Source organism: Pseudoalteromonas sp., assembly GCF_018402495.1.
Classification (GTDB): Bacteria; Pseudomonadota; Gammaproteobacteria; order Enterobacterales; family Alteromonadaceae; genus Pseudoalteromonas.
In genome coordinates, this window is the sequence record NZ_JAGYIU010000001.1 from 1,095,759 (window position 1) to 1,211,101 (window position 115,343).

Sequence of the window (115,343 nt, forward strand, 5' to 3'; positions counted from 1 at the left end):
GGCGTACGCATCAATTACGCGTTCATTGCGCCCATCAATTAGGGTTAAACACTCCAATCGTTGGCGATACTCATTATGGCAAAGAGGCAGACCGACTGCATTTACATGCAGAGTACTTAGCCTTTACACACCCTATTTCTCATCAACGTTTAGAGTTTGAAGTCGCCGCTGATTTTTAATTTTAATTCGCTAAATCTAAGGAAAGCAAATCGTGTCGATAGCAAGGTAAACAAGACAGCTGCAGCACTTGTTTATCCTTTGAAATTAACCATATAGCGCTAACCTTAAGCGATAACGCCGCAGCAGTTACCGCTTATACTTAAATTTCATTGCCAAAAAATTAAACAAAATAAGTCTCAGTGTTTATACCAATTGCATTAAATTAGTGATCTATTATAGCGACAAGGACATAAGTCGATAACAAGGCAAAAATTATGGTATGCAGTTGTTCTATATGAATAATTTTTAACGCAGATAGCGAGTTATTCAATAAGCTAAAATGAGCATGTTTTTAATAAAAAGTGCCGCTGACAAGTAAGCGGCACTTTAAAAATCAACACGCCCTCATTAAAGCGTATCACTTAGCCATTTAAAAAATTCACGTTGCCAAACAATTCCGTTTTGCGGTGATAGCACCCAATGATTTTCTTCTGGGAAGTATAAAAAACGACTCTTCAAACCACGTAGTTTAGCCGCCTGAAAAGCAGCAATTCCTTGCTCAAGTGGCACACGGTAGTCTTTACCACCATGAATAACAAACATTGGCGCATCCCATTTTTCAATATGATTAATAGGATTAAACTGACCATAGGCGTTGTTAGTTGCCACGGTGTTTTCCCAATACGCACCACCTAGTTCATTGTTGACAAAAAATAACTCTTCGGTTGTGCCATACATACTGCGTAAATCAAAAATACCACAATGGGCAATAAAGGTTTTAAAGCGACCTTCATGATTGCCAGCTAAATAAAACGCAGAATACCCTCCGTAGCTGGCCCCCACCGCACCAATGCGAGATTTATCAACATAAGGCTCGTTTGCTACATCATCAATAGCACCTAAGTAATCTTGCATTACCTCAGCGCCCCAGTTTTTACTAATGGCCTCGTTCCACTCAACGCCATGCCCTGGCATACCGCGTCGATTTGGCGCAACCACAATATAACCTTGCGATGCCATAACCTGAAAGTTCCAACGAAAAGAATAAAATTGCGATAACGCAGACTGCGGCCCACCTTGTAAATAAAGTAGTGTTGGGTATTTTTTGCGCTTATCAAAGTTAGGCGGATAAATAACCCACGTTAACATGTCTTGGCCGTCTTTGGTTTTAACTATGCGTTTTTCAACATTGGGTAAATCAAGCGTGGCATAAAACGCATCGTTTTCCTTGGTTAACGCCACCAGCTCTTTACTTTTAATATCAAAACGGTAAATTTCGCTCGCAGCATTCATGCTGCTTAAGGTTACAACCAGTTGATTATCTAGCGCAGCGACAATACTACTAACATCAAACATGCCATTTGTAAGCTGTTTAATTTTAGGTTGAGCCTTTGTTTTTGTATTTACCGCCACCTGAAAAAGTTGCACTGTACCATTAACAGGTGCCACAAAATAAATGTGTTTAGCGTCATGGCTCCATTTAAAACTGTTTACCGTGCCATCCCAGTGTGCAGTTAAATTAAACTCACGGTCTTTTACTTTAACAATAATATCGTTCTTGTCTGCTTCGTTGCCGGCTTCATCCATTTGTAACCAAGCCAACTGACCGTTTGCAGAAAATGCGGGGTATTTATCATAACCCAAGTTATCTTCTGTAATGTTTGTCGTTTTTTTGCTAGCAAGATTGTAACGATAAATATCGGTATTGGTGCTTTTTACATAGTCACTACCCGACAGCTTTTTACTTACATAATAAATATTTTCACCTTTAGGGCCCCAAGTGTAGTCGGCAGTGCCTCCAAACGGTGAGGTTGGGCTATCAAATGGTAAACCTTTCATTATGTCAATGGTGTCTTCGGTGTTTAAGTCTTGATAAAACACATGGTTAAACTTGCCATCTTTGTACGTATCCCAATGGCGATAATTTAAATCATCAAACACGTAGGCATTAGCTTGAGCAAGCTCTTTATGACGGTCGGTGGCTAACACATCTTCTAGTTGTACTTTTTCATGGAAAAGCCGCTTGCTGCCATCGGGTGAAATACGGCTATCGATTAACAAACCTTGATAGGCTTCTAACAGCTGAGAATTGCCACCTTTAAGCGCTACTTGGTACACCTTACTGCTAAAGTTATTGTTTTCTACACTGGGTGTTGTCACTTTATAGATGACATGCGTTTTGTCTTGATTTAAACCCAATGCACTCACACGCTTTACTTGCCAAAGTTTTTCAGGTGTCATCACCTCGTTGGCATACGCGCCAACACTCAGGGTCAACCCCACACTTACCGATAAAATAATTCGCAACATCGCGAAATTCCTCAAAAAATAAATCAGCTAAGAGTATAATAAGTTAAAAAATAAAAGGAAGTGGGCAGCTAAATATAGCTTCACGCAAACAAACACTGTTTTTGCCTTTAAAGCACACACCAAAAATAAACTGTAAAATACATCGCTTCAATTTTTTAAGCATTGAGAATACTCACCACTGTAAGTAATTTGTACCTCGTTATTCGTTGAGCTTGTCATAAAATTTCCTTAAAAAAGAGATAAATAAACTAATAAGCAATAAAGACCGTACAAACTCCCTTTTATTTCATAATAATTGTAAATAGCTGTTAAGCTTGTTTAATAAATCGATTACCAAAGCAGCTATTTTTAATATTTTAATAAATATCAATATTGTTAAATTGCTGAAAGTTATTTTTAAGCCTTTCGGTCTTTTATAACCATCAACATACAATTACAGAGAGAAAACGTTTGAAATATTCGTACTTGGCCGTATCTATAGCCGCTTTATTAAATACACCCGCTATTGCTTTTGCTACAACAAAGCCTGTAACAGAAAATGCTATAGAGCGTATTGAAGTAGCGGGCCAAAGTTTAAATTCTCAAGGACTTTCTGTTAAAGATGCAACCATAAATGGCCCCTTTGGCGATAATTTAGCACTGCAAGATATAGCACGTTCAGTTACACCTATTTCAAAAGCGCTAATAGAACAACTTAACATTGCCACCTTGCATGATGTACTTGCGGTGAGTCCTAATACGTATGCCGCCAGTGGCTTTGGGGCACCAAGTTTACCTACTATTCGAGGCCAATTAGGTGAGCTTTTTCAAGATGGAACTCGTCGCCAAGCGGGTAATAACGGCTTTGGTGTACCGCTTTCATTTAACGCGGTAGAACAAATAGATGTAGTTAAAGGCGCTCCTCCAGTATTGTTTGGTTCAAGCCAGCGCAATGGGGGGTTTGTAAATTTACACTCTAAGCAAGCCTCCACTGAAGAACAAAAAGGTAAAGCGAAGCTCTCTGCGGGTCGTTGGGATCAATACACCGCTCAGCTTGATTACACCGCACCGATTGTAAAAGACAAAATTGGTTTTCGTGTGAGTTATGAACACCTTGATCATGGAAGCTACTACGATTACTCAGGGACTAAAAGTGACAGTCTTTTTGCAGCACTGCGAGTATTGCCTGATGATAAAAGCAGCTGGGATATTAACTTTGAGCTATATCAGGTTGAGTTTACCGACAACGCCGGTATTAACCGCCCTACTCAAGCACTCATCGACCATGGCCTTTACATTACCGGCCAAGGCGTTCAAGCAAACGGCAGCACAGTACCCGCAGCGGGTTCAATTGTATCTCCTACAGGGTTAGTTAACATTGATCGCAGCACCGTACTTACCGACCCTGATAACCAAAACGAAGCCACTACTTACCTATTACACAGTATTTATAAGCGCGCGCTTTCAGATAAAGCGTCGCTTAAAAATATTAGCTATTTTCAGCACTTAAAACGTGATGAAGTGGCTCAAAACAGTTTTGTTGAAATTATAGATGGTGCCGATACCGCACAAAACCGCACTGAACTAACGTATCAATGGAATAATAAACAGCAAACTATCTTAGCCTTTGATGTACGCTACAACAAAGTACTTGGCTACAGCCAATTTACCACCGAGGCCGACACACCAATTGATTTAACGGGCCCACTTTCAAACCGTCGCATTCCATTAACCGATGCGCAAAAAGCACGCTTAGTTGAGCTGCGCCCTGGTGTATTTGTATCCCCAGGTGGTCAATACGATATAAACGGCGATGGCAGTGGCGATTTTAACTTATCAGACACCACCGACTCGCGCTCTTGGCAAACTGGCTTTGCTATACAACAAGACTCACAGTGGACAAATAAACTGCGTACCAGTGTGGGCTACCGCGTTGATTATTATGACGTAGAAGCACACGACCCCATTGCACCACAAGGGCAAACAGCAGCCAGTGATAGCATTAACGACACACTGCAATCTGGCCAAATCAGTTTTAATTACAAGCTCAATACTGATTTTACAAGTTACGGCGCAGCAAGTTACAACGAAGCGACTTCAAATAGTATGGCCGGTGGTAACACCTTAGGTAGTGACAACGCGATTAGTGCGCAAAACTTTGCAACCGAAAACACGCTAGTAGAATTTGGCTTAAAATACGCGCCTACCAACAGCGATTGGTATGCTGATGGCGCCCTATTTAGCCAGCGCCGTAGTTTACGCAACCGCGATGGCAGCAATACCGGTATTCGTACCTCAGGTTTTGAAGGCCAAGTATTTTACGACGCCTACCCATATTGGTTAAGTGCAGGTTATAGCTATATTGACGCGCGCTACGATAACTCTGCGACTGGCCAAGACTCGGCGAAAATTGCTGATGCGTTTGATAACTCTCGCCCAGATATTATTGCCGGTAATGGTATAGGCGCGCCAAGTTATACAGCGTTTGCCCCTTCAAATAGCCAAGTACAAGGTATTCCTGAGCAATCGTTAAGCGTTAATGGTAGTTATTCAATTAATGAGAAATGGCAGACAGGTTTTTCAGCTTTGTATACAAAGAGTTACCCGCTGGACTTTTTACAAACAGTAAAAATTCGTGACCAATACACGTTAAACGTCAATACCAGCTATGCGTTTACGCCTAGCACTAAATTGCGATTAGATGTGAACAACGTCACAAATCAAGATAACTGGCGCCCAGTGTTTGAAGGCGGCTATTTTGGCGCAACATTGGCATTTCCTGAATTACCAATAAACGCCAAGCTTACCCTAACGCATAACTTTTAGGCCCAAGAGATAATATGATTAAAAAACTATTGTTAGTATTGATTGCAGCAGCCGGTGTTGGCATGTTCTTTCATTTTAATTTGCACCAGTTGCTTACACTCGATGGCTTAAAAGGGTCGATGGATCAGTTTAACCAATACAAAGCGCAATCGCCGTTGTTAGTTATTGGCGGGTTCTTTTTACTCTATGTGGTAGTAACGGCTCTCTCTTTACCCGGCGCAGCTATTTTAACATTGGCCGCAGGCGCATTATTTGGCTTAGTAGAAGGCTTACTGGTGGCGTCGTTTGCCTCAACGATTGGTGCCACCCTTGCCTTTTTAGTGTCACGCTATTTATTACGCGACACCATTAAAAAACGGTTTCCTGAGCGTTTAGCTGCTATCGATAAAGGCGTAGATAAAGAAGGCGCTTTTTACCTTTTTACTTTGCGTTTAGTGCCGGTATTTCCGTTCTTTTTAATTAACCTATTAATGGGCTTAACCGCTATTAAGTCGTGGACTTTTTATTGGGTGAGCCAAATTGGTATGTTGGCAGGCACCTTTGTATTTGTGAATGCCGGTACTCAGCTTGCGCAAATTGAGCGTTTATCGGGCATTTTGTCACTAGATTTAATTCTGTCATTTGCTCTATTAGGAGTATTCCCACTGATTGCGAAAGCGATTTTAAATGTGTTTAAAAAACGACGGGTTTATAAAAACTACACTAAGCCCAAAAAATTCGACCGTAACATGATTGTTATTGGCGCGGGTGCAGGCGGCTTAGTTACCAGCTATATTGCCGCCGCAGTAAAAGCCAAAGTCACCTTAATTGAAGCCGGCGAAATGGGCGGTGACTGCTTAAACACTGGCTGTGTGCCTAGTAAAGCGATTATTAAAAGTGCAAAAATAGCACAGCAAATTCGCCATGGTGAAAACTATGGCCTTGAAAACACTACACCGCAGTTTTCCTTTAAAAAAGTAATGGCACGTGTACATCAAGTCATTGCTGATATAGCCCCGCACGACAGCATAGAGCGCTACACAAATTTAGGTGTGGAGGTTTTAAAAGGCTATGGAAAATTGATTGACCCGTGGACAGTAGAAATTAAACTTAACGATGGCAGCACGCAAACTCTTACCGCTCGCACACTTGTTATTGCCACCGGTGCTCGCCCGTTTGTACCGCCACTGCCAGGTATTGAAGAAACTGGTTACGTTACTAGCGATACTTTATGGAGCAAATTTGCCGAGCTCGACGAAGCGCCCAAAAAACTGGTTGTTTTAGGTGGCGGCCCGATTGGTTGTGAGCTTGCACAAAGCTTTGCTCGTTTAGGCTCAAGTGTGACGCAAGTTGAAATGGCTGAGCGCGTTATGATTAAAGAAGATGTTGAAGTGTCAGCTTTTGCACACCAATCACTGACCGATAGTGGCGTTAATATTTTAACCTCACACCAAGCGCTGCGTTGTGAAGCCCGCGAGGGTAAAAAGTACCTCGTGGTGAAACACAACGACACCGAAATTGATATTGAATACGATGAGCTACTGTGTGCCGTTGGCCGAAGCGCACGCCTCAAAGGCTATGGCCTTGAAGAGCTTGGTATAGAAACTAATCGCACCATAGTAACTAACGACTACCTAGAAACACTCTACCCTAATATTTTTGCCGCAGGCGATATTGTAGGCCCGTACCAGTTTACTCACGTTGCGGCTCATCAGGGGTGGTACGCGGCGGTTAATGGCTTATTTGGCCACTTTAAAAAGTTTAAAGTAGATTACCGTGTTATTCCATGGACCACCTTCATTGATCCAGAAGTAGCGCGTGTAGGCCTAAACGAGCAAGAAGCGATTGATAAAGGCATAGACTATGAAATCACCCGCTTTGAGTTTGAAGAGTTAGACCGCGCCATTACTGAGAGCGCCAATAATGGCTTTATTAAGGTGATCACCCCTAAAGGAAAAGACAAAATACTCGGAGTTACTGTGGTTTCTGAGCATGCAGGCGATTTAATTGCTGAATTTGTTTTAGCCATGAAACACGGCCTTGGTCTTAATAAAATTTTAGGCACAATTCACAGCTACCCAACATGGGCAGAAGGCAACAAATATGCCGCAGGTGAATGGAAACGTAACCATGCTCCACACACTGTTTTAAACATGCTTGAAAAATACCATGCATGGCGCCGAGGTTAAGCCTTTGTATACGTTATTGAAGCTTTTAGTTTTAAGTGCACTACTGGTCACGGCGTTTACAAGTAGTGCACAAAACCTGCACGATAGTTGGAACACGCTATTAACTAAACATGTGGTCGCTATTAATCATGGGCACAGCACTGAGGTTGATTACGCTGCAATTAAACACGAGCATACCCAATTAAAAGCATATTTAAATACGTTAACAGCCATCACACCAGGTGAATTTAACACGTGGGACAAACACAAACAGTTGGCGTTTTTAATTAATGCCTATAATGCCTTTACCGTTGAACTAATATTATCGCAGTACCCTAATATTGAATCAATCAAAGAGTTAGGTAGCTTTTTTAGTTCGCCATGGAGTAAAGAGTTTATTTCGCTACTAGGTAAAACACGCAGCCTTGATGATATAGAGCATGAGCTAATTCGTGGTAGTGATAAATACAACGACCCGCGTATTCACTTTGCAGTAAACTGCGCCAGTATTGGTTGCCCTGCACTTCGTGAAGAAGCCTATTCGGCCGATAAACTAGAAGAGCAATTACACCAGCAAACTGTTCGTTTTTTGTCAGACAACACCCGCAACATGGCAACAGGCAATACTTTAAATGTATCGTCTATTTTTAAATGGTACGGCGGTGATTTTGAACAAGGCTTTAAAGGAGCAAACACATTACACCCGTTTTTAGCACAATACGCTGATGCATTAAAACTGCTACCCTCACAACAAAAAGCGCTGCAAAATAATGACATGAAAATTAAATTTTTAGATTACAACTGGGATTTAAATGCACGTCGTTAAGCCAATACAAATACTCAGCCGATACTGTTTTTTGAGTATTGCTTTGTGCATTGTTTTAATTGTTAGCTTTAAAACCATGGCAACCTCTTTTTCTGATACTCGCTGGCAAACTATCCAAAGCCAAGGTAAAAACCAGCGCGTTTATTTTTATGCATGGGGCGGCGATCCGCAAATAAATGCCTACATTCAATGGGTGGCTGAGCAGGTCAAAGCGCAATATGATATTGAATTAGTGCATGTAAAATTAAGCGATACCAGCGAAGCAGTAAGCCGAGTATTAGCAGAAAAATCAGCCAATAATCACGTTCAAGGCAGTGTCGATTTAATTTGGATCAATGGCGCTAACTTTGCCGCTATGAGTAAGCATGACTTGCTGCTTAAAGACTGGGCCCAGACGCTGCCAAATTTTGCATTAACCGATCCTAATAACAACCCCGCGGTAAACTTTGATTTTGGTTTGCCTACAAACGGGATGGAAGCGCCTTGGGGGCAAGCGTCGCTCACTTTCTATTACGACAGCCTAGCAATAGATGGCAGCACAACGAATCAATTACCCACCACCCTACACCAGTTATTAACTTGGAGCGCGCAAAATCCTGGGCGTTTTAGTTACCCAAAGCCGCCTGATTTTTTAGGCATGAGCTTTTTAAAATACGCCTTAGTGGTACTACATAATAATAGCGATGATGAATTAAAAGCACAGCTAAACCAGCCAGCTACAGATAAAAACACCGCTGAGGTGCTCAACCCTTTGTGGGTATTTTTAAATAAATTACACCCTACGCTTTGGCGCAGCGGCAAACATTTTATGCAAAGTGGCGCACAAATGCGCCGCTTAATTGACGATACTGAGTTTAGTATCGGGTTTACCTTTTCAGCGCCAGAAGTGCCCGCTGCAGTACAACGCTTTGATTTACCCACCAGCACCCGCAGTTATGCTATGCATGATGGCAGTTTAAGTAACACCCATTTTGTAGCAATACCGTATAATGCAAGCCATGCACAAGGCGCACAGTTAGTCGCTAATTTTTTATTAAGCCCTCAAGCGCAAGCTCATAAACAAAAGCCCACTATTTGGGGCGATAAAACCGTGTTGATCCAATCAATGCTAAATACCCAGCAACAAGCCTTATTTAAAACCACACAACCGCACCCAAGTGCGCTGCCTTTTAATAGCATAAAACGCACACTCAGTGAGCCTCACCCAAGTTGGGTTAATGCCATAATGCAAGGTTGGCAAACGCGCTATGGGGTAAGCCAATGAATAAAGTACCCGCTTTAAATAGCCTATTTACCTTTTTGGTCAAAATATGTCCTTACTGTTTGGTCGCATTGCTTACTTTACCCGTTTTAGGGGGGGTAATCGGCGTGCTTTTACCTGCCTTTGGTTGGGCGCCGGCACTCAATGAAACAAATATTGGCTTTGCAGGGTTTAGCGCATTATGGCAAACGCCTGGATTAACACACATGGTAGGGCTGAGCATACGAACGGGGCTTATTAGTACCTTAATCGCGTTTATGCTGATGATCATTATGCTTGGCGCGTTTTTTAATAGTGTGTGGCTTAAACGCATTGAATATATTTTAAGTCCAATATTGGTTATTCCGCATGCCGCAGCGGCGATTGCGGTGAGTTTTTTAATTGCCCCATCGGGGTTATTTACTCGTTTATTTTCTCCATGGTTAACTGGCTGGCAATTAGCGCCAGAGGGCGCATTACCTTACGACGCTTTTGGCTGGAGCATTATTATTGGGCTTGTGCTTAAAGAGTTACCTTTTTTACTACTGATTGCGCTGGGTGTTTTGGCGCAACCCGAACTTGGCAAAAAGCTACGCAAGCAGCATCAAATCGCGGTTAATTTAGGTTATTACCCCATGGTGGCGTTTTTTAAAGTGGTGCTACCCAGTTTATACCCACTGTTACGTTTACCTATTTTTGCAGTACTTGCTTATGCCAGTGCTAGCGTTGAAATGCCACTCATTCTTGGCCCAAATACCCCCCCAACTTTAGCCGTTGCTATAATGCACTGGTTTAACGATGTAGATTTAAACCTGCGAATAAAAGCCTCGGCGGGTGCCCTGTTACAATTAGCGATCACTGTTGGACTACTCTTAACGTGGCTATTGCTTGAAAAAATCATTGCTCTAGTTTTTAAGCAATCACTTATTAATGGCCGTCGCCAGTATGCACATCAATTGATCTGCACATTTACTCATGTTTTCACGAGTCTAATTTTAATTTTTATTGTTGCTGCGCTAATTGGGTTAGTGATGTGGTCAATAGCGGGCTATTGGCGTTTTCCGGATACGGTGCCCTCAAGCGTGGTATTTCTGCATTTTCAACATGCATTTACACAAATACATACCCCCTTGTTTAATACCCTAATAATAGGGGGAATAAGTACGCTGTTTGCTATCACTATGGTATTGCTGTGCTTAGAAGCCGAGCAGTTAAACGCGAAACCCATGTCGAAATGGACACAGTTAATTATTTATCTTCCTTTATTAGTGCCCAGTATTGCGTTTTTATTTGGTATTGTGTGGTTACAACAACTACTCAATAGCCAGCATGCCTTTTTTAATGTGATATTTGTGCACGTTCTATTTGTTTTACCGTATGTTTTTTTATCTATTGCCGATAGTTACAGGCGTTTAGACCCTCGATTAGCGCGCGTTGCCGCAAGCTTGGGGGCAAGTCCCTGCAAAGTGTTTTTACAGGTTAAATTGCCACAACTATTCGCCCCGATTTTAATCGCGATAGCGCTTGGGCTGGCGATTAGTTTTGGCCAGTATTTATCTACACTTTTAGCCAGTGGCGGGCGTATAAGTACCATTACCACCGAAGCCGTAACCCTTGCTAATGGCGCAAGCAGACGCACCAGTGCAGTTTACGCCATTTTACAAATGGCATTACCGCTAATTGGTTTTGGTGTGGCATGGGTGTTACCTAAATACTTTTTTAAAGCGCGCGCTTAACTATAAAACCATTAAGGCTATTTAATGCAGTCATCATTACACATCAAAGATTGTCAGCTTTATCGTCAAGGCGAGCTGTTACTAAGCTTAAACGAGCAAGTAAATGGCGGCGAAATACTCACCATTATGGGGCCATCGGGCAGTGGCAAGTCAAGCTTGTTAAATTGGCTTACAGGCTGTTTGCCCAAAGACTTTAGGGCACAAGGCGAAGTATGGCTAAATGGTCAAAATATAGATAACACAGCGCCGCATTTACGCCATATTGGCGTGCTCTACCAAGACGCTTTATTGTTTTCGCATTTAACAGTGGCAGGAAATATTGCCTTTGCTATGCCCAAAGGCAATAAAAAGCAGCGTCTTGAAAAAATAGACCATGCCCTAGGACAAGTTGGCTTAACAGGATTGGCAGCCCGCCATCCCGACAGCTTATCTGGCGGGCAGCAAGCGCGTGTTGCACTACTACGCATGTTGCTCAGCGAACCTAAAGCTATTTTACTCGACGAGCCTTTTAGTAAACTCGACACCCAATTGCGTGTTGATACCCGCGAACTGGTGTTTAGCCAAATACGCGAGCATAAATTGCCTGCCATTATGGTTACGCACGACCACAGTGACGCCGAGGCAACAGCTGGCAAAGTGATTACTTTAGGCACTGATGCTTAAAACTTGACTCATATTCAAGGCAATACGTATGTTAGATAAATTTGTTACCCCCATTATAAAGCCACTACTAACACCGGTTGTTATGCTCATTAATAAAAGCGGCATTACAGCTAATCAACTCACTGTTTTTGGTTTTTTAGTGGGTATGTTTGCAGTGCCTTTACTTGCTTTTGAAATGTGGTATGGCGCATTAATCGCCATTGCGTTGAATAGAATTTTAGATGGACTGGATGGCGCATTAGCCCGCTATGCTAATCAAAGTTCTAGCGCGGGTGGGTTTTTAGATATTACTCTCGACTTTTTATTTTACGCCGCTATTCCACTGGGCTTTATTTTGGCTAACCCAGCACAAAATGCCATTGCAGGTGCTATTTTACTGGCTACTTTTATTGGTACCGGTTCCAGCTTTTTGGCCTTTGCGATTGCCGCTGAAAAATTTAAACTCGACAAACCACAATTTAAATACAAAAGTTTTTACTACTTAAATGGCTTAACCGAAGGCACAGAGACCATTGCCCTATTTGTTGCCTTTTGTATTTGGCCGCAGCACTTTGCCATAATGGCCAGCTTATTTGCTGCAGCTTGCGCCATAACAATTTTCACCCGTATTTATGGTGGTTATCACACATTAAAACAACAAGAAGCCAATATCAGTAAAACGGAGGCAACCAATGACTAACGAATTATGGTGGCGGCTAGGGTGTTTTGTTAGTATTTTAGTCATAATGATGCTGCTTGAGTGGCAAGCGCCTGCACGGCAATCGCCCATAAAAGCCAATAAACGTTGGGTTGCGAATTTTGGTCTTGTATTTACCTCTTCAGTGATTGCCCGATTAGCGGTTCCTTTAGGGTTAACCGCCGCCGCACTTTATAACCAAGAACATAGTATCGGTTTGTTTAATCAACTCACTATGCCTCTTTCAGTAGCAATTATACTTAGCCTGCTGTTGCTAGATGTACTGATTTATTGGCAACACAGGTTATTTCATAAAATTCCAATTTTATGGCGTTTACACCGTGTGCACCATGCTGATGCGCACGTAGATACAAGCACTGGGCTGCGCTTTCACCCTATTGAAATAGGTTTTAGCATACTGATAAAGCTTGCAGCCATAACAGCCCTTGGCGTGCCCGCCATCGCAGTACTTATATTTGAAATAGCACTCAATGGATTAGCATTGTTTAACCACGCAAATATTCGCTTGCCAAACGCAATAGAAAAACCACTGCGTTTAATCCTGATCACCCAAGCTTTGCACCGCATACATCACAGCCAAACCCCCGAAGAAACAAACAGTAACTTTGGGTTTAGTGTAACTTGGTGGGATAGACTTTTTGGCAGCTATAAATCACAGGCAAGCCAGCCTGATAAACGTATTGCACTTGGTTTGAGCCAATACCCAAACCCCGAACAAAATTCATCCTTGTGGCAATTGTTAATAATGCCATTTAAAAAATAGCAATACGGCTAAGTAAAAGCACCCACGTACACCTTTTAAACCTTTATTAATAACATTACTTGGGCTTTTAATCGTTAGTATTAACAAAAACCCACAAAAAAAGTAAACCAGTTGTAAATTATTTAAACAAATTCTTGACCCAATGATAAATCCCTCATATTATTTGTAAGCGCTTACATTTCAACACACATAAAAATGTAAGCGCTTACAAAATTTAAAAATCAACAACTACACTATATTCTGACAATAATCAGTTGAACGGGGTTCAGTTATGAACATTGAAACAACACACATTACTCGCCTTTTGGCTGCTATTTCATTAGCGTCTTTGGCAGGTTGTGGTGGTGATGCCGCCACCACCAAAACAGATATTGAAAAAGTAAACCCTACTGAACCAGTCTCAGACTGGCGCATGGTTTGGAGTGATGAATTTGATGGCACAAGCATTGATACAAACAAATGGAACTTTGAATTAAACTGCGCTGGCGGTGGTAACAACGAAAAACAGTGTTACACCGACAGTAAAGAAAACGCCTTTATTAAAGACGGTGTGCTAAACATAGTCGCCTTACCTGCAGAAGAAGGCGCAGAAAAACCATACACATCAGCCCGTTTAAACACCCGTTACAACGCAGACTTTACTTATGGCCGCTTTGAAATGCGTGCAAAACTACCTTCGGGTCAAGGTAGTTGGCCTGCTTTTTGGATGATGCCAACTGATGAAGAGTATGGTACTTGGCCGCGCTCTGGCGAAATTGATATTTTAGAAGCGGTAAATTTAAAAACAGTTGCTGAAGATGGCACCGTTGAAGCTAATATTCATGGCACACTTCACTATGGTCGCGAATGGCCAGATAACTCAAGTTCAGGTAAAGCGTATACATTTCCTGAAGGGATGAATCCTGCAGACGATTTTCATACTTACGCAATTGAATGGCAAGAAGGTGAAATTCGTTGGTACGTAGATGGCTATTTATACGCTACACAACGTCGTTCTGACGTTCGTTATAACTCAAAAGATGAAGCAGTAGGCCTAAAACATAAGGGTTGGTTTGCTGAATACTTTGAACAAGGTAGCGGCGAGCTTACAACGCATTGGGATAATGCTCCATTTGATAAAGACTTTTACCTTATTTTAAATCATGCTGTAGGCGGTAATTGGCCTGAAAACGCAAATAACTTAGGCATCGATGCAGCTGCTTTTGCAGAAGGTCAAAGCTTTGAAATTGATTACGTGCGTGTATACGAATGTGCCTCAGATCCGGCCACAGGTAAAGGTTGTGAAACCGTTCGCCCAGGTTACGATAGCCTAGACGATGCACTTGTTGAAGGTAAAGCCCCAGTGCCTACTCCACCAAGTGACGGTGTTGCAAAGAATCTTGATATATTTAATGGCAGCTTAAATGCTAACTGGATCGCTTGGGATTGTTGTGGCGGAACCATACCAGAAACCATTACCGACGCTGACAAAGGCGACGTGATTAAATTTAATATCAACGACAATAACGGTACGGTACTTGGTTTTTCTACCCGTGGTGGTCATTTCCCTGATGATTTTACTGGCGTTTCTTCGCCATTTGATGCATCCCCCCTACTCAATTTAAATGGTCGACTCACCTTTGATATGAAAGTAGTAACGCCACCAACATCTTCAACTACTTGGTTATTAAAGGCTGAAGCCGGTGATGGCGGCCCTAATACGGGTGACGTCCCACTTAGCGATAGTGTTGAAGGTGTAACACCCGTTACTGGCCAATGGCAAACCTATACATTCCCGCTTTCTTTACTACAAGAAAGAGGCTTAGATTTAAGTGCTATTGATGTATTAATGGTATTCCCTGCATGGCAAACAGGTGGCGGTGCCGAGTACTTAATTACTAATGTAGCTATTGAAGGTGACTTACCAAAAGTCGATCTTTTCAGTGATGAACAAAACCTAGATTGGCCAATGTGGGATTGCTGTGGTGGTTCAAAACCGGTTGAAGTAATGGATGATGAAGATCATGGTTTAACTGCTGAATTTTCTATTGGTGCAACAGCAACAGTAATGGGCTTTAATAGCCGCACATCTGCCGGCGGAAGCGGTGAAGCATTCGATGCTACTTCAATATTAGAAAGCGGTGTAATAGCGTTTGAATTAAAGGTCATTTCAAAGCCAAATAATCCTGATTCAGTTTGGACTTTCAAAGTTGAATCTAATGACGGTAGCTCAGCTGTCGAAATTCCATTAACTGACAGCATTGAAGGTATAGAACCTACTGTTGGTGAATGGCAAACATATACCTTTAGTCTTGCTGATTTAGCAGGTGCAGGTTTAGATGTTAGTGCGTTAGATGTAGTGATGATTTTCCCAGCTTGGGATACAGGTGAAGGCGCTGTTTATCGTGTAGATAACGCTTTCATTGGCGTTCCATAATTAAAAGTCACTTAATGGTAGGTACATATAAGTGCCTACTTATCGTAAAATTTAGTTAAAAAGCAGAGCAATTATGAACACATTCAATTTTAAAAAAAGCCCATTAGCGGCTTCTGTGTCACTTATCATCACTGCAAGCATGCTTAATATCGCTCATGCAGCGCAAGAAAATACCGCCGAACCTGAAATCGAAGTCATTGAAGTAAAAGGTATTCGCGGTTCATTAATCCGTTCGATGGATGTAAAACGTGACGCATCTGGCGTGGTCGATGCCATTTCTGCTGAAGAAATGGGTAAATTTCCAGATACTAACTTAGCTGAATCGCTACAACGTATTACGGGTGTATCGGTAAGTCGTTCAAATGGTGAAGGTAGCCAAATTACAGTGCGTGGTTTTGGCCCATCATTTAACCTTGTAACACTTAACGGCCGTCAAATGGCAGGCACCGGTTTTACGCGTTCATTTAATTTTGAGAACTTATCATCTGAAGGCGTTAGTTCACTTGAAGTTATGAAAACAGCGCGTGCGGATACACCAACAGGTGGCCTTGGCGCAACTGTAAATATTGTTACCGCTAAACCTCTACAAAAGCCGGGTCAGCGCTTTTCATTGATGGCTAAAGGCATTCACGATACATCGGTAGAAGAAGGTGATGAAGTAACACCTGAAATTGCAGGAATTTACAGCAATACTTTTGCTGACGAAATGTTTGGTTTTTCAGCTAACTTTTCATACCACCGCCGTGACTTTCAGCGCCAAGCAGCCAATATACGCTCTTGGTTAGTCAATCCTAACCTATCGGTTGATGCTGAAAACATAATTGATAATCGTCCAATGGATGCGGATGGTAACCCAGCTAAGCAGTTTTTCGATCCAAATGCTGGGGATAATGGTGAATTTGTATCTGCCGCTTTCTTCCCGCAAGAAGTCAGCTTTTCAAAAGATGATATTCAGCGTGAACGTTTAAATGCGCAAGCCACTTTTCAGTTTGCACCAACAGATAACTTAACGTTTACACTAGATCACACAATCTCAAATGCAACAACGGGTAATAATTCGTTATCATGGGGTATTTGGAACGGATCGTTTGGTGGTAATGGTAATGCCTATGAGCTAGATGAAAACGGCACCGCTATTTATTACAATTCAGCCGGTGATGATGCCTCATTCACGGCATTTCGTGAAACCTCAGAAGTAGACTCAAAAGCAACCGGTATTAATGTTGAATGGTTAGCTACAGAAAACCTTAGCTTTAACTTTGATGCCCATACTTCAAAAACCACTACAGATAACGGCAAAGATCCAGGCTTAAACTCTAATGCCCGTATTATCTTAGGCTCAGCAGATCTCTCTACTAAAGAATACTCTTTCCGCAAAGGCGATGTACCGGGTTTTAACATTAATTGGAACAACGGCACACAAGAAGTTAACCCAAATCAAATTGGTTCTAACTTCAGTATTTTTACCAGAACGCCGGGGGAGTCTGAAGTTTCTCAAGTACAATTAGATGGTAAGTTATTCACCTATACCGATATTGGTCTTGAAACCGTTAAATTTGGTGCGGCTTACACTAAACAAACACTTAGCGGTTGGGGCGGTTCTAATAACGCCAATGCACCTGGCTTTAACAACGGTACTTTCGCTGAAATTTTCCCGGATGCGATGTTCGAGAGAGTTGATTTAAGCGGATTCCTTGACGAATTTTCATTTGGTCCTAATGGCGTAGCGCCAGGTTATGCCTATACTTATGACCTTGATGAAGCGTTTGCTCGCCAAAGCGCTTATTTAACCGAAGATGTAGTAGGTAGTGACTACTACCGCATTGGTAGCTTTGATAACTTCCCGACTAATAAAGTTGAAGAAGAAACGATTAGTTTATACCTCTCTAGTAATTGGGTATTTAACGTTAGCGACTACGACGTATTTGTAAACTTAGGTCTTCGTTATGAAGAAACTGATATTGTCAGCCCAGCAAAAAGTCGTGTAGCGGAACAAGTTTACTGGGCAGGCGGTTCAGAATGGTTAACTCAATTTGCCGCTGGTGGCGAATTAGTTGAAGTAGACTATGAAGGACAATACGACTTACTACTTCCTATGATTGATATTAAAGTCGATCTGACGGATGACTTAGTAACCCGCGCATCATGGGGCCAAACAATCACCAGACCAACTCTTGGCGATATGTTAGGAAACTTGGCTTTAACACCATCACCTAAATTAAACTCACGAAGTGGTAGCCGTGGTAATCCAAACCTAGAGCCATTTAAATCAACTAATCTAGATTTAAGCCTTGAGTATTACTACAGTGAAGGTAGCTACGCTGCTGTCGGTCTATTTTGGAAAGACGTTGATAATTGGATTGATAACACCCAGGTAAAAACTACCTTTGAAGGTTTACATGATGTGTATTTAGGTGAGCGTTGGAACAATGCAGTAGCCGCCATTGAAGGCCGTGGCGATCAAGCAACTGACACTGCAATTTACAATGAAATTGTAGCTAATGGCGTAGGCATTGGTGAAAACAACCGTATATTACCAGACCCAGCGACTGATCCGCTGATTGAATGGTCCATCAATTCACCTGAAAACGTTGGTTCACGTAAAGTAAACGGTTTTGAATTTGCTGTTCAGCACTTGTTTGGCGATTCAGGCTTTGGGGCAGGCTTTAATGCCACCGTTGTTGATGGTGATGTAGAGTACGATAACTACTACCTGGCTTCTCAAGCGGTATTGGATGGCCTAAGTGACTCTGCGAACCTACAAGGCTTTTACGAAAAAGATGGCCTATCGGTGAAAATAACCGGTGCATGGCGTGATGAATACTTAATTGCGCAAGGGTTGCCTGACTCAGGTGCTACGGCTCCTCCACAATACGCAGAAGAGTACTTGCAGTGGGATATTAGTGTGAACTACGAAGTAAACGAAAGCACAACGGTATTCTTTGAAGGTGTGAACTTAACCAACGAAACCGAGCGTTCATTCAGTCGTTTCGAAAGCCAGTTCTTGAGCGCTGCTCAATACGGCCCTCGTTATGCCTTTGGCGTTAGATATTCTATGGGCAATTAACAAAACCTAATTTTCACTATGATTACCCCTTGATTAAACAATTAAAGCCGCTCAACGAGTAATGCCAGTCAGTTAAGCTGACTGGTATTTTTTCTCTTGTTAGATGGGTATTTAGATGGCTTGGGTTTGACCCACCGTTTATAGCACCTATCTTCGCGCCGCCTTGGCAATTTAAAGTAACCTAACTGCTCTATTAATAGCGCGTAGTGCTTTGGAATATTCCCCGCTGATGTCAGTGGTATCGTTGCAAAATATTGGGTGACTGCCATTGAGCAACTCGCAAAACTAAGTTGATTTGGTATTACACTATCAAGCTTACTCGCAGCTTCTGTCATCGCTTGTCTTATGAGGTTATATGCGAGTAATATCCCCCACAATTCTTGCTCTATCATATCGGGCCGCTTGCTTCTCAAGGTATATTTACTGTTCAATAGTGTTTGTTTCATTTCTCTAAAGCCCAGCTCTATTTCCCAGCGATAACAATATAATTCAACCATTTCCTCATTTGGAAAGCGCATTGGGTCAATCATAGACGTCAAAATGCGATAGGTTTTTCCTCTAATTGTTTTTGTAACTAAGCGAGCCTCAACATGAGTAGGTAAGTCACTGAATTTCTTTCTAGATTGCGGGGTAGACGTCAGTCGTATCTGTAAGTCATTAGGGCTTATTTTCTTTATCACTTCAAATTGAAGGTCTTTGCGGGCGGGTATCATCCAGTGCCTTTGTTTTCCTGCTTGTTGCCAGCGACTCAGTAGCCCAAGGGAATAATACCCTTTATCAAATATCGTTAACGAGTTATCTGGCGTTTGCTCAATGAGCTGCTCAGCTAATCGCATTTCACTCGTTCTATAATCAGAAAATGCACTGTTGATGAGTTGGTGGCTGGTGACTTCCATATGGCAGACCATACGTATTTTAGGAAAGATATTTTCACTGTGCCCATTGCTTTGGGCTTTAAATGTTTCATGATTTTCAGGTGTGTCTGTTGTCCGCCAAACAACACCATCGACAGCGAGTAAATTGAGCCCCGCCCATGTTTCAAATTTATCGCTCTGGTAACTTTGCTTTGCCATTGCTAAGAATACTTGCTTAACAGCTTCTGAGCCTAGACGTTGCCTAGCTTGCACGATTGCACTGGGTGCTAATAAAGGTTTTTTATCAGGTAACATAATGTCCATTTGAGTTGCTATATCCCAAACCGAACGTTGCCTAAATAAGCTCATGCCAATGATTGACCATAATACAGCTTCTAAGGGGAGGCGGCGCTTTCTAACAGTTGCTACGCCAGCTTGTTGAAAAGCGTGTTCAATTAATTCTGGGGAGAGTATTTCGGCATACTTTTCAAATGTGTTAAACGTGTTGCATGCATCGAGAGTGGAAGCTAATTCATGAGCAAGTTGCATAAAAAAATCCTATGACCTGTGATCATAGGATTTTGATCTCATTTTACCGATCGTCAAGCTTTTTCTTCCTTAACTGATCGGCATTACGCTCAACGAGCGGCTTTTTTTTATAACTGTTTAATTTTTTCTAATAGCTTGTCAGTTGTCCAATCAATATCGTTATAGGCAATATCGGGGTTGTAGTAATCGCCCTTTCCTCTTGCTCTATTCACATACACTTTATTAGGGATAATCACTTTACCTAACCCTGAGGGTAACTCGGCTAGTCGAATATCCATATACAATGAGTCAGCACTGCTTGGCGCACCAAATAACTGAGTATTTGTAAATTGCTTAAATACATCAATGGCGTCAAGGCATGCACTTGCACACTGTGGCGGTACAATAACAAAAACCTGTGTTTTAAAGTCACTCACTGGCACTGTACTTTCGCTTAGGTTTGATTTACGTTGCTTTGCTTCGATGTAAAATGGCTTATTGTTTTCAAGTGACTGCGCCATACCTGCTGCTATTTCTTTAATTAATTCATGAACTTCAGGTTGATCTTTTACCACGTCAATTAACGATTTTACATAGTTAGTATTATCTTTTGACGCTCTCCACCAAACCCGGCTATTTTGTGAGTAGTTATCCATTTTTTGTTCAACAACTTGCTCACCCCACAACGCTTTTGCAAGCTTTAAGCTCCAATACGACGAGCCGCCTTGGTTATGACGAAGATCTAAAACCACCGTTTTTGCACTGAGTAACTTAGTACGTTGATCAGTCACTTTTTTATACAGGTTATTGTAATCCTTAGTTTGCTTATCGTTATTTGCAAAACTGGGCATAGCAATCCACGCTATGTTTTGCGCAGGCCAAGTTAAGTCGGTTGCAAGCTCATCCCCATTATAGGCATGTGTTAAATGCTTACTTACGCTCTGTGACTGAACTGACCAATCAAGGGTTTTACTGTAAGCTTGCCCATTAGCTTTAACAAATTGACATTCTTTTAGAGGTGTTAAAAATGGGTTGCCCTCATCAACGAGTAACCGCCAACCTTGCTGCCACCAATGCCCAGGTTGTGTAACCTGTCCATGAAACTTAAACACTCTTTGTCGCATTAACGTCTCGGTATTTTGCCCATCGCATCCACTTATCACGTCGCCTTTATTTATATTATCTGTTTCACTGTAATACACTTTTAATGCATCACCCCGCCAAACTGCGCGAAAACCAGGCCAACGACGAGCAGGTCGTTCAACGCTTGAAAACACACCTGCATGACCATCTTGTAGCACAGTACTAAAACGCGCAATTGCTGCAACATGAACCTGCGGCCCACTCGCTTTAGCTGACAGTGCAAGTGCTTCTGCTTTTGCTTGCTTTAATAGTTCTGCAAAGGCTGGGTTGTTAACATCAAACATACCAGGATGGTTTTTTGCCGATATGCTATAAGCAGCTTCAATATCCCGATCAGTAACACTGCGCCATTGCGCTGAAGTTTGAGGAGAAACTAGTAACTCGGCCATGCTCAAGGTAGGCGTAATTAATAAAGCGCTCAATAAAGTACGGCTAACTATTTTTGTTTTTATTTTCATGAAAATCCATTTTAAATTAGGTTATATAATTACTGTAAACTCATTTGGTGGAACTAAAAATACCTTAAATCAAATAAGTATCAGCAAATTATTTTTACAGCAGTAACTTAGCAACATTAAAAGCAGCTAGCAACGAGTATGATTTAAAATTAACTGGCTTTAAATTTAGAGCAACAGCTTACTCAGACGTTTGTTCAATTTTGGTTTGCAGTAGTGTTATGCGGGCGTTGAGTTTTCTAAAGCTATGCTGTGAATAGAAAAAGTTTAAAAAGAAAGCAGCAAAACCTGAACAAGCAAGCCCTATCAATGGGCTAAAATAAAACATTAATAACAAAACAATAGCAGCCATCGCTATCGTAAGTCCCAAATAATGAGATGCACTAAATAACTTTCGGTTGTTTTTTTCAAGTTGAACTATGTGAGAATCTATATCCATTAAAAATTTCCTTTTTAAAAACTGATATTTAACAAATCAACGTTAACTATTTTGAACTTTAGTTAATCGATATAGCTGCACAGTACGACCATAAAATTCATGGGTATGGTAAGTTATAAAGCCAATTTTCTTTGCTACTTTTAATGACGCAATATGCTCAGGTTCAATAATAACAACGACTGATTAATGAGTAGTTTGAGTAAACACATACTTTAAAACCCCTTTAGCCGCTTCGCACGCTAAGCCTTTATTCCAAAACCCGACCGCTAATCGATACCCTAAATTAGGCTCTTCGTTACCCGCGATACGTTGTGGAGAAACGCCTCTAAACCCTATAAGTAGGTTACTGTTTTTATCTATTAGAGCCCAAACCATATGAATCGTAGCATTGTAAACACCACTTTATAAATTCACGCGTTGCGGCTTCATAGCACACACCACGAATTGAGTATTTCATCACCTCATCGTCACTAAAAATTTCACTTAATACCGGCACATCATCAATTGATAATGGCCGGATAACCAACCTTTGAGTTTCACAAATTGTCACTCAAACCTTCTTGTTATCAAAGCTAAAAAATTTCAATAAACCAAGTGATTAAGGTTGTTATCTCAGTTATTTCGCTCGTTTTTATATTTCGAATGCCACATAAAGTATCCAAATAATATACCTACTAAAGGAAATATTATTAAAGATGAAATGATTCCATCAAAAAGATCTTGCTCACCTGTAAAGTACATAATTAATTGAAATAAAATAGCAGTAGGAATTCCCCAGCCTAGAACACCTTTTAGTAAAATAAAACGGAATTTAGTGTGGTTTATATTCATGAGCCTTCCTTGAATTGTGACACCAAATAATAAGCTGAAATAAATCATAGTCGTTAGTGAGTTAAGTCTCTAAATTATTGAAGACGATTTAAATTAGTTTAAAATTACATTAACACTATTGAAAAAACACTTAACCAACTTAATTGGATACCATAAGAGATACGTTGATAGGTACCTGGGTTACTTTGAAGCTTAACCGCTTTAGCCATAGCAAACAGATAATAAACAGTAGCGATAACAGAAACAATTGAAAAAACACGAAAGTATAAAGGAGTAATTTCTGTGGTTGGACTTATCGCTATTAATATTGGTGCTAAAACGAGCGAAAGCAACATAATGAAACCAGCCCAAGAGTGAACCTTGCAACTAAAAGTTGGGTGTTTAGTAAATGGATCTGCATCCATAGGAAAATAACCCGCAACCCAAGTACCAATACCATGCACTATGACTAACCAACCAGCAATATTAACCAAAATAGAAACATTAGATAGTTGTGCCAAATACCAGCCAAAACCATAACCAAAGTGACTAATTGTTTATTACTACCTCTTTCAGCGCAGCGTCTCTTTACTCTCTTTGTGCATAATTCACTAAAACTTTTTGAACACAGAGAAGAAAATGAGAAATAAATGAGCGGGCTTCGAGTGACGAGCAGCGAACTTGTGCAAACAGCCTGAACCTAGCCATAACAGCCCTGAACTATAACCTTTAACATACTCTTTCAGCGCAGCGCTTCTTTGCTCTCTTTATGCATAATTCACTAAGGTTTTTCCGTCTTACTATTGAGCTATTTATTTATCGGTATAATTAGCCACTAATTTAATGCAATAGTGTTGGGTTAAAAAAACAAAGCGCTGCAATAATGCAGCGCTTTCATTACTTATCGGTTGTTTGTTTAAGCTAAAACGCGTTATTAAAAGAAGCCAAGCGGATCTTCGCTGTAGCTTACCAATAAATTTTTAGTTTGCTGGTAATGGCTCAGCGCCAGTTTGTGAGTTTCGCGGCCTATACCTGACTTTTTATAACCGCCAAACGCAGCGTGTGCTGGGTACATATGGTAACAGTTGGTCCATACGCGGCCTGCTTCTATTTTGCGGCCAAAGTGATAAGCACGGTTCATGTTACGGCTCCATACCCCTGCGCCTAAACCAAACTCTGAACTATTAGCTAGTTCAAGCGCTTCGGCTTCATCTTTAAAGGTCGACATTGAAATAACAGGGCCAAAAATTTCTTCTTGGAACACACGCATGTCGTTTGTACCTTTTAGCAGTGTGGGCTGAATGTAATAGCCACCATTTAGCTCGTCACTTAATTGCTCAACATGGCCGCCAGTTAATACCTCGGCTCCTTCTTTTTTGCCTATATCAATATAGCTTAAAATTTTATCAAACTGCGCTTTAGAAGCTTGTGCGCCTACCATGGTTTCGCTATCAAGCGGATTGCCACGTTTAATTTGTTGGGTGCGCTTTAACATTCGCTCTATAAATTGCTCATAGATATCTTCTTGAATGAACAAGCGTGATGGGCAAGTACATACTTCACCTTGGTTAAAGTAAGCAAGAATAGCCCCTTCAATCGCTTTATCTAAAAAAGCATCGTCTTTTTCCATCACATCACTAAAGAAAATATTAGGCGACTTACCTCCAAGCTCCACTGTAGAAGGAATAATATTATCTGCTGCACATTTTAAAATATGTGAACCCACAGGAGTTGAGCCAGTAAAGGCAATTTTAGCAATGCGCGTACTGGTTGCCAGCGCTTCACCAGCCTCTTTACCAAAGCCGTTTACTACATTTAAAACGCCGCCGGGCAATAAATCACCAATAATTTCCATTAGCACTAAGATTGAGGCAGGTGTTTGCTCGGCAGGTTTAAGTACCACACAGTTACCTGCTGCAAGCGCAGGTGCTAGTTTCCAAGCGGCCATTAATAATGGGAAGTTCCACGGAATAATTTGCCCTACTACACCTAGTGGCTCATGAAAATGATACGCCACTGTGGTTTCGTCTATCTCGCCTATACTGCCTTCTTGCGCACGCAGGCAACCAGCAAAGTAACGAAAGTGATCCGCAGCCAGTGGAATATCGGCGGCAAGGGTTTCACGAATAGCTTTCCCGTTATCCCATGTTTCGGCCACAGCAAGTAACTCTAAGTTTTGTTCAATACGGTCGGCAATTTTTAATAGTATGTTGCTACGATCGGTCACTGAGGTGGTGCCCCACTGCGTTTTTACTGCATGGGCTTTATCAAGTGCAAGGTTTATGTCGTCTTTATCTGAGCGTGGCACTTTACAAAATACCTTGCCATTAACGGGGCTGATATTATCAAAATACTGGCCGTTTACTGGGGCAACCCACTCGCCGCCAATATAATTACCATACTGTTGCTTAAAGGTGACGAGTGCGTCTGCTGAGCCTGGGTTTGCGTAAATCATATGTGTGTTCTCTTGTTGTTAGTTAAAAGTGTAAACCGATATTTATTAGAGTAATGGCAAGTCTTGCTTTATATTTAATCGGTATTGATTGACATTAGCCCATTAAGCGCTTAAAAACTTGCTTAGCTGTCCAAAAAAGTTGTCTGTGAGTCCAGATTAAAAACCCACAATAACGATTAAAAAAGGCTGAACATGCACACATCTCAGTTAAATAAAAAACGCCAACAACTTGATGTACTGATTGAAAACAAAGTGAGTTTTGCTGCCGATAACTCCGAGCTAAGTATTTACGACACCTATAAAAGTGCGCAAAAAGTAGCATTGCACTCTAACGAATTGCTGTTTTGTGCCATGCTTAGCGGTAAAAAGGTAATGCATGTTGAGAGCAGCCAGTACCACAAAGCATTTTTACCGCACGAATCCTTTGTACTTGCCCCTAAGCAAGGGGTGTTAATTGATTTTCCAAACGCATCCATAAGCGCCCCCACCACCTGTTTAGCCATTGAAATAAGCACCGATAAAATAACCAATGTGGCTAATGCGCTTAATATGCAGCAAAATTTTGCAAACGATGCCTTGTTTGAATACGCACCCAACTTAGTGCATACCCAACATAATACGCAAACGCAGCAGTTATTAGAGCGCATGGTGCATTTATTTAGCGAGCAAGGCGCTGAGCGACACTACTTAATTGATTTAGCATTAAACGAATTGATCACGCGCTTGCTACAACAACAAAGCCGTGATTTATTATTGGCAAATTGCAACACACTACGCCTAAAAAGTAATGTGAGTGATGCACTGCACTATATTGAAGAACATGTAAATGACCCCCTTGACATAGACGCATTATGCAAAATAACCTGTATGAGCCGCAGTAAGTTTTATCAGCAATTTAAACTTGCTTTTGGTACTAGCCCTGCACTTTGGCAACAACAACTTAGGTTGAAAAAAGCACGCACTTTATTATTGCAAGGCCACCCTATAAGCAAGGTATGCTTCGATTTAGGCTTTAACAATACCAGTCATTTTAGCCGCTTATTTAAGCAAACCTTTGGTATAACGCCAAAACAATGCCAACATTAGCGCCAAATAGATATTTTTTACTATGCTAAGTATTTCAATATGTTAATTTATTAATACTTTGATAAGTTGTAACGAGTCACGAATGAGTAAACCCACCCGCTGGACATTAAAAAGTATTGCTAAAGAGTTAAGCGTGTCTAACGCTACCGTATCTAATGCGTTTAACCGCCCTGATCAGCTCTCTGCTAAACGCCGCGAAGCTATTTTAAGTGCTTGCAAAGAGCTTGGTTATTATGGCCCAAATAAAGCGGCGCAGTCTTTGCGAAGTGGCACGTTTAATATTGTTGCATTAGTCCTTCCTGATAGCGTGGAATACATGGTATCAGACCCTGTTGCGAGCAGTTTTATGCGCGGAGTAACTTCGGTACTTGAAAAAAACAATATTAATGTTTTATTGTTTTCAGGCAGTAGTGACAACCTCAACAGCGTTGTTGATTTTGTCGATGGTTTTATTTGTTATGGTCGCCCGCGCAATAAAGCACTAGTAGAGCAACTAAAAACAGTCTCTAAACATGTGGTGACAGTTGATTTTGACATTGCTCGTAACGCCTCAATTAATGTTAATAACGAGCAAGCCAGTTATGAAATAGCCAAACATGTTTTGCATAATCAAGATGATAAAGTGGCTATATTAGGTTTAAGATTACTTGATGAAAATGTATTGTGTCGAGTATACGAGCATCACGAATTTGAAACTGGCCAATCTATTTCGCATCAACGTTTGCGTGGTTATCAACGCGCCTTAAGTGAGGCTAATATAACGGTTGCCGACGACCGCATTTGGAATATTCCAGAAAGCAGTGAACGCTTTGCAAGTATTGCCGCAAAAGAAGTATTAACAGCCTCCCCACGTCCTAATGTGATTATATGTATGAGTGATTTAATTGCCCTTGCCACCATGCGAGAAGCGATTAAGCAGGGAGTAAAAATACCACACGAACTACGGATTGTCGGGTTTGATGGTATAGAAGAAGCCGCTCGTTTTGTACCTCGTCTCACTACCATTCATCAAAATAGCCAAGAAAAGGGCGTTATTGCTGCTGACTTATTTATTTCTAAAGAAGAAAAACAATATGAAATAGGTTACCAGCTAGAAATTGGCGCCAGTAGTTAATAAAAAATGCCACTTAACGTGGCATTTTCACTTTACGCTTTGTTGAGCTTAATGAGCTAAAAACGTGTTTAAATTAACGCTAGTTTCTTGCTCACCTTTAATTTGGGTAATCGTCACTTGGCGCAGTTCAAAGTCGATTGATAATGAAATTGACTCATCAGCTAATTGCCATGCTAAACAGCAAACACTTGCGCCGCCTTGAGCCGAAAATTCACCCGCGAATGCAGGGTGTTCGTTACGAATTTTAATTAGCTCTATTAGCCCTTTTACTACCGGTTTATTAAGGGCTTGATCTATTTTATCCGCGTTCAAATATGGACGATTTATATCACGTCCAACATTGGTTTTTGCTAACAGTTCCATATCGTTTTCACAGGCAAATAAGCCGCCGTAATAAACTTGCGGTACACCGGGCGCAAAAAATTGAATTGCTCGCGACAGTAAATAGTCAAAATCATTAGCGCCTAATGCATTGTAATAAGTACAGTTTACCTGATATAAGTCGACATTACTGGCCGCAGCGCCTGTTGCTTGGCGGCTTTGATTGTTACTATTTGCATGCATGGTTTCTACTAGGTTATCAATTTGCTCTGCATTTAATAAGCCTGGTTTGTCACCCATTGGGCCTGCATCAATAATGCCTATGCCATCATGGGTATCAAGTACCGTTAAACAATTACGCGGCGATATTTTTAGCCATGTAAGTAATGCATCCACATTGTTATTAAACAAGCTATGTAAGATAAGTGGCGGCAATGCAAAGTCGTAAACCATATTAACGCGCTTAGCTACATCTACTTGTGTTTGATAATGGCTATGAATTTCTGCAATAGTTTCCATACCTAACTCATTGGCTTGCTTTGATAAGTTATCTAAGTAGCCAAAGGTTTCATCTAGCATAAAACAATTAGTACCCGCCTGCTTAATGGCATAACCCGCTGCATCTAAACGAATAATATTAACGTTGTTAGCAGAGAACTTAGTAAGCACGTTATTTAAATACGCAATTCCCGCTTCTACTTTTACGTTTATATCAATTTGATTGTCGGTAAAGGTGGTCCAAAAATCATACGTTTGACCATCACCGCATGTCATTGGCGTAAAACAACTGCCTGGGCGTGGACGGTAAATAGCTTGCTGCTCGGCCTCGCTCATGCCATTGGGGAACACGTCTTCTTTGGTTAAAAATAAATCCCAAAATTCAGACGCTTTGCCTTTGGCAAGCACATCTTGAAATTGAAACGATTGCGCCGACACATGGTTAACTATGAGATCAGCCATTAAATCATGGTCTTTACCGAGTGCCTGTATATCGTCCCAAGTACCGATTCGAGAATCAACTTCACTATGATCAATCGGGTCAAAGCCTGCATCGCTGCCATCAATTGGGTTATAAAATGGCAACAAGTGCACACCACCAAAAACGCCCTCTAATGGGCCATGTAAAAGAGTGGTAAGTGCATTTATATCTTGGCCAGTAATTCGATCAGCGTATGTGATCAATTGAACTTTATTCTTCATCATTGTGTGATTACCATGTTGAAACTTAATCGATTAAGATATATCTTTAACTAGCACGTACAAATTTACAAGTTATTTTTATAAATTTTACATACAAATATCGTGACGACATTAATACTATAATCAGTAACTAACTGACTTACTGGGTGTTAAGCACGCATTTAACGAGGAAAAGCACATGACAAAATCACACACACACGCAAGCAGCGATCCGTTGCAGCAAATTCGCTGGCTCACATACATGATGTTTTTTATGTTTGCCATGACCTCAGATGCAGTCGGTATGATCATTCCTGAACTCATCACTGAGTTTGGTTTAAGCATGACTCAAGCCAGTGCATTTCACTATGCACCCATGGCTATGATTGCCTTTAGCGGATTATTTTTAGGCTTTTTAGCCGATAGCCTTGGACGTAAAAAAACGATTATGCTGGGCCTTTTAATATTTTCCGCAAGTAGTTTTTTGTTTGCCATTACCAGCAGCTTCATATTTTTTGTTTTTTTACTTTGCTGTATTGGCTTGGCTATTGGCTTATTTAAAACCGGTGCTTTAGCTTTATTAGGCGATATTTCTTATAGCAACGCAGAGCACACTAAAACCATGAACAAAGTAGAGGGCTTTTTTGGTATTGGGGCTATTGTTGGGCCTGCGCTTGTTGGTGTATTACTGGTACAAAATGTAAGTTGGACTTATTTATATGTGATTGCTGGGATAATGTGTTTAATACTAGCGTTTTTAGCATGGCGAGCAGAGTACCCAAGCGTTGTTAAAAACACTGAAAAACCCGCGTCACTTGCCACCACCATGAAAATGATTAAAAACCCCTACGCGCTTGGCTTTTCGCTCGCCATTGCCCTTTATGTTGCGACCGAGGTTGCCATTTATGTATGGATGCCAACGCTGCTAAAAGACTACACGGGCTCTTGGCCCCTTTTGGCAACCTATGCACTCACCATATTTTTTATACTGCGTGCCGCAGGGCGCTTTATTGCTGTGTGGTTATTAAACCGTTATAGCTGGCAAGGTGTTATGGCTTACTTAAGTTTAGGTATTGCACTATGTTACGTGGGTACTTTAGTCGGTGGCGTTGATTGGGCTGTGGGTTTATTGCCGCTTTCAGGGTTATTCATGTCGATGGTTTACCCGACCTTAAACTCCAAAGGAATATCATGTTTTCCGGTGCAACAACATGGCGCTGTTGCTGGGGTTATATTATTTTTCACTGCACTTTCAGCCGCATTAGCCCCTTTATTTATGGGGATGATCAGTGATTACTTTGGCCATGTACGTTATGGTTTTTACCTTGCAACCGGCTTTGCCATTATTTTATTTTTAGCGATGCTTTTTAACTATTTTCGTGATCCATCAGCCAGCGCTTTACAAGAGAGCAACCTAATAACTGAGTAAATAGACAAAATTAGTATTATAAAAACACTATATAAATCAATAGATGAGTAAAAAAACAGCAAATAAATAATAAAATTATTTGCTTATTGTAAAATATTTGTTATTTTTACTTAATCGATTAAGTAAAAATAACAAACCCCTTCGGGCTCACACAACGAGGCGTTCACATGACAACACACAACACACCTTTATATTTAATGAGTGCTTTAGCACTGGCTGTAAGCCAAGGCGTTTATGCACAACAAGAAGAGCAAAACACGCAAACTCAAGCTAACAAAGGTCTTGAGACTATCGTTGTAACCGGTGTACCACGTCGTACAACCATTATGGCATCAAGCTCATCAGTGAGCAGTTTATCGCTTGCTCAAGTTGAAGTATCTACACCGCGTTCAACTGCTGAAGCATTTAGAATTATTCCGGGCGTGCGCGCAGAATCAACTGGCGGTGAAGGTAACGCAAACATTGCTGTACGCGGCTTACCTGTGGCCTCTGGTGGTGCTAAGTTTTTACAATTACAAGAAGACGGTTTACCCGTTATGCAATACGGTGATATTGCTTTTGGTAACGCCGATATATTTATGCGCTTAGATAATACCGTACAAACTATCGAATCAATTCGTGGTGGTTCGGCCTCGACGGCAGCAAGTAATGCACCGGGTGGCATAATTAACTTTATTTCTAAAAATGGTGAAAGCGAATCAGGCAGTGTCTCTACAACACTAGGCCTTGATTACGACACTATTCGTACAGATTTTGAATACGGCACTTACCTCAGTGATAGCGTACGTTTTCATGTCGGTGGTTTTGTGCGCCAAGGTGAAGGCCCGCGTGAAACAGGTTACACATCAAATAAAGGTGGGCAAATTAAAGCCAATCTTACTAAAGACTTTGAAAACGGTTACGTACGTCTTTATTACAAACATTTAGATGACAAAAGCGTAGGTTACTTACCTATGCCAATGTATGCAAATGGTGACTCAATCCCAGGGTTTGACGCACAATCAGACACCCCGCATTCGGCATTATTTACTAAAACAGTGCGTTTAAATGGCGAAAATCAAATTAGTAGCGGCGATATTCGCGATGGTATGAACCCTAAAGTTGACTCAATTGGCTTTGAAGCCGTATTTGACTTAGACAACGATTGGCGTATTGAAAACCGTTTTCGTAAGTCCTCTGTTAGCGGTAACTTTAATTCACTTATTCCTGCTGAAGTAGGCAGCGCGACTGCTATTGCACAGAGTATTGGCGGCGCAGGTGCAACGCTCAGTAATGCAAATACGGGGGCTGCATTTAACGACGATTTAGCCATGCGTATTCATACGTTTGACGTCACAATGAACGACTTTGACTCTATTGTGAACGACTTCAAACTAACTAAATCACTAAGCGATGATACAAGCGTTACGTTTGGTTACTATGCTTCAACGCAAAATATTGCTATGTCATGGTTATGGAACTCTTACCTAATGGAACTTAAGGGCGATAATGCGGCGCTACTAAATGTAACAGCTGCCGATGGTACAGAGTTTTCTGAAAATGGTTTATATGCATACGGCACACCTTTTTGGGGTAACTGTTGTCAGCGTGATTACGATACAGAATACGATACCCGCGCCCCGTACGTTTCATTTTCAACAAAATTGGGTGATGTAAGTATTGACGCCAGTGCTCGTTACGATAGTGGTGAAGCACGCGGCAACTATGCAGGTGCCGTTACCTCAACGGTCGATATGAATCGCGATGGCGTGATTTCAGTCCCTGAACAAAATGTAGCAGGCATTGATACCGCAAATGCTAGCCCAGTTAACTACGACTGGAACTACACATCTTATTCAATTGGGGCTAACTACCAAATAGATTCAAGCCTTGCGACATTTGCACGCTTAAGTAAAGGTGGCCGTGCAAATGCTGACCGACTTTTATTTGGTAAAGTACGCGCTGACGGTTCGGTTGCTGATGAAGACGCCGTTGATGAAGTAAACCAGTATGAATTTGGGGTTAAAAAACGTTTTGATTCACTATCAGTTTTTGCAACAGCGTTTTATGCACAAACAGAAGAGCAAAACTTTGAAGCAACATCGCAAACCTTTTTTGACCGTGAGTACGAAGCAAAAGGGATTGAAATTGAATCAACTTACTTCATCGATGCATGGGATTTTCGTGGTAACTTAACATGGACCGATGCAGAAATTGCTAAAGATGCACTTATGCCTGAAGTGGTCGGTAATACACCACGTCGCCAAGCTGATTTGATCTACTCTTTAATGGCTCGTTATAGCTTTGACAAAGGTGCCGCCGGTGTCAACTTTATTGGTACTACTGATGCTTACGCTCAAGACAATAACGACCTTAAATTTGACGGCTACACTCAAGTAAATGGCTTTGTAAGTTACGATTTATCTGAAAACCTTAATATTGCACTTAATGTAAATAACTTATTCGATACGGTAGGTATTACAGAAGCTGAAGAAGGCTCAATTCCAGATAACAACATTATTCGCGCCCGTACTATTAATGGCCGCACAACATCCATAACGCTTAAATACGCGTTTAACTAACCATCTTTAGTGTAACAAGCGCTGAAGCTATGTTTTTCAGCGATTGTTACACTAACTTTAATTAATTTTAATAATTCTCCCTTGAATTTTGACCTAGCTCTGCTGGGTTTTTTAGGATTTACACTATGACCAAATTACTTAGCCTCGGCGAGCTACTTATTGATATGCTGCCACAAGACTCTCAAAACAGTGCTTATTTGCCCATTGCAGGTGGTGCCCCTGCCAATGTAGCGGTAGGTTATGCAAAGTTAGGCGGCAAGGCTGCTTTTTGTGGCGGTATGGGTGATGACTACTTTGCTAAACAATTAAGTAAATCGCTTGCGCAATATAAGGTAAGTACAGAGTACTTATTTACGATTAAAGACTCTCAAACGGCCGTGGTTATTGTCAGTTTGGATGAAACCGGTGAACGCAGTTTTAATTTTTATCGCCACAATACCGCCGATTTACTGTTAACGAGTGAGCATTTAAACCATATCAAATGGGATGAATTGAGTACCCTACACTTTTGTTCCAACACGTTAACTAATTTAGCCATTGCAAACACCACCGTGTGTGCTTTAAAGCTGGCTAAAAACAACCATAAACTCGTTAGCTTTGATGTAAATTTACGCTATAGCTTGTGGCAAAATAGCAATGACATTGAGCAAAATGTACATGCGTGTTATGCCTATTGCGACATTGTTAAGCTATCGCGTGATGAGCTGAATTTTTTAGCTGAGCAAACACAGCAAGCACCCGATGATTACTTACAAGCTATTTTAAATACAGGTGTTAAATTGGTATTTTTAACCGATGGCCCAGCCCCTGCCACTGTATACCACAAGGCGTTTATATTAAGTGAATCGGCGCCAATCATTAATGCGGTGGATACTACCAGTGCCGGTGATGCCTTTATTGCCGGCGTGTTATATTATTTAAATCACACCGATGAAAATACCCCGCTGAACGGGAAAATTAATAATGAACAGCTAGTAAAACACGCTTTAAGTTTTGGTTTGCGCTGTGGCTCTAAAGCCTGCTTAGCCAAGGGGGCTTTTCCAGCATTACCCACCCTTCAAGACGTAACTTAAGCAAACACCCTTTAAAAATAAAGGCCGATTACGGCCTTTATTTAAGCATCTGCTTATTCATCGTTACTTTTTAACCACTCAATGGCGGCAGTGGCATTCTCAAAATATTGTATTTCACCCGACAAAAACCAATTACTCAGCTTTGCAATGGTTGATTGCCAATCTTTATTGCCGTAAATAGCTATTTTTTTAAATTCTTTGTTGTGTTTTAAACCAAGTTTTAAATCATCCCATGCGGCTCTAAGTTCCCAGCCATCAAGCTCAGTACCATCTATAAGTACATTAACAATAGGATGTTTAACTTCGCCAAGCGCAGAGTCTATCATCGGCGTGATCACTTCATAATCTTTGTGAGTGAGTGTGCCTATGGCTTTTAAGGTCAAAAAAAACTCGCAACCAGAGCGCTCAATACCAATAGATAAGCCGTGCGTTAAATTTACCATAACCTAAACTCCGCAATAAAATGAGCATTGAGTATAGGTGATAGCTTATTAACCAATAGTGAAGTAGATCAAAAAACAGGCACATCACTTTTATTGTGCCCATTTTAATTAAGTGCTTAATTATGTATTTTTAAGCCGTGCTATTTGGTTTTCAACATCTGTTAAATGACCGATTTTAAGCCAAACTCTGGCTCCTTCACTGCCCGCTGTTGCTTTAATTTCGCTGTTAAGCGGCACTCTTAACCAGCTGTGCTGTACTAATGTATCGCCCTGCTCTTCAAGCGAGCCTTCAAGTACTAAAAGCTCGCCCCCACCTGAGGCGTTTAACGATATTTCACTGTTAGGTGCAAATGCTAAAATACTCACCTCTTCAAAGGCGTCTTTATAAAGAGGAGCTACATTTACATTACTAAACTCAGGGTGAGGAACACCGCGCAGGGTGTTAGTTTGCAAGCGAACATGCTCTGTGTCCTCTGGCTGAAACTGCCATAATTTCACAAATATAACGCACCCCTTTTCAGATCCTGGTGTATGTTTTGACTCAGGCGGATTACGAATATAAGCGCCCTTGGGGAAATCACCATGTTCATCTTGAAAAACACCTTCAAGCACAATAAATTCCTCACCGCCGGTATGTGTATGGGCAGAAAAATGGCTGTTTGGCGCATAACGTACAATGCTGGTTGCGCGTGCAACCTCATCGCCCACTCTATCAAGTGGACGCCTATCAACACCAGCCATCGGTGAGGCTATCCATTCTAACGATTCGCTATGTACAACAACTCGTTTAGTAAAATCAGCTGCTATTTTCATCATTGGATCCACATTATAAATTGATAACTAAGCTGCAATACTTGGACGTTGAGCGACCTTTTGTTGCCATGCTATTAAATGTGATAGCTCACTAGGAATAGCTATTTTTGCAAAGCCTGCAAACACCAGACCGGCGTACAAAGTAATATCTGCAACACTGAAATTCTCACCAGCAACATAAGCAGAGTTGGCTAACACTGTATTAAAATAAACAAAGCCTTGGCGCGCTTTTTCACCTTGCTTTTCTCCCCAAGCAACATTTTGATAGGTTTCAAGCGCTGGGCCTAACCCATCCGTTGCATGATGAAAGTAAGTGGCGACAGCATCAAGTACCATTGACTCCGCACGCTTTTGCATCATATTAATCACCGCGCGTTCTTTTGGCTCAACACCTATTAATGAAGGGCCAGCAAAAGCGGTATCAATATATTCAGTAATCGCGGTGCATTCTGCTATGAACGTTCCATCATCTAGCTCTAAAACAGGTACGCCTGCTAAAGGGTTTTTAGCTAAAAACGCCTCAGTACGGTGCTCACCATTTAATAAATCGACAGCAACAAACTCTACTTTATCAGTCGCCTTTTTTTCAGCAAGCGCAATACGTACACGTAATGGATTAGGAAAGTTTTCTACATCATAAATTTTCATAATTATCTCTTTATATTTTTAATCACAGTTTGAACTAATACTGGCAAGAATAAATCACCTACCTACTGATAGGTAATTTATATTAAGTTTTCGACCTTTGCAAACTAAAAATAAAAGAGCTTGAAAATAACTACCTACTGGTTGATAATTTTTTACAGCAATATGAAGGAAGTTTTAAAATGACAAAAAAAGCAGCTCTTTTAAAAGCGGCAGAAAACAAGGTTAGACTCGGAGGTTATAGCAATTTTAGCTTTAGAGAATTAGCCAACGAAATTGGGATTAAAAGTGCGAGTGTACATTACCATTTTCCAACCAAAGCCGATTTAGGTGCCGAGCTTGCACATCAATACACGGATAATTTTATCGCTATGCTTGGTGAACCGCAGGCACACAAAGCAAACGGTAAAAACCCGCTTGATATTTACACTCAGTTGTTTAAAAACGCATTAGTTATTGATAAAAAAATGTGTTTGTGTGGCTTACTTGGGGCAGAAAGCGACAGTTTGCCTGATAAAGTACGTGATGAAGTAAAACGCTTTTTCATTAAAAACTTAGCTTGGTTAACGCAAGCACATAAAATAAATGGCGAGCCGGATCCTGAACGTGCCGCAATACAAACAGTGAGTTTATTAGAGGGCGCAATGATGATCAGCAACACCCTTGATGATATTCACTACTTTGAGCAAGCTACTTTTTAGCGGCTAATAGTTTGCCTGAGTAGTTGGTGATTAAAAAGTTAATATATCTTTTAACTAAATGACAACTTGATCAAGCATAAAAAAGCGAGCCTTCGTTAAGCTCGCTTTTACATTTTTTAAGATTACGATTTATTAAGCCACTCGCACTTTATGTTTTGAATGTACAAAAGCTAATAAAATAAAGCCTACAACCGCGACCACTATGCCAATCGGTTTACCTAAATCACTTGATAAATTTAAGCCAATTGCTGCTGTCATTATGTATGACAAGGTCACTGCTGAAGCAATGACTGCAGGTACACTGGCAATCCAGTGGAATGTTCCACGGTCAAATAAATACTTAGTCGCAAGCCATAACACACTCGTGGACAACAACATATTTGAAAACGCAAAATAGCGCCAAATAACAGTGAAATCGAGCTTAGTCATAAAGTAAGCAATGGTTAAAATCGGTAGTGCTAGCAATAAACGATTACGCAAACTTTGTGGAATACTAAACGCATCAACCACGGTTAAACGAAGTGAGCGGAACGCAGTATCACCTGAGGTAATTGGGAATACAGCCACGGCAATAATTGCCACAATACCGCCAAATACACCTAAATAACTGTTTGCGATATGATTAACCACCAAACCTGGACCACCTAAGTCAAGCATAGACTTTAACCCTGCATAGCCTTCTGGGAAGGCAGCAATACCAGCAAGTGCCCATACACAACCTACAATACCTTCACACATCATCGCGCCGTAATAAACTGGGCGTACATATTTTTCGTTGGTTAAACAGCGGGCAATAATAGGAGCTTGAGTAGAGTGAAAACCACTAATGGCGCCACAGGTAATCGTTATAAATAGAAGCGGCCATACAGGCAAACCATCAGGATTAGGAGTTAAAAAGTCGTGAGCATGGTCAGCCTCAAAATACGCTAAAAAATCACCTGCGACCGGTAAATGTGGCGCATTTATTAGTAGTGATACAGCAATGGCAACCGTCATTACAATCATTAATAAGCCAAAAATTGGGTAAAAACGAGTGATAATTTTATCTATTGGTAATAAAGTTGCTAAAAAGTAATACGCTAGAATAGCTAAAACCCAAAACGTATTACTGGCAAAAATAGTGCCTTCAAACGCATCCAAGTTACTTAATAAACCGGCGGGACTCATAATAAATACAACACCAACAAAGAAGAGTAGCATTGCAGTAAAAATAAGCATAAACCCTTTAAATACAACGTTGTAATAGTGCCCAGCTATTTCCGGTAAGCTTTTGCCGTCTTCTTTTATACTCATTACGCCTGAGAAAAAATCATGTACAGCGCCACCCAAAACATTGCCTAGCACAATCCATACAAGCGCAACCGGACCATATAATGCACCCAGTATTGGGCCAAATATAGGGCCTACGCCTGCAATATTTAAAAATTGAATTAAAAATGCACGAACAGGGTGAATGGCAACGTAATCAACACCTTCGCTAAAGCGTTTTTGTGGTGTGTCTATAGTTGGGTCCATGCCCGCTTGCTTTTCAACAAACGGGCTATAAAACTTATAGCCTAATATTAAAATAGTAAGGCAAATAAAAAAGATGATCATAAAGCACGCTTCTCTTTTTGTGTTTGTATTATAGAGCGCAGTTTTGCAGCCCCACTTTTAAAAATAACAGTTGAACATAGCATATGAAAAAAAAGCCAACAATGAGACGTTTGGCTAATCTTACTTCATTAATAAGTGAAATTAAGCAATCGCTAGCTTTCTCATTAACAAACACACAATTAGCGTATTGAAAGGCGCCTTTAATACGTGCTCTTTGAGACTAAAATCTATGCGTAAATTCATAATAAAAACTACACGAAGATATTTAATTAGCCTACGATAAGCATTGTTAACATTAATACTGTTTTATTTAGGTTTATAACAACAAGGATGCACTAATGAAACCATTCACAACGCCTGATTTATATGATGAACATCGCGACCATGTGCAAGTAGCAGACAGTGGCCTGCAGCATTTTGGCAATAAAACCACATTTTTTGGTCAAGTTGTTACTGTCACCTGCCCAGACGATAACTCGTTTGCTGGCAACATATTACATGAAAATGGTGAGGGCAAAGTGTTGGTTGTGGATGGCTTTGCTAGTAAGCGTTTTGCCTTCATTGGCGATATGATTGCAGAGCGGGCAATCAAAAATGGTTGGCAAGGTATTGTTATTAATGGCTGCTGCCGCGATATTGAAATTCTTGCCACGCTTGATTTACCTGTAATGGCGCTAGGCGCGACCCCACGCTGCACCACTAAGCGCGGTTTAGGTGCCAAAGATCACCCCGTCAATATGTTAAACACCACAATTAACACCGGTGATTGGGTGTATGCTGATGTCAATGGATTAATAATTAGTAATAAAGCCTTGTTTTGAACAATCAAAGTGGCTGTTCGCGATAAAAAAAGCAGCTCGAAAGCTGCTTTTTATAAAATCAAACAATAAGGTTTTACATTAAAGTGCTAACCATACATCGGTTACGCCTGGCTCGTTCCCCTGGGTCTGTCTCTTGATCACAAGTCGAGTTCCTTCATAAAAGCATAGGACTCGACTAAAAATACCAACTTCACCCAGCCATCCCACATGGCTTTTGTGCCAACACGCCCTGTTTGTAATGGTCTAATGAAATTGGAGAGGTTTATAGCGTAAAATAAGCTAAACCGAAAAGGTATCAACATGACCAGAAAATCAAAAGTTACACTCAGTGCACAGCAAAAACTTGAATATGCCAAATTAATGGTAGAAGAAGGCTATACCAATAAGCAAATTGAAGAAATCTCTGGCGCAGGAAAGTCAGCAGTATCACGTTGGAAGCAACAATATTTATCTGAGCTAGATGGTAAAAGCCCGGAGAATGTTCAAGCACTCACACCTGAGCAGCAACGTATCCAGTCGCTAGAGAAGCAGCTACAGCGGGCTTTAAGGGATAATGAAATATTAAAAAAAGCCACCGCTTTCTTCATTCGCGACAATCAAAACTTAAAGTAATAAAAGAATTGAAGAAAGCAAACGTAGATTACACTATCACTGAATTGTGTCGTATTTTAGAGGTCAGTATGAGTAGTTATTACTATGAGCCTGTCAAACCTGATGAGCAAGAGCAGGTGCTTTTAGATGTAATTGAATCGATAGTTGAGGACTCTGGTAATACGTATGGCAGGCGTAGAATGCACGCTGAACTGAATGCGCGTGACCACACAATAGGGGTATATAAAACGGCCGCACTGATGAAGAAGCTGAATATACAAGCCATTGTGCCGAAGAAAAAACATTATTACCCCAATTCAGGTGATGAGCATCACTATGCACAAAACCTTTTAAAACGACAATTCAACCCCGATACACATAACACACATTGGGTCGGTGATATTACTTACATAAGGAACCAGCAAGGATGGAGTTATTTGGCTTGCGTATTAGATTTATCAACGAAGGAAATAGTAGGTTATGCTTTATCAAAAAGCCCTAATGCTGAACTGGCTAAAACAGCATTAAATAATGCAATTAAGCGCCAACAGCCGGTTCTTAGTCAACTGATGTTTCATTCAGATCAAGGCTGTCAGTATTCAGCGGCCTCGTTTAGAGAGCGGTTATCACAACTGACTATAACGCAAAGTATGAGTCGCCGAGGTAATTGTTGGGATAATGCTGTTATGGAACGTTTTTTTAGAAGTTTAAAAACAGAGCGTTTAAATGGTCTTTCATTTATAAATCATAATTCAGTGATAAGTGAAGTAGATAATTACATTCAGTTTTATAATTACAAACGTAGGCATTCAGCGCTTGATTATATGACACCGCATCAGAAATATAATGAATTAAAAAATGCCGCTTAGAATCTCTCCTAAATTAGTTGACCATTACAGTTCGTTTACTATCGTGCCAACCTCCCAATTTGGCTATTGCATAATATGCCCACTTTAACGATGGGGCTTCTTTTGGCATTGGAGCCTGTTGATTTGTCGCTTTAAATAGTAACTTCCAACTCAATGTGTCTAAATAGACTTCGCAGCTGACTCTTTCTGCTTCTTCTCTATTTTGAGCAAGCTCCCTTAATTGTAAGAGCCTGACCGCTATAAATGCCTCTATTACTGCTGCCTTTTTTAAATTATCTAAGTGTTGCATGCGTAACTTTTCAACTTCTGTTCCTTCCGTTTTCCAAATCTTATGGAACTCTTCTATCCGCCACCTTAACTCGTAATAACGCGCTATTTTTCTTGCTTCTGCTGCATTTGCAACCGACTCTGTTGTATACAGTAACCACTGTAATTTATTCTTACTGTCGTTATTTTGTTCTGTACATACCACGAGGGTCAGCGGGGCTTCTTTTTCACCTTTTGCTCTTTGTGGCTTTTTCAATTTAATCGATGTAAAGCTCACATCTATATGGGCTGTTCGTGCTTTTCTTCCGCCTCTTTGTTGAATATCTATTTTATACTGACCTGCGGGAGTGAGTGTCGGTAAAATATCTTCTAATTTCTGATGTTTACCTACAAGACGCCGATTGTCTTTTGCTCTAACAATAAAGCGGTGTTCATTTTGTATTTGGTAATCAATGTATTCATACATGTCTGCTTCGCGGTCACATACGTCTATCACATTACTTAAATCACCCAGGCGCTCTTTAACTTCTTCAACGTTATTTTGCCATTTGTAGCTTTCTTTTAGCTCTCTATCACGGCATTGCAGCGTATTTTGTTTGCCCGTTTGTTTCTTCTCTCTATACCAGTAATGTTGGTATGCAAGTCCTATTGCTTTTTCTTCATTTGCATCGAGCATCAGTGTTGAGTGAGCGTATAAAGTGCGACCTTTAGAGGTGCGCTTTTCATCAGATGCCGAATTGACCTCACCTAATTCATCACATACTGAATGTTTATAGCTCAGCCCTGTTGTATCTTGTAGAGCAAGCACGAGTGGTCGCTCTTTAACGATGGTGTCAGTATGCGCAAACCCAGCTTGCGCAATATCATCAGCAGAAATATGATCGTTACGGATAAAGCGATATGCACCTTCAATACTTGCAGGGTCTGGACAAGATGACATTAAGGACTTACCGGCATTACTTGCCAAAGAAGCGGCTATCTTTACAAGGCGTTTGGTGCGGCGAGGATCGTTAAGCTTAGCTTTACTAAAAATCAGTTGCGCTCATTCTAGAGATTCATTGCTTATCATATTCATGACCTAATTTTTTTTGTTTATTAGATCATGAATATAAGAAAATAGAAACTTCTGTATAAGAGACAGGCTTGCACCTGATCACCAGCAACATGGGTCTGCCCTGTTTGCCACTCTTCTAACGCGCTGCAATCTATAGATGCAAATACATTTAAACTAAGAAAACTTAATGATAAAGCACCTAGATTAAAGGCAATTTTTATTATTGTACGTGAGCTCATTGGCCCCTCCACTAATGATATTGATAAACATTATTTTTACCTTTCAGTTACAAACCCAACATGGATAGCGTAAATATCAAGGAAAAAACGTACAAATAACAAACAAAATAAATACAAAATAACCACTAACTAAAAATAACTAGTTATTTATTACTAATAAATGAAGAAGGGATAATCTATAAAAAAGCCCAGCAACGCTGAGCTTTGGATACCTAAGGGAAATACATTTTATTCAGAGAATGAAACGGTAATGGTATTTGAACATACGTTTTCAGATACACATAACTTATAATCATATGCTGGTAATGTTGCTTTACGCACGTAATCACGGTAACGGCCATTATCCGATACGGTGTCTACTAATTCACCATTTCGGTATAGGTTAAGTGATTCTGCCCCAACTTGTTCCCAATTTAACTCTACACGCATAGTACCAAGACGTGACTTATTAGCGCGTTTTAAGCTCAATTCAATTTCAACATCACTAACAATCACTGTTTGTGTGAATGTGTCTGAGTTGTTTTCACTGTCTGTAACTGTTAACTCAACGTCATAACTTCCTGCTTGAGCGTATACATGGGTCGGATTTGGGTTTGTAGATGTAGCACCATCACCAAAGTTCCAGCTCCACTGTGTAATATCATCATTGGCATCGCGACTCGTATCCACAAATGTAGCTGTTAAACCTTGTGTTTCAACATTAAAACCAGCTTGTGGTGGTTGTGGGCTTACCTCACCAATAGCACTAAATGTAAGTGACCAACCGTTAATTGTACCCGTATCGGCACCTGCCGTATCTTCAACGTGAAGCGTCCAATCACCTGTTGCTACTTCAGCGTTAAATACACTTGAAGTATATGATTTAACTATATCATCTTCACTGCCGCCCTGATTACTTTGTAGCGTTACTTCAGTACCTTGCGCTGAAATAAGCGTAAGTACTAAATCACCTGACCAAGTATGCGTAATATTTACATCTGCAGTTGTACCAAAAATAGTTAAATCATCAGTCACATTAATTACAGAGCTTGCACCTTCAGGCGAGTTATCAGGTATCGCTACGCTTTCATCACTGCTGTATGTGAAGTCATTTAAACCAGCTGGTTGAAGCATTAATCTTACAGTTTGGTCTTTTACCATTTCATCCGACGCTGCGCTAACAGTAAACTCATAATTACCCCAAGCCGTTGTCTCTAAAGTATTTACTGTTAAAGTTACTTCATCCCCAGGACGAGCCACTGTTTGCGATAGCGATGCTGTATCAAGCGGGCTTGTTAATGTAAGTTCTACGTCACCTTCCCACTGTGCAATAGAGCCAATTTCAAAAGTATACGTAGCTGTTTCACCAACGGTTATTTGCTGTGAAGCAGGCGTTACTGAAAGTTTAAATCCTGGTGTAGGATCGGCTTGCTCTAACGCTTGGTTTGCGTTTAAACGCTTGCCCGAAACCGTTTTACCTTGCAGATCTGCATTGTCGTCACCGCTATCCATTAACAGTTGCTTAAGTTCACCTGTTGATAGCTCTGGATTAACTGAAAGCACAAGCGCTGCTGCACCTGCAACATGCGGTGCGGCCATTGATGTCCCTGAATAGGTAGCATAACCATTACCAGGAACAGTAGATAAAATAGCACTCCCCGGTGCACCAATGTCTACCGTTGTTAAACCCCATTGTGAAAACCCAGACATTTTATCGCGGCTGTCGGTACTTGCTACAGACACTACACTTTCATTTTCATAATTTGCTGGATAGCTTGGATTTTGATCGTTATCTACCGCGTCATTTCCTGCTGCTGCAACAAAAAGGATATCAGCTTGTTCACTGGCAGTAATTGCATCTGCAAGTGCTTGGCTGTAACCACCACCGCCCCAGCTGTTATTTAATACGCGAATATTAACGCCGGCATTTTTTAAACTAACCATATAGTCAATACAGGTTATTGCATCTGAGGTAGAGCCACTGCCTTGCGCATCAAGAAACTTACAGCCAACAATTGAAGTTTCATGGTTAACACCCACTACGCCCGTGTTGTTGTTACCAGCGGCACCAATAGTACCGGCAACATGCGTACCATGGCCTTGATCATCCATAGGATCGCCACTACCTGTAATGGCATTAATACCATACACATCGTCTATATAGCCATTGCCGTCATCATCAATACCATTACCTGGAATTTCACCTGGGTTAATCCACATATTTGCGGCCAAATCACTATGACTGTGATCTACACCGGTATCAATAACGCCAACAACAACATCTTTACTACCCGTTGAAATCGCCCATGCTTCAAGTGCATCAATATCAGCATCAACTGTTCCACCTGTTTGCCCCTCATTGTGCAGTCCCCACAAGTCATCAAAACGAGGGTCATCTGGCACACCAGCAATACTCACTATGTAATCAGGCTCTACATACTCAATAGCTTGATGAGATTTTAGGCGCTTAATGGCTTCCTTAGTACTCATTCCTGATACTTTAAACTTAGCAAGACGGCCAGAAAGTATAGAACTGAAATTATCATCCACTTCATCTTTATTTAAATCAGATATTTTTGCATTAACTAAAGAACGCGCTTGTTTACGCGCCTCTGGCGAAGCATTCTTTTTATACTTAACAATAATCGAGTCACTGCTCGCAGTTACTTTTTGAGTTGTACTGTTAACATCAGGCAATTTAGCCGCAGCTAAACATGGTAGTAGTGCAAGTGTAATAATAGATAATTTTGTTTTCATTGTTTTATCCATGGTTTGATTGAGGTTGCTTAAAATAAGCGAGTATCTTCACTTGTTGTTATGTAAGGTAAAACATATGGCATAACTCAATAAACCGTTAAATAAACCAACATTCAAGTTAAAAAACTGTTAACTAACAAAAACCATGCTTTTTTACTTTCTTGTGAATAAAAAAAACTTAAAAACCATACTTTTAAGTAGAAAAACTTTAATAACCCCGGCTTTGCTCAAGCCATTATTTTTGACTGCTTTTTAATTCCTACCACTAAAAAATCAGTAAAAAAATCTAAGCAACTGAAAATAATAAAGTAAATAATTGGTAAAAAATGATGATTTAAATAATTCATTTCAGAGAATACAGTAGCGAAACAGTTAAACGCTTAACAAATATTAAACTTAATATGATAAAAAAAGATGAGTTTAATTAAGCATTAACTGCACTAAACAGACTTCACTTTAGTGCGTAGGTAAAACATAAACTATTTTCGGCACGGCATGCCAATACAATAAACACTTCTTAAAAAATACAAAACGAAGCGTTTACTCTAATAATTCATGGAGAAAATAATGAAATTGAATAAATCACTTTTAAGCTGTGCAATTGCAATTGCAATGGGTGCCAGCTTTAGCGCAAACGCAAACACACAAACCAAACCTGGTTCAACATCTGAGCTTGCAGCTAAAGTATCTGTAAGCAGCGTTGAAAATGTCGCCATAGTTAACCAATCATTTTCTGACAACACCGCATTGGTATCTCAAGATGGCGACGGCAACACAGCACTGATCAGTGAAATTGGTAACAGCAACGATGTTAAAATAGCTCAATTACAAAACAGCAATTACGCTGAAGTTGAAACAACCGGAGATAACAACCAACAAACTTATGCACAAGATGGTGTAGCCAATGGGTTTATTACACGCATAACAGGCGATCATAACGGTGTTTATGTTTCTCAATTTGGCCAAGGACTATTTCAAAACAATGAAGCAATCAATATCATCACTGGTAGCGACAATAATATTGACGTAGAACAAGGCAATGGCGGCCACTGGTTTTACAACATGGACATGAGAGGTAACGGTAACGAAATTATTTCATCTCAGTCTGGCATGTGGCAAGAATTTGAAGTACTTAGCTTATCGGGTGATGAGAACATCATTGAAATTGAACAAACAGATACATGGAATGAGTTTAAAATAGGCTCATTACGCGGTAACGAAAATGAGTTTGACGTTGAGCAAGATGGTTCTCGTAACATTGCCACATTCACTGACATTGCAGGGGATGCAAACGAAATAGCCATTGAGCAAAGTAGCGGTGATAACAATGCGATTACTTTTGCAGCCGTTTCAGGTAATAATAATGAAATAAAACTGGACCAAGAAGGTTCGAATAATGCGATTGAATCTGGGCTTTTTGAAGGTGCTGACAACGCAGTAGTCGTTAAACAAGTAGGCGATGAAAACCTTGCAACAACCGAGTTAATGGGCGACGGCAATGAGCTTACAGCCATGCAAATTGGTAACACCAATGAAGTATACATGGGTGTGATTGGTTCAGACAATGAATTTACAGTAACTCAAATAAGTGATTTTAGCTCAGTTCATTTAGCTAATTTTAACGGCAACGGTAACGATGTTGATCTTAGCCAAAGTGGTGGCGATGAAAACGCAATTTTAGTGCAATCTTCATACCCAGATGTTTCTCTCACATCAAACGATAACGATATTGATGTTAATCAAGTTGGTAATCAAAATGAGGCAATCGTTACACTAGCGGGTATTCTTGATAGCAACGCAAACCAAATTGATATTGCACAAAATGGTGATATTAACGTGATTGACTTAATGGTAGAAGGTAGCAATCACTCTATTGATATTGCGCAAGAAGGTGAAGGTAACTGGGTAGGTGGAACTGGAGATTCAGCGTTTTTGTTAGGTGGTGAAAACGTTTCATTCTCTGTTACTCAAACCGGTAATTACAACACTGTTGAAGGTAACGTAATTGGCTTTAATAGTACATTCTCTGTCACTCAAATCGGTGATGGGAATACAGCAACAATTACGCAAATGTAATTGATGAGATAGGGAGAGTAACCCTCTCCCTTATTTTAACTATGAAAAATAAACACTATAACTATCTTTTTATACTTTTGACTTTTTTTACTCCGTTGAGTCATGCCAGTGATGATTTAGAAATCGACGGATTATTACTAAACAAAAGTATTAGCCGCTTTGGGTATCAATTTTACAGCGAGTTTTCAAATTATTGGCGAGAACTGCCTTCAACAGCTGGCTTTAATGTAGAAATAAAAGAAACGGTTATACCACGAGCAGGCACTAGATTAGTTTTAATCATGAATAATAATATTATTTATGCAACCCATTTGGGACGAAAATTAGAGCCTTTGGATGAGCGGGTAGAACAAGCTATTCATTCGGTAATGGATGCCATGGCGCGCTCAAACATACAAACCGCAACCCCTGATATGGCACTAAATGGATGGTAATTATGAAAAAAATAGCATTTACAATAATAACAGCACTGTGTTTTTCAGCGTCCGCAACCGAACTTGTGTATACCCCCATTAATCCAAGTTTTGGCGGTAATCCGCTTAATGCAAATATGCTACTAAGCAAGGCACAAGCACAAAATAAACACAAAGCTCCGGTAATAGAAAAAGGCTATGCTGAGCAATTTCAAACCTCATTAGAGCGCACTTATTTAAATAGAATGGTTAGAGAAATTACTGATATTGCCTTTGGCGAGAACGTAGAAGACAGTATTTTTAACCAAGACTCAATGTTTATGAGTGGCGACCATCAAATAGAAGTGATCACCAGTACAACAGATTCAATTACTGTAAAAATAACAAATATCATTGACGGTTCAATTGTCATCATTGAAGTACCGAGGTTTGGATAATGTATAAACTATTAACATTAACACTGGTTTTTTGCCTGAGTGGCTGTTCAACAATAAGCAATGTTATTCCACCATCAAAACAAAATGCGACTACATTAGAGCCAACAGATGTTTTTTCTGATTTAAAAAGCTTACCTAAACCTGCGGGCAGCATTCCAGTCTCGGTTTATTCATTTCGCGATCAAACGGGGCAATATAAGCCACAAACTAATGTTAGCTCGTTTTCAACGGCCGTCACTCAAGGTGCAAACTCTATTCTAGTGCAAGCATTACATGAGTCTGACTGGTTTACGCCGGTTGAACGTGAGGGTCTACAAAATATTTTAACAGAGAGAAAAATAATTAGAGCGGCACAAGCGACTAATCCTAATCAAGGCGAGCTACCGCCGTTAACCACTGCGAAAATCATTTTAGAAGGCGGTATAATTAGTTACGACACCAATGTAAAAACGGGTGGCTTAGGAATGGAATATTTTGGTATTGGCGCATCAGAGCTATATCGTGAAGATGCAATATCAATCTATTTACGTGCCGTAGATGTAAGAACTGGCCAGGTATTGTTATCAGTAGCCACCAGCAAAAAAGTATTGAGCCAAGAAATGCGAGCAGGTTTTTTTAGGTATGTTAGCTATAAACGTCTGGCGGAAGCTGAGGCGGGCTTTAGTGATAATGAACCAATGAGCATTTGCGTAACGCAAGCAATAGAAAAGGCGCTTACAGATCTTATCACCAAAGGTATTGATAAAGGCTTATGGGCTAAACAGGCAACTTAACCTACTCTTGCAGATGGCCACAACGTCATTGATGTGGCCAAACAAATAACGATTAGCTCTCAACAGGTAATAATACTGAAATATATCTTTGCGCCCAATTGGCCAATTCAACTCTATTACGTGAGTTAGTTTTTTTAAAAGCACTATAAAGGTGGGTTTTAACGGTATGATCACTAATATTAAGTTTATCTGCTATTTTATTATTACTTGCACCTTGTGCGATTAAATGAATAACCGATTTTTCACGTTTAGTTAAGTTTTTATAATCAGCTTCATTTAATTTAATTTCTTCACTTAAAGAGTTAAACGAAGAAGCTACGCATAAAATATCATTAAAAGCCTTAGAGATTACTTTTCGAGTAAACCACAGCTCACCATTATTAATTCTGATTAAGCCTTTAAATATATCCTCTACTGCCGCCGACTTATAAAACACCCCATTGAAATGGTTAAGTAATAAGTTTTTTTCACACACTTGCGCTAACTCCACATTAAAAAGTACCACTTTATTTTGTTTAGTCAAGCAAATTAAATCAGCAGGTATCAGATCTTGCCAATCATTTTTAGACCCATCAATTAAAAAAATATCATAAGTCGCACGTTGTTCAATGCTTGGGATAACTTCATCCATTTTTATATCACCAAAAATGGCTTGAAGTGTACTTAAAATAAGAGTGTAATTTTGAGAATGGAAAGACGATTGAAAGGTTGTTTTAATAAAAGCGGCGTTTTTTTGCAACATAAAAACCATCCTTGAAATATAAAATTCACATCGGCGTCATATTACCTAAATTAACTACAAAACACAATACTCTTATGATGTAAAAAGAAAATCACTTAATTACATGAGCGATTTGAGGTAAGAAAACCGTATCGACAACACCATAAAGTGTTGTAATAAAGGTATTTTGGGCAACGGCTTGTACATTGCTTTATCTCTTGCATCCATGCAATCGTAAATAAGAAAACTTTAACGCAGCTAACGTCTGATTTCCTACCTCAAAATGATCACATATTATTGTATATAGGGTATCAGTGTATAAAAACGCGATGTAACACCATTGGTCCAACCAAACCCTTGCTGTACTTGATATTCCCCCCCGCTGGCTTTTTGTTGCGGTGTACACACGTTATATTTTTCAAGCAAGCATTTATTTACGATAAAATCATGCTCTATCATTGTTAGCCAGTTTTTCATTATGCGTGTAGCTAACTGGTCAATACCATAATTGTGTAGGCCTTTTACCGCAAACCATTGTAATGGAGCCCAGCCATTTGGGCTGTCCCATTGCTGTGGAGTATGCACAACGGTGGTTACAATGCCGCCTACTTTTAAAAACTGCTCGTTCAATACATTAGCAACATGTTCAGCTTGCTGCTGCGAGGCTAAATTAACAAAAAGCGCTGTACTGGCCGCTGCGCTTAAAATAGCAGACTCCTTAGATAACTTATGATTATAATCAACAAAAAAACCTAGCTCATTACTCCAAAGATATTGATTAATAAGTAACTTTCTTTTTAAGGCATAGCCATTGTAAATATGTGATTGTTTATCGTTGCCAAGCAATTTAAAACATTCACTAAGCTGATTTTCTAAATTATAAAGTAGGCAATTTAAATCTATGGGTACAATATCTACCGTTTGAATTGAGCTCAGTAGGTTTGGCTTAGCTAACCAGCGCGAGCTAAAGTCCCAGCCTGATTCACACGCAGCACGAATATTACGATAAAACTCAGCTTTTTTATTGTCTGCCAGCCCTGATGCAAGCTCAAGATCTTCTCTTAATGACTCTGCGCGAGGAGCCGCCTCATCATCCCAGTATCGATTGAGCACACCACCACATGGCATTTTAACAACACGTTTTACACTTGTTTGCGTATCACTGAGTGTATCTGCGCCTTGCATCCAAAATGCGTGCTCTTTCATTAGCGCCTCAACGCACTGCTTAAGCCAAGTTAAATTATGCGCTTTACTATGAGTGTGTTGCCATAAAAGATCCACCATCAGCGCTAAAACAGGCGGCTGCGAACGCGATAAATAATAACGGCGGTTACCATTAGGAATACAGCCGTAATCGTTAATTAAATCGATAAAGTTTTGTAGCATATTTTCTACTACATCGCCTTTATCTGCATCTATTAAACCCAGTGCTGTGAAGTAACTATCCCAATAATAAATTTCTTGAAAACGTCCACCAGGCACAATGTAGCTATGCTTTAAAGCCAATAAAGAGTTGGCCTTGGGCGCGTCAGCTTCACGAAGTAGACCACTCCATAGTGAGTTTATATAGCTTTTTACACTTTCGGTATTAGCAGCCTCATTCATGGTTAATAAGGGGGTTGTGACAAAATGCGCATTAACAAAGTCGCTCAATTGCGTTTTATTAAGAGGGGCTATTTGCTCATATTGTTTACATGCACTTTGCCAATCAACACGTGCGGTTGCATCAGCAAACGTTTTACAGTCGCTAAATATATGCTGCGACTGTACATCTTTAAATAATTGGCTATTAAAAAAACTCATAACTGTCCTAATCTATTAAGCATTGACTGCGTGTTGTGAAATGGCATGGGTGCGTTTTTTAAAAATAATCACGCTAATAAAAATTAAACTAATGGGCACAAGTGAAAGATAAAAAGCATGTTGGCCGCTAAAGTGCTCAAATACATACCCGGTTATCACCGACCCTGTGGTGCCACCCAGTGCTGAAAATACAACGATTAACCCCGTCATTGCAGCATGTTGATGCTTTTGAAGCGCACTGAGCATGACTGAGTTGAGTACCGGATAAATGGGCGCCATAAAAAAGCCAATTAATGGCAAAACAAACGCCGCCAGAGGCGCATCAAATAAACTATTCACCTCGCTTTTAGGTAAGTTTTCCGTTAGTGGTAAGGTAATAATGATCAATGCAGCCATAGCAACTAAACAACAGCTAAGTACTACAAACCAATGAATATGCTTTAATATTTGACCCGCTACTAATCGCCCTAGCGCCAGGGCTGCGGCAAAAATACTCGCAAGTTGAATACTAATGGCGACTGGTAATTGCAAAACTTGATTATTAAATGTAGGCAACCAAGTCCCTACCCCTTGCTCGATTAACACATACAAAAATGCACTAATAATAAAAATCAGTACTAAGGGTTGATAAGTAAGCTTAAGCATAGCGATAAAATCATGCCAACCCGCGTTGCCTTTTTGACCTTTAATAGCGGGTTTTATTGGTGCTATCACGACACTGACAATCACCAACAGCGTAAGCGCTGCTAATAGGTAATAAACATTCAACCACGCATTGCTATCAACAGGGTCTATAAATGCGGTAAATATCCAATAACCACTTAATACACCCACCATAAAGATGCCTTCTATGGTGTTAAGTAATGAAGAGTGACTATTTGCATCCTCTGTCACTTGGCCAATAATTGAATAAACCGACACCTTAACGACCGCAAATCCGCAGCCTACCGCCGCAAATAACACTTTAAACATGTAAAAGTCACTTATTACAGCCGTACTCAAACACGCTATAGCGACAACTATCAGTGCTAGCAGCATTGCAAGCTTGTAGCCTAAACGTGGTATAAATGAAGCAACCACAAATGACATTATGGCTATTGATAAGTCTTTAAACCCCTCTAAAACCGAGGCTTCGGTTTTGCTTACTCCTAATGTGTTTATAGACTGCAAAATAACAGTGCCTACGCTATTTAATAATATTGCGAAAATAAAATAGCTTGCAGCAATTGCCAGTGTGATTTTTATTTTACTCATTGCGTGCCTCGTTTATAGCGACATAGGCCATAACGTTTATAAAGCAAATTACCCATAGCTGGTAAATTACTGTGTGTGTTAGTCAGTGAATCCTGAGTTTAGAGTAGAACAAACACCATTGCAATCGTTTGCATTTTAAATTTAACAATTAATATACATGCATGCTAGGTTCTTATATGGACTCCCCGAAAATGTCAAAAAGAAAAAGTTAAAATAAATTTAGATGCTAGCTTATATACGGGCTCAAATTGAGGAGCTACCTCTGGCCTCTTATGTATTCGCACCTTCATGACTTTTCTGTTGCGGAGTTTTTCAAGTTAGTTGTCGCCTCAAGTTAAATTTATGCCGCCCGCATTTCTTCTTTTTTCTCAGGATTCAAATTTACTTCGTTTATCATTGACCAATCTCGTGACTTTCCTGACCAACGACTTGGATTATTCAATTTAGCAGCATCGTTTACCTGCTGACGCTTGGCTAATATCTCTTTATCTAAACCTGAATGACGTTGATTTGGCGTCACAAATTTTATACCACTGTGTAGGTGCTCATTGTTGTACCAATCAACGAACCCGCTTACCCATTCCCTTGCTGCGCTTATATCTTCAAATGCCTTTTCTGGGTATTCTGGGCGATACTTTAACGTTTTAAATAACGACTCAGAGTATGGGTTGTCATTACTTACTGACGGTCGGCTAAATGATGGCACAATGCCTAACTCCTGTAATGTTGCCAACAATGTCGCGCCTTTCATTGGGCTGCCATTATCTGAGTGTAACGTAACCTGCTCTCGCTTTATATGCTCTCGACTACAAATATCCTTCATTAAATCTGCGGCTAATTCACTTAATTGTGTGTCGTGAATCTGCCAACCGACAACCTTTCGACTAAAAATGTCCATCACTAAATATAAGTATAAAAATTGCCCCTTTACGCTCGTTGGTAAATAGGTGATATCCCAGGTATACACTTCATTTGCACGCACTGCCTTCAATGCTTTTGGCTTCTTCATCGGCTTAGCTGGCTTTACTTTTTCTCTATGTGTTAATAGGTTATGTGTCTTCATGACACGATAAAATGAGCTTTCAGACGCTATCCATATGCCGTTATCAAGCAGCTTGGGGACTATTTTACTGGCCGGTAAATGCCCATATTCAGCTGAGTTAACCGTAGTAATAATACGCTGGCGCTCTAACTCTGTGAGACGGTTTGGCGGCCGTTTTATCGTACTCGTTCGCTTGTCAGTCATACTGTCAGCTTTACTCCAGCGTTGAACCGTTCTTACTGTCAGCCCAAGTAACTCACATGCTTTTTCTTTCCTTGCCCCTGAATCCTGCGCATTTGTAATAAGCTTTATTAATTCATGTCGCTCAGCCGATGTTGTTAATCGTCCTCGTTGAGACCCCAGAGTGCATCCGCTTTTTTTTTAAGAATAAGCAGAGCGGCTGCTTCAGCCAAGGCTTTATTTTTACGATTCAGTTCTTTTTGCAGCTGTTTTATCTCTTGCTTAAGCTGTTTACTGTCTGAGTTTACTGCTTTATTTGAAGGTGCTGTTGCAAAGCTTTTCTTCCATTGCTGAATATGATGCGGGTAAAGCCCTTTATTACGGCAGTATTCATTAATAGCTGCTTCATCTAAATGGCCGCAGTCAATAATCGCGCTGAGTCTTTCTTCAAAACTCCAGTCTTGTGGTCGTTTTTCTGCTGTCATTTGGCTACCCGTCTGGTGTGTTTCAAGTTGATGTTTTTTTGCAAGTGCTATCCAACGTTGTAACGTTGAATAACCGACACCTAAATCATCTGCAATATCTTCTAGGCTATCATCACATTGAGATAATGCTTTTTCAACTGCTTGAACTTTAAATTCTTGCGTAAATCTACGTCTCATTTTTATCTGCCTCTGCTAAATATTAGAGGCGACAACTATCCTGACACAGGGGGGTTGAGCAGTTTATGAAACTTCAGACCCTAACAGTCTATTGAAGGTTGGTCTTACCTATTTTAAGCGCTCTTTTTTGACAAATTTTAAGCCGCAAGTAATTTCGGCTGATATTCTTTATTATGCTTTTGCATTGCAAAAGCCGTTCTTATCGTTTTATTCGCTAAAGCAATCGCTGCTACTTTTTTTCCTCGACGTTCGGTTAATGCTTTTAACCATACATCTTTTCACTGCGACTTTCTCTTTTTCTAGTTGGGAAACAACAGCTAATGCACCTTTAAACAAAGCACTTCGCAGCTTCTTATTTCCTATCACTTTAGATATCGAGCCTATTTTTTCTTTACCACCACTGCTATGTTGTACAGGTGTCAAACCAAAGCAAGCGGCGGCTTCTCGACCACTTTTGAAATGTGTCGCATCACCTAGTGCTATTTTTATCAAGACTGCACAGACTGGACCGACTCCCTCCAAGGCTTGTAAGCGATTACAGGTTTTATCTTCTTTAACTATTTCATGCAGTTGTTTTTCAATCTGCTTTGCTTCTTCAATTATCTCCTTAAAGCGTTGAAAAAGGAGGTCAATTGAAAAGCGAAATGAGGATGTTAAACTATTTTCTGCGTCTTCTAGTATCTCTGGTATAGCGCGAATTAATGGGGTATCACCTTGAGCTATTGGGTACCCTAACTCCAAAAGCAAACCTCTGAGTTGGTTACTTAAACTTACTTTTTGTTTGACCAATAAATCACGCATACATTCAATGCCTTGCAGGCATTGCTCCTGCACTGAAAGTAATCGGCTTTCTTTAATATGAGGCTGGCGAGCGGTAACAGAAATAGCCAGCGCATCATTAGCATCTGTTTTTTGTCCTTGACGAAACGCTTTTACTTGTCGTGCATTAACTGCTTTTACTTGGTGACCAGCTTGTTTAGCAAAGCGTGCCCAATAATGTGTTCCGCCACACGACTCCATAGCAACTAAAGATTGCTTCTCTTTAATTAATAATTCTTTAAGTTTAGCTCTTGTGATTGCTTTGTTATAAATAACGTTTCCATTTTTATCTGTTTTACAAACCTGGAATAAATTTTTTGCTAAATCAATTGCGATTACATTACAATCAAACATGTATGGGCTCCTTGGTAAAAGTTTAGTTGCTTATTACGTTACTCCTGAGGGAAGTGGGAGTCCATACATCTGTTGACCTTTCAAGGTTAAATTTGCAGCAGCCTATTTGGTATTTAGGCAAGGCAGAGCCTATGAAGTGTGGTTATTCCCCATAAATAGGCGATAACGCAGCATTAATGCCAAACAGGCGCTGCCCGAAGGGTTCTGCCTAGGGACGATTAACTCTTTGTTGCCTACATGGATGTAGGTAAGGGGCGTGAGCAGGACGCGGAAGCTTTGCTCGGTTTTTACTTATTCTTACATGGATGTAAGCCAGTAGAATAACGCAGGAGCAGTTATCGAGCCCACTAGGTTACAAACCTCTTGGGACGATTAAACCGCCCCTAGTTTGAACAAATTGTAATCCGAAAAGGTTAACAGACCCTAGATTAACGTTTGCTGGACTGACGAGTAATTAATTCTATATCAATAACTTGTGATTCAACTTTTTCACCTGAAAACTGTTGTATTAACTTTTTAACTAACAAAGTCGCAGCAAATTGGGTGTTTTGTTTAATTGTAGAAAGGGAAGGATGACTAATATCAGCCATGGCAATGTCATCAAATCCAACCAGTGCCACATCGTTGGGAATACTCACATAGCGCTCTTTCAGCGCTTTCATCGCCCCCAATGCAACCATGTCACTACAGGCCATAATCGCGTCAAAATACAACCCTTTTTCACGTAATAACTGATTAATTGCTTGATACGCAGAGCGACTGGTAATATCAATGGATATAACATGCTGCTCAAGCTTATGGGTAGCAAGTGCGGCCGCGTAACCACGATGCCGTTCACTAATTTCACCATGCTCAGGATCGCCTAAAAATAGAATATTTTTAGCACCGTGCTCTATTAAGTGAGTACTCGCTTGCAACCCCCCTAAATAGTTATCGCTGCCAACAATAGGATAATTACTTTGGGTTTTTGGATCTCCCCATACCACTAAAGGAATACCTGCATCGGCAGCTGCTTCTATATTAGTTTGGTTTTTTCCTTGCCCTACAACAATAATACCATCTGCTCGGCGTCCATTAATAAAGTAATTTGCCCAGTCACCTTGCGCCATTATCGAGTTAGATAATAACAGCTCTAAACCTTGTTGATTAAGCGCTAGATTAATTTCACTCACTACTTTAAGTAAAAATGGATCACCAATTGATTGCTCAGTTTGCTCATCAAGATTAATAATAACGGCAACAACATTGGTCTTTTGCGTACGCAAACGGCTAGCCGCCGTGTTAAGGCTAAAATTATGTTTTTTTGCAAGCTGCTGAAGCTTGTCGCGGGTTTCTTGCTTAATGAGCGGGTTATTATTCAGCGCGCGCGAAACCGTTGAGGTAGACACCCCAGCAAGCTTTGCTAAATCAGCTAATTTAATTTTTTTATTATTCATAAAACCCTAAACGCGCCACTGCGGCTGTTGCTATATCTAACTTGCTGACAATATAGCATTATTATTTTTTACTGGCTTGCCCATTAACTTAAAAATTACGCTCTTGTGTAATTACGCTCAATAAAACAACAGCCCTTATTAATAAATAATTTACAAATAAACATTGCAAACGTTTGCATTTATCTCTAGAGTTTCAATTTATACAGCCTGTTTACATTAAAATTTAATCAATCTCGCTGTAATACACACTGTTTAACACACTAAAAACGGGATCTCACACATGAAATTCAATAAAGCAAAAAGCATGCTAGCCTGTGCAATTACTTTAGCCCTAAGCACACACGCTGCTCTTGCAGCAGAACAAGCAAACGAAAAAAAAGTTGAGCGAATTGTCGTTTCTGGTACACCCGCAGGTGTTGGGATCAGAAAAATTGATGCCAGCTATGCTGTGACAAATATTGATGCTGGGCAAATAATTAAACTATCACCTAAAAGTACGGCCGACTTATTTAAAGCAGTTCCCGGTGTGTGGGTTGAAAGCTCTGGCGGTGAGTCTGGTGCCAACGTATTTGTGCGTGGTTTTCCAGGAGGGGGTGATGCGCCATTTTTAACACTCAGTATTGAAGGCTCGCCAGTTTACCCTGCGCCTACTCTTTCATTTTTAGAAAACTCATCGTTATTTAGAATCGATGAAACGATTGAAACAATGGAAGCACTGCGTGGTGGCCCTAATCCTGTGCTATCCAATGGTCAGCCTGGTTTAACAACCAACTTTAGATTAAAACGTGGCAGTGAAGATACTCAAGGCTTATTTAAATACACCACATCAGACTACGACTTACAACGGGTTGATGCTGTAGTAAGTGGTGAAATCACCGACGACCTATATTTTATGGTAGGCGGCTATGTTAAAAGCTCACCGGGTATTCGTGATGCTGGCTTTACCTCAGAAAAAGGCAGCCAATTTACAATTAACATTACTAAAGAGTTAGACAATGGCGAGCTTAACTTTTATACCCGTCAAACAGACGATCACGGTGCTTGGTACTTACCCACCCCGTTAAACGTGGACGGCATTGATGCCCAGTACACTCAATTGGGTACACTTAACCGTCAAGCAACAATTTTTACCGGCCCCAATGCGCAAGCTCACGACATTGACCTAGGTGATGGCCGTGGTTGGGATGGTCATGTTTCAGGCGGTAGCATTAAACTTGAATTTGATAATGGTTGGCAATTTATTGACCGTTTTAATATTACTAAAGGCGATGCCAATACATTTGGCCTAGTACCTAATGGTTCAGCAACAACGATTAGTGAAGTGGCCGACAATGGCCAAACGGCATTCGGTGCTGTAACTGACACAGAATACGCTAGTGACACTGCGATTCAGCAACTGGGTCGCTGGGTAGTATTAAAAGAAATAAGCTCGTTTACTAACGACTTAGCTTTTTCAAAGCAATTTGGCGATTTATCGGCCACTTTTGGTTATTACACCGCAAGTACATCTGCGAGCGATTGGTGGAGCTTAGGTAATACGGCGTATCATGTACTGGAAGCCGGTGGTGAGTCATTAAATGGTATTGAATGTAACCAAAGCACTGACGGGTGTGGTTTTAATTACGATATTAGCTCAACAGGTGATGCTCGCACCGATGCTTTTTACTTTACAGGGCAATACAAATTTGCAGATGCGTTTACGCTTGATTTAGGTGTACGTAAAGAAAACCATGATGTGCAGTACAGTGTTGATGAAGACCTTGACGGTATTATCACTAAAACTGTTGATTACGATGAAAGTAAAACCTCATGGACAACCGGTTTAAACTATTCAATTAATGACGACATGGGCGTGTTTGCCCGTGTTAACCGTGGTTATAAAATGCCATACTTTGATGACTTTAGAGATAACTTTGGCGCATACCAAGGGGGTGAAAAACTGATTAAAGAAGTAACGCAGGGCGAACTAGGCTACAAGCTTATTTCAGACTCTACCGACTTCTACGCCACCTTTTTTGTCAATGAAGTAAAAGGAGATACCTTTGTAAGTCGCCCGGGTGTGCCAGCTGAAATTTTAACCAACGAAGCGTATGGTGTTGAACTTGATTACAACTTTAATCATGAATCTGGCTTTTCTGTTAATTTAAATACCACATTACAACAAACCGAAATCACACAAAGCCCTGCAAATAAAGGTAACGACGCACAGCGCCAGCCTAAATGGCAAGTACGCGTAACACCAAGCTATGACTTTGAAGTAGACGGCATGTACGCCACACTCTATGGTACTTTGTCAGCAGTAGATGACCGCTTTGGTAATAACGAAAACACCGTGACACTCGATGGCTACGAAAAAGTTGACTTAGGTTTAATTGTTGAACCAATGGAAGGCATTAAACTGCAATTAGCCATTGATAACTTAACCGACGAGCAAGGTATTACCGAAGGCGACCCACGTAATGCCGACGCCCCCAATGGCCGTTACATTATGCCGCGTACAACACGCTTAAGCGTAAGCTACGAATTCTAATTTCTCCCTGTATCAATACCCAAAGCCGCAGTGGTTAATACACTGCGGTTTTTTTTATTATAGGTGTCAGCCTATTAGCAAGCTCTCCATGCGCACTAACGGGTAAGTGTATGCCCTCTTTCTTGCAAGATTGTATCAGCGGATAACAATCTAAAAATTCACACGTGTGACGATCAGCGACAGCTTTGAACTCAATGGATAATTGTTCCGCTTTTTTACCTGCACCTGCGTAAATACTTTTATAACTTCCCACTTCATGAACCTTGGGCGGGCTTATAATGATTATCTTTGGTATTGTTTTACAGTGATAAAATGCTTTAATGGCTGAAATTAACTCCTCAAGCGCTTTGCCAATATCGATAGCAGACAGCGCAAAACGCGCTTTTAAATCATTGGTGCCAAGCTGAATAATAACAACATCAACAGTGTGAGCTTCCAGATACGGTTTTAAATATTTAATCCCTGACTTATCACCATTAAAAGGCGGATCCTTCACTAAAGTACGATTAGGTTGCCCCGCTTCAATCACTTCAAAGCCGATACCCAACTGCTGCTTTAATAAAATAGGCCAGCGCTCTGTTTCGCTCAGCCGCTTCCCATCAACAGGAGAGACTCCAAAAGTATTAGAGTCACCAAAACACAAAATATTCATTTAAAATGGATTCACTGTGTAGCCTTGCTGCTGTAACGGCGCTTGGCTTAAATCAAATTTATGCTCAGGTACATTATAAAAATAACCATAGTCTTTAACCACAGGCGCAGGCTCTGCAGCAAGAGTGCCAAAGCCAGCTAAAAGTAAGCTTGAGCCAATAAGTAACGTTTTCATACATCATCCTTTTTACTTTTTGTTTAGCCTAACGCTATTTAACGTGATTAACGAGCCTGAACATGTGAATGTGCTTTAAAAGTCATTCCTAAATAATTAAAGGTATGTTTAAACATATCGATAAATGCGTCAGGCGCTGAGGGAGATGCAGCATTAGAGAGCAGTGAAAACTGCTTTTGACGTAAAGTTCTAAGCTTAGGTTTTAACGCCTCATCATCCATGTAATCTGTGATCCTATCCATAAATGCTTTCATTTGTGGCGTGGTGTTATACCAGTACACAGGGGATGCGAACACCCAATGTTCGTAGCGAAGTAACACTTCAAACAAATTATAAAAATCATCATTGTGATACTCCTTATCGTAGCGATAAGGTGAAATAACATAATCATCTAAACAAAAAACAATGCCGCATTGTTGCTTACTATAGGCGTTAACTTGCGCAGTAGTATTACCGTTTTTACGACCACTTGAATATATGATTGCAATATTGTGTGCTGATTTTTCTTGCATTGGGTTAGCTCCTTTTTTATGATGGCGCAAAGCTTAAAACCTCAAGTTAAGTTTAGGTCAATAGGTAATAATTAAATTTTTAAAAGGAATTAAAGTGATGACGGTACAACAAAAAAAGCTCACTGAAGCCAACTTAACGGTGGGTTATGTTGCTAAACGCAGTGGTGTAAAAGTATCTACACTGCACTTTTACGAAAATAAAGGGCTAATACGCAGTTGGCGAAACAATGGCAACCAACGCCGTTATAAACCTGATGTACTAAGGCGAGTCGCGGTTATAAAAGCAGCACAAGCGATGGGGATCACGCTCGAAGAAATCATACAAACTCTAGCAGCGTTACCAGAGCAGCGCACACCCACCCAAAAAGACTGGTCTGCACTTTCAAAACAATGGCAAGCACAGCTTGATGAGCGCATTGCTTATATGCAACGTTTACGCCAGCGGGTAGATGGCTGTATTGGCTGTGGGTGTTTATCAATGAGCAAGTGCCCAATTTACAACAAAGACGACCACTTAGGTGAAACCCAAAGTGGTGCCATTTTGTTAGAGCGAGATTAGTTAAATTTTACATGCACCATATATTGTAAAAAAGTGCTCTGATGCTTCTTTTATAGGTATGTCGTATGTTTGTGGCGCTTTGGCAATATCGCACTCTAAGTAAGCGAGTAAGTTTTTTAGGGTATCACTCTTCTCGTGCATAGAAACTATGGTATACCATAAAACAACTCCCTCAGGCGTGCCATTTTCTAAATAGATATGCTGATGCAATGATTCATTATCAAACATGTTTGCAGGCTTACTTGTTCTAATTGTTTTTGCTTTGAAGTTGAAAAAACCATTATCATCGGTTATTGCTTCATCTTTATATTCATCACCATAAGTAAGCGAGCGTACAACCTTTGTATTTGCAACAGGCTGCCCTTTATCTAATAATTGCCCTTTTACCGGAGCCGATAAAACAAAATCCTGCTTATTAAAAAAACCAAACATATCTGCACACGCCTGTGTTGTACTAATACTGAATATGATTTTAAAAAGGAAAATTTTTATAGTTCCTTTCATGGTTTAAGCCCTAAAGTAAATGTTAAATATAAAACAGTACTTAGATTCAGAACATAGCAGAGAATTTTTTAAATTGCTCATTACTCTACCTCCATGCAGCCGTAAATGAGATATTTTTAACACCGCTAGCGTCTGAATTACCTCTCAAAATGATTAAGTATTATTGCGTATGGATACTATCTTGCATAGTTGTTTTTATACGCTATTAATGTAACTCAGTAGACACAGATTAATTACTATACATCCCCATAAAACTATTATAAATCTGCTTCTTTGCGACTTATGTCGCAGCACTTGCTGCGCAAAGAGTCCACCCGGCCACCCGCCAATTAAAGCCAAAAAATGCAAATGTCGTTCGGGTATACGTCTGACTTTTTTATAGTTTGATTGTACTGCCTTTCGTTTATCCCAAGCGTAATATAAAAATGTTATACCGCTGATCAAAGAAATATATATAGGTAGGTACATTTCAACTTGATTATTTAAATAAGCTAACCACAATAAGCAAATAAACACACTAGAAAATATAATTAAGCTACTTTTTATCAAAAATAATCGCCTATAATGAAATAATAAAAATAAACATCAAGGTTAAATTATGACATATTTAAAAGCCATGATGCTGCTGTTATCACTCTCTATATTCAGCATTCATGCAAATAGCAAAACAGACTCACTAGCGCCAGAACTTGAGATATTCGCGCCTTACTTAGGTACGTGGCAAGCCGATTTTAATACACAAAAAGGTGAGGCCAGCATTCAAGATGTGAGCAAATGGCAGCGAACCCTAAATGGAAAAGCGATTCGCATTTCGCATGCTATAAACGAAGGTGAGTATGGAGGAGAGTCAATGATTTTTTATGATCGTAAAAAACAATCTCTCGTTTTCTATTATTTTACAACCGCGGGTTTTTACACTAAAGGCATTATAAAAGTATTGAGCCCAACACAATTTGTTGCCTACGAAGATGTTACAGGCAGCCAAGAGGGCATCACTAAAGTTAAATCAACCAATGAATTTAAAGACCAACAATTTGTTGTATCTACTTCTTATTTAAAAAAAGGTGAATGGACTAAACCGCAAATTCGCACCTATTACCCCAGTAAGAAAGAAGTGAAATTTAAATAGGTAGAACCTTTAAATTTCAATAGAGTACGTTAGGGGCTCCCCGAAGAGTTCTGCCTAAAGAACAATTAATTTTTTGTTGCCCAAGTCGAGGTGATAAGGACGTAAGCAGTGCACGTTTGGCATTTATGCTTTGTTGTCGCCTATTTATGGAGAATAAACTACATGGACTCTGCCTTTGCTAAAAACCAAACGCACTGCTGCAAAATCAACCTCGAAAGATAAACAGAGCCTAGTTAGAAAACAATTTCCTTATCGTTAAAAAAGACCCCGTGTCATAAGTGTTATCGTAAATTTATATAATACAATTACTATATCAATTGCTTTAAATTAGTGGACTATTGTAGCGATAAAGAAATGACTCGATAACAAGGCGAAAATTATGATAAAAAGTTGTTATATATAAATAATTTTTAACGCAGATAGCGGGTTATTAGTACGCTAGATTGATCATGTTTTTAATAAGACTGGCACTAGTTAACAAAGAAGCGGCTAATCTAACTTAGCCGCCTTTTTCGTCTAACATCAGGATTTGATCTTTAAGTTTTTAACTTATTAAGCTCAGCATCTTGTTGTGCAACCAACTTATTGAGCTCTTCACTACTGTCGCCCGCCTGAGCAGATAAATCAGAGAGCTGAGAAGCCGCGTCAGAAATAATTGTTAAGTTACGATTTATTTCTTCAGTTACCAGACTTTGCTCTTCTGCAGCGGTAGCAATATGAGTGATTTGATTCGTTATTTCATCGACTTTAACAACCACACTGTGCAGTGTATCAAAGGCAATTGAAGTTTCATCAACGGCACTTTGTGCACGCACAACGCCTTGTTCAATCACGGTTGATGCATTCCCAACTTCTAATAACAAACTATCAATAAGGTTGCTTATATCATCAGTAGATGAACGAGTTTTAGACGCTAAAGCACGGACTTCATCGGCAACAACTGCAAACCCACGCCCATGCTCCCCTGCTCTTGCAGCTTCGATGGCGGCATTGAGTGCCAATAGATTAGTTTGTTCAGAAATTGTGCGAATCACATCTAAAATTTGCGTAATATCATTACTACGTGAGGCCACTTTTTCAACTGCTTGATTAGCTTCTTTGATCTCCTCAGACATGGTTTTAACTTGCGTCATTGCAGAGGATAAACTCGACTCACTACTAACTACCAAGGTATTAATTTCATCGGCTTGTTGTGCAGACTGCTCAGAAGCCTTAGCCACCTCAAGTGCGGTTGCGCTCATTTCGTTCATTGCAGTTACAACACTTTCAATTTCTTTAAACTGTGCTTGCACGTTGTGATTAGTTTCAACGGCAATATTAGAAGTAACCTCACCTTGATGCTTAGTCCGCTCCGAAACCCCTTTTAGTTCACAAATTAGCTCACGAAGTTTTGATAAAAACTTATTAACTCCTTCAGCTAAGGCAATCAGCTCGGCATGGCTATCAACGTGGACTGTTTGGGTTAAATCTCCTTCTGAGCTGGCTAAATTATCAACCCGCTCCTGAATTTGTTTAAGCGGGGCAACTACACTCATGACCACAAGCTTCATAACAATAAATGCTAATACAGCTATCACTGCACCGGTGATCAAAATAATTACGCCAAGCTCTTGTGCCGCTTCAGACATACCAGCAGCAAGTTTGTTAGGTCCTTCAAAGGCGAGTTTTTCAGGTACTTCTATCAACAGCATCCATTGCATACCCGCTAACTTTATTTCAATAGGGTAAGACACCATCGTCTCAGCGCCTTGCTTATTTACACCTGCCGTACCTTTAAGCGTGCTGTAATTTTTATATGCTTGTTCGCTAACCGCTTCTTTTATAGGGCGGCCTAATTTGTCTTTATAATGGCTCGTCCCAACAATTAAACCTAAATGACTCAGTAAGGTTACTTTTGCTTCGCCATCGTAAAGCGCTTTTGAAAGCTCTTCTGTTAGTTTTTGAAAAACAGGTAATGTAATATCTGCGCCTGTTACCCCAACAAACTGGCCTGATTTAATAATAGGCACAACTAAGGAAGTCATCATCTCAGAATAACCTGGCGTTATTTCATATAGATAAGGTTCCATAATACAAGGCTTTAACTTGTCTTTTGAACATAAATACCACTCGGCCTCACGCAGCCCAAACTCATTAAGCTTATCAATATATTTCTCAGCTTCATCTTCAACAACTTGCTGCTCAACAACACCATTTTCATTTTTAGTGAAATAGATCTCTAAAGAACCAGCGCCGTCAACAGAGTGATCGTACCCTTGGGTAAAATAACTATCTTTGCCATCAAAGCCATTTTTTTCAAACTGTGAGTAAATACTAGAAATCACATCGTTGCTTTCTAGTATTGAGCGATTTAATAGAACAACAGACTCTCTGTTTATGGATGTTTTGTCGGCGTCTTCTAAAATACTGCCAAGAGTATAAGGGATCCGAAAGGCTTCATTAATAAATGCTGAAATTTTCTCACCGTATGCGGCTGCATTTGCGGTTAAGCGACCATCTACTTCACTGACAATTAATGTTTCCGCCTCAGAAGAGGTTTGTGCATTACTTGATGATAATTTAGACCACAGTATGCCTGAAAATAGTACCACTGTTAAAAGTATGCTTCCTACGCTTATCCACAATAACTTTTTTGCTAACGCTACTTCCCGCATTAAAATTACCTTACTTTATCTATGTATTTTTTAGTTTAGACCAATTTAAACAACATACTATTTATTGCTGAAAAAATTATTCTAAGCCGCATTAATAGTCAATATTAGTAAAATCCTTTTTATTAATTGTTATGCTAATTGCATTGGATACGTGCTCAATGGTAACAATAAATAATTCAATAATTTTAGACGATATTAAAAAGTTATTTATTTCATTACTCGATCCATATTTTTAAAAGATTAGTATTAGACCTGCTAACCTCTAGAAATTAAATTTTCAGCACGGTGTTTATTTTAAAAATGAGCGCTAACCGAGTAAATATCAAACAAAGGGCTCTGTATGAATACTTTCGTTTGCTCTTAACGCTCTTTTATTTACATAGTGTATACATTAAAGCTAAAAACACTGTTCCAACCAGTCGGGTATTAAACAATTTACTGGGACATAACGCTAAAAGCTTACTACGTTACGTTTTGTTACGAAGTAAAACATGGTTATTTTTAATACACTCTTAATAAATCTATCAGGTAAGTGTGACATTAATAATGCAATCGAACATTGATTCACTCATGTGTTTTTATTAGGATCTGAACATTAGATTATAAACAACTCTACCGCCACATTTCCGCGAGTTGCATTTGAATATGGACATACTTGATGTGCTTTCTCTACCAAGGCTTGTGCCGCTGCTTTGTCCATATCACCTAGTGATACAGCCAATTTTACAGCAATACCAAAACCGGCATCAATCGCACCAATAGACACTTCAGAGTTAATGTAAGTGTCGCTTGGTAACACAATTTTTTCGCTACCCGCTACAAATTTAAGTGCACCAATAAAACAGGCAGCATAACCTGCTGCAAATAATTGCTCTGGATTAGTGCCTTGTCCATCGTCACCACCTAACCCTTTAGGCGTTGATAAGTTAACATCTAAACGACCATCATCCGATTTAGCAACGCCTTCACGTCCGCCTGTTGCCGTTGCTTTTGCTGTATAAGCTACATTTTGTAACACATTCATAGTGAACTCCTGATATTAAAATTTTAAAGTCTATTGTTTTGCATGCAAAATAATAAACCACCTAAACTTCATTTGCAAATATTTTGCATGCAAACTAAAATACTATGTATTAAAATAAAGGATAAAATGATGTCGTTTGAACAGTTAAAATTAAAAAATCAGTTATGCCATCGTTTATATATGGCGTCCAACAGCATAGCCCGTGCCTATCGAGAACCTCTAGCTGAGCTTAACCTTACCTATCCTCAGTATGTTGTTATGATGGCGCTGTGGGAACAAGATGAAGTAACCATCGCTGCGCTAATAGATAAAACCGCAATTGATGGTGGCGCACTTACTCAAATATTAAAAAAAATGACCGACAAGTCACTACTTAACGTTATAAAAGACGAACACGATAAGCGTAAGCGTTTGGTGCGACTGACTCACACGGGTCAATCTTTAAAACGTAAAGCTGCCGACATCCCAAAAAGGATTTTTTGTAAATTTAAAAGTATTAATACAACCCAAGCACAGCAATTAATGCAGTTACTCGATTTAATCGTTAACGACTTAAACACTCAGACTGAAGATGAAACTTTCGATAGCTAAAGGCAGTCCCAAGTTAGTGCAAACCTAGCGTAAATTTATCTAATTTGGTGCTTACGCTTTTTTATAGTTTTGTTATATAAAATTAACTTATTGATTATTATTCATAAAATATTCAATTAACAATTGGCATACTTCTTCCTAATATTTAATTGTCGTTAGTTACACCAAGGAAAAAATTATGTCTAATTTATACAACACTCTTTATTTTTTATGGCGCTTAGATATCACAGTGTGGCAAGTTAATGAGCCAACAAATACGCATACCACCAGTGAGAAAGAGCGTATCTACTCGCGTTAAAAACTATTTTTGAACAGACTTTGCAAGCTAAGTCATAGCGTTGTATTGTAAAAGACTATTTAATTAGTTAGTGGAACGTGTATGCATGCTTTAGAAGTTAATTTTGACGGCTTAGTCGGCCCTACTCACAACTACGCAGGTTTGTCGTATGGAAATGTTGCCTCGTTAAACAACGCGGCGAGCTTTTCAAATCCGCAAGAAGCAGTATTGCAGGGCTTGGCTAAAATGAAAGCCATGCACGATAAAAGCTTAACCCAAGGGGTATTTGCGCCTCATGCTCGCCCAGATTTAAATGCACTGCGGCGTTTAGGGTTTACTGGCAACGATGCACAAGTCATTAATAAAGCCTTTAAAGCCGATCCTATTTTATTGCGCGCCTGTTACTCTGCCTCAGCCATGTGGACCGCTAATGCAGCCACCGTATCGCCTTCACCTGATACTAACGACAGCAAAGTGCACTTCACTGCGGCTAATCTAAATAATAAATTTCATCGCTCTTTAGAGCCAAACACCACTACACGTTTGCTTAAAGCGATGTTTAATAACGAACAATACTTTGCACACCATTCACATCTGCCTGAGCAAGGCTTTTTTGGCGATGAAGGCGCAGCAAACCACACTCGCCTGTGCGACAGCCATGGTGAAACCGGGCTAGAATTATTTGTATTTGGTGCAAGTGCCTTTAACAGTCAGCTTGTTAAACCCGTTAAGTTCCCTGCAAGGCAAACTTTGGAAGCGTCTGAAGCCATTTGTCGATTGCACAATATAAAAGATACCAGCCAAATACTATTACAACAAAACCCTGATGTGATTGACCAAGGGGTGTTCCATAATGATGTAATCGCGGTGGGTAACGCCAATGTTTTATTATGCCATCAGCAGGCGTTTTTAAATCAAACGCAAGCATTAGATGATATCCGCGAAGCCTATGTAGGTAACAAACAGCTTTATATTATTGAAGTGCCAACCAACAAAGTGAGTATTCAAGATGCTGTCAGTAGCTATTTATTTAATAGCCAATTAGTAAGCTTAAACGATGACAACATGCTTTTAGTTGCCCCCCAAGAATGCCAGCGTAACTGCGCCGTAAAAGCGTATATTGAAGAAATAATTATTGCTGATAACCCAATAAATCAAGTACAGTTTTTTGATTTACGCCAAAGCATGCAAAATGGCGGCGGACCTGCTTGTTTGCGTTTACGTGTGGCGCTTAATAGCCAAGAACTAGCAGCGGTAAATCCAGAGGTTATTTTAAATGAGCAAAAGTACGCCCAATTATGTGATTGGGCTACGCGCCATTACCGCGATAAACTCGGTGCTAACGACTTTGCCGATCCAGCGTTACTAACCGAAAGCTACCAAGCCCTTGATGAGTTAACCCAGTTACTTAGCTTAGGCTCGGTATACCCATTTCAACTAGAAGCTTAATTGCTTTCGGCTACTAGGGTTTGAAACATACGTTCAAACCCTTATCGCTAATCTCTCTAAATTCAATTAAGGTTAAGTTTATATAATTATACTTATAGCTTAACTATTCAAATACATATGATTCTATCTATTAGGGTAATGAATTACTCCTGATAGCATGCTTAAACGACATTACTGTCACTCAATTAACCCTAACTAACTCATTTAATTGAGTCTATACACTCAAGCTTGGCAGAATTCCAAAAAAGGAGACAAACCATGGCAACACAGAAAGTAATTTTAATTACCGGCGCATCGAGCGGCATTGGCGAGGCAACCGCTAAAACATTAGTTAATAATGGCCACAAAGTGATATTAACCGCGCGCAGCGAAGATAAACTCAATAAACTAGCTGACGAGTTAGGCCATGAAAATGCATTTAGCGTTTCAGCAGATGCCACTGAATTTAATGAACTTGAGAATGTAGTGAGTAAAGGCGTTGAAAAATTTGGGCGATTAGACGCAGCATTTGCTAACGCAGGCATGGGCGTATCATCACCTGGCACCGAAAATGGCGACCCCAATGAGTGGTCAGCCATGATTGACCTTAACATCAAAGCGTTACTGTGGACCGCCAAACTCACTTTGCCTCACTTACGTGAAAACCAAGGGCATTTTATTTTAACCAGCTCTGCAGCAGGGCGAAGACCCATTGATGGCTCTATTTATGGTGCGACTAAATGGTTTGCCCATGGCTTTGGTCAAAACCTTGCAGAAGAAATGAAACCTTGGCATGGCCGATGTACAACCATAGCCCCAGGCATGGTGAATACACCATTTTTTGATGAAGCAAAACCAGATAAGCTCGCCCCTCAAGACGTGGCCGATGCAGTTTTGTTTGCCATTGAAGCTAATCAGCGTAATAGCGTACGCGAAATCTATTTAATGCCCACCAACTAATAATAAAATGTAAAGGCCAATGTTTATTGGCCTTTACTATAAAAGTGCTTACCTGTGCTTTATTCAAATCACTATCTATTCAATCAATAAAAAATCACTTATTGAAACGCCGCTTACCATGCTAAATCACAACTTTATGTCTATTATATAAAGAAAGTAATTCAATAACTGGAACCCATTTAATGGCTCCCAATAAAACTAATAATATGTCAGCTCATCAATATGTTACTAATGACCCGTTGCATCAACTTTTTGATGCTGTCGATTCTATTTCAGTACAAGGTTACGATGAGCAACGACGTGTTATTTATTGGAATAAAGGCAGCGAATTACTTTATGGGTATACACACCAAGAAGCCATTGGCAAAAAACTCGAAGATTTAATTATACCCGCGCCAATGCGAGAGCCCGTTATTAAAGCGCATAGTAATTGGATTAAGTATGATACTGAAATTCCCGCATCAGAACTCACTCTTAAAAATAAAGCGGGTAATCATGTAGCTGTATTTTCAAGCCATGTTATGTTTACCAATCAGTACAATACCAAACAAATGTACTGTATTGATATTGATCTGTCTGAGGTTCACAAAGCACAAGCAGAAGCCGTATTTAATGCCACCATGCTCAAAACTTTATTTGAGGCAATTCCTGATTTATTTTTTATACTAGAGCAAAATGGCACTATTACTGACTACCATGCAAATAATGAAAACGATTTATATATTTCACCTAACCAGTTTATTGGTAAAAAAATGGTGGATGTATTACCTGAAAAAGTAGCGCAAAAATTTCAGGTTCATATAGAAAAAACGATAACCCAAGACAGTATGGTCAGTTTTGAATACGAATTAAGCATGCCTGAAGGCGTAAGCTATTTCGAAGCTAGAATTCGCCTATTACCTAAAAAAAATAAAGTTATGGTGATTATTCGAGATATAAGCGAACAATATCGCTCAGCTGAACTTATCCGTCATCAAGCTCTCTTTGATAATTTAACCGATTTACCTAACCGTTTTTTATCACTAGACCGCTTGTCACAAATATTAATGGAAGTACAAAAGAGCAACGAAAAAGCTGCGGTGTTCTTTTTAGATCTTGATGACTTTAAAAAAGTAAATGACTCTTTAGGCCATGAAGTGGGCGATAAACTATTAATTGCGGCAGCAGCTAGATTACGGCAAACACTCAAAAAAAGTGACACTGTAGGTCGATTAGGCGGTGATGAGTTTATTGTTTTGATATCCAGCTTAAACGACGAAAATGATGCTTTAGCGATTGCTGAGCGATTACTTCAAGCATTTAGGAAACCCTTTAAACTTGAAGGGAGAGATTTGATACTCACTCTGAGTATTGGTATAGCCATTTCCCCTAAGGACGGCACCTGCGCCTCGGTGTTGTTACGAAATGCCGACACCGCTATGTACCAAGCAAAAACCATAGGGCGAAACACGTCCTCTTTTTTCACCCCACAAATGAACGTCGCCATGCGCCGCCGGTTTGAAATAGAAGAGCAAATGCATGGTGCACTGGAGCGTAATGAATTTGAGCTTTATTACCAACCACAAATAGATGTAAAAACACACACCATCGTTGGCGCTGAAGCCTTGCTTCGTTGGCATAATATAGTGTTAGGGGAGATCACCCCTGATGAGTTTATTCCTATTGCAGAGCAAACCGGCTTAATTATGCCTATTGGTGTATTTGTTCTTCAACAAGCCTTACGCTTTTTAAATGAATGGCAATCAATTAACAAACAAAACTATACCATGGCGATTAATTTATCGCCGCGCCAATTCAGAGACCCTGATCTGGTTAATATAATTAAACACACTCTGCATAAAAATAGTATTAATAATGAATGCTTAGAGCTGGAAATTACAGAAGGGGTGCTGATGAATAGCCAAGCGTCAATTCATGATGCCTTATTGCAAATTGATGAGCTGGGCATAAAACTTTCAATGGACGACTTTGGCACAGGCTATTCGTCATTAAGTTACTTACGACAATACCCCTTTGATGTGTTGAAAATTGACCGTAGCTTTATTACTGGCATAACAGATAACAAGGCCGACTGTAATTTAGTTAAGGCAGCTATTGCCATGTCACACAGCCTAGAAATGAAAGTCGTTGCTGAGGGGGTAGAAACCAAAGAGCAGCTAGATTTACTCAACGAGCTAAACTGCGATATTGCTCAGGGATTTTATTTAAGTAAGCCCTTGCCGGCCGCCAAGCTGCTCAATTTTTCATTGCGTTACTTAAAAGCACTTTAGTAAAAAAGTGCTTTTATAGTTATGTTTTAGCTCATGATTTTAAAGAGTAGATCGCGCACCGTAGCAGGCTCAAACGGTTTGTCACATATTGCATCCACACCCGCTTGAGCAATATTAGCTAAATGGGTATCGTTAGCCTGTGAGCTCACCATCAAGATTGGAATATGCGAGTACGCATTCGATTGCCTTACCGTTTCAGTTAATTCTTTACCATCCATTTCTGGCATATTGTAGTCTGTAACAATTAAATCAAATGATTGGCTGTTTAACATTTCAATTGCTTGTTTACCGTCTTCGGCCTCTACCGGTGCTGGAATTCCCATCCCCGCGAGCACACGTATTATGTGTTTTCGCGCAAAACGGCTGTCATCAACCACAAGCACTCTAAGAAGCGTCACATCAAAGTGCTCTAGCTCCACTTCTTGCTCGCTAATAATATCCAAAGTAGCTTTAAGCGCTCGGGTTATTTCGTCGGCACTAAAGGGTTTAGGTAAAATCGCTAATACTCCCGACTGCCTAAGTTGCTCTAAATGGCGCTTATTACGCTCGCTCGACACCAGCATAAATGCCTGTTGCTCGGTATTACTATTACTGCGTATTGCCTGTAATAAAGAATCAGCCGTGCCATCACTTAAGTACATGTTGCTAATTACCAAATCAGGGTGATAATTTGATAAAACAGCAAGTGCGTTTTTTTGAGTGCTGGCCGTTTCAATTTGTGTAACCCCACACTGAGCCAGTGATTTTTTTATTAGCTTTTGCTGAACATCAGAAGGCTCAACTAATAAAATAGATAAGTTGGCTATTGCCGTTAAATCACTCATTTCAATCCTGTTAATATTAATTCTATAATTTTTATAACGCTCATTATAAAGTAATAACTTACAAGAAAAAGCTAAAACAGCAACAAAACAGCTTGTTTACCCAAACTCAACACACTCAGCTTAAAAACGGTAGTTTATGCCCGCATAATAACGTCTTCCCGAATAGCTTGAGTTTAATAACCGAGACTCAGTGTCATTACCTAGGCGCTTTACCGACTCAGATTTAGTTAAATTAATAACTGCAGCGGTCAAGCTCAAATCCTCTAATAAATTAATCGAAGCATTTACATCAACTTGCTCGTATGGGTCTTGGTATACATTTAAGCCGCTGTTTAAACCCAACACGGTTTCACCGCGTTTATTATAAGAAGCACGAATATTAAAGGCCTCTCCCTCATAATATATCGAGGTATTGTATTGATACTTAGCACTGCCTATTAGTGGCGATTTACCAAACTCTTTACCATCCACTTCGACAGCGGCTTTATTGGTTTTGTTATAAGTGTAGTTTGCATAAAAACCAAAACCACTATCAAAGGCATGCTGTATAAATACTTCCGCCCCTTTAGATACGGCATCAGTGCCATTACCTACTGTGCTATATGGCGATACGGTAATATTTCCTGCCTCAACTATGCCCTCTTTACCAGAAAAATCTTGTTGTACGTCAATGACTAAGGGTACAACAAAATTATCAACAGTTTTATGAAACAGCGCTAAACCAATGGCGGAGCCTTCGCTGTAATAATATTCAATAGATAAATCAGCTTGCACCGACTCAAATGGCTTTAAGTTTTTATTACCGCCACTGCCACTAAAACCCGGAATTTCATTAAACTCAGCTCTATCGTCTGCCCACTCATCTGAGACAAACGTAATGCGTTGTTGTGCACCTAAATCGCCATAATCTGGTCGTGACATTACTTTAGCAACTGCGCCGCGCACCACCACATCATCACTTATATCCCATGCAATATTAAAGCTAGGAAGAATTTGAGTATAGGTACTCTCTTGAGTAATAAGTTGATAGTCTTCAACAAATCTATCATCTCCGGTTACCGGCTCGCCGGTGTCATCATTGGTATGATCTAATAAATAAGTATATAGGTCGGTTGATGATGTCATGGTTTTAGTGCGTACCACGCGCACCCCTAAATTACCGCGCACGCTATTAAACTCAAAGTCACCTTGCAGATAAAACGCCGCTATTTGCTCTTCAATATCATAGATAAAGTTATCTTCTTTGCGTGTATACGGCACATAATCACTGGTCACAATGTCACGATATTTTTGCCAATCAATACCAGGCATTTGGTTTATATTAAAACCACCAGCAATGTTACCTTCGTTAATAAACACATCTTGTGCTAGTGGCATACCGTTATTCCACTGATAACTGTCAAAACGTGTGATCCCCCCCTCGCTGGCCTCTGCTGCAGCAATATCAAAATTAGGATCTAAAAAGAAGGTATTACCAGTTTCGCGATGCAGTGTAGCTTCTCGGTACTTTACGCCGGTTTTAATTGTTCTTAAAATGCTCCAATCAGTATAAATATCAAAGTCAGCTTGGTAGTAATCTTCTTCGAGTTCACTACGCACAAAACTTGAATTTGACGAGCCCGGATCGCGCCCACCGCCCACACCATTTAGTAAGTTAGCTAGCGTATTAGGGTCTATATTTAAACTAATATCGTTTTCATTAATTTGCCAACCCGCTGTTTGCGATGCATTTTCTATACGGCTTTCATTTTCACCGGCGTTTGAACTTTTATACGCCGCTTCCCAACTCTCCTTTGGCCCGCCTTCAGAGCGCGTATTACCTGCCACAAAACGGGCTTTAAAATAATCGCCTTCGTAGGTTAAATTAAAATCAAAGGTGTCTGAGGTCGACTCTTCAAGCACATAACTGCCTCGCATCCAAGGCAATTGCATATCATTTTGCACGCCACCAGCGGTAGCATCAAATTGCATTGCATTAATAATACTGCCTGACTCGTCCAAACTTACATCGGTTAAAAAATCAGGATTTAAAGACCATTCAGGTATATCAATCACCGACTCTGTTCTATTTTTATCAAGTGAAAAACCAAAATAGTTAAAGCCAATTTCAACACGGCTGGTTGGGCGCCACTGCGTGCTAAATTGTACCCCTTCTCGCTCACGTAATTCGTTTACAATTGAGCCACGAACCACTTGAGGAAACCAAACATTGTCATAACTATTACCCTGAGCATCGCTTATTGAGCCCCACTGATTATTATTATCAACCGGCGCGCCATTTACATCGACAGGGTTTTCACCCGTAAAGCGCCACACATTTGCATCTGTGCCACCAGAGAGTGTCCGGTTGGTGCGTTTTTGTGAGGTATAACCAAACAATACGCCAAAGGTATCGGCCTCGTTCTTCCAAGAATAAAGCGCGGTTAACTGCGGCTCAGATTCTTCAGTCACATCGGCATAGGTGCTTTCAATGTTAATTACCCCAGAGTTTGCCTCCATACTCAGCGGTTTACGACTATGCATTAATACCGTGCCGCCTACGCCCCCCTCATCTAAACGTGCCTCTGGCGATTTATATACTTCCACGCTTTCAATCATGGCAGAGGGAAGTAATGCATAATCAAATGAGCGAGACGGCTCACCTGGTGATGACGCAATAAAATTACCATTTAGCTGAGTAAAGGTTAGCTCAGATGATAACCCCCTAATACTTACCGATGAGCCTTCGCCTCCGTCACGGTCAATCACCACGCCAGGTACGCGTTGTAATGAATCAGCGACATTTTTATCAGGAAACTTACCAATATCTTCTGCTGTTATGGCATCAACCACAGAGCTCGATAAACGCTTTATATCTAAATTAGCCGCCATACTGGAACGAATACCACGCACCTCAATCACTTCCATATCTTTGCTTTTTAATGTTTTATCTTCTGCTTCATCAGCATATGCATGATTGATAACAGATAGAATAGAAACGCATAGCGTTGATTTAATAAAAAGTGGAAGAGAGTGATGTGCAGCGTGAGTTATCCGATGAGCAGTCATAGTTTTAACAGTTCCATTTAAAATACAGTTAATACTTAAAAATGAGTGTACCGGCTAAAGCTGATACGAAAAAAGTAGCTGTATTTTACACAACAAAACTTAATAGTTTGTTAATGCAAACTGATAAGTAACTGAATACTTTATCAATAAATAGTCAATTCGAATAAAGGTAGGAAGTAAAGCAGCAAAATTGCTATTTAGCTGCTTATTAAAAGGGCATAAAAAGGAATGACGCGATTAAACAGCAATACACCGCTATTTTTTATCACTAATAGCCTGAATATAATAGTCTAAACTAGCATGAGAAAGCTCTCCCATATGGCTGGTGACTAACTCACCTTGGCTATTATAAAACAAAGTGGTTGGTAAGCCCGCAGCACCTGATTCGCGACTCACATTACTGCTTTGGTCAAAAAATACATGGTTGAGGTCGAGTTGTTGTTCATCAAGAAATGCTTTAACTGTGTGTAAATCTTCGCCCTGATTAACAAACGCAACGGTAATATGTGGGTTATTTTTTTGAGCAGCCTGTAGCACCGGCATTTCTTTTCGACACGGCGGACACCACGACGCCCAAAAGTTAATCACCACCGGCTTACCTTTAAAGTTTTGAAGGTTAATCTGCTGCCCTTGCATATTATGCACAACTGATTGTGGTAACTGCACACCCGTTTGGTAAATCGAAAGTGCAAAATTTGGAATGATCATTGAACAGAAGCCAACCCCCCCTGCAATAGCGTAGCTTTTAATTACAGCTTTTTTACCCCGCGCATATAACGCTAAAACAATTATACCGCTGAACCAGCCATAATAAGGTATAAACCCACCATCACTAATATTAATCAGCTGCCACCAATTTCCTTGATAGCTATCCCACATCGTAAGCACAAATGCTAACCGAGAGACTAAAAACCCCACCACAATTGCTTTAAAAACCGTGTCTAAAATCACTTTTTGCAATGGATTTTGCCGTGTTAATAAATACGTTAGCCCCCAAAAAATACCTAACCCTAAAAAAATAATTAACTGAGAAACAGAGATAACCAAAGGCCCAAGAGAAATACTTAACATTACTAGCGTCTTATTTAGTGTGTTTAAATACTAAATAAATCGTATTCAAACGTTAATTAATAAAAAGAGAATAACATAACACTTACTTAATTTTTTAATGAGAATGCTTTTATTTTAGGGCAGGCATAAATTATTGCTCAAAATCAGCTGCTTTAAATTTCATTGATAATATAAACATGTTTGCATGTCAAAAATCACATGATTTATAAATATTCGCTAAGTTATTAAGTTATTAAGTTATTAAGGTACTAAAGTGAAATTGCAGGCAGGTGAAATTAAACGCGCATACTAAACGTTTAAATAATAAACAGACCTAGACTGGTTGGTTTTAACCGGTGCCTTTGTACCACTTCATGTCGTTTTTTGCAGCGTGCAGTTTTAAGCGCTGCGGGGCGCCGGCAAAATGTGAATATTGGCGTCTAAAATGTTTTATTGAATCCATCCATACTGCTTCGTCCACGCCTAAGGTTGTGAGTATTTTGGGAGTACTGTTATCAATATGCCCTGCTTTTTGTGGGTTTATTTGCCTGCCACTCCAATCGACTAATGCTAAATAATCACTTAAGGCAAAGGGGATTGCGTGTTCAACATGGTTACCTGCAAATGGCTTTAATTGTGCAGGCTGAGCTAAGTGTTGGGAGTCATCTTGTTTTTTATTAACGTTAAACGTGTTGTTATTGCTGTTGTTATTGCTGTTGTTCTGTAGTGCTTGAAAATGAAGAATGCGCTCTTGTATTGAGGTGAAGTCGCTGTGTTCAAGGCTATCGGCAGCTTTTGCTCTGATAGGGTTTAGGTCTACGTACGCCATGCAGCGTATAATTGATGCATGGTCTAAAAGTCCTTGCGATTGATAGCGCCCTTCCCAGTATTTACCTGTGCAGTTATCTTCTTTATTTGCTTCACGCGCAATATGCTCATTTAGGTTTTTCATGTACCAGCTAATGTCGTACAGCCGTGCTCGCCATGTTGCAATGATTTCATCAAAATGACGCCTGCTTATGGCATCTAACTGTTGGCCTTGTGTATGTTGGTCTACAAGTAAGTGGCCGCGGTACAACTTATACCAGCGAGTAATAACCTCATCGTCACTCCAATTCAGTGCATGTGCACGATTAACTTTTACAACAAGGTGGTAGTGGTTACTCATTACAGCGTAGGCGGCAATGTCTATGGCAAATATGGTACTTAAATGCTTAATCCGCTCAATAAGCCATGTTCTGCGGTGGTCAAAGTTTTTACCCGAATAAGGGTCGTCACCACATAAGTAGGCTTGCCTTACACATCGAGCAGTTAAGTGATAATAAGATGTTGAGGCCAAATCAATCAGGCATTTTCTCGCTCTTGTCATGCTAATAACCACTATTTTAACTGGATATAATAACAGTAGTTTAGTTTGGGTGTTTTACAAATTTTTTATGACTGTCTTACCTTATTATTTTATGCCTGTCCCATTTTATTTGTTTTATGCCTGTCCTATTTTATTTTTTTTATGCCTGTCCCATCTTATTGGTCCCATCTTATTGACTATTTTATTTCAGCGGGAAACTTTCTCTTTTAGGAATATTACCCGCCATTATTTATCTAGCTTCCAGTACATCATAACGATGTAGTACAAAGTACCATTGTTTAGTAGCTTGCTGGATTGAAATTCACAGCGTCTTTACCCGCTGCTTGTTGATCTGCGTGGTAGCTTGAGCGTACAAACGGGCCAGACGCCGCGTGGGTAAAACCAATTTCATCAGCATACGCTTTTAGTGCATCAAACTCAGCCGGCGGTACGTAGCGTTTTACAGGTAAGTGATGCTTAGAAGGTTGTAGGTATTGGCCTACGGTTAGCATGTCAACGTTGTGCTCACGTAAATCACGCAGCACTTCTTCAATTTCGCTAATTTCTTCGCCTAAACCAACCATTAACCCTGATTTAGTTTTAACTTCAGGATGCGCTTCTTTAAAGCGGCGTAATAATTCAAGTGACCATTTATAATCGGCACCAGGGCGCGCTAATTTGTATAAACGTGGTGCGGTTTCTAGGTTGTGATTAAATACATCAGGCGGCGTTTCAATTAAAATTTCCAGCGCTTTGTCCATTCGGCCACGAAAATCAGGGACTAATATTTCAATGGTAATGTTAGGGTTATGTTTGCGAATTTCGCGAATACAATCTGCAAAATGTTGAGCGCCACCGTCACGTAAATCATCACGATCTACCGAAGTGATCACGACGTAGCTTAGTTTCATGTCTTTGATTGTGAGTGCTAACTTTTCAGGCTCTGCGGCATCGGGCTTTAATGGACGGCCATGTGCAACATCACAAAATGGGCAACGACGTGTACAAATAGCCCCTAAAATCATGAAAGTGGCGGTGCCGTGGTTAAAACATTCTGATAAGTTAGGGCACGACGCTTCTTCACATACCGAGTGAAGGCCATGCTTACGCATGGCTTGTTTAATACCGTCAATCCGCTCGGTTGACTTAGGCAAACGAATTTTAAGCCAAGAGGGCTTTGGCAGCATGTCGGTTTTCTCTGTGGGTAATATTTTAACCGGTATTAGCGCCATTTTCTCAGCGTCACGTAGTTTTACACCGGGTTCTATTTTTGCGGGTTTATTCATGTTTAAAACCTTTAATATTTTAAATCAATGAGCACAATAATTATTGTATAACTCTTGTTAGGGTCATACTTTAGCTTTTCTTTGCCGTGATCTATTTTTATGCCGTACTATTATTTTTCTATAAAGGCATGTTCAATAACATAATCGCCTTGTTTACGCGATGTCGCCTTTACAAAGCCTAAGTCATTTAAAATCGTCATTGTGTCATCTATCATTGCTTGATTTCCGCACAACATTACTCTATCTGAAGTAGGATTAAGTGCTGGTAAGCCAATTTCTTGTGTTAATTCATTATTTATTAATAAATGCGTAATTCTTTTTTGGTGCGCAGCAGTGCTGTATGCTTCGCGCGTTACAGTGGGATAATAAATAAGTTTATTTTTTACCCACTCACCAAAATACTCATTGTTAGGTAACTCATTACAAATAATGTCTTGGTAGGCAAGTTCTGAAATATAGCGTACCCCATGCACTAAAATTACTTTTTCATATTGTTCATAAATATCTGGATCTTTAATAATACTCATAAATGGCGCCAAGCCTGTGCCGGTTGCAAGTAAATACAGGTGCTTGGCGGGTGTAAGATAGCCAGGTACTAAAGTGCCTGCTGTGCGTGTTGAAAGCATAAGCTGATCGCCCACTTTTATGTGCTGTAATCGTGATGTCAGCGCACCATGAGGCACTTTTATGCTAAAAAACTCGAGTTCATCTTCATAATTAACGCTGGCAATACTATAAGCGCGCATTAATGGCTTACCATCTACCTCCATACCAATCATCACAAACTGGCCGTTTTCAAACGTAAATGAGGGGCTACGCGTGGTTTTAAAACTAAACAAGGTATTATTCCAATGATGAATACTTGTTACTGTTTCTGTGATGCTACTTCTCATTAAACACTCCTGTAACACGTTTAAATAAACACTTGTTTGCGTGTTCAAACGAGTTGTTTACTCGCTATTACTCTATCTATTTAGCTATAAATGGTTTTATTATTAAGAGGTTAAATTAGTTAGCATACGAATTGGCAATGGCCTGAATTTTAGCCACAATGGCTTTTAAGCCATTCCCTCTACTGGGTGTTATATGCCGTTCAAGATCTAATTGTTTAAAGTACTCATCAATATCAACTGCCAAAATATCTTTGGGGGTTTTGTTGTTAAACACCACCATAACTAACGCTAGTAGGCCATTGATAATTACCGCATCACTGTCTGCCTTAAAATATAAAATGCCGTCATCGAGGTTGCTGATTAACCACACTTTACTTTGGCAACCTTTTACTACGTTTTCATCTGTTTTTTCATTCTCATCAATACGAGAAATACTTTTTCCTAGGTCAATTATGTATTGATAGCGTTGCTCCCAATCATCAAAAAAAGCCATATCATCAATAATGTCATCGCGCGTTGGTAAACTCATTAGGTACTCTCATGTTTAAAAAATTAAAAAAACACACCTGCTTCAAGTTGCGCCTCTTCACTCATCATTTCGCGAGACCACGGTGGATCAAATATTAATCTAACATTGACCTTTTTTACGTTTGGCACCATGGCTAACCTATATTCCACATCACCTACTAATACAGGCCCCATACCGCAGCCAGGCGCTGTTAAGGTCATATCAATATTAACCGTTTGAGCGTCTTGATCTATTTGCACATTATAAATTAGCCCAAGCGATAGCAAGTTAATGGGGATTTCAGGGTCGTAAATGGTTTCTAAGGCTTGTAAAACATGCTCATAATATATGCGCCCATCTTGTGGCGTTGGAAAATCTAACGTTTGCGGTGTACGCCCTAATGCATCAGCATCAGTGCCATCTATGCGTAACATATTACCTTGCCACGTTACGGTGTAGTTTCCGCCCAAATCTTGGTTTATATTAACAAACTCATCTTTAGGTATAATTACTAAGTCACCATTTGGCACCCTGCGCGCCTTACACTCACGCGTTAAAACAACTATTTTTTGCTGCATGTATTAAGCCTCTTTAATGTGCAACTCAGGGTAAGCTTTAGCTAACATTAAAACTTTCACCACAACCACATTCATTTACTACATTGGGGTTATTAAATTTAATTACCCCATTAACGCCTTCTTTGACGTAATCAATTTCAGTGTCTTTAACTAATGCCATAGCGTCTAATGCAACGGCTAAGGTGAGTTTATCGCTTGCCTTAATCACGGTATCGTGTACTTGAGGCTTTGCAACCACATCCAGCACATACGCATAACCTGTGCAACCACTTGCTTTGGTACTTAATCGCAATACATGATCAGGACTGTTTTTTAATTTCCCCTCAAAATAGTTTATTGCAGACTCTGATAAGGTAACAGGAGCACTGTGGCTATTTTTTGGTGTAAACATTTCTACATTCATTATCATTTCCTCAAATGAGCATTTGGTGCACTTTTTTAAGTGCAATAAAAAATGCGTCAACTTCCTCTATTGTGTTGTAAATCGAAAACGATGCCCTTGCAGTACCTGGTAGCGTTAAACGCCGCATAAGAGGCTGCGCACAATGATCACCACTGCGAATAGCAATGCCTTGCTGATCAAGTAAAAAACCAATGTCAGCACTGTGGCACCCTTGTAACACAAAACTTAACACGGCAACTTTTTCAGGTGCATTCCCCACAATAGTTAACCCATCAAAGTTATGTGCCTGCTCGGTTGCGTGCTTCAATAATGCGTGCTCATGATGTTGCAAAGCGTGCAAGTCCAGTTGAGAAAACCACTCAACTGCCGCTGCTAAACCAATTGCACCGGCAATATTAGGCGTTCCCGCCTCTAAACGATTCGGTAACTCTCCCCATGTAGCGGTTTCGTAGGTAACATTGGCAATCATTTCGCCACCCGTTTGCCAAACTGGCCAGTTTTTCAAAACAGACTCTTTTCCCCACAGCACGCCAATACCGGTTGGACCAAACAGCTTATGCGCTGAAAACACATAAAAGTCACACCCAATATCAACTACATCTACCTTTGCGTGAGCAATACCTTGCGCACCATCAATCAGCACCAAGGCTCCTACTTTTTTAGCTTGTGCGGTAAGCGTCTTAATGGGGTTAATTGTGCCAAGCGCATTAGAAATATGAGGAAAAGCAACCAACTTAGTATTTGTTGATAACAGCGCTACAAATGCATCAATATTGAGTGTACCGTCATCATCAATTGGCGCAATTTTAAGCGAAGCGCCACTTTGCGCGCATGCCTGCTGCCAGGTCACTAAATTAGCATGGTGTTCCATTTGTGTAACAAGCACTTCATCGCCTGGGCGCAACTGTTTTGCTATACCATGCGCTACAATGTTTATGCCCTCAGTGGTGCCACTTGTCCAAATAATTTCTTTGCGATTAGCCGCGTGCATAAAACAGGCTACTGTATCACGCGCGTGTTCAAAGCGGGTGGTCGACTCATTACTCAAATGATGTGCTCCACGATGAACGTTGGCATTACATTGAGTATAAAAATCGGTTATCGCATTAATCACTGCATAAGGTTTTTGGGTTGTAGCCGCATTATCAAAGTATATTAGCGGCTTGGCATTAACTTGCTGCTGCAAAATAGGAAACTGAGCTCGCAATTGCGCTATATTTAAAGAAGACATACTCATATCACTTGCATCTTTACAAAACGAGATTTCAATTTAGGCTCCAACCACTGGGCAATGTGCTTGTTGGGTATATCATTTATTAATTGTTGAATAAAACCAAAGTTCAACATCACTAAAGCCTCTGCACGTGCTATGCCACGAGAACGTAAGTAATACAGCGCGTCCTCTTCTATTTCGGCAATGGTGGCACCATGTGCGCATTGCACATCGTCAGCGTATATCTCAAGTTCTGGCTTAGTGTTAACCTGTCCCCGACGCGATAATAGTAAATTTCGATTATTTAATTCAGCACGTGTTTTTTGTGCATCACGATGAATATGGATCCGCCCGTTAAACACCGCTTTTGCCTTATCGCCAATAATACCGCGCGCATTTTCTTCGGTCGTACCATTGGGCATTGCATGTTCAATCGTGCTGTGTAGATCAAAGTGCTCACTTTGCCCAAGCAAATACAGGGTATTAAATTTTGCCTGTGTATATTGCCCATTGTGCACAATATCCACATCTATACGCGAAAGCGCACTACCATAAGCAATTAATGTTGAATTAAGCTGAGCATGGTCTTGTAAACTAAAATGGCAACCACCAAAGTACATCGCCTCTGCGCTTTGCATTGCAAAACGGTAATGCTCTACATAAGCCTCTTTACCTATGTCGTATTCGGCAAAACAGGTGCTCACACTCGCAGCATCGCCCTGTTCTTGTTCAATAATAGTAACTTTAGCATTGGCGCCAACCCGCACTAAAATACGCTGATGAGACCCTTGCTTATCTGTACTCATTGAAACAACACGAATAGGTTTTGCAATGTTAGTGTTGGCTTCTATATCAATAATCAGCCCATCTTGAGCCAACACATCATTGACTAGCCCAAAAAAATGATGCTCAGGTTTTACCTTATTAAATATATTGTTAGCCACATCTTGCTCGCTCTTAGGCGTTTCTAACAAGCCACTAATACGCAGCCCCTTAGGCAATACTTGTGTTTTTAAATCTGTGTGCAATATGCCATTTATAAACACCAAATCAATACTATCGAGCCCTTCAATAGCACCAGGAGGGGCTGTTTTTACCGCCGTATCGCGATTAAGCGTAAGGTCATCAAATGCGTTTAAAGAGGTATACTTCCAACGTTCAATACGCCGATGCGGCCAATCCATTGTGTGTAATTTAGCTAAAGACTGCGCCCTTAACGGGCTCAACCAATCATCACAAGATTGACCATGCTCTATTACCTGCTGCAACCACTGATTCATATATTTGGCTCCTCAGAGGTGTCTAAACCCAAAAATGCATAGCCTTGCTTTTCAATTTCTTTAGCTAATGTCGCATCACCACTTTTAACAATTTTCCCATTAGCTAAAATGTGCACATAATCAGGTTCAATAAAATCAAGTAAACGCTGATAGTGAGTAATAACTATAAAACTACGTTTACCATCGCGCTGACTATTTACTCCATTAGCAACAACTTGTAAGGCATCGATATCTAAACCCGAGTCAGATTCATCTAAAATGCACAACGAGGGTTCAAGCAAAATCATCTGCATAATTTCATTGCGTTTTTTTTCACCGCCAGAAAAACCTTCATTTACGCCGCGCTTTAAAAAATCCAAAGGAAGTTGTACTTGAGCGCATGCATGTTTTGCCTTTTTTAAAAACTCGGCCGCCGTTAATGGCTCTAGGCTATGCTGTTTTCGCATGGCATTAACCGACTCTTTCATAAATTCCATATTACTGACACCAGGTATTTCAACCGGGTATTGAAAAGCTAAAAATACGCCTTTTTTTGCTCGTTCTTCAATATCCATATCAAGTAACATTTCATCATTAAATATTACATTCCCTGCAGACACATCATAACCTTCACGCCCAGATAGCACATACCCTAATGTGCTTTTTCCTGCACCATTTGGGCCCATAATTGCATGTACTTCACCTGGCTTAATCTCTAAATTAAGCCCTTTCAATATAGTTATATTTTCAACATTAGCGTGTAAATCATTAATTTTAAGCATTATTTTATCCTACTGACCCTTCAAGACTAATCTCAAGTAACTTACCTGCTTCAACAGCGAACTCCATTGGCAGCTCTTTAAAAACCTCTTTGCAAAAGCCATTTACAATCATAGAAACGGCTTTTTCTGCGTCAAGACCACGTTGCTTGCATAAAAATAGCTGCTCATCACTTACCTTTGACGTGGTGGCTTCATGCTCAACAATGGCGGACGGATTACGACTTTCAATATAAGGAAATGTATGCGCCCCACAACGATCTCCAATAAGCAATGAATCACACTCAGTGAAATTACGAGCCCCGTCGGCTTTAGCGCCCATATGCACTAACCCACGATAAGCATTATTACTATTACCCGCACTGATCCCCTTTGAAATAATGGTCGATTTAGTATTTTTACCTAAATGAATCATTTTTGTGCCAGTATCTGCTTGCTGCTTTGCACGAGTTAATGCAACAGAATAAAACTCACCAACACTGTTATCGCCTTTGAGTATGCAGCTTGGGTACTTCCAAGTAATGGCCGAGCCTGTCTCAACTTGTGTCCAAGAGATTTTTGCATTGGTATGACAAATACCGCGCTTAGTTACAAAGTTATAAATGCCCCCCTTGCCATTTTCATCACCCGGGTACCAATTTTGCACCGTTGAATATTTTATTTGCGCGTTATCTAACGCAATCAGCTCAACCACCGCTGCATGTAATTGGTTTTCATCGCGCTGAGGCGCCGTACACCCTTCTAAATAGCTCACATAGCTTTGTTCTTCTGCAATAATTAACGTACGTTCAAATTGCCCCGTATTTTGCTCGTTAATTCTAAAGTAAGTAGAAAGCTCCATAGGGCAGCGAACCCCTTTGGGTATATAAACAAAAGAACCATCCGTAAATACCGCACTATTAAGTGCTGCAAAATAATTGTCTCCACGCGGAACAACACTGCCTAAGTACTTTTTAACGAGCGCAGGAAATCGATGAACTGCTTCGGAAATAGGACAAAAAATAACCCCAGCCTCTTCAAGCTTTTCTCTAAATGTAGTAACAACCGATACCGAGTCAAAAACAGCATCAACGGCAACACCCGCAAGCATCTGTTGCTCATGCAGTGGGATCCCTAGTTTTTCGTAAGTACGTAATAATTCAGGGTCCACTTCATCAAGAGATTTAGGCTTATCTTTCATGCTCTTAGGTGACGAGTAGTAGGAAATAGCTTGAAAATCAATTTTGGAATACGCTAAGTGAGCCCAATCAGGCTCTTCCATAGTAAGCCAATTACGATAAGCATGAAGCCGCCACTCTAATAACCACTCAGGTTCACCTTTATTTGCAGAAATACGCTTAATTACATCTTCATCTAATCCTACGGCAAATGTTTCAGACTCAATGTCGGATACAAAACCCGCATCATATTTTTGTGATAAAACCTGCTCAATTTGTTCGCTCATACTTAAAAACCCCCTTTACCTTGTTTTATATCAATACATTAATTGCTTAAAACAAAGTACACCAATTACGTAAACACCAAGACAACACTCGCCCCAAATACTTGAGTAATTTACTCAGGTATTAATCGTATAATACTTGACTAAAACACTCAAGTATTATGGCAAGAAATTTTTACTCTCAACAAAATCAGCGGAAACTAAAAAAGGACAAACTAAAAAGGACAGGCATGTTTTTTCTTAAACCACACAGGTAACTTGTATCAATAAATAGAAGATGATTAATTCGAGGAAACGTACTTAAAGTATAAGTCAGTAAAAATTGCTTGTTTTAATCTTATTCACTCAAACAGGCACAACTAGAGTTGTTTAGTGGTTTTACTATAAAACTACTTAGACGCAGAAAAATATTTTTCCGCCTCAGGCGGGGCTCTGTTTACCTTTGAATTTTAGTTAACACATAAATTTGCACCTAATGAGACGCAAATAATGCTCTCAAGCCCTACTTTAAAATAAAATACACATGCTTTTGTCGTCTAATAAGACGGAAAAATATTTATTCAATAAATTACCACTAAGGCGCTGTAAAAATTTATGCCTGTCCTTTATTTTTATGCCCTAAGGCACTGTAAATATTTATGCCTGTCCTTTATTTTTTTCTTCACGCACATAACGGCCTCGCATCCACGGCAATTGCATATCATTTTCTATGCCACTCGCAGCTGCATCAAATTGCATCCCATTGATAATAGTGCCCGACTCATCCAAACTTACATCGGTTAAAAAGTCAGGATTTAAAGACCACTCAGGTATATCAATCACCGACTCTGTTCTATTTTTATCAAGTGAAAAACCAAAATAGTTAAAGCCAATTTCAACACGGCTGGTTGGGCGCCACTGCGTGCTAAATTGTACCCCTTCTCGCTCACGTAATTCGTTTACAATTGAGCCACGAACCACTTGAGGAAACCAAACATTGTCATAACTATTACCCTGAGCATCGCTTATTGAGCCCCACTGATTATTATTATCAACCGGCGCGCCATTTACATCGACAGGGTTTTCACCCGTAAAGCGCCACACATTTGCATCTGTGCCACCAGAGAGTGTCCGGTTGGTGCGTTTTGTGAGGTATAACCAAACAATACGCCAAAGGTATCGGCCTCGTTCTTCCAAGAATAAAGCGCGGTTAACTGCGGCTCAGATTCTTCAGTCACATCGGCATAGGTGCTTTCAATGTTAATTACCCCAGAGTTTGCCTCCATACTCAGCGGTTTACGACTATGCATTAATACCGTGCCGCCTACGCCCCCTCATCTAAACGTGCCTCTGGCGATTTATATACTTCCACGCTTTCAATCATGGCAGAGGAGTAATGCATAATCAAATGAGCGAGACGGCTCACCTGGTGATGACGCAATAAAATTACCATTTAGCTGGTAAAGGTTAGCTCAGATGATAACCCCTAATACTTACCGATGAGCCTTCGCCTCCGTCACGGTCAATCACCACGCCAGGTACGCGTTGTAATGAATCAGCGACATTTTTATCAGGAAACTTACCAATATCTTCTGCTGTTATGGCATCAACCACAGAGCTCGATAAACGCTTTATATCTAAATTAGCCGCCATACTGGAACGAATACCACGCACCTCAATCACTTCCATATCTTTGCTTTTTAATGTTTTATCTTCTGCTTCATCAGCATATGCATGATTGATAACAGATAGAATAGAAACGCATAGCGTTGATTTAATAAAAAGTGGAAGAGAGTGATGTGCAGCGTGAGTTATCCGATGAGCAGTCATAGTTTTAACAGTTCCATTTAAAATACAGTTAATACTTAAAAATGAGTGTACCGGCTAAAGCTGATACGAAAAAAGTAGCTGTATTTTACACAACAAAACTTAATAGTTTGTTAATGCAAACTGATAAGTAACTGAATACTTTATCAATAAATAGTCAATTCGAATAAAGGTAGGAAGTAAAGCAGCAAAATTGCTATTTAGCTGCTTATTAAAAGGGCATAAAAGGAATGACGCGATTAAACAGCAATACACCGCTATTTTTATCACTAATAGCCTGAATATAATAGTCTAAACTAGCATGAGAAAGCTCTCCCATATGGCTGGTGACTAACTCACCTTGGCTATTATAAAACAAAGTGGTTGGTAAGCCCGCAGCACCTGATTCATGACTCACATTACTGCTTTGGTCAAAAATACATGGTTGAGGTCGAGTTGTTGTTCATCAAGAAATGCTTTAACTGTGTGTAAATCTTCGCCCTGATTAACAAACGCAACGGTAATATGTGGGTTATTTTTGAGCAGCCTGTAGCACCGGCATTTCTTTCGACACGGCGGACATTATGACGCCCAAAAGTTAATCACCACCGGCTTACCTTTAAAGTTTTGAAGGTTAATCTGCTGCCCTTGCATATTATGCACAACTGATTGTGGTAACTGCACACCCGTTTGGTAAATCGAAAGTGCAAAATTTGGAATGATCATTGAACAGAAGCCAACCCCCTGCAATAGCGTAGCTTTTAATTACAGCTTTTTTACCCCGCGCATATAACGCTAAAACAATTATACCGCTGAACCAGCCATAATAAGGTATAAACCCACCATCACTAATATTAATCAGCTGCCACCAATTTCCTTGATAGCTATCCCACATCGTAAGCACAAATGCTAACCGAGAGACTAAAAACCCCACCACAATTGCTTTAAAAACCGTGTCTAAAATCGCTTTTTGTAATGGATGTTGGCGTGTTAATAAATACGTAAGCCCCCAAAAAATGCCTAACCCTAAAAAAATAATTAACTGAGAAATGGAAATAACTAAAGGCCCAAGAGAAATACTTAACATTTTACGACTCTAATCAATACAATTAATCGGTATGTTACACAAAGGCACAATTAAACCAATCATAATTTCCTTTTTACCCCTAACTCATTGCAAATCCGGTTCTCATATTTAAATACAAATAAATTAATAAAATTAAGACGCTAGCAAAAAATGTAAACGGATGGTTGTAAAAAAACAATTTTAGCTTTGACAATATAAATCCCTAGGTGGTATGTTGGTATAACAGGTTAATGGTATACTTTAACTGTATCATTGTTGCGTTAAAGTATTTCAAGGTAATTCATTTAGATGATTAAAAATAAGCATATAAAAAATATAAATATTACTTGGGGATATCATGATGAAATCAAAAACGTTTGTTAAGTCACTACTGGCGATAAGTATTGCGTCTCTAACTACCGCTGCAGTTGCTGCTGATGAGCAGGACATCACAGTAAATGCAAAAGTTGAAAAAATAATTGTTACCGGTTCACACATTAGCAAAGGTGATTTTGAATCGGCTTCACCCGTTAAAATTTTAGACGCAGATGACATCGAAGGCGTAGGTGCAGTCAATGTTGGTGATTTACTGGCTAAAATACCTTCAATTGTTGGAGACACCACCTCAGCAAGCTCTAATATCAGTGAGCAAGACTCTGGTTTAAATATTGTTGCGTTGCGTAATCTAGGTTCATCACGGACACTGGTATTGGTTGACGGCAAGCGCTATGTATCTGGTATGTCAGTAGGGTCTGGCTATGGTGTAGACTTAAACACAATCCCCACAACCATGATCCAAAGTATTGAAGTACTTACTGGCGGCCAATCTGCCGCTTATGGCTCTGATGCCGTTGCCGGTGTCGTCAATATTATCCTCAAGAAAAATTTTGATGGCGTTGCATTTAAAGCACAGGCAGGACAAAGTAGCGAAGGTGATAAAAACACCACTGATATTGAGTTTTCTATTGGTAAAAACTTTGATGACGGCAATGCATGGTTATCTGTAGGCTACTCAGAAGACGATGGCTTAATGGCAAGTGATCGTGATTACTCTCGTGTACACAAAGATGCTGTAGATACTGATGGTGATGGTATTAGAGATACCTCTGCTTACGTTGGTTCATCGCATGTTTTTGGCGGCCGTATAGATAAATATAACGGTGATGGCAGCTTATTCACTCGTACTGACGATCCGGCCACCTCTGATGCGTTTAACTTTCATGATTATCGTTCAATGATAGCACCACTAACACGGCATTTTGTTGCCAGTGGTTTATCTCTTGATCTAAGTAATAAATCACGTATGAACTTCACTGCTAATTACGCTCGTGTAGATTCTCGTGCACGTTTTGAACCAATCCCTCTAGATACACGAAATGATATTTTTAAGCTCTCTAAAGGAGGCTCTACGGGTATAGATATCGCCAGCCATCCTTGGTTTGCTGGAACAGAACTTGGCAATAACTTACTTGCAGATGGTATAACAAATCTTGATGATGCAAGCTTAACGTTCAGACGTCTTTATGAGTTTGGTGATCGTGGCGCTGAAAATACTCGAAGCACATTTAGAGTTGCTGGTGAATATGAATACGATATATCTAATGATATTTATTTAACCGTCAGTGGCACCTATGGCGTTACTGATCAACAACAAACTAACCATGGTGATATAAACCTAGACCGTGCTCGCTTTGCCTTAAATGTAGAAGACGATGGCGCAGGTGGTTATCAATGTGCAGATGAAATTGCACGAATTAATGGCTGTGTAGTATTTAATCCATTTGCTCTAGATGGTATTTCAGCTGAAGCAGTCGAGTACTTAGCGGCTGACACTAACCTTGAGGGCAGTATAGAGCAAGTGGTTGTTACCGCTATTTTGGCCGGTACACTCGATTATGCAATTAGTGATAACGTTGACAACATCGGTTTTGCGGGTGGTGTTGAATACCGTGAAGAAAAAGGCCATGAAACTCCTGATCCATTACGCCAAGCTGGTATTGTACGTGGCGCGGCAATTGCCAAAACAAGCGGCTCTTTTGACGTTGTTGATGTGTTCGGTGAATTACATATTCCGTTACATGAAAAACTAAGTCTATCAGCAGCTGTCCGCTTTGGTGATTATTCATCGGTAGGCAGTACGACAAATTGGACATTAGGATTAGATGCGCCTATTTCAGATAGCATACGTTTACGTGGTGCTTTAGCAACAGCGGTACGTGCACCTAACGTAAGCGATTTATTCGCTGGCGGAACGGCCACCGCAGCACTAGTTACCGACCCTTGTGATGGTATTACTAATACTGATAACGGGAATATTGCCAGTAACTGTCGGTCAATAAATGCAATCCAAAATCGTATTGATAGCGACGGCGCATTCAATTTAACCCAAGTAGAACGCCAAAATACCTCAGGCTTATTAAGCGGCTCTACCGATGTTAAAGAAGAAAAAGCAGATACGTTCACAGCCGGTATCGTATTTACTCCAGAATCATTTTCTGGTCTGCAAATGTCGCTCGATTATTACGATATTGAAATAGATGATGCGATTGCAAAAACTGACCGAACCGTTATTTTAAATCGTTGCTACTCTGCAGATCCAAGTGACTTTGACGCTAATTGTGGTGGCTTAGTACGACGTGACGGACGCTCAGGTGCAGCCCTTGAAGTAAACGCAGCCTCAGGCAATGAGAACTTAATTGAAACCAAAGGGCTTGATATTGATGTGTCATACATGACCGACTTAGGTGATGGTGACTTATACGTAGGTTTTGCTGCAAATATTTTAGATACTTACAGTATTACAGGCCTTGAAACAGGTGACAAACAAGAACTGGCCGGTGAAGTATTATTTCCAGAGCTACGCTTTAATATAAATGCTTCATACACCACCAATGACTTCAATGTTTATTGGCAACTACGTTATTGGGATGAAGCTAAAGACCGTAACGACAATACAGTTCTCACTGAAGAGCTTAACTCTATTGACTCACAAGTTTATAACGATGTTCGCTTTAGTTATAACCTTACTAATCAAATTAACGCTTACTTTGGTATTACTAACCTATTTGACGAGCAACCTCCTCACTTAACCGCAGGTCATAAATATCAGCAGCAAGGTACGCTTACAAATGGCACCGCTTATGATTTAGTCGGCCGCGCTTATTATGCTGGGGTTAAGTTGAATTTTTAATTTTAACAGTAACTTAGCCAATAATTTGATATTTAACGTATCAATTTAAGAAGGGCTGAATTTTCAGCCCTTTTTCTCAACTTCAGCAAAAACCGAGAGCCCTCTCATGAGAACCACACTAATAGCCGAGCAACTGTTTGATGGTAAAACACTATATGAAAATCACCCTATCAGTATTGAGGATGGCAAAATCATTGCGTTTGATACCATTAAAGGCGCCATTGAGAATAAAGTAAGTGGTTTATTAACTGCCGGATTTATTGATACACAAGTAAACGGTGGCGGCGGTTATTTACTTAATCAAGACACCAATTTACACACTTTAAAGGCAATGACTAACGCGCATGCTAAATTTGGTACCAGTAGCTTGCTCCCTACCTTAATTACCAGCGATGTTAATAAGATAGAGCAAACAGCAAACTTAATAAGCACTGCTTTAGCACAAAATACACCCGGCATTATTGGTGTTCACTTTGAAGGGCCGCATATTAGCGAGCCAAAAAAAGGCATTCACAGTAGTCAACAAATTCGCGGTATAAGCCAGCAAGAATTAGATATTTATTGTCGTGACGATTTAGGTATTAAAGTCGTTACTCTCGCACCTGAAAGTGTCGACTGTGACATTATCAAAACCTTAGTTGCAAGCAATGTACACGTTTGCCTAGGGCACTCAAATGCAACGTTTGTACAAACACAAGCGGCATTAGCAGCCGGTGCTAGCGGCTTTACTCATTTATTTAACGCAATGTCTGCACTCGAGTCACGCGAGCCAAATATGGTTGGAGCAGCCTTGCTCGATGAGCAGAGCTGGTGTGGGCTTATTCTCGATGGTCATCATGTACATCCAAGCACAGCCAAATTAGCCTATAAAGTCAAAGCTGCACATAAAATGATGTTGGTTACCGACTCAATGTCAACCATAGGTAGTGAACAAACACATCTTCAGTTTGATGGTCATCAAATAAGCCTAACCGGCGATAAACTAACTAGCAATACCGGTCAATTAGCAGGCTCTGCTTTGAATATGATCACTGCAGTAAATAACGCTGTAAAAATGCTAAATATCCCATTTATTGATGCGCTTAAGATGGCCAGTTTATACCCTGCCCAATTCTTAGGTATTGCCGATTCTTACGGGCAATTAGCTGTTGGCTCAAATGCCGATTTAACCCTACTTTCTTCAACACATTCGTCGCCACATGTTGTAAATACATGGATCAGCGGCAGAGCAATATTTTAAAATTTCAGAGGCTTACTATGAATAAATTAACAGGACTGATCGCCGCCCCTCATACCCCGTTTGATGAAAATGGAGATGTTAACTTACCGGTTATTGATCAATTAGCAGAATTACTTATTAAACAAGGCGTTAAAGGCGTTTACATTTGTGGCACTACTGGCGAAGGCCTTAATTGCTCTGTTGACGAACGTAAAGCAATTGCACAGCGTTGGGTAAGTGCAGCAAAAGGTAAATTAAGCATTACAGTTCATACCGGCGCACTCTCAATTGTAGATACGCTAGCACTGACCAAACACGCTGAAACACTAGATATTTTTGCGACATCAATTATTGCGCCTTGCTTCTTTAAACCTGGTTCTGTTGATGATTTAGTCAATTACTGCGCGAGCGTTGCAGCAGCAGCTCCTAGCAAAGCCTTTTATTATTATCACTCAGGCATGTCGGGCGTGATGTTTGATATGGAGCAGTTTTTAATCAAAGCCGACAAGGTTATTCCTAATCTTGCAGGGATTAAATTTAACCATGTTGATTTGTACGAATTTCAGCGCTGTAAACGCGCTTGCGATGGTAAATTCGATATTCCATTTGGTGTTGACGAGTTTTTACCCGGTGGGTTGGCTGTCGGCGCGATTGGTGCTGTAGGCAGTACCTATAATTATGCTGCACCACTTTACCTCGATATTATTGACGCTTTTAAACGCGGTGACCAAGAGACAGTCACTGCCCTGATGGATAAAGTAATTAGTATTATCCGCCCGCTAGTGCAGTACGGCGGTGTTGCAGCTGGTAAAGCCGCTATGCAACTACATGGCATTGATGTGGGTAACCCTCGTCTACCAATACGCGCATTAAGCGAGCAAGAAAAACAAGATGTTGTAACCAAAATGAGCCACGCAGGTTTACCGTCATAAAGACTTATTAAAGCGCTGCATACTAAACTTAAGTAAGCAGTCACTAATAAATTTAAACCTCCCTATGAGCCGCATAAATGCGGCTATTTCATAGCTAATAAGCTTAACTCATTCAATAGATATCTTCATGTTAGCTAAAGTCACCTTGTTATAAGTTGCCTAAATAAAAGCGCTTCAATTACCGCTTGGCAATAAACAAAAAGGCAATGCAGTACTAATTACTGCATTGCCTTTCTTTAATAAATGTAAACTATTATTTATTGTTGATTGAGGTATAGCTAAACTTTACTGCTGTAGCTGAGTCACTTCTAAATTAATATACTTAATCAGTGTATTACCTGTAGCCTCATAAATAACAGCAATGCTGCCATCTTCTAAAGTAATAATATCTGAATAAGCACTGTAGCCATAAACCAGTTGGTATGGTGTATTAAAATTTAAACCTTCATCTTCACTTATCCAAATTCCTAAATTTTGGCGATTACTGCCAACAGGATCACCAATAGGCCCTGACGCCAAAATTTGATTTTTGTCATCTCCATCTGCTTGTGCGGAAAAACGTGTAATACCTATATCGACCCTAGATACGTTAAGGTCGTGCGATGTCTGCTTCCATGATATACCACCATCGGTGCTTAAAAAATGATAACGAGTACCTGAAGTGCCGCCATCATTTCGAGCGCTAAGTAAAATCTTACCGTCAACTAATTCAACTATATCTGCTTCTGTAGGGCCTGAAATAGGAGTTAACTCACCAGGCAACCAAGTGGCGCCATTATCATCACTATAAATACTCGCGACATAAAATAAACTATCCGATGCACGTACAATTGCAGGGAAAATCATTCTACCATTAAGTATTTGTTGGTCAGCAATTTGCCTATTTAATTGAATTCCGTGTCCAGGACCTGCGTTAATAGAGCGCCAAGTAGAATCTTTAACACTAGCACTAACATTAATAGTATCAGACCACGTTACCCCGTTATCTTGGCTCATTTTATATAATAAGTAGTTTGGATCGCCCGGAGCAGCACAATTACCATTTTGAGCACATAAATCTTGCCATTGCGTATAAAAAACAAAAATAGTGTTGGTGCTTTTATCGATAACAGGTCTAGGGTCTGAGAAGTCATATTGCGTGCTTTCTTCTAGTATTTGTACTGGTAACCACGTTTTACCTTTATCCAATGAACGCTTTAAAGATATATTTATTAAACCATTAGCACCTGGATCCGCTCCATTTGGACGGCCTTCAATAAAAGCAAGTAAACTGCCATCTCCACTTTGAATAAGAGAGGGAATTCGGTAGTTAGACATACCATTTATACCTTCTGCTCCTCCTTCAAATACAGTACTTTGAGTTATGGGTTCATCACTATTTTTAATTTTAAAACTAACTGATTTATAATTTGCTGTGCCACTAATTCCTGTAGAACCGTTACCAAACACAATGACATTTTGACTCGTCTGTGAACCTGTCCAAGTTGTTACTTCAATACTATTAAAAGTAAAAGTAGCCATATTTGTGCGTGGATTAAATATTATCTGATAGTCATGATACTGTTTATCCCCACCTCCTTGAACAAGCGTATATTGGGTATCCCCCTCCACATCTGCAATTAAGTCGCCATTACTATCGAGCATCACATTAACTAAAAATCGTTTACTGCCATTGGCATAATAATTGGTTAGATATGACCCAGACTTTACTTTAAATGTACTAGACACAGTCCATCCGTTCGTTGTTGCATCTAGATTGTTTTGCGTACTAGGTGTTACTTGCCACTCAGCACGCCCATTGCTGCCATTAACAAACCATGCTTGTTGTCCAGCATCATCAATCAAATTACCGGTTCCTTGGATTGAAGAATCATCTACCCAACCAGCTTGCTCCGGTGTAATATTTAAGTCTGCATAATAGTGGGCAATAACATTGTCTGGACGCGTCAACGTTGAGGCTTGGGCATTATCCAGTGCGGTATCATGAATTTGTGTTTCGTAAATTTTACCTTTAAAAAACCACTGACCACCCTGCTGGTCAACATTTCGACCAATGCTCATGGTATTTAACTCTGAAACACTATTAAAAAAATGCGAACTCGGCGCTGTTATTAATAACTGACCATCTACAAACAATTTAGTGCCTTGCGCACTTATTACCACGGCTGCTTTATGAACTAAATTATCATTAAAAGAGGTGTTTGTTTTGATATCATTTATAAAAACGCCTTTCTCTCTTGCGTGTACTCTTAAAGTTCCATCGCCATTAATAAGAACCGAAAACTCACTGGAGCCATAAAGCGAGCTAGAAATACTAAATAAAGTTCCCGTTGTACCCGTTGCTTGAAACTTTGTATAAATCGTTCCTGTTGTTAAGTTTTTAACTTCTGTGAACTCATTATCAAGCGATAAATACTCAGAACTTCCATTAAAATTAAGAGTTGATGTATCCCATTCTTTTAATATTGTTGCTTTTGATTCAAAAACACTAAATATTAATATAAATAGAAAAAACAACTTATGAGTTTTTCTTAAGATATTCACTATGCTTTCCTCTGTATTAGTAAAGCTCTCAACTTGCAAGAGCCTGTTTGATCCTAATAACTAAACTGCTTAATTAGTTACACAGGTTTATAACGAACAAAACGTTCGCAAAATTGTGGTTTTATGCCCCAACAATATGTGCTTAAGCATCAATAAGCAGTTGAATGCCATATATCGATTATTTTTCAGCAAGGGGTGAAACTTTAGCGCTGTATATATAAGGGCTACGCTGTACGGCTTTTACTTCACCTGATACCCAATATAGGGTGTCTTGATATTGCGCAGTTTGGAGGGGCCCGGCACCACCAGCAAAGGGGACAAGCTGTTTGAGTGCTGACCAAGTACCGCTTTTTAAATCAAATACGATTTGTTTACGGTTAAACTTAAATGCAGCTACTGACATAGAAAAGTACTGTTGTTTAAATTGCGCTAACGCTTGGCCTTGCAATGTTGTTAATTTTAATACGGCGTTATCAAATATTTGCTTGTTTACACCGCCTAAAAATAATATTTTATTTTTGGTTAAACGCAGGGCACTACCTCCGGCAAGGGTGACGTCTTTATTATTCAGTTGGGTATTGGGTAATGCACGCCAACTCGCTGTGCTGTAATCAAAAGCATAAGCGTCTGTGAGTGCAAAATTATGCGAGGTTGCTTGCGGATTGAACCCACCAAATAACATAAACTCATCGTTTATACTTATCGCCGGAAATTGCGTACGCGCAATGGCGGGTAATGCAGGTATGTCAGTGTCACATCGCGCACTGACAAAAGAAAATTTACAGACCTGATTTGAAATTTTACCATCTACATTACCTGCAAATAGATATAAAAAACCATCATGTATGTCGGCTGCACCATCAGACCAAACAAATGGCAGTCTAGCGACTATTTGGGTTTGAGGTATGTGATTTTCATCTAGCGTTAACTCTATAACCGTGTCGTACGTCTGTTGATTATTTTTACCGCCCACCAAAAGCAAGTGGTTGTTTTTAGTTACTGTTGCGCAATAACCCATTGCCATAGGCAGCTTAGAGGTAGCCACTAACTTAAATTGGTTGTCACTAATATCGTATACATAAATAGTGTCATGGTAATATTTGCTAGCACCATCAAAGTAAGGGTGCCCATAAGGGAAATTAGCCCCTCCCGCTATAACTAAATATGAACCAATTACACCGATATAGGCTGCTGATATTCCCGTCGGTTCTCCTTTTTGAGTTGAAAGTGGTAGTGAAGCCACTTTCGACCAGTTAGCAATCACACTATCTGTTTTAGCCTCAAGTGGCACACTAAAAAAACTACTTAACACTAAGCAACTAAGCCACATCATTAATCGATGCATACCATCCTCACTATTTAATTAAAATGAAAAAAACCTAATATAAGCGATTAGGTTTTTTTACAAAAAGTGAATTAAAACTTATATTTAAGACCAACAAAGAATTGACGACCAATGATGTCGTAAGCCCTTGGCTCAGTGTTAGTACCTGCAGCAGAACCGGTTACAGTGCCTCGAGGAATAATATCCGGTTCTTCATTAAACAAGTTATTGGTTCCTGCATACACATTAAATGACTCATTAAAGCTATATGATGCACGTAAATCTACGTAATAAACTGAATTCAATGTATTTATGTCATCAGATAGCGTTTGATTAACATCATTATTTACATCATTTTGTGTTTCATCACGAAAGGTAACTTGAGCAAATAAATTAAAGTCTTCAGTCACGTTATAAGTCGTGATAAAGGTATATCTAAATTCAGGGTAAAGTACTTCGCCCTTATAGTCGCGCTCAACGCCCGATTTACTTGTTGTCACATACTCATCTAAATAAGATGCAGATAAACTCAAGTCTAACTTATCCATGGTGTAAAAAACTTCAACGTCTACGCCACTTGTTCTAACCTCACTTTCATTAATTGCCTTGGAGGTAATATTTAAAATAGGGCCGTTAACAGCACGCACCACATTACCATTACACGATGCGTCAAATTCAGTTGGCGACACATCGTAACAACGATTAATGATCTCACCAGCACCTACATTTAAAATTGCATCTTCAATTTCAATAGAGTAATAATCTAAAGAAACCGAAAGTGAATCAATTGGCGTGAATACCGCACCTAAGGTATATGTATCTGCTGTTTCTTCTTGTAAGTCTTCAGAGCCCATTTTTAAGAAGCGTTCATTCTGACTTTCAGAGCCTACCAGTGTAAACGAGCCATCTGATGCGATACGTTGTGCAATAGAATCTATTGAGCGACAGTTATCAGCTACATTACCTGTAGAATTTGCAGTTACCCCATCACACACATCATGACCACCAGTTGCACTTGCAGATCCTGCAGCGTAAAGGTCATTAACATTAGGTGCTCTTACCGCACTAGAAAGGCTTGCACGAAGACGCACGTAATCATTAATTGGTGCATCAATTCCTAAACGATACGTTGAGGTATTGCCAATTGACGAATAATCACCAACCCGCATCGCCAAACTTACATTAAGCCAATCATAAACGGGTAATAATACTTCACCAAAAGCCTCATAAGAATAAAAGCTGCCTTTTGTTGGAAACACTTGTAGTCTTCGAGTGATACCTGCTTGACGGAACGCATCAGGCGTTTCTGCTCCCTCTTCTTTGCGGTATTCAATACCTGCAGCAAAACCGATAAACTCATCATTAAGAGTAAAAGGTAACTCACCAGATAAAACACTATTTACTACATACTGTTTAATAACCCCGGTTTGACCAGTAGAAATACCAATATAATCAACTGCCTCATCAGAAAAACCTGTCACACCCGCTAAACCTAACTCACTGTCAGTTGTGCCAAATGGGTTAATAGGCACACATCCTTGCCATCTATCTGTAGCATCTGCACATTGATAACCACCATTGCCATCTTCTTCAATATTCAAAGCCGAGCGAAGTGCGACTAAATTTACATCGCCACTGTTTTTCTGTACTTGATTAGTTGTGCCATATACCGCTGAGGTGCTTAATAAGAGACCACTATCAAATTCATAATCTAAATTACCCGCAATGCGAAAAGTGCTACGATGATTTTCTACGCCTAAATTATCAAACTCAGCTAAACGTCTAAAAGTATTTACCCGATCTAATGACGTTCCACCCGACGCTTGTAAAGCCGGTAATAATTGACTTTGCGCACTGCTACCATTAAAAAATGGACTATCAGCAACATCAATTCCCGTCACTCCCCCTCGGTTAACAGCAAATACATCATTTACTATACTCAAAGGTGCAGTTTCAATATTGGTAGAAGAGTTTACTTCAGAATAATTAATTTCAAGCTCAGCAAATACTTTATCTGAAATATCAAATGTCATGCCTGCTGCTGCATATTGTCGCTTATAAGGTGCAATCGCTTTTCGATAAAAAGTTTGATTATAAAAATCACTCTCACCATCAAGCTGCCCATCTGCGGTTATTTTTGGCGCAAATTGGCTAAACTCATCACCGTTACCAAAAATACTCACATCAGCAAACTGAAATGCGCCACCATCTACGTGCATTGGTCCGTTTCTAACACGCAATGTTTCACGCAGACCATCACCGTCTTCATCATGTACATTAATACTATTTCTTGAAAAATCTCTGTCCCTAGCCATTAAATCATCTTGATTAGCAAGGCCAACAGAAAACCATGCATTACCAGAATCAAAGTTTTTGCCATAAGTAAAATCTATGTTTTGTCTAGCTGCGCCACCTTCATCTGAATCAGCACCAAACACATTAACCTCAACACCTTCAAAATTCTTTTTGGTAATAATATTTATTACACCTGCAATTGCATCAGAGCCATAAATTGCAGATTGGCCACCGGTTAGTACATCAACTCGTTCAATAATCGAGGTGGGAATGGAATTTAAATCAACACCATAGCCATCACCTGCGGATGTACCCGACACATATCGACGCCCATTAACTAATACAAGCGTTCTCGCTGTGCCTAAATTTCTTAATGACGTGGTACTAATACCTGAACTGCCACCGCCATCGCCATTATTCGATGCATCATTAGTACCGGCAGTTACTGAAGGTAATCGGCTCAATGTATTGGAAATTGAAATAGCAGCCACCCCTTCAATAGCTTCTTTACCTAGCTAAACAACCGGTGAAGACGAACTAAAGTTGGCACTGCCTTTAAAAATATTTGAGCCAGTAACGTTAATACGCTCAATATCTTTTTTTGACTCTGACTCTTGCGCAATAACTTGCGAGCTTAATACGGCTGCAATACAGACCGATAAAGCGGATAAGTGATGCTGAACTTTATTTTTTTTCATGGTTTTCTCTCATTATGACAATGTAAATATAACTAGGTGAATAAATATTATACAATCAACCCATCATACCAGTACACCTTCAACAAGATTTTAATTAACATTTAAATCACATTAAATAAATAATTTGGTTATATGAAAATAAAAGTAAGCACTTAATAACTGCAAAAACATTTTATTTATTGCTCAAAAATAAGCCAAGCAGTAATTGCTCAACGAACAATCTTTGGATTATTTTTAATTTTTTTATTTAATAAGGGGCTTACATGCTAAATCAGACATGAAAATATGCGTAAAATACACATTACTTTTGAAGTACACTGGCTTTGAAATTACCAGCCTTTATTATCTGCAACTCCGTATAAATTATCTCTTTTAGCTGCTCCCAACTCCGCTGATTTTTTGCAAAACCAGGAAACATCGTGAAATGATCATCTTCTTTTAAAATGTGCAGCACCACTTTACTCAAGCAAGCGCACTCTATAAAACTCAAGGCTTGGTTTATATTTACTTCTTTATCCATATCACCATGAACGATGATATACCTAACATTGGCATCGACTAGCTGAGCAGGATTACTGTTTGCCACACTTGTTTTTATATTATTGTTTTTGTTTAACAATTTACTTACTTGCTCTGGCTGTCCTAAGTCTTCTGCACGTCTTAAGTCTAGGACTCCAGCAATTGAAATCACCGACTTTACTGTTAAATAGTTCGGCCTATACAAAATCGAGCATGGATTAATCATAGCCCTCGATGCTGCCCACGTTGCTAAATGCCCACCTGCAGAGTGGCCAATAAGTGTCACGTTGCTTAAATCAAGTTTATGCTGTTCAGCTAAACTTGATAAGAAATCGACCCCTTCGCCAACATCGTTCAGTATGCTTGGCCATGGCGCTGTTACATTAGCCCCTAGACTATTCATCCTTCGATATTCTAAATTCCAAATAGCGATATTGAAGTCTTTTAAATACTCAACAATATGCTTCGTTGGGTAAGTGTCTAAGCTGTGGTTATCTTTCCAATATCCGCCATGAATCACAATAACCACAGGTAAATAATGATTGTTTTTTGGTCTAATTAATTGGCCATATTGCTGCGAATCGTCACCGTATTTATATATATTCACTTTTAAACCTATCTATTAATTTAAAAAATCAGTAGTTGTGTTAACCATACACCACTGGTATAACAGCTACACCACAATACATCAAATGCTTAGTTCTACAGAATAATAATTAGGCTAATAAAAATTGATTATGCTCTGCTGCTACCGCTTTACTACAACTAAAGGAATTAATATGGACATACTTTCAGGCGCATACGCATCTGTTCCCGCTGACTCAAGTTGGGATCAGCAAACCGAGCAACTTTTCTATAAAACATTAAAAGAAGACGTCGCTATTAGTGGGTTGGAAATTCCATTTTCGGGGCAGCTCAACAGGTTTGGTAATGAATGGTTTTATGCACAGTTAAATTCAAATTGGCGCAGTGTAATTACCTGTATCCCAGGGACAATGGCCGAACTTAGGAAAGATCCCTATTTTGGTATTGCTTCAGACAATGAAGTAGGCCGAAGTAAAGCCATTAAATTTTACCAACAAGCGAATCAACAAATTCAACAGTTCAATAGTTATTTTAATAAACAAATGGTTACCCATGTTTTAATCCATAGTGCACCGACAATTAATGAGCAAGTCCCCTCTTCAGTTCGCGCCTTAGTTAAGTCGCTTAACGAATTACAACAATGGGATTGGCATGGTGCTAAACTAGTAATTGAACATTGTGATGCTCAAGTAAATACACAACACAGTGAAAAGGGGTTTATGCGCATTGAAGATGAGATTGATGCTATCACAACGGTTAATAAGCATGCTAAACAGAAGCTCGGCATTTCTATCAACTGGGGACGCTCGGCAATAGAGGCTAAAAGTTGCAATGGTCCTGTAGAACACATAAAGCAGTGTATTAAGGCTGATTTATTAACTGGGCTTATATTTTCAGGTGCCAGCGACACTTCTGATGTTTATGGTGTATGGAAAGATAGCCATATGCCACCTCAATTCAATGACTTTGATTGTATAAATAATCGAGACTCTGTGTTAAATGAAGAACAAGTTAAACGCTGTATGCAATTACAAGCAGGCACGAAATTAGACTTTGTCGGCTGTAAAATATCATTACTTCCTAATAAACAATCGTTAGCAACCAGAATAAAATATATACAAAAAACGCTAGCAATGATAAAAGACTGCATTAATTAAACTTTCCCTTAAATAGGTATATTTTAGGTAGAGTTAGCGAAATAATCGCGCTATGGTACAATAGGTAAATAACCAAATAGTTGATAGGTTTTTAAATGACATTAAAAGTTACTCGCCCAGTTGAACGAAAAAAATTATCTGAAACCGTTGAAGAAGAACTCGAGCGGATGATCAGGCAAGGTGAAATCGCAGAGGGTGATGCCTTACCATCAGAAAGAGAGCTTATGGCTGCTTTTGGTGTTGGTAGACCATCAATTAGGGATGCACTCGCAGCACTTGCACGCAAAGGTCTTGTAAAAATAAGTAGTGGCGAAAGAACCCGGGTTACCCGCCCATCCGCAGATACAATAATTGCTGAACTATCAGGGATGTCTAAAGATTTTTTGGCTCAACCAAATGGTTTAAAGTATTTTGATCAGTTAAGACGTTTTTTTGAGTCAAGCTTAGTAAGGCATGCAGCAGCATCAGCAACACCGAGCCAAATTAAAGAACTCGAAGAAGCGCTAGAGTTAAATGGAAAGTCTATCGAAAATGATAGTCAATTTAGACGGACCGATATTTATTTTCACCGTGTGATAGCCTCTATACCTGGTAACCCCATCTTTTTAGCTGTTCACCAAGCCTTAATGGATTGGCTAATTGACTCGCGTCCAGATCGCATTAATACCGCGGAATTAAATAAAAAAAGTTATGATGATCACGTGGCTATTTTTGAGTGTATAAAAAATGGTGATGTCGAGGGCGCAGATGCGCAACTTTCAGCTCACATAGACTATGTTTTTGATAATTATTATGGCTGATATAAGTACACTTTATAAATTAAAAAAAGGCTAATTTTAGCCTTTTTTGTATCTTAAATGTTAAAAAAATGGATTTATGCCAAACCTAGTGGTATAACAGGTATACACTACAAACAGGTATACAGTTGCACTATGAGAAAAATAATTACATTTTTATTGCTTCTAGCATCAAGCCATTCATTTGCGCAAACACAGTTAAACTGGGACCCCATAAAGGGGGGAGCTGAACACTTAACAGTAAATAAAAATACAGTTTACTTCGCAAATAATGACTCGGTATTTATTTCAAATAGTCATTACAACAAACTGATTAAATTCGATCTGAAAAACAATAATGTTATCTCACTGCTCCCCCTTAGTCCGACTGAGGGTAATAGAGCTGCAGCAATAACTCTGCAATATGGCAAGAAAACGTTTATTTTAGGGGGGAAGTTAGATTCGATTCAATCGACCTTGGTAAATGTGTTGCATTGGAATGAGTCATCTAAAAAATTAGTGTCCTCTCAGTTTACTAACTTACCGCGTCCACTCAAGCAGATCAGTGCACAAATATACGAAGGCAATTTATATTTAGCTGGCTTCGATCAACAATGGTATTTTTTTAAGATTGCAGTTGATGGCGAACAGCGTAATTGGACTCAGCTGAACAGTGATATATTTACATCAAGTAGGACTCGTCAATTAAAGTTAGCAATACAAAATGATGGAAATAAAGACCGAATTTATGCCATTTCTGAAAACTATTCATCTAAAAGTTATGACGCTAACTCAGCGCTATTTATGCATATATTTAACCCTGACACCAATACTTGGGCGCCCATCGTTAATCGTACAGCTAGCCAACTTGTTGAGACGAACTCGTTAATTTATGCTTCCGCTTTAGGCCAGTCTCATTTATTAATTATTACAAAAAATGGTCACGCTAAATCGTTTAATACCATCACAAAAGCCTGGTCAAGCTATGAAAGCTCAAATTATACATTTCATAACATAGTGGCTAATAGAGCGCATACTTATGCTCTAGTCACCGATACAAATACTGCTAAAACAACACTTGTCGAAGGCAAAATTAACAATACAGCTCGTGAATTTGGCTGGCAAAACATGCTGGTATTGGTAGTTTATTTACTATCTGTTGTCATGGTTGGTTTGTATTTTATGTTTAAAAACAAAAATACCGATGACTACTTTAGAGGGGGACAATCTATTCCTTGGTGGGCAGCAGCCTGCTCAATCTATGCCACCATGTTAAGCTCATTAACCTATATAGCACTGCCCGCCATTGTGTATCAAACAAACTGGATACTTCTGATTGGCATTTGGATGATTATTGCCGTTGCTCCAATAGCCGTTTATGTTGCTATTCCATTTTTTAGACAACTAGATGCCACTAGCGCCTACGAATTTTTATCAAAACGATTCAATATGTCAGTACGCCTTTTTGCCAGTGGTTTATTCACATTATTTCATATTGGTCGAATGGGTATTGTAATGGCACTTACTGCGCTGGCTTTATCAGCAGTGACACCAATTAGTGCAACTGAGAGCGTGTTAATTATGGGCGTATTGTGCTTATTGTATTGCACTTTAGGTGGCGTAGAAGCGGTTATTTGGACCGATACGATTCAAACAGTAGTACTACTTATTGGGGCTGTAGTCTGTTTTTTTGTTATTATTGCTGGGTTAGATGATGGTTTTACAAGCTTTATTCAAATAGGCTTTGCAGATGACAAGTTTACCATTGTAAACACCGACTTTAGCTTTGAAAGTATTACCACTTTATCTATTTGGGTAATAATTCTGGGTGGCATTGGGCAAAACTTATCAAGTTATACGGCCGATCAAGCCGTTGTTCAAAGATACATGGTTACTAAAGATCCAGCTGCTGCTGCAAAATCTATTTGGGCCAATGCTATTCTTGCTGCCCCTGGCGCCTTATTATTTTTCTGTATAGGTACGGGCTTGTATGCGTTCTATCAACTTAATCCTGAAAAACTCGATCCGAGTATTCAAATAGACCAAATTTTCCCTACTTTTATTTCTAATGAGCTCCCTATTGGGGTAGCAGGGTTAATTATTGCCGGTATTTTTGCAGCTGCGCAATCAACGGTTTCAACTAGTATGAACTCAATTGCAACCACAATACTTACTGACTTTGTTAGGCCATTTAACTTCGTTAAAAGCGAGAAAGCTTATATGAGCCTAGCGAGAATTTTAACATTTGTATCGGGGGTTTTAGGCACGCTTGTCGGGCTTATATTTATTGACCCTGAAATCCGTTCACTAATGGAAGCTTACTTTAAAGTTATCGGTATGTTTATGGGGGCACTTGGCGGTATTTTTATACTCGGTGCATTGACCAAAAAGGCAAATTCGATTGGCGCTATTGTTGGCATTATTAGCGGAGTGAGCTTAATGATTTCAGCCTGGAAATATGGCTGGGCTAACGGCTACTTGTACGGGACGATTGGCATTCTAACCTGCTTAATTGTTGGCTACTTTGTTAGCTTACTATTTCCTGCCCACAATAAAGATTTAACCCGATTAACCTTGTTTACGATGAAAGACTAAGCAATATCAAGAGTGAAAGTTATGAAAAATTACGCATTAGAAAACGAGCTAATTAATCAGTTAAAAAATAGCTTAATTGCATCATGTCAGCCTGTAGATAATGGCCCAATGGATAAACCTGAGCATATTGTTGCTATGGCATTGGCAACACTTGCAGGAGGTGCAAAAGCATTAAGAATAGAAGGGATAGAAAATGTACGTGCGGTGGCAAAAGTAGTAAATGTCCCGATTGTTGGTATTGTAAAGCGTGATCTTGATGATACTGAAATTCGAATTACACCTTATGTTGAAGATGTAATTGCACTTGCGCAAGCTGGCGCCACCATTATTGCTTTTGACGGTACAGACAGACCGCGACCAGTGGATAGATTAACGTTATTAGCTGAAATTCATAACCAAGGCTGTATTGCGATGGCTGACTGCGCCGATTTTACTGGCGGTAAACTGCTGCATGAGGCTGGCTGCACCTTTATTGGAAGCACCCTCTCGGGGTATTTAAATTTAGCACAAACACCCGATGAGCCAGACTATCAGCTCGTAACTGAGTTGGTCAATGCGGGTGTGAATGTTATTGCTGAAGGGCGCTATAACTCACCAGAACGTGCAGCAAACGCTATAGCCTTGGGTGCACTGTGTGTGACGGTTGGCTCAGCGATTACCCGGATAGAACATATCACCAGTTGGTTTGTAAACAGTATCAACAATGCTCAGGGCGATGCTTAAATATGGATATTGCAATTGATATTGGCGGCACCAAAATAGCGTGTGCCCTTATTGATAACGACCAAATTGTCGACGCTATAAAAGTAGACTCTATCATTCATACAAATATTGATGATTTAGCACCCTATGTATATACACAAATTAAACATTGGGTGGTACAAGCACGCTCAATCAATATTGCCTGTACTGGCCAAGTGAGTCCTGATGCTGTTAATTTTTTATCAGTGCGTCGAAAATTACCATTACAGGCTCAGTTTCGCAGTCTAACGGGTCTACCTGTCACCATTATTAATGACGCCTCTGCAGCTGCTTGGGCAGAGTACGTATTAAATGAGCAACTGAATAATAAAAACTTTATTTATATCACCGTCTCAACAGGTGTTGGGGCAGGTATTGTTTTTAACAACGATATAATAACCTGCGCCGATGGGTTTTGCGCCCATTTGGGTCACACCACAGTTAAAACCCTATCAAATCGACACTACGCTTGCCATTGTGGCCGAGAGAACTGTGTGGAAGCGATTGCCTCTGGCACTGCTATTGCCAAATATGCAAGCCAAGCATTAGGCAAAACGCTCAGCGCAAAAGATGTATTTACAGACTACGCTGAGCACCCAGATATTATGCCTATTATTAACAATGCCGCTGCAGCCGTTGCCGAACTTATATTTAATATGAAAGCTACTTTTGGTAATAACAACGTTGTTATTGGAGGCAGTGTCGGCTTAGCACCATTATTTTTTAACAAGGTGGCTGCAAAAATTCAACACGCACCCGAGATTTATCAAGTCAATTTATTAGCACCTAAATCGGGAGCCAATGCCGATGTTATTGGTGTTCATCACTATGCTAAAAAACAATTAATCGAGAGCTAAAATGCAAGTACTTATATTTGATGATAAAGCCGCTGTTGCCAACAATGCCGCAGAGCTTATTAAAAAGTTAATTAATACTAAACCTAATGCCAATCTAGGGCTTGCAACTGGTAGTACGCCAGTTGATTTATATAAACAGCTAATAGTAAAGCATAAAAACAAAGAGGTTTATTTTAGCCAAGTCAACACCTTTAATTTAGACGAGTATTACGACATTGATGCAAATAGCATCAATAGCTACCGTTACTTTATGGATGAGCAGTTGTTTAACCATATAGATATCGACCCAAAAAAAACCTTTTTACCCACCTGTAATCGTCATCAAGATCCAAGACAACAAGGGGCGATGTTTGAAAAAAAAATCACAGAGCTGGGCGGAATTGATCTGCAATTACTCGGTATTGGTGGCAATGGGCATATTGGCTTTAATGAACCTTCATCCAGCTTTGCATCACGCACTCGCATTAAATCTTTAGCAAAACAAACAATACAAGATAACAGCCGACTATTTACGCCCCAAGAACCGCAACCACATATGGCAATGACCATGGGAATTGCGACCATCATGGAGGCAAAATATGTGTTATTAATTGCCACAGGTAAAAATAAAGCACAAGCAATACAAGATATGGTAAACGGTCCATTATCAGCCAGCTGCCCAGCATCTATATTACAAATGCACCAAAATGCCATAATAATCGTCGATAATGAGGCGGCCAGCTTGCTAGATAATAAAGAATACTTTACGTGGGTGAGTCAACAGAACCAGGAAATTAACGACTCTTATGGTTATTTCCCTGATTTATAAACTAAGAGAGTTTGATGTACTGACCACAACTTAATACACCAAGCGATGCCGTTAACTCATCAATCTCACATACTTTTCCGCCAGTTCATCTAAGCTCTCACGATGATTAGGGTCGGGCTTTATACAATCAATGGGGCATACGCTCACGCAGGTTGGCTTGTCATAGTGGCCTACACATTCGGTGCACTTTGCGGGGTCGATTTGATAAATTTTAGCGCCCATATAAATGGCTTCATTTGGGCACTCGGGGTCGCACATATCACAGTTAATGCATTTGCTGTTTATTAATAAAGCCACTTTCTAACCTCATTGCTTATTACTAGCATAAAATTACAGTCGTAAATTATGCACTTTATTCTTTGTTACTTTATTGATCTCAAACAATAAAAAATTTTGAAATTACTCGACTAATTTCATTCATGCAGCTATTACTTTTTTGGCAAACACTCGACGACTTAACTCGTTTATATGACTTAACAAAAGTGCCAACTCAAGGCAAGAATGCGCCAACGTCTATCGAACAGGTATTAAAGCGTTATTAAATAATATCGATTCAAAGGTTATGTAGTTTGTGTTTTTAATTTTAAGCTTTAATTATGATCTCGATTTAACGCAACGAGTTGCAATGTATTACTTTTACCACAGTGATAAACCCCTTCACTTATTTGTCGCTCTACTTCATGAAAAATAATAAATGAAAGTGCTGAAAAATCATTAATAAACATTGGTTGAGTATATAAAAGCGATTCGTCTTTTGGGCCACCAGTGTTGTTATTAAGTTGCAAAGGCGTATACCCTTCAATTATAAGTACACCATTTTCTGATAATCCAGACACACACTGAGAATGCACCTGCCTTCTAATTGCTGGTGGAAGGTGTGCAAATATCATAATAATTGCATCCCAGCTATTTGCAGCTATTTGATACTGTGACAGATCACTGAGGACAGTTGTTATCTCAACTTGTTGCTCTTGTGCTAAGGCTTTAGCCTTAGAAAGGGCGGCACTTGAAAAGTCAACTAAAGTAACTTCGTAACCTAGCTTGGCTAGATAAACAGCATTACGCCCTTCCCCTTCAGCTAAACACAATATTTTTTCGCCCGTAATGTAATGTGTATTTGCTTTTAAAAAATCATTAGGCTCTTTGCCATAAGCATAGTCACTTGATGCAAATCGGTCGTCCCAAAAGTCAACAGGATTATTCATTATTAAGCCTTATTGTTATCAAAGTTAGTAGGGTTGTTAGTCTGATTTATCTGATAACTTCTCTGGTTTTGCCATCCACTCTCTGCCTTTTAACATGCCTAACCAATAAATAGGCGGCAACAACTTTTCTTTTAGTAGCCAAGCAAGTCTAGATGGGCGTTTACCATTAATAATCCATGACGGAAAGCTATTAATTACTTTACCACCATAACCAAATTCAGCTAAGACTACTTTTCCAACTTCAACAGTCAGTGGACAGCTACCATAGCCGTTATATATAGCTTGATGTTTAGAGAGTCCTCTTGCATATAAAAGGTTTGTTGCGACCACAGGGGCTTGCATTCTGGCCGCTGCTGCTGTTTTTGCGTTTGGGGCATTAGTTGCATCGCCTAGCGCAAAAATATTACTAAACTTTTTATGTTGCAGTGTAAATTGGTCAACATCTATCCAGCCACTTTCATCAACAAGCGGGCTTACTTTAATAAAATCTGGAGCAGATTGAGGGGGCACGACATGTAACATATCAAACTTAACTGTTTGCAAAGATTCGTTTTCGCCCTCAACCACTTTAAATGTGGCTATTTTTTGTTTGCCATCAACCGCAATTAATTCATGACCAAAGTGCGTGTTGACGCTGTACTTTTTAATATACTCTAATAGCGCGGGTACATACTCTTTAACACCAAACAGTACGTCTCCTTTGTTATAAAACGCTATGTTTATATTATCCTAAATTCGGATAATAAGTGCAATTTCTCAGATTAGATGGCCAGCTGTTATAATTCGGCCATTTTCTCGCCAAAGGAAATTGCTTTAATGAAATATAAACAGCTGACACAAGAAGAAAGATACCAGATTTACGCGTTAATAAAAGCAGGAAATAACCAAAACAAATTGCTGATGAACTAACTCGTTCACCGTCATCATTTCCAGAGAGTTAAAACGCAATAAAGGGCTTAAAGGCTATCGGCCTAACCAAGCCAATAATTTTGCAGAGCAAAGACGCAAATCATCTTTCAAAGCAAGTAAGTTAACAGATGAAGTTACTGAATGGATTAATAAATTGTTGCTTAACGGACTTTCGCCAGAGCAGGTGGCAGGTCGCTTAGCTTTAGAGAAAAGGTCGTTTTACATCATGAAACGATTTATCAATATATTTACAGGGACAAGGCGCGTGGTGGTGAACTACATAAGACACTCACTCGTGCATGTAAAAAGTATAAAAACGCTATGGAAGCTACGATAAACGTGGGCAGATAGTTAATCGAGTCAGTATTGATGAACGCCCAAGTATTGTGGATGCAAAGTCTAGGATTGGTGATTGGGAGGGTGACACAGTGATAGGCAAAGGGCGTAAAAATGCCTTTGTCACAATGGTTGAACGTAAAACGTTATATACAATCGTTCACAGAATTGAAAGCAAACATGCGCAAATAACAGCCGATGCGCTGATAAAGTGTATGACACCATATAAAGATAAGGTTATTACCGTGACTTTAGATAATGGAAAAGAGTTTGCTTACCATGAGCATATTGCACAAAAATTAGAAGCGGATGTGTATTTCGCTCACCCATATTCATCATGGGAGAGGGGCATAAATGAGAATACCAACGGCTTACTCAGGCGCTTCTTCCCTAAGGGAACTGACTTTATGGCGCTAAGTGAGTCAGAAATACAGGCGGCAGTTGATAAGCTCAACCATCGGCCAAGAAAGACAAGAGGATATAAAACTCCTCATGAATTATTTACCGGGCAATCAGAAGTTCTGGTGGCTGCATAATGATTGCACTTAATACTTGAATTCAAGTATTTATAACTTTATTTTTAAACCAATAATCAGATGATAAATACATGGCTTTTTGGGGCGCTCCGGCGCACTTTATCGGCATGGGTGGCTGGGAAAACACCGCTTTACCGTGCTTGAGATTTTGCACTAGTTCCCAAGTGTAAGGGGCCAAGTCGTATCGGTAGTTTGAGGTGACTCCGTTTTCACCTAATGTTTCGCTGAGCCCATCAATTTTATGCCAGTCGAGCTTAATGCCAGGGCATACTACTAAGTGTTCATATTTTACTGTTCTACACCCATCAATTATTACCACGTTTTCATCGGGTATAAATGCAGCTGCCGCAGCTTTAAGCCACTTTACACCATTGGGGATCACCGATGCTGTTGTTTTAACCGTTTGCTCAGGTGTAAATACGCCTCGGCCAACTAATGTCCATCCTGGTTGATAATAATGTATTTCGTTGGGCTCAATAATTACTATGTCACTCTCTGGTGAACGAGACTTAATACTGGCAGCAACAGCAACCCCTCCTGCGCCAGCACCTATTATCACAATAGGGTAAGAAAAATCAGGGGCGCTAGTGTGCGTTTCACCATTATTTTTTAAACGCCTAATAACACCGCTTAAATCGTATCCCGCCTTTTGTGATAAATTTAAAATCTCTTCATATGAGTAGGTTTTTGGTGCGCTCATCGCCCATAGCGTAATTGAGCGAGTGCCGGTTCTGCAATACGCTAAAACAGGTTTCGGCAAGTCTCTAACAATATTTTCAAAGTTTTTAATATCATCATCGGTCACCTTACTACTTACAACAGGTAAGTAATGGCAATTTAAGCCTAAATTATTTGCTTGTTTTTCTATTGCAGCAAAACTAATTTGATCAGCCCCCTCACCATCAGGTCTATTACAGACAATAGATTTAAAGCCTTGCTCTTTTATATGCTGCAAATCGTTCAGCGTTATCTGTGCTGATACAGATAACTCAGGTGTTACTCGCTTAAAGGTCATAATCGTTCACCCTCACGATTTGCACTAACCATTGAATAAAGAATCCCTGAACGAGTGCCCGTTCTGCAATATGCAAGAATAGGTTTTGGTAGCTTACTAAGGGCAAACTCGAATTCTTGCTTGTTTTCTTCTGTAATAGCACCGCTAATGACTGGTAGATAATAAGTTAATATACCAAGCTCATGAGCTTGTTCATTAATAGAAGAAAATGAGGGCTGTGTTTCGCACTCACCATCGGGTCTGTTACAAATAATGCTCTTAAACCCCATTTTTAATATTTCCGTACAGTCTTCAATACTTATTTGGGGTGAAACTGATACCTCATTAGATAATTTTTTAATGTCCATAACATCTCTCCCTCTAGATTGCATTTACAGGAATTTTAATGAACGGTTTACCGGTTTGTGCTGAAACTAAAAACTGACCATTGCGCAAATTACATTGAATTGCGGGGAGTAGTAATTTAGGCACAGCTAAGGTTGCATCTCTTTTTTCACGCTTAGCGATATACTCTTGCATGGTGATACTTGGCGATATCTGTACATTTTCAGATTTAGCTTGCGCAACCGAAATGCAAGACAGAGGTAATGCACCGGCCTTAGGGTAATCATGGCCTAAGTACATTTTAGTATCGTCACGTAAGGTAAAGAAACGTTGAATGGTGTTATATAAATCTTCAGCGCTGCCGCCGGGAAAATCACAGCGAGCAGTCCCAAGGTGTGGGGCAAAAATGGTGTCACCAACAAAAATCGAGTTAGCAACTAAATAGCTTGCGCAAGCAGGTGTATGACCCGGTGTATGCCAGACGGTTACATTGAGATCACCAATTTTAAATGTATCACCTTCTTCAAATAATACATCAAACTGGCTGCCATCACTTGGGACATCGTCACACATTTCAAATACGGGTAGCCAGGTGCTTAATACGGTTTTAATCCCACTGCCAATACCTATTTTGCCACCCACCTTTGTTTTTAAGTAGTGAGCCGCTGTTATGTGATCTGCATGAACATGGGTTTCTAAAATCCATTCATTATGTAAATTATTGCTTTTAATAAACTCAATCACTTTATCTGCATTCACCGTTGATGACTTACCTGAGAAAGGGTCGTAATCAAGCACTGGATCAATAATGGCGCATTTGCTTGTTGCTTCATCAATGATGAGATAAGTAAATGTAGCTGTGGTTGTGTCGTAAAATGTTTCAACGTTCATAATTGTTCCTTTTAAATTAACTCTTTAGAAATAATAAAAATGGCGATAACCAAGGTGAAAAATGCAAAGAATTTTTGCAATGAAGCACTGTCTAATTTACTGGCAACTTTTGTTGAAACAG

General features: G+C 39.8%; 96 protein-coding genes and 3 pseudogenes (2 of these 99 cut by a window edge). 41 read left to right on the forward strand and 58 right to left on the reverse strand.

Annotation, left to right across the window (positions count from 1 at the left end; translation table 11 throughout):
* On the forward strand, positions 1–179 hold the end of the coding sequence (locus KG708_RS05010; RefSeq protein ID WP_213608369.1) for an RluA family pseudouridine synthase. It extends 1,495 nt beyond the left edge of the window; the window shows 179 of its 1,674 coding nt (coding positions 1,496–1,674); its start codon lies off the left edge, out of view; its stop codon occupies positions 177–179.
* A gap of 388 nt (positions 180–567) precedes the next feature.
* Here the strand turns inward: KG708_RS05010 and KG708_RS05015 are convergent, their stop codons facing one another.
* Entirely contained in the window at positions 568–2,469 is a 1,902-nt protein-coding gene (locus KG708_RS05015) for a S9 family peptidase (protein ID WP_213608370.1), read from the reverse strand.
* A 450-nt stretch (positions 2,470–2,919) separates the two neighbouring features.
* Here KG708_RS05015 and KG708_RS05020 point away from each other — a divergent pair, with 450 nt between their 5' ends.
* From KG708_RS05020 to KG708_RS05065, 10 genes are all read left to right on the forward strand, one after another.
* The gene (locus KG708_RS05020; RefSeq protein WP_213608371.1) at positions 2,920–5,274 is read left to right on the forward strand and encodes a TonB-dependent receptor; all 2,355 of its coding nucleotides are present in this window, start codon (positions 2,920–2,922) and stop codon (positions 5,272–5,274) included.
* Between the two features lie 14 nt (positions 5,275–5,288).
* Positions 5,289–7,442: a bifunctional TVP38/TMEM64 family protein/FAD-dependent oxidoreductase gene (locus KG708_RS05025; RefSeq protein ID WP_213608372.1), complete on the forward strand. Its 2,154-nt coding sequence runs from the start codon at positions 5,289–5,291 to the stop codon at positions 7,440–7,442.
* On the forward strand, positions 7,423–8,247 hold the full coding sequence (locus tag KG708_RS05030; protein ID WP_213608373.1) for a DUF547 domain-containing protein: 825 nt from the start codon (positions 7,423–7,425) through the stop codon (positions 8,245–8,247). Before KG708_RS05025 ends, KG708_RS05030 begins: the two co-directional genes overlap by 20 nt.
* Entirely contained in the window at positions 8,234–9,511 is a 1,278-nt protein-coding gene (locus KG708_RS05035) for an ABC transporter substrate-binding protein (protein ID WP_213608374.1), read from the forward strand. The genes KG708_RS05030 and KG708_RS05035 overlap by 14 nt, the downstream gene beginning before the upstream one ends.
* On the forward strand, positions 9,508–11,223 hold the full coding sequence (locus tag KG708_RS05040; RefSeq protein WP_213608375.1) for an ABC transporter permease subunit: 1,716 nt from the start codon (positions 9,508–9,510) through the stop codon (positions 11,221–11,223). The genes KG708_RS05035 and KG708_RS05040 overlap by 4 nt, the downstream gene beginning before the upstream one ends.
* A 24-nt stretch (positions 11,224–11,247) precedes the next feature.
* On the forward strand, positions 11,248–11,886 hold the full coding sequence (locus KG708_RS05045) for an ATP-binding cassette domain-containing protein (RefSeq protein WP_213608376.1): 639 nt from the start codon (positions 11,248–11,250) through the stop codon (positions 11,884–11,886).
* Positions 11,887–11,914: 28 nt separating this feature from the next.
* Positions 11,915–12,565 carry a CDP-alcohol phosphatidyltransferase family protein gene (locus KG708_RS05050; RefSeq protein WP_213608377.1) on the forward strand — a complete coding sequence of 217 codons (651 nt, stop codon included), beginning with the start codon at positions 11,915–11,917 and terminating at the stop codon, positions 12,563–12,565.
* Positions 12,558–13,346, forward strand: coding sequence for a sterol desaturase family protein (locus KG708_RS05055; protein WP_213608378.1), 789 nt, complete (start codon positions 12,558–12,560; stop codon positions 13,344–13,346). The genes KG708_RS05050 and KG708_RS05055 overlap by 8 nt, the downstream gene beginning before the upstream one ends.
* A 271-nt stretch (positions 13,347–13,617) precedes the next feature.
* A complete protein-coding gene (locus KG708_RS05060; RefSeq protein ID WP_213608379.1) occupies positions 13,618–15,762 on the forward strand; it encodes a glycoside hydrolase family 16 protein in 2,145 nt (714 codons plus the stop codon).
* Positions 15,763–15,835: 73 nt separating this feature from the next.
* Positions 15,836–18,829 (forward strand): TonB-dependent receptor, encoded by a 2,994-nt coding sequence (locus KG708_RS05065; protein WP_213608380.1) that lies wholly within the window; start codon positions 15,836–15,838, stop codon positions 18,827–18,829.
* A gap of 68 nt (positions 18,830–18,897) precedes the next feature.
* Here the strand turns inward: KG708_RS05065 and KG708_RS05070 are convergent, their stop codons facing one another.
* From KG708_RS05070 to KG708_RS05100, 8 genes and pseudogenes are all read right to left on the reverse strand, one after another.
* A complete protein-coding gene (locus KG708_RS05070; RefSeq protein ID WP_213608012.1) occupies positions 18,898–20,232 on the reverse strand; it encodes an IS4 family transposase in 1,335 nt (444 codons plus the stop codon).
* A gap of 107 nt (positions 20,233–20,339) precedes the next feature.
* On the reverse strand, positions 20,340–21,812 hold the full coding sequence (locus tag KG708_RS05075; protein ID WP_213608381.1) for a S41 family peptidase: 1,473 nt from the start codon (positions 21,810–21,812) through the stop codon (positions 20,340–20,342).
* A gap of 178 nt (positions 21,813–21,990) precedes the next feature.
* The gene (locus KG708_RS05080; RefSeq protein WP_213608382.1) at positions 21,991–22,248 is read right to left on the reverse strand and encodes a hypothetical protein; all 258 of its coding nucleotides are present in this window, start codon (positions 22,246–22,248) and stop codon (positions 21,991–21,993) included.
* A gap of 183 nt (positions 22,249–22,431) precedes the next feature.
* Positions 22,432–22,623, reverse strand: a complete 192-nt coding sequence (locus KG708_RS17480; protein ID WP_301003257.1) for a GNAT family N-acetyltransferase — start codon at positions 22,621–22,623, stop codon at positions 22,432–22,434.
* The gene (locus KG708_RS17485; RefSeq protein WP_366513563.1) at positions 22,601–22,798 is read right to left on the reverse strand and encodes a GNAT family N-acetyltransferase; all 198 of its coding nucleotides are present in this window, start codon (positions 22,796–22,798) and stop codon (positions 22,601–22,603) included. The genes KG708_RS17480 and KG708_RS17485 overlap by 23 nt, the downstream gene beginning before the upstream one ends.
* Before the next feature lie 62 nt (positions 22,799–22,860).
* On the reverse strand, positions 22,861–23,079 hold the full coding sequence (locus tag KG708_RS05090) for a hypothetical protein (RefSeq protein WP_213608383.1): 219 nt from the start codon (positions 23,077–23,079) through the stop codon (positions 22,861–22,863).
* 104 nt (positions 23,080–23,183) lie between these two features.
* Positions 23,184–23,591: pseudogene (locus KG708_RS05095) on the reverse strand (DUF998 domain-containing protein); the annotation flags it as partial.
* Between the two features lie 401 nt (positions 23,592–23,992).
* Positions 23,993–25,513, reverse strand: coding sequence for an aldehyde dehydrogenase family protein (locus tag KG708_RS05100; RefSeq protein WP_213608384.1), 1,521 nt, complete (start codon positions 25,511–25,513; stop codon positions 23,993–23,995).
* Between the two features lie 192 nt (positions 25,514–25,705).
* Here KG708_RS05100 and KG708_RS05105 point away from each other — a divergent pair, with 192 nt between their 5' ends.
* Together KG708_RS05105 and KG708_RS05110 are read left to right on the forward strand one after the other, a co-directional pair.
* Positions 25,706–26,599, forward strand: coding sequence for an AraC family transcriptional regulator (locus KG708_RS05105; RefSeq protein ID WP_213608385.1), 894 nt, complete (start codon positions 25,706–25,708; stop codon positions 26,597–26,599).
* 82 nt (positions 26,600–26,681) lie between these two features.
* On the forward strand, positions 26,682–27,713 hold the full coding sequence (locus KG708_RS05110; protein WP_213608386.1) for a LacI family DNA-binding transcriptional regulator: 1,032 nt from the start codon (positions 26,682–26,684) through the stop codon (positions 27,711–27,713).
* Between the two features lie 48 nt (positions 27,714–27,761).
* Here the strand turns inward: KG708_RS05110 and gtfA are convergent, their stop codons facing one another.
* Entirely contained in the window at positions 27,762–29,237 is a 1,476-nt protein-coding gene (gene gtfA, locus KG708_RS05115; RefSeq protein WP_213608387.1) for a sucrose phosphorylase, read from the reverse strand.
* 175 nt (positions 29,238–29,412) lie between these two features.
* Here gtfA and KG708_RS05120 point away from each other — a divergent pair, with 175 nt between their 5' ends.
* The 3 genes from KG708_RS05120 (at position 29,413) to KG708_RS05130 (ending at position 34,276) form a co-directional block, all read left to right on the forward strand.
* Complete coding sequence (locus tag KG708_RS05120) at positions 29,413–30,642, forward strand: MFS transporter (RefSeq protein ID WP_213608388.1); 1,230 nt, start codon at positions 29,413–29,415, stop codon at positions 30,640–30,642.
* A 167-nt stretch (positions 30,643–30,809) separates the two neighbouring features.
* Complete coding sequence (locus tag KG708_RS05125; RefSeq protein ID WP_213608389.1) at positions 30,810–33,203, forward strand: TonB-dependent receptor; 2,394 nt, start codon at positions 30,810–30,812, stop codon at positions 33,201–33,203.
* A 125-nt stretch (positions 33,204–33,328) separates the two neighbouring features.
* Positions 33,329–34,276, forward strand: coding sequence for a carbohydrate kinase (locus KG708_RS05130; protein WP_213608390.1), 948 nt, complete (start codon positions 33,329–33,331; stop codon positions 34,274–34,276).
* A 53-nt stretch (positions 34,277–34,329) separates the two neighbouring features.
* On the opposite strand, the gene KG708_RS05135 is transcribed toward KG708_RS05130, so the two are convergent.
* From KG708_RS05135 to KG708_RS05145, 3 genes are all read right to left on the reverse strand, one after another.
* Positions 34,330–34,719, reverse strand: a complete 390-nt coding sequence (locus tag KG708_RS05135; RefSeq protein WP_213608391.1) for an STAS/SEC14 domain-containing protein — start codon at positions 34,717–34,719, stop codon at positions 34,330–34,332.
* Positions 34,720–34,839: 120 nt separating this feature from the next.
* The gene (locus KG708_RS05140) at positions 34,840–35,532 is read right to left on the reverse strand and encodes a cupin domain-containing protein (protein ID WP_213608480.1); all 693 of its coding nucleotides are present in this window, start codon (positions 35,530–35,532) and stop codon (positions 34,840–34,842) included.
* A 27-nt stretch (positions 35,533–35,559) separates the two neighbouring features.
* A complete protein-coding gene (locus KG708_RS05145) occupies positions 35,560–36,180 on the reverse strand; it encodes a glutathione S-transferase (RefSeq protein ID WP_213608392.1) in 621 nt (206 codons plus the stop codon).
* Positions 36,181–36,359: 179 nt separating this feature from the next.
* On the opposite strand from KG708_RS05145, the gene KG708_RS05150 reads away from it, so the two are divergent.
* On the forward strand, positions 36,360–36,878 hold the full coding sequence (locus tag KG708_RS05150; RefSeq protein WP_213608393.1) for a TetR/AcrR family transcriptional regulator: 519 nt from the start codon (positions 36,360–36,362) through the stop codon (positions 36,876–36,878).
* 132 nt (positions 36,879–37,010) lie between these two features.
* Here the strand turns inward: KG708_RS05150 and KG708_RS05155 are convergent, their stop codons facing one another.
* Positions 37,011–38,474, reverse strand: a complete 1,464-nt coding sequence (locus KG708_RS05155; RefSeq protein ID WP_213608394.1) for a carbon starvation CstA family protein — start codon at positions 38,472–38,474, stop codon at positions 37,011–37,013.
* Positions 38,475–38,812: 338 nt separating this feature from the next.
* On the opposite strand from KG708_RS05155, the gene KG708_RS05160 reads away from it, so the two are divergent.
* Together KG708_RS05160 and KG708_RS05165 are read left to right on the forward strand one after the other, a co-directional pair.
* Complete coding sequence (locus tag KG708_RS05160) at positions 38,813–39,295, forward strand: putative 4-hydroxy-4-methyl-2-oxoglutarate aldolase (RefSeq protein WP_213608395.1); 483 nt, start codon at positions 38,813–38,815, stop codon at positions 39,293–39,295.
* A gap of 300 nt (positions 39,296–39,595) precedes the next feature.
* A protein-coding gene (locus KG708_RS05165; RefSeq protein ID WP_213607733.1) for an IS3 family transposase occupies positions 39,596–40,755 on the forward strand; the annotation gives its coding sequence in 2 pieces (ribosomal slippage) (positions 39,596–39,869 and positions 39,869–40,755; 1,161 coding nt in all).
* 13 nt (positions 40,756–40,768) lie between these two features.
* On the opposite strand, the gene KG708_RS05170 is transcribed toward KG708_RS05165, so the two are convergent.
* The 3 genes from KG708_RS05170 to KG708_RS05180 all read right to left on the reverse strand — a co-directional run bounded on the left by KG708_RS05170 (position 40,769) and on the right by KG708_RS05180 (position 45,051).
* Entirely contained in the window at positions 40,769–42,058 is a 1,290-nt protein-coding gene (locus KG708_RS05170) for an IS4 family transposase (protein ID WP_301003317.1), read from the reverse strand.
* A 59-nt stretch (positions 42,059–42,117) separates the two neighbouring features.
* The gene (locus KG708_RS05175) at positions 42,118–42,315 is read right to left on the reverse strand and encodes a hypothetical protein (RefSeq protein ID WP_213608397.1); all 198 of its coding nucleotides are present in this window, start codon (positions 42,313–42,315) and stop codon (positions 42,118–42,120) included.
* 228 nt (positions 42,316–42,543) lie between these two features.
* A complete protein-coding gene (locus tag KG708_RS05180) occupies positions 42,544–45,051 on the reverse strand; it encodes a S8 family serine peptidase (protein ID WP_213608398.1) in 2,508 nt (835 codons plus the stop codon).
* A 567-nt stretch (positions 45,052–45,618) separates the two neighbouring features.
* Here KG708_RS05180 and KG708_RS05185 point away from each other — a divergent pair.
* The 4 genes from KG708_RS05185 to KG708_RS05200 are packed head-to-tail and all read left to right on the forward strand — an operon-like array spanning position 45,619 to position 48,750.
* Positions 45,619–47,127, forward strand: coding sequence for a curlin (locus tag KG708_RS05185; protein WP_213608399.1), 1,509 nt, complete (start codon positions 45,619–45,621; stop codon positions 47,125–47,127).
* A 41-nt stretch (positions 47,128–47,168) separates the two neighbouring features.
* Positions 47,169–47,561 carry a curli production assembly/transport protein CsgE gene (locus KG708_RS05190; protein WP_213608400.1) on the forward strand — a complete coding sequence of 131 codons (393 nt, stop codon included), beginning with the start codon at positions 47,169–47,171 and terminating at the stop codon, positions 47,559–47,561.
* Positions 47,555–47,977, forward strand: a complete 423-nt coding sequence (locus KG708_RS05195; protein WP_213608401.1) for a curli assembly protein CsgF — start codon at positions 47,555–47,557, stop codon at positions 47,975–47,977. The genes KG708_RS05190 and KG708_RS05195 overlap by 7 nt, the downstream gene beginning before the upstream one ends.
* Positions 47,977–48,750: a CsgG/HfaB family protein gene (locus tag KG708_RS05200; protein WP_213608402.1), complete on the forward strand. Its 774-nt coding sequence runs from the start codon at positions 47,977–47,979 to the stop codon at positions 48,748–48,750. Before KG708_RS05195 ends, KG708_RS05200 begins: the two co-directional genes overlap by 1 nt.
* Positions 48,751–48,802: 52 nt before the next feature.
* Here the strand turns inward: KG708_RS05200 and KG708_RS05205 are convergent, their stop codons facing one another.
* The 6 genes from KG708_RS05205 to KG708_RS05230 all read right to left on the reverse strand — a co-directional run bounded on the left by KG708_RS05205 (position 48,803) and on the right by KG708_RS05230 (position 57,021).
* Positions 48,803–49,492 carry a response regulator transcription factor gene (locus tag KG708_RS05205; RefSeq protein WP_213608403.1) on the reverse strand — a complete coding sequence of 230 codons (690 nt, stop codon included), beginning with the start codon at positions 49,490–49,492 and terminating at the stop codon, positions 48,803–48,805.
* A gap of 273 nt (positions 49,493–49,765) precedes the next feature.
* Complete coding sequence (gene treF / locus KG708_RS05210) at positions 49,766–51,274, reverse strand: alpha,alpha-trehalase TreF (RefSeq protein WP_213608404.1); 1,509 nt, start codon at positions 51,272–51,274, stop codon at positions 49,766–49,768.
* A gap of 15 nt (positions 51,275–51,289) precedes the next feature.
* Complete coding sequence (locus tag KG708_RS05215; protein WP_213608405.1) at positions 51,290–52,528, reverse strand: MFS transporter; 1,239 nt, start codon at positions 52,526–52,528, stop codon at positions 51,290–51,292.
* A gap of 340 nt (positions 52,529–52,868) precedes the next feature.
* Positions 52,869–54,412 (reverse strand): IS3 family transposase gene (locus KG708_RS05220; RefSeq protein ID WP_213608406.1). Its coding sequence is split into 2 segments (ribosomal slippage): positions 52,869–53,935 and positions 53,935–54,412, totalling 1,545 coding nucleotides; the frame shifts between segments, so codons are not numbered across the junction.
* A 207-nt stretch (positions 54,413–54,619) separates the two neighbouring features.
* On the reverse strand, positions 54,620–55,585 hold the full coding sequence (locus KG708_RS05225) for an IS110 family transposase (protein WP_213608407.1): 966 nt from the start codon (positions 55,583–55,585) through the stop codon (positions 54,620–54,622).
* A gap of 428 nt (positions 55,586–56,013) precedes the next feature.
* Positions 56,014–57,021, reverse strand: coding sequence for a LacI family DNA-binding transcriptional regulator (locus KG708_RS05230; RefSeq protein ID WP_213608408.1), 1,008 nt, complete (start codon positions 57,019–57,021; stop codon positions 56,014–56,016).
* A 280-nt stretch (positions 57,022–57,301) separates the two neighbouring features.
* Between KG708_RS05230 and KG708_RS05235 the strand changes: the two genes are divergently transcribed.
* On the forward strand, positions 57,302–59,551 hold the full coding sequence (locus tag KG708_RS05235; protein WP_213608409.1) for a TonB-dependent receptor: 2,250 nt from the start codon (positions 57,302–57,304) through the stop codon (positions 59,549–59,551).
* 34 nt (positions 59,552–59,585) lie between these two features.
* Here KG708_RS05235 and KG708_RS05240 read toward each other — a convergent pair whose 3' ends face one another.
* The 3 genes from KG708_RS05240 to KG708_RS05250 are packed head-to-tail and all read right to left on the reverse strand — an operon-like array spanning position 59,586 to position 60,889.
* Complete coding sequence (locus KG708_RS05240) at positions 59,586–60,203, reverse strand: GDSL-type esterase/lipase family protein (protein ID WP_213608410.1); 618 nt, start codon at positions 60,201–60,203, stop codon at positions 59,586–59,588.
* The gene (locus tag KG708_RS05245; RefSeq protein WP_213608482.1) at positions 60,204–60,377 is read right to left on the reverse strand and encodes a hypothetical protein; all 174 of its coding nucleotides are present in this window, start codon (positions 60,375–60,377) and stop codon (positions 60,204–60,206) included.
* Between the two features lie 47 nt (positions 60,378–60,424).
* A complete protein-coding gene (locus tag KG708_RS05250) occupies positions 60,425–60,889 on the reverse strand; it encodes an NAD(P)H-dependent oxidoreductase (RefSeq protein WP_213608411.1) in 465 nt (154 codons plus the stop codon).
* A gap of 97 nt (positions 60,890–60,986) precedes the next feature.
* Between KG708_RS05250 and soxR the strand changes: the two genes are divergently transcribed.
* On the forward strand, positions 60,987–61,448 hold the full coding sequence (gene soxR, locus KG708_RS05255; RefSeq protein WP_213608412.1) for a redox-sensitive transcriptional activator SoxR: 462 nt from the start codon (positions 60,987–60,989) through the stop codon (positions 61,446–61,448).
* Here soxR and KG708_RS05260 read toward each other — a convergent pair whose 3' ends face one another.
* On the reverse strand, positions 61,449–61,880 hold the full coding sequence (locus KG708_RS05260; protein WP_301003270.1) for a DUF6795 domain-containing protein: 432 nt from the start codon (positions 61,878–61,880) through the stop codon (positions 61,449–61,451).
* Between the two features lie 267 nt (positions 61,881–62,147).
* The gene (locus tag KG708_RS05265) at positions 62,148–62,501 is read right to left on the reverse strand and encodes a DUF1294 domain-containing protein (RefSeq protein ID WP_213608414.1); all 354 of its coding nucleotides are present in this window, start codon (positions 62,499–62,501) and stop codon (positions 62,148–62,150) included.
* Between the two features lie 49 nt (positions 62,502–62,550).
* Here KG708_RS05265 and KG708_RS05270 point away from each other — a divergent pair, with 49 nt between their 5' ends.
* Positions 62,551–63,081, forward strand: a complete 531-nt coding sequence (locus tag KG708_RS05270) for a hypothetical protein (RefSeq protein ID WP_213608415.1) — start codon at positions 62,551–62,553, stop codon at positions 63,079–63,081.
* 536 nt (positions 63,082–63,617) lie between these two features.
* On the opposite strand, the gene KG708_RS05275 is transcribed toward KG708_RS05270, so the two are convergent.
* Positions 63,618–65,735, reverse strand: a complete 2,118-nt coding sequence (locus tag KG708_RS05275) for a methyl-accepting chemotaxis protein (protein ID WP_213608416.1) — start codon at positions 65,733–65,735, stop codon at positions 63,618–63,620.
* 595 nt (positions 65,736–66,330) lie between these two features.
* Complete coding sequence (locus tag KG708_RS05280) at positions 66,331–66,759, reverse strand: organic hydroperoxide resistance protein (protein WP_213608417.1); 429 nt, start codon at positions 66,757–66,759, stop codon at positions 66,331–66,333.
* A 129-nt stretch (positions 66,760–66,888) separates the two neighbouring features.
* Here KG708_RS05280 and KG708_RS05285 point away from each other — a divergent pair, with 129 nt between their 5' ends.
* The 4 genes from KG708_RS05285 to KG708_RS05300 all read left to right on the forward strand — a co-directional run bounded on the left by KG708_RS05285 (position 66,889) and on the right by KG708_RS05300 (position 72,285).
* Positions 66,889–67,350, forward strand: coding sequence for a MarR family transcriptional regulator (locus KG708_RS05285; protein ID WP_213608418.1), 462 nt, complete (start codon positions 66,889–66,891; stop codon positions 67,348–67,350).
* A gap of 379 nt (positions 67,351–67,729) precedes the next feature.
* A complete protein-coding gene (gene astB / locus KG708_RS05290; RefSeq protein WP_213608419.1) occupies positions 67,730–69,076 on the forward strand; it encodes an N-succinylarginine dihydrolase in 1,347 nt (448 codons plus the stop codon).
* 258 nt (positions 69,077–69,334) lie between these two features.
* The gene (locus KG708_RS05295; RefSeq protein WP_213608420.1) at positions 69,335–70,015 is read left to right on the forward strand and encodes an SDR family oxidoreductase; all 681 of its coding nucleotides are present in this window, start codon (positions 69,335–69,337) and stop codon (positions 70,013–70,015) included.
* A 182-nt stretch (positions 70,016–70,197) separates the two neighbouring features.
* On the forward strand, positions 70,198–72,285 hold the full coding sequence (locus KG708_RS05300; protein WP_213608421.1) for a bifunctional diguanylate cyclase/phosphodiesterase: 2,088 nt from the start codon (positions 70,198–70,200) through the stop codon (positions 72,283–72,285).
* Between the two features lie 26 nt (positions 72,286–72,311).
* Here the strand turns inward: KG708_RS05300 and KG708_RS05305 are convergent, their stop codons facing one another.
* The 16 genes and pseudogenes from KG708_RS05305 to KG708_RS17510 all read right to left on the reverse strand — a co-directional run bounded on the left by KG708_RS05305 (position 72,312) and on the right by KG708_RS17510 (position 89,787).
* The gene (locus tag KG708_RS05305) at positions 72,312–73,109 is read right to left on the reverse strand and encodes a response regulator (RefSeq protein WP_213608422.1); all 798 of its coding nucleotides are present in this window, start codon (positions 73,107–73,109) and stop codon (positions 72,312–72,314) included.
* Positions 73,110–73,229: 120 nt separating this feature from the next.
* Entirely contained in the window at positions 73,230–76,157 is a 2,928-nt protein-coding gene (locus tag KG708_RS05310; protein ID WP_213608423.1) for a TonB-dependent receptor, read from the reverse strand.
* A 255-nt stretch (positions 76,158–76,412) separates the two neighbouring features.
* A complete protein-coding gene (locus tag KG708_RS05315) occupies positions 76,413–77,228 on the reverse strand; it encodes a TlpA disulfide reductase family protein (RefSeq protein WP_213608424.1) in 816 nt (271 codons plus the stop codon).
* Between the two features lie 328 nt (positions 77,229–77,556).
* Positions 77,557–78,576 carry a transposase gene (locus tag KG708_RS05320; protein ID WP_213608425.1) on the reverse strand — a complete coding sequence of 340 codons (1,020 nt, stop codon included), beginning with the start codon at positions 78,574–78,576 and terminating at the stop codon, positions 77,557–77,559.
* Between the two features lie 278 nt (positions 78,577–78,854).
* Positions 78,855–79,841, reverse strand: coding sequence for a lipoyl synthase (gene lipA, locus KG708_RS05325; RefSeq protein ID WP_213608426.1), 987 nt, complete (start codon positions 79,839–79,841; stop codon positions 78,855–78,857).
* Positions 79,842–79,951: 110 nt separating this feature from the next.
* Entirely contained in the window at positions 79,952–80,734 is a 783-nt protein-coding gene (locus tag KG708_RS05330; RefSeq protein ID WP_213608427.1) for a ferredoxin--NADP reductase, read from the reverse strand.
* Positions 80,735–80,849: 115 nt separating this feature from the next.
* Complete coding sequence (locus tag KG708_RS05335) at positions 80,850–81,263, reverse strand: SufE family protein (protein WP_213608428.1); 414 nt, start codon at positions 81,261–81,263, stop codon at positions 80,850–80,852.
* Between the two features lie 23 nt (positions 81,264–81,286).
* Positions 81,287–81,820, reverse strand: a complete 534-nt coding sequence (gene sufT, locus KG708_RS05340; protein WP_213608429.1) for a putative Fe-S cluster assembly protein SufT — start codon at positions 81,818–81,820, stop codon at positions 81,287–81,289.
* Positions 81,821–81,857: 37 nt separating this feature from the next.
* Complete coding sequence (locus KG708_RS05345) at positions 81,858–82,223, reverse strand: iron-sulfur cluster assembly accessory protein (RefSeq protein ID WP_213608430.1); 366 nt, start codon at positions 82,221–82,223, stop codon at positions 81,858–81,860.
* 10 nt (positions 82,224–82,233) lie between these two features.
* A complete protein-coding gene (locus KG708_RS05350; protein WP_301003281.1) occupies positions 82,234–83,460 on the reverse strand; it encodes a SufS family cysteine desulfurase in 1,227 nt (408 codons plus the stop codon).
* A complete protein-coding gene (sufD, locus tag KG708_RS05355) occupies positions 83,457–84,716 on the reverse strand; it encodes a Fe-S cluster assembly protein SufD (protein WP_213608431.1) in 1,260 nt (419 codons plus the stop codon). The genes KG708_RS05350 and sufD overlap by 4 nt, the downstream gene beginning before the upstream one ends.
* Positions 84,713–85,477, reverse strand: a complete 765-nt coding sequence (sufC, locus tag KG708_RS05360) for a Fe-S cluster assembly ATPase SufC (RefSeq protein ID WP_213608432.1) — start codon at positions 85,475–85,477, stop codon at positions 84,713–84,715. The genes sufD and sufC overlap by 4 nt, the downstream gene beginning before the upstream one ends.
* Before the next feature lie 4 nt (positions 85,478–85,481).
* The gene (sufB, locus tag KG708_RS05365) at positions 85,482–86,918 is read right to left on the reverse strand and encodes a Fe-S cluster assembly protein SufB (protein ID WP_213608433.1); all 1,437 of its coding nucleotides are present in this window, start codon (positions 86,916–86,918) and stop codon (positions 85,482–85,484) included.
* A 654-nt stretch (positions 86,919–87,572) separates the two neighbouring features.
* Positions 87,573–88,724: pseudogene (locus KG708_RS17800) on the reverse strand (TonB-dependent receptor plug domain-containing protein); the annotation flags it as partial.
* Between the two features lie 208 nt (positions 88,725–88,932).
* Positions 88,933–89,118 (reverse strand): hypothetical protein, encoded by a 186-nt coding sequence (locus KG708_RS17505; protein WP_301003288.1) that lies wholly within the window; start codon positions 89,116–89,118, stop codon positions 88,933–88,935.
* 237 nt (positions 89,119–89,355) lie between these two features.
* Positions 89,356–89,787 (reverse strand): prolipoprotein diacylglyceryl transferase family protein, encoded by a 432-nt coding sequence (locus KG708_RS17510; protein WP_301003289.1) that lies wholly within the window; start codon positions 89,785–89,787, stop codon positions 89,356–89,358.
* 337 nt (positions 89,788–90,124) lie between these two features.
* On the opposite strand from KG708_RS17510, the gene KG708_RS05380 reads away from it, so the two are divergent.
* The 3 genes from KG708_RS05380 to KG708_RS05390 all read left to right on the forward strand — a co-directional run bounded on the left by KG708_RS05380 (position 90,125) and on the right by KG708_RS05390 (position 95,107).
* Positions 90,125–92,956 carry a TonB-dependent receptor gene (locus tag KG708_RS05380; protein ID WP_213608434.1) on the forward strand — a complete coding sequence of 944 codons (2,832 nt, stop codon included), beginning with the start codon at positions 90,125–90,127 and terminating at the stop codon, positions 92,954–92,956.
* A gap of 106 nt (positions 92,957–93,062) precedes the next feature.
* A complete protein-coding gene (nagA, locus tag KG708_RS05385) occupies positions 93,063–94,196 on the forward strand; it encodes an N-acetylglucosamine-6-phosphate deacetylase (protein WP_213608435.1) in 1,134 nt (377 codons plus the stop codon).
* 17 nt (positions 94,197–94,213) lie between these two features.
* Positions 94,214–95,107, forward strand: a complete 894-nt coding sequence (locus tag KG708_RS05390) for a dihydrodipicolinate synthase family protein (RefSeq protein ID WP_213608436.1) — start codon at positions 94,214–94,216, stop codon at positions 95,105–95,107.
* Positions 95,108–95,392: 285 nt separating this feature from the next.
* Here KG708_RS05390 and KG708_RS05395 read toward each other — a convergent pair whose 3' ends face one another.
* The 5 genes from KG708_RS05395 to KG708_RS05415 all read right to left on the reverse strand — a co-directional run bounded on the left by KG708_RS05395 (position 95,393) and on the right by KG708_RS05415 (position 103,094).
* Positions 95,393–97,651: an exo-alpha-sialidase gene (locus KG708_RS05395; protein WP_213608437.1), complete on the reverse strand. Its 2,259-nt coding sequence runs from the start codon at positions 97,649–97,651 to the stop codon at positions 95,393–95,395.
* A 178-nt stretch (positions 97,652–97,829) separates the two neighbouring features.
* Complete coding sequence (locus tag KG708_RS05400) at positions 97,830–98,996, reverse strand: kelch repeat-containing protein (protein WP_213608438.1); 1,167 nt, start codon at positions 98,994–98,996, stop codon at positions 97,830–97,832.
* 71 nt (positions 98,997–99,067) lie between these two features.
* On the reverse strand, positions 99,068–101,770 hold the full coding sequence (locus KG708_RS05405; RefSeq protein ID WP_366513574.1) for a TonB-dependent receptor: 2,703 nt from the start codon (positions 101,768–101,770) through the stop codon (positions 99,068–99,070).
* 15 nt (positions 101,771–101,785) lie between these two features.
* Positions 101,786–101,968 (reverse strand): hypothetical protein, encoded by a 183-nt coding sequence (locus tag KG708_RS05410; protein WP_213608440.1) that lies wholly within the window; start codon positions 101,966–101,968, stop codon positions 101,786–101,788.
* A 301-nt stretch (positions 101,969–102,269) separates the two neighbouring features.
* Positions 102,270–103,094, reverse strand: coding sequence for an alpha/beta hydrolase (locus tag KG708_RS05415; protein WP_051686687.1), 825 nt, complete (start codon positions 103,092–103,094; stop codon positions 102,270–102,272).
* Positions 103,095–103,266: 172 nt separating this feature from the next.
* Here KG708_RS05415 and KG708_RS05420 point away from each other — a divergent pair, with 172 nt between their 5' ends.
* The 6 genes from KG708_RS05420 to nagB all read left to right on the forward strand — a co-directional run bounded on the left by KG708_RS05420 (position 103,267) and on the right by nagB (position 110,006).
* On the forward strand, positions 103,267–104,229 hold the full coding sequence (locus KG708_RS05420) for a DUF4862 family protein (RefSeq protein WP_213608441.1): 963 nt from the start codon (positions 103,267–103,269) through the stop codon (positions 104,227–104,229).
* Between the two features lie 95 nt (positions 104,230–104,324).
* Positions 104,325–105,029 (forward strand): transcriptional regulator NanR, encoded by a 705-nt coding sequence (locus KG708_RS05425; protein ID WP_008108685.1) that lies wholly within the window; start codon positions 104,325–104,327, stop codon positions 105,027–105,029.
* 132 nt (positions 105,030–105,161) lie between these two features.
* Positions 105,162–107,600, forward strand: a complete 2,439-nt coding sequence (locus KG708_RS05430; RefSeq protein WP_301003290.1) for a sodium:solute symporter — start codon at positions 105,162–105,164, stop codon at positions 107,598–107,600.
* Positions 107,601–107,621: 21 nt separating this feature from the next.
* A complete protein-coding gene (locus KG708_RS05435) occupies positions 107,622–108,323 on the forward strand; it encodes an N-acetylmannosamine-6-phosphate 2-epimerase (protein ID WP_213608442.1) in 702 nt (233 codons plus the stop codon).
* A gap of 2 nt (positions 108,324–108,325) precedes the next feature.
* A complete protein-coding gene (locus KG708_RS05440) occupies positions 108,326–109,198 on the forward strand; it encodes an ROK family protein (protein ID WP_213608443.1) in 873 nt (290 codons plus the stop codon).
* Position 109,199: 1 nt separating this feature from the next.
* Positions 109,200–110,006, forward strand: coding sequence for a glucosamine-6-phosphate deaminase (gene nagB, locus KG708_RS05445; RefSeq protein ID WP_213608444.1), 807 nt, complete (start codon positions 109,200–109,202; stop codon positions 110,004–110,006).
* A 51-nt stretch (positions 110,007–110,057) separates the two neighbouring features.
* Here nagB and KG708_RS05450 read toward each other — a convergent pair whose 3' ends face one another.
* Positions 110,058–110,303 (reverse strand): YfhL family 4Fe-4S dicluster ferredoxin, encoded by a 246-nt coding sequence (locus tag KG708_RS05450; RefSeq protein ID WP_213608445.1) that lies wholly within the window; start codon positions 110,301–110,303, stop codon positions 110,058–110,060.
* A gap of 122 nt (positions 110,304–110,425) precedes the next feature.
* Between KG708_RS05450 and KG708_RS17520 the strand changes: the two genes are divergently transcribed.
* The gene (locus tag KG708_RS17520) at positions 110,426–110,548 is read left to right on the forward strand and encodes a hypothetical protein (RefSeq protein WP_257720507.1); all 123 of its coding nucleotides are present in this window, start codon (positions 110,426–110,428) and stop codon (positions 110,546–110,548) included.
* 48 nt (positions 110,549–110,596) lie between these two features.
* Here KG708_RS17520 and KG708_RS05455 read toward each other — a convergent pair whose 3' ends face one another.
* Both KG708_RS05455 and KG708_RS05460 read right to left on the reverse strand, forming a co-directional pair.
* Complete coding sequence (locus KG708_RS05455) at positions 110,597–111,211, reverse strand: class I SAM-dependent methyltransferase (protein WP_213608446.1); 615 nt, start codon at positions 111,209–111,211, stop codon at positions 110,597–110,599.
* 36 nt (positions 111,212–111,247) lie between these two features.
* Positions 111,248–111,754: an FAD/NAD(P)-binding oxidoreductase gene (locus KG708_RS05460; RefSeq protein ID WP_301003291.1), complete on the reverse strand. Its 507-nt coding sequence runs from the start codon at positions 111,752–111,754 to the stop codon at positions 111,248–111,250.
* Between the two features lie 273 nt (positions 111,755–112,027).
* Between KG708_RS05460 and KG708_RS05465 the strand changes: the two are divergent.
* Positions 112,028–112,992, forward strand: a pseudogene (locus KG708_RS05465) (IS30 family transposase).
* Positions 112,993–113,014: 22 nt separating this feature from the next.
* Here KG708_RS05465 and KG708_RS05470 read toward each other — a convergent pair.
* The 4 genes in view from KG708_RS05470 to KG708_RS05485 are tightly spaced (at most 13 nt apart) and all read right to left on the reverse strand, a layout consistent with a single transcriptional unit that may run on beyond the window.
* The gene (locus KG708_RS05470; protein ID WP_213608447.1) at positions 113,015–114,007 is read right to left on the reverse strand and encodes a bifunctional protein tyrosine phosphatase family protein/NAD(P)/FAD-dependent oxidoreductase; all 993 of its coding nucleotides are present in this window, start codon (positions 114,005–114,007) and stop codon (positions 113,015–113,017) included.
* The gene (locus KG708_RS05475; RefSeq protein ID WP_213608448.1) at positions 114,004–114,354 is read right to left on the reverse strand and encodes a TIGR01244 family sulfur transferase; all 351 of its coding nucleotides are present in this window, start codon (positions 114,352–114,354) and stop codon (positions 114,004–114,006) included. Before KG708_RS05475 ends, KG708_RS05470 begins: the two co-directional genes overlap by 4 nt.
* Positions 114,355–114,367: 13 nt before the next feature.
* Positions 114,368–115,222 carry an MBL fold metallo-hydrolase gene (locus tag KG708_RS05480; RefSeq protein WP_213608449.1) on the reverse strand — a complete coding sequence of 285 codons (855 nt, stop codon included), beginning with the start codon at positions 115,220–115,222 and terminating at the stop codon, positions 114,368–114,370.
* An 11-nt stretch (positions 115,223–115,233) separates the two neighbouring features.
* Positions 115,234–115,343 carry the end of a sulfite exporter TauE/SafE family protein gene (locus KG708_RS05485; RefSeq protein ID WP_213608450.1) on the reverse strand. The gene runs 697 nt beyond the window's last position, so only the last 110 of its 807 coding nucleotides appear in the window; the start codon falls outside the window, past its right edge; its stop codon occupies positions 115,234–115,236.

Excerpts from the sequence above, each read along its gene's own strand:
- KG708_RS05295 (WP_213608420.1), top strand. The coding sequence starts at position 69,335 with ATGGCAACACAGAAAGTAATTTTAATTACCGGCGCATCGAGCGGCATT.
- KG708_RS05230 (WP_213608408.1), bottom strand. The coding sequence starts at position 57,021 with ATGAATAATAAAAAAATTAAATTAGCTGATTTAGCAAAGCTTGCTGGG.
- KG708_RS05315 (WP_213608424.1), bottom strand. The coding sequence starts at position 77,228 with ATGTTAAGTATTTCTCTTGGGCCTTTGGTTATCTCTGTTTCTCAGTTA.
- KG708_RS05260 (WP_301003270.1), bottom strand. The coding sequence starts at position 61,880 with ATGTTTGGTTTTTTTAATAAGCAGGATTTTGTTTTATCGGCTCCGGTA.
- soxR (WP_213608412.1), top strand. The coding sequence starts at position 60,987 with ATGACGGTACAACAAAAAAAGCTCACTGAAGCCAACTTAACGGTGGGT.
- nagA (WP_213608435.1), top strand. The coding sequence starts at position 93,063 with ATGAGAACCACACTAATAGCCGAGCAACTGTTTGATGGTAAAACACTA.
- KG708_RS05335 (WP_213608428.1), bottom strand. The coding sequence starts at position 81,263 with ATGAGTTTACCAACGCGCGATGACATTATTGATGATATGGCTTTTTTT.
- astB (WP_213608419.1), top strand. The coding sequence starts at position 67,730 with ATGCATGCTTTAGAAGTTAATTTTGACGGCTTAGTCGGCCCTACTCAC.
- KG708_RS05350 (WP_301003281.1), bottom strand. The coding sequence starts at position 83,460 with ATGAGTATGTCTTCTTTAAATATAGCGCAATTGCGAGCTCAGTTTCCT.
- KG708_RS05065 (WP_213608380.1), top strand. The coding sequence starts at position 15,836 with ATGAACACATTCAATTTTAAAAAAAGCCCATTAGCGGCTTCTGTGTCA.
- KG708_RS05380 (WP_213608434.1), top strand. The coding sequence starts at position 90,125 with ATGATGAAATCAAAAACGTTTGTTAAGTCACTACTGGCGATAAGTATT.
- gtfA (WP_213608387.1), bottom strand. The coding sequence starts at position 29,237 with ATGATGAAGAATAAAGTTCAATTGATCACATACGCTGATCGAATTACT.
- KG708_RS05205 (WP_213608403.1), bottom strand. The coding sequence starts at position 49,492 with ATGTTGCAAAAAAACGCCGCTTTTATTAAAACAACCTTTCAATCGTCT.
- KG708_RS05270 (WP_213608415.1), top strand. The coding sequence starts at position 62,551 with ATGACATATTTAAAAGCCATGATGCTGCTGTTATCACTCTCTATATTC.
- KG708_RS05480 (WP_213608449.1), bottom strand. The coding sequence starts at position 115,222 with ATGAACGTTGAAACATTTTACGACACAACCACAGCTACATTTACTTAT.
- KG708_RS05475 (WP_213608448.1), bottom strand. The coding sequence starts at position 114,354 with ATGGACATTAAAAAATTATCTAATGAGGTATCAGTTTCACCCCAAATA.
- KG708_RS05285 (WP_213608418.1), top strand. The coding sequence starts at position 66,889 with ATGTCGTTTGAACAGTTAAAATTAAAAAATCAGTTATGCCATCGTTTA.
- KG708_RS05225 (WP_213608407.1), bottom strand. The coding sequence starts at position 55,585 with ATGTTTGATTGTAATGTAATCGCAATTGATTTAGCAAAAAATTTATTC.
- KG708_RS05310 (WP_213608423.1), bottom strand. The coding sequence starts at position 76,157 with ATGACTGCTCATCGGATAACTCACGCTGCACATCACTCTCTTCCACTT.
- KG708_RS05035 (WP_213608374.1), top strand. The coding sequence starts at position 8,234 with ATGCACGTCGTTAAGCCAATACAAATACTCAGCCGATACTGTTTTTTG.
- KG708_RS05125 (WP_213608389.1), top strand. The coding sequence starts at position 30,810 with ATGACAACACACAACACACCTTTATATTTAATGAGTGCTTTAGCACTG.
- KG708_RS05345 (WP_213608430.1), bottom strand. The coding sequence starts at position 82,223 with ATGAATGTAGAAATGTTTACACCAAAAAATAGCCACAGTGCTCCTGTT.
- KG708_RS05145 (WP_213608392.1), bottom strand. The coding sequence starts at position 36,180 with ATGAAAATTTATGATGTAGAAAACTTTCCTAATCCATTACGTGTACGT.
- KG708_RS05410 (WP_213608440.1), bottom strand. The coding sequence starts at position 101,968 with ATGAAAAAAAATAAAGTTCAGCATCACTTATCCGCTTTATCGGTCTGT.
- sufB (WP_213608433.1), bottom strand. The coding sequence starts at position 86,918 with ATGAGCGAACAAATTGAGCAGGTTTTATCACAAAAATATGATGCGGGT.
- treF (WP_213608404.1), bottom strand. The coding sequence starts at position 51,274 with ATGAGTTTTTTTAATAGCCAATTATTTAAAGATGTACAGTCGCAGCAT.
- KG708_RS05175 (WP_213608397.1), bottom strand. The coding sequence starts at position 42,315 with ATGAGCTCACGTACAATAATAAAAATTGCCTTTAATCTAGGTGCTTTA.
- KG708_RS05420 (WP_213608441.1), top strand. The coding sequence starts at position 103,267 with ATGGACATACTTTCAGGCGCATACGCATCTGTTCCCGCTGACTCAAGT.
- KG708_RS05435 (WP_213608442.1), top strand. The coding sequence starts at position 107,622 with ATGAAAAATTACGCATTAGAAAACGAGCTAATTAATCAGTTAAAAAAT.
- KG708_RS05150 (WP_213608393.1), top strand. The coding sequence starts at position 36,360 with ATGACAAAAAAAGCAGCTCTTTTAAAAGCGGCAGAAAACAAGGTTAGA.
- KG708_RS05180 (WP_213608398.1), bottom strand. The coding sequence starts at position 45,051 with ATGAAAACAAAATTATCTATTATTACACTTGCACTACTACCATGTTTA.
- KG708_RS05215 (WP_213608405.1), bottom strand. The coding sequence starts at position 52,528 with ATGAGTAAAATAAAAATCACACTGGCAATTGCTGCAAGCTATTTTATT.
- KG708_RS05185 (WP_213608399.1), top strand. The coding sequence starts at position 45,619 with ATGAAATTGAATAAATCACTTTTAAGCTGTGCAATTGCAATTGCAATG.
- sufC (WP_213608432.1), bottom strand. The coding sequence starts at position 85,477 with ATGCTTAAAATTAATGATTTACACGCTAATGTTGAAAATATAACTATA.
- KG708_RS05455 (WP_213608446.1), bottom strand. The coding sequence starts at position 111,211 with ATGAATAATCCTGTTGACTTTTGGGACGACCGATTTGCATCAAGTGAC.
- KG708_RS05430 (WP_301003290.1), top strand. The coding sequence starts at position 105,162 with ATGAGAAAAATAATTACATTTTTATTGCTTCTAGCATCAAGCCATTCA.
- KG708_RS05250 (WP_213608411.1), bottom strand. The coding sequence starts at position 60,889 with ATGCAAGAAAAATCAGCACACAATATTGCAATCATATATTCAAGTGGT.
- KG708_RS05050 (WP_213608377.1), top strand. The coding sequence starts at position 11,915 with ATGTTAGATAAATTTGTTACCCCCATTATAAAGCCACTACTAACACCG.
- KG708_RS17520 (WP_257720507.1), top strand. The coding sequence starts at position 110,426 with ATGCAGCTATTACTTTTTTGGCAAACACTCGACGACTTAACTCGTTTA.
- KG708_RS05135 (WP_213608391.1), bottom strand. The coding sequence starts at position 34,719 with ATGGTAAATTTAACGCACGGCTTATCTATTGGTATTGAGCGCTCTGGT.
- KG708_RS05090 (WP_213608383.1), bottom strand. The coding sequence starts at position 23,079 with ATGAATATAAACCACACTAAATTCCGTTTTATTTTACTAAAAGGTGTT.
- KG708_RS05425 (WP_008108685.1), top strand. The coding sequence starts at position 104,325 with ATGACATTAAAAGTTACTCGCCCAGTTGAACGAAAAAAATTATCTGAA.
- KG708_RS05080 (WP_213608382.1), bottom strand. The coding sequence starts at position 22,248 with ATGGATATAGATTCTCACATAGTTCAACTTGAAAAAAACAACCGAAAG.
- KG708_RS05130 (WP_213608390.1), top strand. The coding sequence starts at position 33,329 with ATGACCAAATTACTTAGCCTCGGCGAGCTACTTATTGATATGCTGCCA.
- KG708_RS05280 (WP_213608417.1), bottom strand. The coding sequence starts at position 66,759 with ATGAATGTGTTACAAAATGTAGCTTATACAGCAAAAGCAACGGCAACA.
- KG708_RS05100 (WP_213608384.1), bottom strand. The coding sequence starts at position 25,513 with ATGATTTACGCAAACCCAGGCTCAGCAGACGCACTCGTCACCTTTAAG.
- KG708_RS05440 (WP_213608443.1), top strand. The coding sequence starts at position 108,326 with ATGGATATTGCAATTGATATTGGCGGCACCAAAATAGCGTGTGCCCTT.
- KG708_RS17510 (WP_301003289.1), bottom strand. The coding sequence starts at position 89,787 with ATGTTAAGTATTTCTCTTGGGCCTTTAGTTATTTCCATTTCTCAGTTA.
- KG708_RS05060 (WP_213608379.1), top strand. The coding sequence starts at position 13,618 with ATGAACATTGAAACAACACACATTACTCGCCTTTTGGCTGCTATTTCA.
- KG708_RS05240 (WP_213608410.1), bottom strand. The coding sequence starts at position 60,203 with ATGAATATTTTGTGTTTTGGTGACTCTAATACTTTTGGAGTCTCTCCT.
- nagB (WP_213608444.1), top strand. The coding sequence starts at position 109,200 with ATGCAAGTACTTATATTTGATGATAAAGCCGCTGTTGCCAACAATGCC.
- KG708_RS05105 (WP_213608385.1), top strand. The coding sequence starts at position 25,706 with ATGCACACATCTCAGTTAAATAAAAAACGCCAACAACTTGATGTACTG.
- KG708_RS05015 (WP_213608370.1), bottom strand. The coding sequence starts at position 2,469 with ATGTTGCGAATTATTTTATCGGTAAGTGTGGGGTTGACCCTGAGTGTT.
- KG708_RS05300 (WP_213608421.1), top strand. The coding sequence starts at position 70,198 with ATGGCTCCCAATAAAACTAATAATATGTCAGCTCATCAATATGTTACT.
- KG708_RS05195 (WP_213608401.1), top strand. The coding sequence starts at position 47,555 with ATGGTAATTATGAAAAAAATAGCATTTACAATAATAACAGCACTGTGT.
- KG708_RS05030 (WP_213608373.1), top strand. The coding sequence starts at position 7,423 with ATGCATGGCGCCGAGGTTAAGCCTTTGTATACGTTATTGAAGCTTTTA.
- KG708_RS05470 (WP_213608447.1), bottom strand. The coding sequence starts at position 114,007 with ATGACCTTTAAGCGAGTAACACCTGAGTTATCTGTATCAGCACAGATA.
- KG708_RS05245 (WP_213608482.1), bottom strand. The coding sequence starts at position 60,377 with ATGAAAACGTTACTTATTGGCTCAAGCTTACTTTTAGCTGGCTTTGGC.
- sufT (WP_213608429.1), bottom strand. The coding sequence starts at position 81,820 with ATGCAGCAAAAAATAGTTGTTTTAACGCGTGAGTGTAAGGCGCGCAGG.
- KG708_RS05070 (WP_213608012.1), bottom strand. The coding sequence starts at position 20,232 with ATGCAACTTGCTCATGAATTAGCTTCCACTCTCGATGCATGCAACACG.
- KG708_RS05320 (WP_213608425.1), bottom strand. The coding sequence starts at position 78,576 with ATGACAAGAGCGAGAAAATGCCTGATTGATTTGGCCTCAACATCTTAT.
- KG708_RS05390 (WP_213608436.1), top strand. The coding sequence starts at position 94,214 with ATGAATAAATTAACAGGACTGATCGCCGCCCCTCATACCCCGTTTGAT.
- KG708_RS05400 (WP_213608438.1), bottom strand. The coding sequence starts at position 98,996 with ATGCATCGATTAATGATGTGGCTTAGTTGCTTAGTGTTAAGTAGTTTT.
- KG708_RS05120 (WP_213608388.1), top strand. The coding sequence starts at position 29,413 with ATGACAAAATCACACACACACGCAAGCAGCGATCCGTTGCAGCAAATT.
- KG708_RS05110 (WP_213608386.1), top strand. The coding sequence starts at position 26,682 with ATGAGTAAACCCACCCGCTGGACATTAAAAAGTATTGCTAAAGAGTTA.
- KG708_RS05235 (WP_213608409.1), top strand. The coding sequence starts at position 57,302 with ATGAAATTCAATAAAGCAAAAAGCATGCTAGCCTGTGCAATTACTTTA.
- KG708_RS05055 (WP_213608378.1), top strand. The coding sequence starts at position 12,558 with ATGACTAACGAATTATGGTGGCGGCTAGGGTGTTTTGTTAGTATTTTA.
- KG708_RS05190 (WP_213608400.1), top strand. The coding sequence starts at position 47,169 with ATGAAAAATAAACACTATAACTATCTTTTTATACTTTTGACTTTTTTT.
- KG708_RS05040 (WP_213608375.1), top strand. The coding sequence starts at position 9,508 with ATGAATAAAGTACCCGCTTTAAATAGCCTATTTACCTTTTTGGTCAAA.
- KG708_RS05305 (WP_213608422.1), bottom strand. The coding sequence starts at position 73,109 with ATGAGTGATTTAACGGCAATAGCCAACTTATCTATTTTATTAGTTGAG.
- KG708_RS05140 (WP_213608480.1), bottom strand. The coding sequence starts at position 35,532 with ATGAAAATAGCAGCTGATTTTACTAAACGAGTTGTTGTACATAGCGAA.
- KG708_RS05200 (WP_213608402.1), top strand. The coding sequence starts at position 47,977 with ATGTATAAACTATTAACATTAACACTGGTTTTTTGCCTGAGTGGCTGT.
- KG708_RS17480 (WP_301003257.1), bottom strand. The coding sequence starts at position 22,623 with ATGGTTTGGGCTCTAATAGATAAAAACAGTAACCTACTTATAGGGTTT.
- KG708_RS05025 (WP_213608372.1), top strand. The coding sequence starts at position 5,289 with ATGATTAAAAAACTATTGTTAGTATTGATTGCAGCAGCCGGTGTTGGC.
- KG708_RS05275 (WP_213608416.1), bottom strand. The coding sequence starts at position 65,735 with ATGCGGGAAGTAGCGTTAGCAAAAAAGTTATTGTGGATAAGCGTAGGA.
- lipA (WP_213608426.1), bottom strand. The coding sequence starts at position 79,841 with ATGAATAAACCCGCAAAAATAGAACCCGGTGTAAAACTACGTGACGCT.
- KG708_RS05075 (WP_213608381.1), bottom strand. The coding sequence starts at position 21,812 with ATGAAAATAAAAACAAAAATAGTTAGCCGTACTTTATTGAGCGCTTTA.
- KG708_RS05045 (WP_213608376.1), top strand. The coding sequence starts at position 11,248 with ATGCAGTCATCATTACACATCAAAGATTGTCAGCTTTATCGTCAAGGC.
- KG708_RS05160 (WP_213608395.1), top strand. The coding sequence starts at position 38,813 with ATGAAACCATTCACAACGCCTGATTTATATGATGAACATCGCGACCAT.
- KG708_RS05330 (WP_213608427.1), bottom strand. The coding sequence starts at position 80,734 with ATGAGAAGTAGCATCACAGAAACAGTAACAAGTATTCATCATTGGAAT.
- sufD (WP_213608431.1), bottom strand. The coding sequence starts at position 84,716 with ATGAATCAGTGGTTGCAGCAGGTAATAGAGCATGGTCAATCTTGTGAT.
- KG708_RS05155 (WP_213608394.1), bottom strand. The coding sequence starts at position 38,474 with ATGATCATCTTTTTTATTTGCCTTACTATTTTAATATTAGGCTATAAG.